88 protein-coding genes, 1 tRNA gene and 2 pseudogenes (1 of these 91 running past the window's edge) are annotated in these 115,343 nt (G+C 71.3%); 56 read left to right on the top strand and 35 right to left on the bottom strand.

The annotated features are described in order from the left end of the window. Positions 1-233 precede the first annotated feature (233 nt). Positions 234-2,189: an acetate--CoA ligase gene (gene acs / locus ACH4E8_RS17470; RefSeq protein ID WP_398448987.1), complete on the bottom strand. Its 1,956-nt coding sequence runs from the start codon at positions 2,187-2,189 to the stop codon at positions 234-236. A gap of 344 nt (positions 2,190-2,533) precedes the next feature. Continuing rightward, on the bottom strand, positions 2,534-5,077 hold the full coding sequence (locus ACH4E8_RS17475) for a SulP family inorganic anion transporter (protein WP_398448989.1): 2,544 nt from the start codon (positions 5,075-5,077) through the stop codon (positions 2,534-2,536). A gap of 283 nt (positions 5,078-5,360) precedes the next feature. Between ACH4E8_RS17475 and ACH4E8_RS17480 the strand changes: the two genes are divergently transcribed. Next, entirely contained in the window at positions 5,361-6,746 is a 1,386-nt protein-coding gene (locus ACH4E8_RS17480) for a hypothetical protein (protein WP_398448991.1), read from the top strand. Positions 6,747-6,927: 181 nt separating this feature from the next. Here ACH4E8_RS17480 and ACH4E8_RS17485 read toward each other — a convergent pair whose 3' ends face one another. Then, on the bottom strand, positions 6,928-7,923 hold the full coding sequence (locus tag ACH4E8_RS17485; protein ID WP_398448993.1) for an ATP-binding protein: 996 nt from the start codon (positions 7,921-7,923) through the stop codon (positions 6,928-6,930). Between the two features lie 101 nt (positions 7,924-8,024). Between ACH4E8_RS17485 and ACH4E8_RS17490 the strand changes: the two genes are divergently transcribed. Beyond that, entirely contained in the window at positions 8,025-8,864 is an 840-nt protein-coding gene (locus tag ACH4E8_RS17490; RefSeq protein WP_398448995.1) for an oxidoreductase, read from the top strand. Positions 8,865-9,261: 397 nt separating this feature from the next. Here ACH4E8_RS17490 and ACH4E8_RS17495 read toward each other — a convergent pair whose 3' ends face one another. Next, the gene (locus ACH4E8_RS17495) at positions 9,262-10,167 is read right to left on the bottom strand and encodes an HAD family hydrolase (protein WP_398448997.1); all 906 of its coding nucleotides are present in this window, start codon (positions 10,165-10,167) and stop codon (positions 9,262-9,264) included. A gap of 467 nt (positions 10,168-10,634) precedes the next feature. Here ACH4E8_RS17495 and ssd point away from each other — a divergent pair, with 467 nt between their 5' ends. The 7 genes and pseudogenes from ssd to ACH4E8_RS17530 form a co-directional block, all read left to right on the top strand. Then, positions 10,635-11,735, top strand: a complete 1,101-nt coding sequence (gene ssd, locus ACH4E8_RS17500) for a septum site-determining protein Ssd (RefSeq protein WP_398448999.1) — start codon at positions 10,635-10,637, stop codon at positions 11,733-11,735. After that, positions 11,732-12,880, top strand: a complete 1,149-nt coding sequence (locus tag ACH4E8_RS17505) for a TadA family conjugal transfer-associated ATPase (RefSeq protein WP_398449001.1) — start codon at positions 11,732-11,734, stop codon at positions 12,878-12,880. Before ssd ends, ACH4E8_RS17505 begins: the two co-directional genes overlap by 4 nt. After that, on the top strand, positions 12,877-13,743 hold the full coding sequence (locus tag ACH4E8_RS17510) for a type II secretion system F family protein (protein ID WP_398449003.1): 867 nt from the start codon (positions 12,877-12,879) through the stop codon (positions 13,741-13,743). The genes ACH4E8_RS17505 and ACH4E8_RS17510 overlap by 4 nt, the downstream gene beginning before the upstream one ends. Then, positions 13,740-14,507 carry a type II secretion system F family protein gene (locus tag ACH4E8_RS17515; protein WP_398449005.1) on the top strand — a complete coding sequence of 256 codons (768 nt, stop codon included), beginning with the start codon at positions 13,740-13,742 and terminating at the stop codon, positions 14,505-14,507. Before ACH4E8_RS17510 ends, ACH4E8_RS17515 begins: the two co-directional genes overlap by 4 nt. A gap of 45 nt (positions 14,508-14,552) precedes the next feature. Continuing rightward, complete coding sequence (locus tag ACH4E8_RS17520) at positions 14,553-14,759, top strand: DUF4244 domain-containing protein (protein ID WP_398449007.1); 207 nt, start codon at positions 14,553-14,555, stop codon at positions 14,757-14,759. Further along, complete coding sequence (locus tag ACH4E8_RS17525; protein WP_398449009.1) at positions 14,746-15,114, top strand: TadE family type IV pilus minor pilin; 369 nt, start codon at positions 14,746-14,748, stop codon at positions 15,112-15,114. Before ACH4E8_RS17520 ends, ACH4E8_RS17525 begins: the two co-directional genes overlap by 14 nt. Continuing rightward, positions 15,111-15,413, top strand: a pseudogene (locus ACH4E8_RS17530) (Rv3654c family TadE-like protein); the annotation flags it as partial. The gene ACH4E8_RS17525 and the pseudogene ACH4E8_RS17530, both read left to right, overlap by 4 nt. Before the next feature lie 111 nt (positions 15,414-15,524). On the opposite strand, the gene ACH4E8_RS17535 reads toward ACH4E8_RS17530, so the two are convergent. Then, entirely contained in the window at positions 15,525-17,984 is a 2,460-nt protein-coding gene (locus ACH4E8_RS17535) for a DEAD/DEAH box helicase (RefSeq protein WP_398449011.1), read from the bottom strand. Positions 17,985-18,066: 82 nt separating this feature from the next. On the opposite strand from ACH4E8_RS17535, the gene ACH4E8_RS17540 reads away from it, so the two are divergent. The 11 genes from ACH4E8_RS17540 (at position 18,067) to ACH4E8_RS17590 (ending at position 35,533) form a co-directional block, all read left to right on the top strand. Then, positions 18,067-18,420 carry an STAS domain-containing protein gene (locus ACH4E8_RS17540; protein ID WP_361542645.1) on the top strand — a complete coding sequence of 118 codons (354 nt, stop codon included), beginning with the start codon at positions 18,067-18,069 and terminating at the stop codon, positions 18,418-18,420. Positions 18,421-18,560: 140 nt separating this feature from the next. Next, positions 18,561-19,007 carry an ATP-binding protein gene (locus ACH4E8_RS17545; protein WP_398449013.1) on the top strand — a complete coding sequence of 149 codons (447 nt, stop codon included), beginning with the start codon at positions 18,561-18,563 and terminating at the stop codon, positions 19,005-19,007. Positions 19,008-19,618: 611 nt separating this feature from the next. Continuing rightward, positions 19,619-22,036: a sodium-translocating pyrophosphatase gene (locus ACH4E8_RS17550; RefSeq protein ID WP_398449015.1), complete on the top strand. Its 2,418-nt coding sequence runs from the start codon at positions 19,619-19,621 to the stop codon at positions 22,034-22,036. Positions 22,037-22,342: 306 nt separating this feature from the next. Then, a complete protein-coding gene (locus ACH4E8_RS17555) occupies positions 22,343-22,933 on the top strand; it encodes a small secreted protein (protein WP_398449017.1) in 591 nt (196 codons plus the stop codon). A 143-nt stretch (positions 22,934-23,076) separates the two neighbouring features. Further along, positions 23,077-24,636: a methyltransferase gene (locus ACH4E8_RS17560; RefSeq protein ID WP_398449019.1), complete on the top strand. Its 1,560-nt coding sequence runs from the start codon at positions 23,077-23,079 to the stop codon at positions 24,634-24,636. A gap of 534 nt (positions 24,637-25,170) precedes the next feature. Beyond that, positions 25,171-25,368: a hypothetical protein gene (locus ACH4E8_RS17565; RefSeq protein ID WP_398449021.1), complete on the top strand. Its 198-nt coding sequence runs from the start codon at positions 25,171-25,173 to the stop codon at positions 25,366-25,368. A gap of 526 nt (positions 25,369-25,894) precedes the next feature. Next, the gene (gene topA, locus ACH4E8_RS17570; RefSeq protein ID WP_398449023.1) at positions 25,895-28,741 is read left to right on the top strand and encodes a type I DNA topoisomerase; all 2,847 of its coding nucleotides are present in this window, start codon (positions 25,895-25,897) and stop codon (positions 28,739-28,741) included. A 234-nt stretch (positions 28,742-28,975) separates the two neighbouring features. Then, the gene (tmk, locus tag ACH4E8_RS17575; RefSeq protein ID WP_398449025.1) at positions 28,976-32,317 is read left to right on the top strand and encodes a dTMP kinase; all 3,342 of its coding nucleotides are present in this window, start codon (positions 28,976-28,978) and stop codon (positions 32,315-32,317) included. Positions 32,318-32,470: 153 nt separating this feature from the next. Further along, positions 32,471-33,676, top strand: coding sequence for a DNA polymerase III subunit delta' (locus ACH4E8_RS17580; RefSeq protein ID WP_398449027.1), 1,206 nt, complete (start codon positions 32,471-32,473; stop codon positions 33,674-33,676). 88 nt (positions 33,677-33,764) lie between these two features. Further along, a complete protein-coding gene (locus tag ACH4E8_RS17585; RefSeq protein ID WP_398449029.1) occupies positions 33,765-35,324 on the top strand; it encodes an alpha/beta fold hydrolase in 1,560 nt (519 codons plus the stop codon). A 135-nt stretch (positions 35,325-35,459) separates the two neighbouring features. Further along, a tRNA-Thr gene (locus ACH4E8_RS17590) sits at positions 35,460-35,533 on the top strand. A 125-nt stretch (positions 35,534-35,658) separates the two neighbouring features. Here the strand turns inward: ACH4E8_RS17590 and ACH4E8_RS17595 are convergent. The 6 genes and pseudogenes from ACH4E8_RS17595 to ACH4E8_RS17620 all read right to left on the bottom strand — a co-directional run. Further along, positions 35,659-36,831, bottom strand: a complete 1,173-nt coding sequence (locus tag ACH4E8_RS17595; protein WP_398449031.1) for a hypothetical protein — start codon at positions 36,829-36,831, stop codon at positions 35,659-35,661. A gap of 86 nt (positions 36,832-36,917) precedes the next feature. After that, the gene (fxlM, locus tag ACH4E8_RS17600; RefSeq protein ID WP_398449033.1) at positions 36,918-38,999 is read right to left on the bottom strand and encodes a methyltransferase, FxLD system; all 2,082 of its coding nucleotides are present in this window, start codon (positions 38,997-38,999) and stop codon (positions 36,918-36,920) included. 23 nt (positions 39,000-39,022) lie between these two features. Beyond that, positions 39,023-40,243, bottom strand: coding sequence for a lanthionine synthetase C family protein (locus ACH4E8_RS17605; RefSeq protein WP_398449034.1), 1,221 nt, complete (start codon positions 40,241-40,243; stop codon positions 39,023-39,025). Beyond that, positions 40,240-43,176, bottom strand: coding sequence for a lantibiotic dehydratase (locus ACH4E8_RS17610; protein ID WP_398449226.1), 2,937 nt, complete (start codon positions 43,174-43,176; stop codon positions 40,240-40,242). The genes ACH4E8_RS17605 and ACH4E8_RS17610 overlap by 4 nt, the downstream gene beginning before the upstream one ends. Before the next feature lie 202 nt (positions 43,177-43,378). After that, complete coding sequence (locus ACH4E8_RS17615) at positions 43,379-43,558, bottom strand: FxLD family lanthipeptide (RefSeq protein WP_079185188.1); 180 nt, start codon at positions 43,556-43,558, stop codon at positions 43,379-43,381. 60 nt (positions 43,559-43,618) lie between these two features. Beyond that, positions 43,619-44,059 (bottom strand): annotated as a pseudogene (locus tag ACH4E8_RS17620) (ATP-binding protein); the annotation flags it as partial. Between the two features lie 231 nt (positions 44,060-44,290). Between ACH4E8_RS17620 and ACH4E8_RS17625 the strand changes: the two are divergent. The 5 genes from ACH4E8_RS17625 to ACH4E8_RS17645 all read left to right on the top strand — a co-directional run bounded on the left by ACH4E8_RS17625 (position 44,291) and on the right by ACH4E8_RS17645 (position 52,603). Further along, entirely contained in the window at positions 44,291-45,574 is a 1,284-nt protein-coding gene (locus ACH4E8_RS17625; RefSeq protein WP_398449036.1) for an XRE family transcriptional regulator, read from the top strand. After that, the gene (locus ACH4E8_RS17630) at positions 45,571-46,110 is read left to right on the top strand and encodes a GNAT family N-acetyltransferase (RefSeq protein WP_398449038.1); all 540 of its coding nucleotides are present in this window, start codon (positions 45,571-45,573) and stop codon (positions 46,108-46,110) included. Before ACH4E8_RS17625 ends, ACH4E8_RS17630 begins: the two co-directional genes overlap by 4 nt. A gap of 246 nt (positions 46,111-46,356) precedes the next feature. Beyond that, the gene (locus tag ACH4E8_RS17635; protein WP_398449040.1) at positions 46,357-47,877 is read left to right on the top strand and encodes an N-6 DNA methylase; all 1,521 of its coding nucleotides are present in this window, start codon (positions 46,357-46,359) and stop codon (positions 47,875-47,877) included. Next, entirely contained in the window at positions 47,874-49,088 is a 1,215-nt protein-coding gene (locus ACH4E8_RS17640; RefSeq protein ID WP_398449042.1) for a hypothetical protein, read from the top strand. The genes ACH4E8_RS17635 and ACH4E8_RS17640 overlap by 4 nt, the downstream gene beginning before the upstream one ends. A 53-nt stretch (positions 49,089-49,141) precedes the next feature. After that, positions 49,142-52,603: a DEAD/DEAH box helicase family protein gene (locus tag ACH4E8_RS17645; RefSeq protein ID WP_398449044.1), complete on the top strand. Its 3,462-nt coding sequence runs from the start codon at positions 49,142-49,144 to the stop codon at positions 52,601-52,603. Positions 52,604-52,999: 396 nt separating this feature from the next. Here ACH4E8_RS17645 and ACH4E8_RS17650 read toward each other — a convergent pair whose 3' ends face one another. After that, positions 53,000-53,908, bottom strand: a complete 909-nt coding sequence (locus ACH4E8_RS17650; protein WP_398449046.1) for a LysR family transcriptional regulator — start codon at positions 53,906-53,908, stop codon at positions 53,000-53,002. Between the two features lie 97 nt (positions 53,909-54,005). Between ACH4E8_RS17650 and ACH4E8_RS17655 the strand changes: the two genes are divergently transcribed. The 4 genes from ACH4E8_RS17655 (at position 54,006) to ACH4E8_RS17670 (ending at position 59,830) form a co-directional block, all read left to right on the top strand. After that, positions 54,006-54,500, top strand: coding sequence for a PACE efflux transporter (locus tag ACH4E8_RS17655; protein WP_398449048.1), 495 nt, complete (start codon positions 54,006-54,008; stop codon positions 54,498-54,500). Between the two features lie 68 nt (positions 54,501-54,568). Next, positions 54,569-54,979 (top strand): GNAT family N-acetyltransferase, encoded by a 411-nt coding sequence (locus ACH4E8_RS17660; RefSeq protein ID WP_398449050.1) that lies wholly within the window; start codon positions 54,569-54,571, stop codon positions 54,977-54,979. 285 nt (positions 54,980-55,264) lie between these two features. Next, positions 55,265-59,050 (top strand): DUF6923 family protein, encoded by a 3,786-nt coding sequence (locus ACH4E8_RS17665; protein WP_398449052.1) that lies wholly within the window; start codon positions 55,265-55,267, stop codon positions 59,048-59,050. A 201-nt stretch (positions 59,051-59,251) separates the two neighbouring features. Next, entirely contained in the window at positions 59,252-59,830 is a 579-nt protein-coding gene (locus ACH4E8_RS17670) for a class F sortase (protein ID WP_398449054.1), read from the top strand. Positions 59,831-59,964: 134 nt separating this feature from the next. Here the strand turns inward: ACH4E8_RS17670 and ACH4E8_RS17675 are convergent, their stop codons facing one another. After that, positions 59,965-60,660: a L,D-transpeptidase gene (locus ACH4E8_RS17675; protein WP_398449227.1), complete on the bottom strand. Its 696-nt coding sequence runs from the start codon at positions 60,658-60,660 to the stop codon at positions 59,965-59,967. Positions 60,661-61,356: 696 nt separating this feature from the next. Here ACH4E8_RS17675 and ACH4E8_RS17680 point away from each other — a divergent pair. The 6 genes from ACH4E8_RS17680 to ACH4E8_RS17705 are packed head-to-tail and all read left to right on the top strand — an operon-like array spanning position 61,357 to position 68,244. After that, positions 61,357-64,026, top strand: coding sequence for an FtsX-like permease family protein (locus tag ACH4E8_RS17680; protein WP_398449056.1), 2,670 nt, complete (start codon positions 61,357-61,359; stop codon positions 64,024-64,026). A gap of 5 nt (positions 64,027-64,031) precedes the next feature. Next, the gene (locus ACH4E8_RS17685) at positions 64,032-64,562 is read left to right on the top strand and encodes a MauE/DoxX family redox-associated membrane protein (protein ID WP_398449058.1); all 531 of its coding nucleotides are present in this window, start codon (positions 64,032-64,034) and stop codon (positions 64,560-64,562) included. A 55-nt stretch (positions 64,563-64,617) separates the two neighbouring features. Then, complete coding sequence (locus ACH4E8_RS17690) at positions 64,618-65,169, top strand: TlpA family protein disulfide reductase (protein WP_398449060.1); 552 nt, start codon at positions 64,618-64,620, stop codon at positions 65,167-65,169. Further along, positions 65,166-67,055 carry an ABC transporter ATP-binding protein gene (locus tag ACH4E8_RS17695; protein ID WP_398449062.1) on the top strand — a complete coding sequence of 630 codons (1,890 nt, stop codon included), beginning with the start codon at positions 65,166-65,168 and terminating at the stop codon, positions 67,053-67,055. The genes ACH4E8_RS17690 and ACH4E8_RS17695 overlap by 4 nt, the downstream gene beginning before the upstream one ends. After that, entirely contained in the window at positions 67,052-67,807 is a 756-nt protein-coding gene (locus tag ACH4E8_RS17700) for an ABC transporter ATP-binding protein (RefSeq protein WP_398449064.1), read from the top strand. Before ACH4E8_RS17695 ends, ACH4E8_RS17700 begins: the two co-directional genes overlap by 4 nt. Beyond that, positions 67,804-68,244 (top strand): S26 family signal peptidase, encoded by a 441-nt coding sequence (locus ACH4E8_RS17705; protein WP_398449066.1) that lies wholly within the window; start codon positions 67,804-67,806, stop codon positions 68,242-68,244. Before ACH4E8_RS17700 ends, ACH4E8_RS17705 begins: the two co-directional genes overlap by 4 nt. Positions 68,245-68,385: 141 nt before the next feature. Here ACH4E8_RS17705 and ACH4E8_RS17710 read toward each other — a convergent pair whose 3' ends face one another. Next, entirely contained in the window at positions 68,386-71,802 is a 3,417-nt protein-coding gene (locus ACH4E8_RS17710) for a S8 family serine peptidase (protein ID WP_398449068.1), read from the bottom strand. 353 nt (positions 71,803-72,155) lie between these two features. On the opposite strand from ACH4E8_RS17710, the gene ACH4E8_RS17715 reads away from it, so the two are divergent. Next, positions 72,156-75,974 (top strand): helix-turn-helix domain-containing protein, encoded by a 3,819-nt coding sequence (locus ACH4E8_RS17715; protein WP_398449070.1) that lies wholly within the window; start codon positions 72,156-72,158, stop codon positions 75,972-75,974. 70 nt (positions 75,975-76,044) lie between these two features. Here the strand turns inward: ACH4E8_RS17715 and ACH4E8_RS17720 are convergent, their stop codons facing one another. Together ACH4E8_RS17720 and ACH4E8_RS17725 are read right to left on the bottom strand one after the other, a co-directional pair. Continuing rightward, positions 76,045-76,725, bottom strand: coding sequence for a DUF4232 domain-containing protein (locus ACH4E8_RS17720; RefSeq protein ID WP_398449072.1), 681 nt, complete (start codon positions 76,723-76,725; stop codon positions 76,045-76,047). Positions 76,726-76,959: 234 nt separating this feature from the next. After that, a complete protein-coding gene (locus ACH4E8_RS17725) occupies positions 76,960-77,799 on the bottom strand; it encodes a TIGR03620 family F420-dependent LLM class oxidoreductase (protein ID WP_398449074.1) in 840 nt (279 codons plus the stop codon). A gap of 255 nt (positions 77,800-78,054) precedes the next feature. On the opposite strand from ACH4E8_RS17725, the gene ACH4E8_RS17730 reads away from it, so the two are divergent. Both ACH4E8_RS17730 and ACH4E8_RS17735 read left to right on the top strand, forming a co-directional pair. Then, positions 78,055-79,194: a PP2C family protein-serine/threonine phosphatase gene (locus ACH4E8_RS17730; protein ID WP_398449076.1), complete on the top strand. Its 1,140-nt coding sequence runs from the start codon at positions 78,055-78,057 to the stop codon at positions 79,192-79,194. A 299-nt stretch (positions 79,195-79,493) separates the two neighbouring features. Continuing rightward, positions 79,494-79,661 (top strand): hypothetical protein, encoded by a 168-nt coding sequence (locus ACH4E8_RS17735; protein ID WP_398449078.1) that lies wholly within the window; start codon positions 79,494-79,496, stop codon positions 79,659-79,661. On the opposite strand, the gene ACH4E8_RS17740 is transcribed toward ACH4E8_RS17735, so the two are convergent. Then, positions 79,651-80,553, bottom strand: a complete 903-nt coding sequence (locus ACH4E8_RS17740) for a LysR family transcriptional regulator (protein WP_398449079.1) — start codon at positions 80,551-80,553, stop codon at positions 79,651-79,653. The genes ACH4E8_RS17735 and ACH4E8_RS17740 overlap by 11 nt on opposite strands. Positions 80,554-80,709: 156 nt before the next feature. Between ACH4E8_RS17740 and ACH4E8_RS17745 the strand changes: the two genes are divergently transcribed. Continuing rightward, positions 80,710-81,060 (top strand): DoxX family protein, encoded by a 351-nt coding sequence (locus ACH4E8_RS17745; protein ID WP_398449081.1) that lies wholly within the window; start codon positions 80,710-80,712, stop codon positions 81,058-81,060. Between the two features lie 524 nt (positions 81,061-81,584). On the opposite strand, the gene ACH4E8_RS17750 is transcribed toward ACH4E8_RS17745, so the two are convergent. Beyond that, entirely contained in the window at positions 81,585-84,344 is a 2,760-nt protein-coding gene (locus tag ACH4E8_RS17750; RefSeq protein WP_398449083.1) for a SpoIIE family protein phosphatase, read from the bottom strand. A 177-nt stretch (positions 84,345-84,521) separates the two neighbouring features. On the opposite strand from ACH4E8_RS17750, the gene ACH4E8_RS17755 reads away from it, so the two are divergent. Next, complete coding sequence (locus ACH4E8_RS17755) at positions 84,522-85,130, top strand: GNAT family N-acetyltransferase (RefSeq protein WP_398449085.1); 609 nt, start codon at positions 84,522-84,524, stop codon at positions 85,128-85,130. A 183-nt stretch (positions 85,131-85,313) separates the two neighbouring features. On the opposite strand, the gene ACH4E8_RS17760 is transcribed toward ACH4E8_RS17755, so the two are convergent. Next, positions 85,314-87,251: a BTAD domain-containing putative transcriptional regulator gene (locus tag ACH4E8_RS17760; protein WP_398449087.1), complete on the bottom strand. Its 1,938-nt coding sequence runs from the start codon at positions 87,249-87,251 to the stop codon at positions 85,314-85,316. Positions 87,252-87,363: 112 nt separating this feature from the next. Here ACH4E8_RS17760 and ACH4E8_RS17765 point away from each other — a divergent pair, with 112 nt between their 5' ends. Then, entirely contained in the window at positions 87,364-88,242 is an 879-nt protein-coding gene (locus ACH4E8_RS17765; RefSeq protein WP_398449089.1) for an alpha/beta fold hydrolase, read from the top strand. 110 nt (positions 88,243-88,352) lie between these two features. On the opposite strand, the gene ACH4E8_RS17770 is transcribed toward ACH4E8_RS17765, so the two are convergent. The 3 genes from ACH4E8_RS17770 to ACH4E8_RS17780 all read right to left on the bottom strand — a co-directional run bounded on the left by ACH4E8_RS17770 (position 88,353) and on the right by ACH4E8_RS17780 (position 89,736). Beyond that, positions 88,353-88,559, bottom strand: coding sequence for a DUF397 domain-containing protein (locus ACH4E8_RS17770; RefSeq protein WP_398449091.1), 207 nt, complete (start codon positions 88,557-88,559; stop codon positions 88,353-88,355). A 125-nt stretch (positions 88,560-88,684) separates the two neighbouring features. Beyond that, positions 88,685-88,897 (bottom strand): DUF397 domain-containing protein, encoded by a 213-nt coding sequence (locus ACH4E8_RS17775; RefSeq protein WP_398449093.1) that lies wholly within the window; start codon positions 88,895-88,897, stop codon positions 88,685-88,687. Further along, positions 88,897-89,736, bottom strand: a complete 840-nt coding sequence (locus tag ACH4E8_RS17780; RefSeq protein ID WP_398449095.1) for a helix-turn-helix domain-containing protein — start codon at positions 89,734-89,736, stop codon at positions 88,897-88,899. Before ACH4E8_RS17780 ends, ACH4E8_RS17775 begins: the two co-directional genes overlap by 1 nt. A gap of 104 nt (positions 89,737-89,840) precedes the next feature. On the opposite strand from ACH4E8_RS17780, the gene ACH4E8_RS17785 reads away from it, so the two are divergent. The 3 genes from ACH4E8_RS17785 (at position 89,841) to ACH4E8_RS17795 (ending at position 90,819) form a co-directional block, all read left to right on the top strand. After that, positions 89,841-90,062 (top strand): hypothetical protein, encoded by a 222-nt coding sequence (locus ACH4E8_RS17785; RefSeq protein WP_398449096.1) that lies wholly within the window; start codon positions 89,841-89,843, stop codon positions 90,060-90,062. A gap of 203 nt (positions 90,063-90,265) precedes the next feature. Then, on the top strand, positions 90,266-90,529 hold the full coding sequence (locus ACH4E8_RS17790) for a hypothetical protein (protein ID WP_398449098.1): 264 nt from the start codon (positions 90,266-90,268) through the stop codon (positions 90,527-90,529). Then, positions 90,526-90,819 (top strand): hypothetical protein, encoded by a 294-nt coding sequence (locus tag ACH4E8_RS17795; protein ID WP_398449100.1) that lies wholly within the window; start codon positions 90,526-90,528, stop codon positions 90,817-90,819. Before ACH4E8_RS17790 ends, ACH4E8_RS17795 begins: the two co-directional genes overlap by 4 nt. A gap of 43 nt (positions 90,820-90,862) precedes the next feature. On the opposite strand, the gene ACH4E8_RS17800 is transcribed toward ACH4E8_RS17795, so the two are convergent. Further along, complete coding sequence (locus ACH4E8_RS17800; RefSeq protein ID WP_398449102.1) at positions 90,863-92,158, bottom strand: serine hydrolase domain-containing protein; 1,296 nt, start codon at positions 92,156-92,158, stop codon at positions 90,863-90,865. Positions 92,159-92,366: 208 nt separating this feature from the next. On the opposite strand from ACH4E8_RS17800, the gene ACH4E8_RS17805 reads away from it, so the two are divergent. Then, positions 92,367-93,137 carry a GIDE domain-containing protein gene (locus ACH4E8_RS17805; protein ID WP_398449104.1) on the top strand — a complete coding sequence of 257 codons (771 nt, stop codon included), beginning with the start codon at positions 92,367-92,369 and terminating at the stop codon, positions 93,135-93,137. 37 nt (positions 93,138-93,174) lie between these two features. Here the strand turns inward: ACH4E8_RS17805 and ACH4E8_RS17810 are convergent, their stop codons facing one another. Next, positions 93,175-93,534 (bottom strand): winged helix-turn-helix transcriptional regulator, encoded by a 360-nt coding sequence (locus ACH4E8_RS17810; protein ID WP_398449106.1) that lies wholly within the window; start codon positions 93,532-93,534, stop codon positions 93,175-93,177. Between the two features lie 88 nt (positions 93,535-93,622). Here ACH4E8_RS17810 and ACH4E8_RS17815 point away from each other — a divergent pair, with 88 nt between their 5' ends. Next, complete coding sequence (locus ACH4E8_RS17815; protein ID WP_398449108.1) at positions 93,623-95,182, top strand: MFS transporter; 1,560 nt, start codon at positions 93,623-93,625, stop codon at positions 95,180-95,182. 165 nt (positions 95,183-95,347) lie between these two features. Here ACH4E8_RS17815 and ACH4E8_RS17820 read toward each other — a convergent pair whose 3' ends face one another. Continuing rightward, positions 95,348-95,713, bottom strand: a complete 366-nt coding sequence (locus ACH4E8_RS17820; protein ID WP_398449110.1) for a winged helix-turn-helix transcriptional regulator — start codon at positions 95,711-95,713, stop codon at positions 95,348-95,350. 54 nt (positions 95,714-95,767) lie between these two features. Between ACH4E8_RS17820 and ACH4E8_RS17825 the strand changes: the two genes are divergently transcribed. Further along, a complete protein-coding gene (locus ACH4E8_RS17825) occupies positions 95,768-96,667 on the top strand; it encodes an NAD(P)-dependent oxidoreductase (RefSeq protein ID WP_398449112.1) in 900 nt (299 codons plus the stop codon). A gap of 225 nt (positions 96,668-96,892) precedes the next feature. On the opposite strand, the gene ACH4E8_RS17830 is transcribed toward ACH4E8_RS17825, so the two are convergent. Further along, positions 96,893-97,642 carry a phosphotransferase family protein gene (locus tag ACH4E8_RS17830; RefSeq protein ID WP_398449114.1) on the bottom strand — a complete coding sequence of 250 codons (750 nt, stop codon included), beginning with the start codon at positions 97,640-97,642 and terminating at the stop codon, positions 96,893-96,895. A gap of 574 nt (positions 97,643-98,216) precedes the next feature. Here ACH4E8_RS17830 and ACH4E8_RS17835 point away from each other — a divergent pair. Further along, positions 98,217-98,858 (top strand): hypothetical protein, encoded by a 642-nt coding sequence (locus tag ACH4E8_RS17835; RefSeq protein WP_398449116.1) that lies wholly within the window; start codon positions 98,217-98,219, stop codon positions 98,856-98,858. A 96-nt stretch (positions 98,859-98,954) separates the two neighbouring features. On the opposite strand, the gene ACH4E8_RS17840 is transcribed toward ACH4E8_RS17835, so the two are convergent. The 3 genes from ACH4E8_RS17840 to ACH4E8_RS17850 form a co-directional block, all read right to left on the bottom strand. Then, a complete protein-coding gene (locus ACH4E8_RS17840; protein WP_398449118.1) occupies positions 98,955-99,926 on the bottom strand; it encodes an isochorismatase family protein in 972 nt (323 codons plus the stop codon). Positions 99,927-100,028: 102 nt separating this feature from the next. Further along, on the bottom strand, positions 100,029-100,592 hold the full coding sequence (locus ACH4E8_RS17845; RefSeq protein ID WP_398449120.1) for a hypothetical protein: 564 nt from the start codon (positions 100,590-100,592) through the stop codon (positions 100,029-100,031). Positions 100,593-100,597: 5 nt separating this feature from the next. Beyond that, positions 100,598-102,124: a serine hydrolase domain-containing protein gene (locus ACH4E8_RS17850; protein WP_398449121.1), complete on the bottom strand. Its 1,527-nt coding sequence runs from the start codon at positions 102,122-102,124 to the stop codon at positions 100,598-100,600. Between the two features lie 78 nt (positions 102,125-102,202). Here ACH4E8_RS17850 and ACH4E8_RS17855 point away from each other — a divergent pair, with 78 nt between their 5' ends. After that, positions 102,203-102,838 carry a TetR/AcrR family transcriptional regulator gene (locus ACH4E8_RS17855; RefSeq protein ID WP_398449123.1) on the top strand — a complete coding sequence of 212 codons (636 nt, stop codon included), beginning with the start codon at positions 102,203-102,205 and terminating at the stop codon, positions 102,836-102,838. A 437-nt stretch (positions 102,839-103,275) separates the two neighbouring features. Here ACH4E8_RS17855 and ACH4E8_RS17860 read toward each other — a convergent pair whose 3' ends face one another. Next, complete coding sequence (locus ACH4E8_RS17860) at positions 103,276-104,229, bottom strand: ferric reductase-like transmembrane domain-containing protein (protein ID WP_398449125.1); 954 nt, start codon at positions 104,227-104,229, stop codon at positions 103,276-103,278. 322 nt (positions 104,230-104,551) lie between these two features. On the opposite strand from ACH4E8_RS17860, the gene ACH4E8_RS17865 reads away from it, so the two are divergent. Both ACH4E8_RS17865 and ACH4E8_RS17870 read left to right on the top strand, forming a co-directional pair. Further along, positions 104,552-105,424 (top strand): hypothetical protein, encoded by an 873-nt coding sequence (locus ACH4E8_RS17865; protein WP_398449127.1) that lies wholly within the window; start codon positions 104,552-104,554, stop codon positions 105,422-105,424. Beyond that, entirely contained in the window at positions 105,337-105,897 is a 561-nt protein-coding gene (locus ACH4E8_RS17870) for a sigma-70 family RNA polymerase sigma factor (RefSeq protein ID WP_398449229.1), read from the top strand. The genes ACH4E8_RS17865 and ACH4E8_RS17870 overlap by 88 nt, the downstream gene beginning before the upstream one ends. A 507-nt stretch (positions 105,898-106,404) precedes the next feature. On the opposite strand, the gene ACH4E8_RS17875 is transcribed toward ACH4E8_RS17870, so the two are convergent. Next, positions 106,405-106,668, bottom strand: a complete 264-nt coding sequence (locus tag ACH4E8_RS17875; protein WP_398449129.1) for a hypothetical protein — start codon at positions 106,666-106,668, stop codon at positions 106,405-106,407. A gap of 53 nt (positions 106,669-106,721) precedes the next feature. Here ACH4E8_RS17875 and ACH4E8_RS17880 point away from each other — a divergent pair, with 53 nt between their 5' ends. From ACH4E8_RS17880 to ACH4E8_RS17900, 5 genes are all read left to right on the top strand, one after another. Next, a complete protein-coding gene (locus tag ACH4E8_RS17880) occupies positions 106,722-107,216 on the top strand; it encodes a hypothetical protein (RefSeq protein WP_398449131.1) in 495 nt (164 codons plus the stop codon). Positions 107,217-107,529: 313 nt separating this feature from the next. Beyond that, on the top strand, positions 107,530-108,498 hold the full coding sequence (locus ACH4E8_RS17885) for a hypothetical protein (RefSeq protein ID WP_398449133.1): 969 nt from the start codon (positions 107,530-107,532) through the stop codon (positions 108,496-108,498). Positions 108,499-108,502: 4 nt separating this feature from the next. Next, positions 108,503-109,153, top strand: coding sequence for an NUDIX domain-containing protein (locus ACH4E8_RS17890; RefSeq protein ID WP_398449134.1), 651 nt, complete (start codon positions 108,503-108,505; stop codon positions 109,151-109,153). Positions 109,154-109,155: 2 nt separating this feature from the next. Next, positions 109,156-110,526: an alpha/beta fold hydrolase gene (locus tag ACH4E8_RS17895; RefSeq protein ID WP_398449136.1), complete on the top strand. Its 1,371-nt coding sequence runs from the start codon at positions 109,156-109,158 to the stop codon at positions 110,524-110,526. Positions 110,527-110,543: 17 nt separating this feature from the next. Next, the gene (locus ACH4E8_RS17900) at positions 110,544-111,110 is read left to right on the top strand and encodes a hypothetical protein (protein ID WP_398449138.1); all 567 of its coding nucleotides are present in this window, start codon (positions 110,544-110,546) and stop codon (positions 111,108-111,110) included. A 152-nt stretch (positions 111,111-111,262) separates the two neighbouring features. Here the strand turns inward: ACH4E8_RS17900 and ACH4E8_RS17905 are convergent, their stop codons facing one another. The 4 genes in view from ACH4E8_RS17905 to ACH4E8_RS17920 are tightly spaced (at most 54 nt apart) and all read right to left on the bottom strand, a layout consistent with a single transcriptional unit that may run on beyond the window. After that, positions 111,263-112,456 (bottom strand): MFS transporter, encoded by a 1,194-nt coding sequence (locus ACH4E8_RS17905; RefSeq protein ID WP_398449139.1) that lies wholly within the window; start codon positions 112,454-112,456, stop codon positions 111,263-111,265. Positions 112,457-112,463: 7 nt separating this feature from the next. Beyond that, on the bottom strand, positions 112,464-113,648 hold the full coding sequence (locus tag ACH4E8_RS17910) for an ATP-grasp domain-containing protein (RefSeq protein WP_398449141.1): 1,185 nt from the start codon (positions 113,646-113,648) through the stop codon (positions 112,464-112,466). Continuing rightward, positions 113,648-114,808, bottom strand: a complete 1,161-nt coding sequence (locus ACH4E8_RS17915) for a pyridoxal-phosphate dependent enzyme (protein WP_398449143.1) — start codon at positions 114,806-114,808, stop codon at positions 113,648-113,650. The genes ACH4E8_RS17910 and ACH4E8_RS17915 overlap by 1 nt, the downstream gene beginning before the upstream one ends. Before the next feature lie 54 nt (positions 114,809-114,862). Beyond that, positions 114,863-115,343 carry the 3' portion of a class I SAM-dependent methyltransferase gene (locus tag ACH4E8_RS17920; RefSeq protein ID WP_398449231.1) on the bottom strand. The gene runs 218 nt beyond the window's last position, so 481 of the gene's 699 nt are visible here — the last part of the coding sequence; its start codon lies beyond the right edge, outside the window; its stop codon occupies positions 114,863-114,865.

Genomic DNA, 115,343 nt, shown 5'->3' on the forward strand with positions numbered 1-115,343 from the left:
CCCGGGCCGCCCCGGGGGGCCTCCCCAGTGGTGGCGTGGGTGTGGTGGCCGCGGGGGGGGGGGGGGCGGGGGGGGCCGGGGGGGGGGCCCCCCCCGGGGGGGGGGGGCCCCCCGGGGGGGGGGGGGGGGGCCCCCCGCCCGTCACTGGGACGGGGTAACGCGGTGCCGAAGGCGCACCGCGGTGCCGGTCAGTCCTCTCGGTCCTGTCGGTCCCGTCAGTCCTGTCAGTCCTGTCAGTCCTCGGAGGACGAGCTGGGCAGCTTGGACTGGATGAGGTCCATCACCGACGAGTCGCTGAGCGTCGTCACGTCGCCGACCTGGCGGTTCTCCGCGACATCGCGCAGCAGCCGGCGCATGATCTTGCCGGAGCGGGTCTTCGGCAGCTCGGCCACCGGCAGGACCCGCTTCGGCTTGGCGATCGGGCCGAGGGTGGCGCCGACGTGGTTGCGCAACTCGGCGACCAGGCCCTCGTCCTCCGATGCGGTGCCGCGGAGGATCACGAACGCGACGATGGCCTGGCCGGTCGTCTCGTCCGCGGCGCCGACGACGGCGGCTTCGGCGACCTTCGGGTGGGAGACCAGCGCCGATTCGACCTCGGTGGTCGAGATGTTGTGGCCGGAGACGAGCATGACGTCGTCGACGCGGCCGAGCAGCCAGATGTCGCCGTCGTCGTCCTTCTTCGCGCCGTCGCCCGCGAAGTACTTGCCCTCGAAGCGGGACCAGTACGTGTCGATGAAGCGCTGGTCGTCGCCCCAGATGGTGCGCAGCATCGAGGGCCACGGCTCGGTGAGGACGAGGTAGCCGCCACCGCCGTTGGGCACCTCGTTGGCCTCGTCGTCCACGACGGTCGCCGAGATGCCGGGCAGCGCGCGCTGCGCGGAGCCGGGCTTGGTCTCCGTGACGCCCGGCAGCGGCGAGATCATCATCGCCCCGGTCTCGGTCTGCCACCAGGTGTCCACGATGGGCGCCCGGCCGCCGCCGATGTGCTCGCGGTACCAGATCCACGCCTCGGGGTTGATCGGCTCGCCGACCGAGCCGAGCACGCGCAGGCTGGAGAGGTCGAACTTGGCGGGGATGTCGTCGCCCCACTTCATGAACGTGCGGATCGCGGTCGGCGCGGTGTACAGGATCGTCACGCCGTACTTCTGCACGATCTCCCAGAACCGGCCCTGGTGGGGCGTGTCGGGGGTGCCCTCGTACATCACCTGGGTGGCGCCGTTGGCGAGCGGTCCGTACACGATGTACGAGTGGCCGGTCACCCAGCCGATGTCCGCGGTGCACCAGTAGACGTCGGTCTCCGGCTTGAGGTCGAAGACGGCGTGGTGGGTGTACGCGGCCTGGGTGAGGTAGCCGCCGGACGTGTGCAGGATGCCCTTCGGCTTTCCGGTGGTGCCGGAGGTGTAGAGGATGAAGAGCGGGTGCTCGGCGTCGAACGCCTCGGGGGCGTGCTCGGTGGACTGGCGGTCCACGACGTCGTGCCACCACACGTCGCGGCCCTCGGTGAAGGCCGTGTCCTCGCCCGTACGCCGCACCACCAGCACGTGCTCCACCTGCGGGCACTTGGCGACGGCCTCGTCGATGGCGGGCTTGAGCGCGCTCGGCTTGCCGCGGCGGTAGCCGCCGTCGGCGGTGATGACGACCTTGGCGTCGGCGTCCTGGATGCGGGAGGCGACCGCGTCGGCCGAGAAGCCGCCGAAGACCACGGAGTGCGCGGCGCCGATGCGGGCGCAGGCCAGCATCGCCACGGCGGCCTCGGGGATCATCGGCAGATAGACCGCGACCCGGTCGCCCTTGCTGACGCCGAGTTCGGTCAGGGCGTTCGCCGCGCGGGACACCTCGTCCTTGAGCTGGGCGTACGTGATCGAGCGGCTGTCGCCGGGCTCGCCCTCGAAGTGGATGGCGACCCGGTCGCCGTGGCCCGCCTCGACGTGGCGGTCGACGCAGTTGTACGCCACGTTGAGCTTGCCGTCGGCGAACCACTTCGCGAAGGGCGGGTTGCTCCAGTCGAGGGTCTCGGTCGGCTCGGTGGCCCAGGTGAGCCTTCGCGCCTGCTCGGCCCAGAAACCGAGCCGGTCCGCCTTGGCCTGCTCGTACGCCTCAGCCGTGACGTTGGCGTCCGCGCTGAGCGCGGCCGGCGGTGCGAACCGCCGCTCTTCCCGCAGCAGGTTGGCCAGGCTTTCGTTGCTCACGACATCTCCCTTTCCCAGGGCGTCCTCATATGGCTCTGTGTCCCGGGGGCTCTGTGTGTCCCGGGCCATAGCTCATCAGCCGAAAGGCCGGGTGACAAGAGCCTTCCGACAATTGGTTTAGACCTGTCCAGCCTTTTACCCGGTGTGGCCCGAAGGTGCACGTCCCCTGGTGTCCGCTCGGCGTGTCGTGTGGTCCCTCCTCTCCGGGCGGCGGAGAGGAGGGACCACACCTTTCCACGGATGCGAGCGCCGACCGGTTCAACCGCGGCGGGTGGGAATTTCGCGGCGGGTGTGGGGAGGGGGCGGGCCGCCCCGGGCCAAGGCGGCCCCGGGCCAGCCGGGAGTCACTTCCGTATCGGTGCCTGCGCGGGCGCCTGCGTAGGCTTCCGGTCCGACGTCTGGGCCTGGGCTTGGGCTTCGGTTTGGGCCTGTGCCTGCGTTGGTACCTGCGGCGATGCCTGTGTCTTTGCCTGCGTTGGTACTTGCGCCGAGGCCCGCGCCAGGGCCTGCACTCCGGTCTGTACGCGTGCCTGCACTCGGTTCTGCCCCCGGTTCCGTGCCGACGCCTGCACTGGCACCAGCGGGGAGCCGGCAGGCGCCACCCGGTCGAAGACCGGCGCGAACGCCCCTTCATCGCCCTCCGCCAGCAAATATGCCTGCGCCTCGCCTACGTGGAAGTACATCCCGTGCAGCCGCAAGGTGCCTGCGGCGAGCCGACGGGACACCGACTCGTGCGCGCGCAGATGGTCGAGCTGCTGGACCACATTGGTCAGGCACAACTGCTCCACCTCGTCAGCGGGCAACTTCCCCGACAGCCGGGCCACGGAGCTGTCGCCGCGCGCCAACCGCGCCACGCTGGGCTGCCCGTGGCGCAACCACCGCTGGAGCGGCGTCCGCGCGCCGTCGTGCACCGTGCCCATCAGCGTCTGCATGGCACTGCAGCCCGAGTGCCCGCAGACGGTGATGGAGTCCACGCCCAACACTTCGACGGCGTACTCGATCGCGGCGGCCACGGAGTCGTCCCCGCTCTCGTCGCCCGGCAGCGGGACCAGGTTTCCCATGTTGCGCACGGTGAAGAGGTCGCCCGGGCCGCTTGCCGTGATCATGCTCGTGACCAGCCGGGAGTCCGTGCAGGTGAGGAAGAGCTGGGAGGGCCGCTGCCCCTCCTTGGCCAGTCGCGCCAACTCGCCGCGCACCAGCGGAGCCGTGTTGCGCTGGAAGGAGCCGATGCCGTCCGCGAGCCGTTGCCCGGCCGCGACGGGCTGCGGGCCGTCCTCGCAGTGGTGGTTGCGCCACGGGGTCCACGGGCGGCAGCACCCGTCGCTCTCCACGGCGGGCTCGCTGATCCGACCCCCTGCCCGACCGGTGAACTCCACCGTCCCGCCACGGGCCTTGTGGGACGTCTGCCAGTCGTGCAACGCCTCGTGCGCGGCGTGGTCCATGAAGGAGCCGTCCAACTCGACCACGCAGTCCGCACCCCGGGGCACCTGGCCGAGGGCTCGGGTCAGTCGCGGCACGGCGAGGAAGGTCAACTGGCCGCGTACGCTCACCCGGTGGACGCCGTCGTGGGCGTCCTCGGTGATTCGCGTGCGGGTCAGCCGGTGCAGCGAGACCGCCACCGCCACCGCGATGCCGACGGCGACTCCCTCCAACACCCCGGTGGCCACGACGGACGCCAACGTCACCACGTAGACCAACATCTCGCGGTTCCGCTGGACGGTCCGCAGATGGGTGATGCTGACCATCTGGACGCCGACCACCATCACCAGCGCGGCGAGCGCGGCCAGCGGAATCAGGTCGAGCACGGGCACCAGCAGCAGGGCCGCGAGGACGATCCACAGCCCGTGCAGCATCGTGGAGCGGCGGCTGACCGCTCCCGCGGACACATTGGCCACGGTCCGCACCGCGACTCCGGCGACCGGCAGCCCGCCGAGCGCCCCGGAGACGATGTTCGCCGCGCCCTGACCGGCCAGCTCCCGGTCCAGGTTCGATCGGGGGACGTGCGCTTGGGGCGCACCCTTGGCCGTCTCCGTCCGCTTGGCCAGCAACTTGTCGACGGCGACGGCAGAGAGCAGCGATTGCACGCTGGTGACCAGAGTGATCGTGACGACGGCGGCGACGAGGCCCAGCACCGGGCCCTCCGGTAGCTGGGGGAGGGCGTGGCTGCTCCAGGAGGGCAGGTCGACGCGGGGCAGGCGGAGCCCGGCGACCGCGGCGAGCGCGGTGGCTCCGGAGACGGCGACGAGTGCGGCGGGGACCGTACGCATGACTCGTCCCGCCCGCCCCGGGATGCGCGGCCACAGCAGCAGGACCGCGACCGTGAACGCGCTGGCCGTGACGGCGTCGGCGTGCAGGTCGGCCAGCCGGTCGGGGAGCGCGAGCACATTGTCGAACGCGGAGCTCTCCGGAGTGCCGCCGAGCACGATGTGGAACTGGGCCAGGGCGATCGTGACGCCGATGCCGGCGAGCATGCCGTGCACGATCGAAGGGCTGACGGCGAGCGCTGAGCGAGCCACCCGCAGGGCCGCGAGGCCCAGTTGGGCCAGGCCGGCGAAGACGGTGATGGCGCAGGTCATCCGCCATCCGTACTGATGGATCAGATCTGCGGTGACCACGGTGAGGCCGGCCGCCGGACCGGCCACCTGGAGCGGCGAGCCGCCGAACCTACCCGCCACGATCCCGCCGACGGCGGCGGCGACCAACCCGGCTTGGAGGGGCGCACCGGTGGCGAGCGCGATGCCGAGGGAGAGCGGCAGCGCGATCAGGAACACCGAGATCGACGCGGACAGGTCCGCTCCGGCGATGGTGAAGCGCTTCTTGCGGGTGGCGCGGGACTTGCGGGATCCGCTGGGCGGGGTGTCGGTGCTGGCGGGGGCGCAAGCAGGCATGGTTCCCGTCTCCTCCGGGCAGCGCGGTCGCGGAATGTGGGGGCGCGGCCGTGAGTCACGGCATTCTGTGGCGGGATATTCAACGCTCGGTAAATTGATCGTAATGGAGAGTAAAGAGCCTTGGCGAGGGGGCAAGGCAGATAGGTCAATCTTTCACCCGTACCGGTGATTAGTGGGGTTATTGCGCCCCGTCATCCACCCTTTGCCGCCATCGCGGTGCGACTTTGTCGACTCGGTTCGAGCCAGTCATAAAAACACAAAGTCATATGAAAGAGGTGGGCGGATGAAGGCCGTCACGCAGAGGGCCGCCGCGGGCGCCGCGGCCACCGCGCTGATCGCAGGTCTGGCTGGCTGTTCCCTCGTGGGCCAGGGCGACCAGGAGAAGACGTCGCCGGCCAAGGAGGGTCCCGCGCCCAAGGCCGCGCCACGGATGATCGGCGACGGCTCGACCTCGTTCACCGGGGCCCAGCCAAAGCAGCTCAAGCCCAAGCGGTTGAAGCCCGGTCAGAAGCCACCGCAGTTCGTCGTGTTCTCGTGGGACGGTGCCGGCGAGGACAGCCAGAAACTCTTCTCCCACTTCCGTGACGTCGGCAGGAAGTACGACATGACAATGACGTACTTCTTGAGCGGGGTGTATCTCCTGCCTGAGGAGAAAGGTTCCCTCTATCTTCCGCCGAAGCATGACGCCGGACGTTCCGACATCGGTTTCAATGACGTCCAGGGCATCAAGGACACCGTGCGGGAGCTGCGTGGCGCCTGGCTTGAGGGCAACGAGGTCGGCACGCACTTCAACGGGCACTTCTGCGGCCCGGAAGGGGGTGGCGACACCTGGTCGGTGGAGGAGTGGAAGAGCGAGATCGGCCAGGCCAAGGCGTTCGTGAAGAACTGGAAGACGAACTCCGGCCTCAAGGACGTCGAAGCACTGCCCTTCGACTACGACAAGGAGCTGATCGGCGCCCGCACCCCCTGTCTTGAGGGCCGCAAGAACTTCGTGAAGGCCGCCAGCGAACTGGGCTTCCGCTACGACACCAGCGGCATCAACGACCAGATCTGGCCGGAGAAGGAGCTCGGCGTCTGGGACCTCGGCCTCCAGATGGTGCCCTTCCCCGGGCGCGGCTTCGAGACCCTGTCCATGGACTACAACTTCATGGTCAACCAGTCCGGGACGGTCAAGGGAGACCCGTCCCAGCACGAGTACTGGGGCCGGCAGATGCGCGACGGCCTGGTCCAGGCGTTCGACCGGGCGTACAACGGCAATCGCGCCCCGCTGATCATCGGCAACCACTTCGAGTCCTGGAACGGCGGCACGTACATGCGCGCCATCGAGGACACCATCGCGACCGTCTGCGTGAAGCAGGACGTGCAGTGCGTGTCCTTCAAGCAGCTCGCCGACTGGCTCGACGCGCAGGATCCGAAGGTCGTCGCGAAGCTGCGGAACCTCAAGGTCGGCGAGGCGCCGGCGGAGGGGTGGCCGGCCTTCTTGGCCGGGCAGCCGGCGGGCTCGAAGGCGAAGCCCGCCGGAGCGGACGGCGCAGGGGCCGGTCCGGCGCAGGACGCGAAGGCGGGCGGGAGCGCGGAGGGCCCGGCGGGCGGCGACGCGGCAGCCGGGGAAAGCGCAGCCGCGGTGCGTGAGGACGAAGTCGAGGGCCGGGGCGTCGGCTCCGGGTGATCGCAGGGCGCCCCGGCGTAGACGTCCTCAGTCGGGGCGCCTCGGGTCGGGGCGCCTTGGGTCGAGCACGGCGACGCCCAAGGCGGTCCTGAGGGTTCGGGCCGTGGGGGCTCCGGTCGCGCAGGCGCCGGGCCCGCCGATCCGTTCGGCGGGCCCGTGGCCCCTGGCGTCGCATCCGCGATCAGGCCGGCAGCGGCGAGCCCGCGGCCACCGCCTGTTCTCCGAGGACGAAGGCGGGGTCGACCTGGGCCGCCAGGTCGGCGCCCGTCTTCGCGTTCCCCCAGCTCTCCGCGTTCTTCAGGTGGAAGTGCACCATCTGGCGGGTGTAGCGGGCCCAGTCGCGCTGCGCGTACATGGCCGCGGCGGTGTGCTCCAGGATCTCCAGGGCCGCCCGGTTGTCCGCCTCCAGCAGGTCGAAGCGCTGCGGGCGCCCCTTCTCCATCGCCCGCACCCAGTCGGAGTGCCCGAACGAGACCAACAGGTCGTCGCCCACCTCCGAGCGCAGGAAGTCCAGGTCGTCCTCGCCCTGGACCTTGTTGCCGACGACCTTCAGCGCGACCCCGAAGTCCCGTGCGTACTCCTTGTACTGGCGGTACACGGAGACGCCCTTGCGCGTCGGCTCGGCCACCAGGAACGTCATGTCGAACCGGGTGAACATCCCGGAGGCGAACGAGTCCGATCCCGCGGTCATGTCCACCACGACGTACTCGTCGGCACCGTCGACCAGGTGGTTCAGGCACAGCTCGACCGCGCCGACCTTGGAGTGGTAGCAGGCCACGCCCAAGTCCGACTCCGTGAAGGGGCCGGTCGCCATCAGTCGGACCTCGCCGCCGTCGAGCCGGACCGCACGGGCGCAGGCGTCGTAGACGGGGTTGTCCTCGCGCACCCGCAGCAGGCGCGAGCCCTCGCCGGGGGGCGTGGTCTTGATCATGGTTTCGACCGAGGTGATCCGGGGGTTGGCACCCCGCAGATGGTCCTTGATCAACGGCAGGTGTGCGCCCATCGCGGGCAGTGCGGCGGCCTGTTCGTCATCGAGCCCCAGCGCTGCCGCCAGGTGCTGATTGATGTCCGCGTCCACCGCGATGACGGCGGCTTCGCCAGCGGCCAGATGGCGGATGAAGAGCGAGGACAGCGTGGTCTTCCCGCTGCCGCCCTTCCCTACGAAAGCGATCTTCATGTTCACCTAGGGTAGCCGCACGGTTGCCTGTTGTTGTCAAGCTGTACGGGGAAGACCACTCGAAGGAAGGGCGTGCGCCCAGGGCGCGTAGCCTCCTGTGCATGAGCACGAATGCCACGCCCGCCTCCTCGACCGACCCGCTGGCGGCTCTCGGCGCGCTGCCGGGCGTCGCCGACTCCGTGGGCGCCGTGCGCACGTCGATCGACCGGGTCTACGGGCACCGGATCATGCGGCGGCGCAGCAACGAGGTCACGTCGGAGGCCGCGCTGCGCGGGGCGCGCGGCTCGGCCGCCGTCGCCGGCGCCGACTGGGCGCTGGAGGAGGTCCGCAGGCGCACCGACTTCAGTGCGGACCCGCAGGCCCTCGCGGTCGGCGCGGCCCTGCGGCTGACCGCCGAAGCGGGCCAATTGCTGTCCGTGTGGCGGCAGTCGCCGCTGCGGGTGCTGGCCCGGCTGCACCTGGTCGCGGCCGGCGGGGGAGCGGGTGACGAGACCGTGGGTCGACCGCGGCTGGCGGGCGAACCGGTCGACGAGCCCCTGATCGACGCTCCACTGCCGGACGTCGACGAGGTCAACGGCCGGCTGGAGGGGCTGGCGGAGCTGATCGTCGCGGGCACTTCGGCCCCGGCCCTGGTGAGCGCGGCCGTCGTGCACGGCGAACTGCTCGCGCTGCGGCCCTTCGGCTCGTACAACGGCTTGGTGGCACGGGCCGCCGAGCGGATCGTCCTGATCGGCAGCGGGCTGGACCCCAAGGCCATCTGTCCGGCCGAGGTCGGCCACGCGGAGCAGGGTGCGGCCGCGTACGCCGCCGCTTTCGACGGCTATCTGTCCGGGACGCCGGAGGGCATGGCGGCTTGGATCGCACACTGCGGGCGCTCGGTGGAGTTCGGTGCGCGGGAGTCGACGGCGGTCTGCGAGGCACTCCAGCGCGGCGCCGCCTGACGGCTCTTTCGTCTGCGACCCCCGCCCGGGGTGCGTCCAGGGTGCGTACGGTCCCTGGCTCGGGGATTCCGGGGCCGGGGCGGTCGGGGATTCCTGCCCGGAACGGGGTTGCGGCGGTACCGGATCCGGTACCGCCGCTGGCATGTCCGCCGAGTTACCAAGCGTCCTCGATGATGTGCCCATCAGGCCGGGAACTGCTGCCCTCGCCTGGTGCGGCTGGCCCGTATTCGACGGGTCGACGTCGCGTGGGTGCCCGGTTTTCATGCTCGGTCCGTGGGGCCTTAATGCGTGTTGAGGTGATCCTTTCGGATGTCCTTGGTCTCGCGGGCCGTTGAATCCTTTGTACTCCAGCACAGGGTGAAGTGGAACCCTTCACCACACTTCTTTACTTTTGTCTTCAAATACGGGTGAATCGGTCGATGGCTCGTGCGGACTGGGCGATTACTTGTGCCGCGGCTGTTTGGGCGGCGCTCCTGCGGCGGCTGGCGTACCAGACGAGCCCGGCCGTCGCGGCCGCGGCGCCCACCGCGGCCGCTGCCACCAGTGCGGGACGCGGCGGCATGGAGAGTGCGGGCAGCCGCTGCTTGAGCCGGACGGGTCGATTGAAGACCAGAATCGGCCAGTCCCGAGTGGTCGCTTCCCGGCGCAGCCCCCGGTCCGGATTCACCGCATAGGGGTGGCCGACGGACTCCAACATGGGTACGTCGGTGATGGAGTCGCTGTAGGCGTAACAGCGGGAGAGGTCGTATCCCTCTGACTCGGCGAGTTCGCGGATGGCTTCCGCCTTCGTCGGGCCGTAGGCGTAGTACTCCACTTCGCCGGTGAAACAGCCGTCGTCGCCGACCACCATCCGGGTCGCGACGACCCGGTCGGCCCCCAGCAGCTCGCCGATCGGCTCGACGACCTCGGCGCCCGAGGTGGAGACGATGACGACGTCCCGGCCGGCGGTGTGGTGCTCCTCGATGAGGGAGGCGGCTTCGTCGTAGATGATGGGGTCGATCAGGTCGTGCAGGGTCTCGGCGACGATCTCCTTCACCTGCTGGACGTTCCAGCCCTTGCACAGGGCCGAGAGGTACTCGCGCATCCTCTCCATCTGGTCGTGGTCGGCGCCGCCCGCGAGAAAAACGAACTGGGCATAGGCGGTCCGCAGTACGGCCCGCCGGTTGATCAGGCCGCCTTGGTAGAAGGACTTGCTGAAGGTCAGCGTCGAAGACTTCGCAATGACCGTCTTGTCCAGGTCAAAGAACGCGGCTGTGCGAGGCAAGGAGTGGTTTTCCACGAGTTGAGCATAGGTGCCCGCCATTCGGCGTACTGCTCGGGCGTGTGGGTTTGCCTGAGAAGGCTCTCGGGTACACCATGGAAGTCACGGATCGTTCGCGACCGTGCTAACCCGGACCGGCTCCTCCCCCCCCGAGCCGGCCGGAGAGACGACCCCCGCTCTCCCCCCCGGCGGGGGTCGTCGCATGTCCGGGCGGGTGTCCCGCCCCGTGTCGAGATCCACTTTGCACTCCCCCTCCCGAGCGGCCTCGGTCCGCGGCCGCTCGATGCCACTCTGCATCGTCACCGTGCGTAGCGGAAGGGGTGCACAGCGGGAGTCACTGGTATGGGGGACCGAGATATTCACAAGTGGTGAGTTGTCCACAGTTTTTCGGCATGATCCACACGATTTTCCGGGGTGCTGCACGGTGAATCCACCCGCGTAGTTCGCGGCGTCTGGAATCACCGATCTCGCTATCGAAGCGGGGTCGCGGCAATCAAGGGGTGGACATCGTGGCTGGATCTATCACATCGCGTAGGGACCCGGTCCTCGACGGGCGGCGGGACGGCCCTCTGATCCTGACCGAAGACATGGAGCTGCTCGACGATCTGCTGCGGCTGTGCGCCGCGGCGGGAGCCGAGCCGGACGTGCACCACCGGATGCCCGAGCGCCGGGACAGCTGGGAGACCGCCCCCCTCGTCCTCGTCGGCGACGACGCGGCGGCGCACTGCCGGGGTGCCACGCGCCGGCGCGGGGTGCTGCTCGTCGGACGCGAGCAGGACGACCCCGCCGTCTGGCGGTACGCGGTCGAGATCGGGGCCGATTCCGTACTGCGCCTGCCCGACGCGGAGGGCTGGCTCGTCGACCGCATCGCCGACGTCGTCGAAGGCGTCGGTGAGCAGGCGCTGACCGTCGGCGTCATCGGCGGACGGGGTGGCGCGGGGGCGTCCACCCTGGCCTGCGCCCTCGCCGTCACCGCCGCGCGCGGCGGCGCGCGCACCATGCTCGTCGACGGCGACCCCCTCGGCGGAGGCATCGACGTGCTGCTCGGCGGCGAGCGCGCCGAAGGTCGCAGGTGGCCGGATTTCGTCGGTTCCAAGGGGCGGGTGGCCGGCGGCGCCCTGGAAGAGTCCCTACCGGAGTTGCACCGGCTCCGGGTCCTCAGCTGGGACCGTGGTGACTCCGTGGTCGTCCCGCCGCCCGCCATGAAGTCCGTGCTGGCGGCTGCCCGTCGCCGCGGCGGAGTGGTCGTGGTCGACCTGCCGCGCCGTTTCGACGAGGGCGCGGTGGAGGTGCTCGCCCAGCTCGACCTCGGGCTGCTGGTCGTCCCCGGCGAGCTACGCGCCGTCGCCGCGGCCAATCGGGTCGCCTCGCTGGCGGGGATGATCCTCAAGGACCTCCGGGTCATCACCCGCGGGCCGTACGCCGCCGGGCTCGACGAGCAGTGGATCGCGGCTTCCCTCGGGCTGCCCCTCGCCGGCGAACTCCCCTGGGAGGCCGGGCTTCCCCACGTGCTGGACGCCGGAGCGCCCCCGGGCGGCACCGCCGGACCGCTCGCCAGGTTCTGCACCGCCTTCTGGGACCGTGCGCTGGCCAAGGGCGCGGTCTCATGAGCACGCGACTGCTGGAAGCCGTGCGACGGCGCCTCGCGGAGAGCGGGGCGGAGCCGACGCCGGCCCGGGTCGCGCTCGCCCTGCGGGCGCAGGAGCGGCTGTTGGGCGATGCCGAAGTCCTCGGCGGCACGGAGTCCCTGCGCTGCGAGCTGGTGGGCACCGGGCCCCTGGAACCGCTGCTGGCGGACCCGGACGTGACGGACGTGCTGGTGTCCTCGCCCGAGCGGGTGTGGGTGGATCGGGGGCGTGGCCTGGAACTGTCCGACGTCGCCTTCGCCGACAAGGCATCGGTGCGCCGACTGGCCCAGCGGCTTGCCGCAGTGGCCGGCAAGCGGTTGGACGACGCCCGGCCCTGGGTCGACGCCCGGCTGCCCGACGGCACCCGGATGCACGCCGTGATCCCTCCGGTGGCGGTCGACTCGACCTTCCTGTCGCTGCGGGTGGTGCGGCCCCGGGCGTTCTCCGTCGCGGAGCTGGTCGCGGCGGGCACCGTGCCGCCCGGCGGTGACCGGGTGCTGCGGGCCCTGGTCGACGCCCGGCTGTCGTTCCTGATCAGCGGCGGCACCGGGACCGGCAAGACGACCCTCCTTTCGACGCTGCTCGGGCTGGTGGGGAAGCACGAGCGGATCGTCGTCGCGGAGGACTCCTCGGAGTTGCGGCCCGACCATCCGCACGTGGTGCGGCTGGAGTCCCGTCTGCCCAATCAGGAGGGCGCCGGTCGGGTCACCCTGCGGGACCTGGTGCGCCAGGCGCTGCGGATGCGCCCCGACCGGCTCGTCGTCGGCGAGGTCCGGGGCGAGGAGGTCGCGGACATGTTGGCCGCTCTCAACACCGGCCACGACGGAGGCTGCGGCACGGTCCATGCGAATGCCGCGGCGGACGTCCCGGCCCGGCTCGAAGCCCTCGGGACCGCTGCCGGGCTCGACCGCGCCGCCCTCCACAGCCAGTTGGCCGCAGCCCTCGCCGTGGTGATCCACCTCGCCCGGGACCAGGACGGCCGGCGGCGCATCGCCGAGGTGCACGTCCTGGAGCGCGACCGGGCCGGGCTCGTGGTGACCGTGCCCGCGCTGCGCCGCAGCGAGGGCGCCTTCATCCACGAGCGGGGTTGGGCGCGGCTGCGGTCGCTGATCGGGGACGCGCCATGAGGACCTTGGAGCCGGTGCACGCGGCGGCGCTGTGCGCGGGGGCAGCGGCCCTGCTGCTGGCGGACGGTCGAAGCCGGGCCGCTGCGCGGGCACGGGTGGTGCTCGCCGGCAGTGGTGTGGAAAAGACGCAGCCGGGGTGGTCATGGCGGCGACTATGGCTGCGGCTGGTGGCCCGGGTGGGGCGGGAGTGGTGGTGCGTCCCGGTGGCGGTGCTGCTCGCGGTCGTCGGCCGGTCCCTGCTGCCGCTGGTCGCGGGTGCGGTGGCGGTCCCGCTGGTGCGCCGGCGGCTGCGTGGGCGGGCGCGGGCTCGGTCGCGGGACATGCGCGCCGACGAGGTCATCGCCCTGTGCGGCTCGGTCGCCGCGGAGTTGCGGGCCGGCCTCCAGCCGGGGCAGGCGCTGTTGCATGCAGCGGGAGCGGGCCGGGCGCTGGGGGCGGCCGAGCCGGCGGTCATCGCTGCGGCCAGGTTCGGGGGCGACGTCCCGGCAGCCCTGCGGGAAGCGGCCGGGGAGCCGGGCGCGGAAGGGCTGGCCGGTGTCGCGGCGTGCTGGAGCGTGGCCGTCGGCGGGGGAGCGGGCCTGGCAGCCGGCCTGGACCGCCTGGAGGCCGCTCTGCGGGCCGAACGGGAGCAGGAGGAGGATCTGCGCGCCCAACTGGCCGGCGCGCGCTCCACGGTCGTCCTGCTGGCTCTCCTGCCGGTCGCGGCGCTGGGCATCGGCACGGCCGTCGGAGCTGATCCCTTACGCGTCCTGCTGCACACCCCCGTGGGCCTGCTGTGCCTCCTGGGCGGCGCCGTGCTGGAGACGGCCGGGGTCTGTTGGGCCGCCCGCATCGTACGGGGCGCGCGGAAGGAGGCGCCGTGAGCAGTGTGGTGCGCCTGTGCTCCCTGGCCGCCCCGCTCCTGCTGGCCGTCCACGCCGTCGCCCTCCTCGCCGCCCACCGGCGGGAGCGCCGGACGCGGCTGCGCATCGAGGAGTTGCGGAAGGTCGAGCCCGGCAGAAGGCGCCCACGGCTTCCCTACCGGTCGTGGGCCAAGGGTTGGGCCGCGCCGCTGGGGGCGCTGTTCCTCGGGTACGTCCTCGTCGACGGAGTGCTCGGCTGCGTCGTCGGGCTGGCAGCCGCTGGAGCCGTACACCGCTGGCAGCGGACCCGCGCGCCGGCAGAGGTTGCCGAGCCTGACGCCGTGGCGACTCGACAGCTTCCGCTCGCCGCCGACCTGTTGGCGGCCTGCGCCTCGGCCGGGGCTGGGCCGCGCGAGGCGGCGGCGGCCGTGGGGGAGTCCCTGCCCGGGGCGGTCGGGGAGCGGCTGATACGGACGGCGGCCGAGCTCCGGCTCGGCGGTGAACCGTCCCATGCGTGGGGTGGCTTCGCCACCGTCCCGGGCGCGGCGGAGCTGGCCCGTTGCCTGGCGCGGGCCGACTCCACCGGCGCTCCCGCCGCGGAGTCGATCTCCCGGCTGGCGCACCGGCTCCGGGCCGCGCACATCCGAACGGCGGTTGCCGGCGCCCGCAGGGCCCAGGTCCTGATCACCGCGCCCGTGGGGTTGTGCTTCCTGCCCGCGTTCCTGGTGGTCGGCGTGGCCCCGGTCGTCCTCGGCCTGGCCACCGGCCTCCTCCACCGCGGCTGACCCCGCTCCTCCACAACCGACCCGTCTCATACCAGGAGTTTCGACGTGAACAAGGCAATCCGTATCAAGGCGATCCGCCGTCGGCCGTTCCCGCGGATGCGCGGCGACAGCGGCATGGTGACGTCCGAGTACGCCATGGCGACCATGGCGGCCTGCGGCTTCGCCGCCCTCCTCTACGAACTCGTCACCAGCGGGTGGGCGTCGAACGCCCTGAAGTCGATGATCGGCAGGGCCCTCGATGGGCAGTTCTGACCAAAGGCGCGCGGCGCGGGACCGGGGCGCGGTCACCGCGGAGGCGGCGATCGCCATTCCGGCGCTGGTCGCCCTCACCGCGGCCCTGATGTGGGGCCTGATGTCCGTGGCGACGCACATCAGATGCGTGGACGCCGCCTATGTGGGGGCCAGGGCCGCCGCCAGGTCCGAGCCGCGGGCCACCGTGCTCGCCCTGGCCCGGGCCACCGCCCCGGCGAAGGCGCGGGTCACGGTGGTCCGCGCCGGGGACTTCTGGCGCGTACGGGTGGAGGCCGAGGCGCCCGGCCCTGGGGGCCTCGGGCTGACCCTGCGCGCCGGCGCGGCGGCCCTCACGGAGGACGGAGTTGAGCCATGACGCAGCACGAGCCACCGGGACCGGGCCGGAGCGGACGTCGGGGGCGGGACCGCGGGTCGGCGACCGTGTGGGTGGCCCTGGCGGCGACGGTGGTCGGCGTGCTGTTCGGCGCCGTCTTCGCCCTGGGGCAGGTGGTGACCGCCCGTCACCGGGCGGGTGGCGCAGCGGATCTGGCCGCTCTCGCGGCGGCGGACCGGGCGCTCGAAGGACGGGAGGCGGCCTGTGCCGGGGCGCGGGCGGTCGCGGACGCCCAGGGCGCGGACGTGGTGCGGTGCGCCCTGGTGGGGGAGTTCGCCGAGGTGACCGCCCGCACCCGCGTCGGGCCCTACGCGCCGACCGCCCGAGCCAGGGCGGGACCCGCAGCCCCGTGGGGCGGCCCGGGGGCCGAGCGGATTCCCGGCAGCGCTCCGTCAGGGGGTGGCGTCGGGGGCGGCGCGCAGGAGTTGGGTGAGCAGCCGGACGGCGCCGCGCTTGTGGAGGGGCTCGTTGCCGTTGCCGCACTTGGGCGACTGGATGCAGGACGGACAGCCCGCTTCGCACTCGCACGCGGTGATCGCTTCGAGCGTCGCGCGGAGCCAGGCGCGGGCCGTGTGGAAGGCGCGCTCCGCGAAGCCCGCGCCGCCCGGGTGGCCGTCGTAGACGAAGACCGTCGGGAGCAGGGTGTCCGGGTGGAGCGGCACCGAGACGCCGCCGATGTCCCAGCGGTCGCACGTCGCGAAGAGCGGCAGCATGCCGATGGACGCGTGCTCGGCCGCGTGGAGGGCGCCGCCGAGTTGTTCGGGACCGATGCGCGCGGCGTCCACCTGGTCGTCCGTGACGGTCCACCACACGGCGCGGGTGCGCAGGGTGCGCGGCGGCAGGTCCAGCTTCGTCTCGCCCAGCACCTCGCCCGTGATCAGCTTGCGGCGCAGGAAGGAGACGACCTGGTTGGTGACCTCGACCGAGCCGTAGCACAGTCGCGCGTCGCCCCAGGGGACTTCGACGTCGGTGTGGAGCACGGAGATCGAGGTGGTGTCGCGGGCCGTCGTGGAGTACGGCGGGACGGCCTCCTCCACCAGGGCCACCGCGTCCTCCAGGTCCAGCCGGCGCACCAGGTAGGTGCGCCCCTGGTGGAGGTGGACGGCGCCCTCGTGGACGGACGCGTGCGCGGCCGACTCGTCGACGGTGCCCAGGAGCCGGCCGGTGCCCTCCTCCACGATCTGGACCGGCCGTCCGCCCCCGCCGCGGATGTCCGTGAGGTCGGCGGCCCGCTCGCGCCGCGTCCAGTGCCAGCCCGTGGCCCGGCGCCGCAGCAGCCTGGCCGCTTCGAGTTGGGGCATCAGTTCGTCGGTGGCCGGGCCGAAGAGTGCCAGGTCGGCTTCGGTGAGGGGCAGTTCCGCGGCGGCGGCGCACAGATGGGGGGCGAGGACGTACGGGTTGTCCGGGTCCAGCACGGTGGACTCCACCGGCTGCTGGAAGAGCGCCTCGGGGTGGTGGACCAGGAAGGTGTCCAGGGGGTCGTCGCGGGCGATCAGGACGGCCAGGGCGCCCTCGCCCGAGCGGCCCGCGCGCCCCGCCTGTTGCCACAGGGAGGCCCGGGTGCCGGGGTATCCGGCGATGAGGACGGCGTCGAGCCCGGAGACGTCCACCCCGAGTTCCAAGGCGGTCGTGGCGGCGAGGCCGAGGAGTTCGCCGGAGTGCAGGGCGCGTTCCAGGGCCCGGCGCTCCTCGGGCAGATAGCCGCCGCGGTAGGCGGCGACCCGGCGCGGCAGCGAGCGGTCGACCTCCGCCAGGTGCTCCTTGCTGATGACGGAGATCAGCTCCGCGCCCCGCCGGGAGCGCACGAAGGCGACCGTGCGGACGCCCTGCACGGTCAGGTCGGTCAGCAGGTCCGCCGTCTCGGCGGTGGCGGTCCGGCGCACCGGCGCGCCCTTCTCGCCGTGGAGTTCGGTGAGAGGCGGCTCCCACAGGGCGAAGACGAGTTCGCCGCGTGGGGAGGCGTCGTCGGAGACCTCGCGTACGGGCACCCCGGTGAGCCGTTCCGCCGCGACGGCGGGGGCGGCCGCGGTGGCGGAGGCCAGCAGGAAGACGGGATCGGCCCCGTAGCGCGCGCATATCCGGCGCAGCCGGCGCAGGACTTGGGCCACGTGCGAACCGAAGACGCCCCGGTAGGTGTGGCACTCGTCGATGACGACGTAGCGCAGGGAGCGCAGGAAGGAGGACCAGCGCGGGTGCGAGGGCAGGACGCCCCGGTGGAGCATGTCCGGGTTGGTCAGCACGTACGTGGCGTACTGGCGGACCCACTCCCGTTCCTCGACGGGCGTGTCGCCGTCGTAGACGGCGGGCCGGACCCGGTGGCCCAGCGGGGCCGCGAGTTCCTTCACCGCCCGGCACTGGTCGGCGGCGAGGGCCTTGGTGGGGGCCAGGTAGAGGGCCGTGGCGCCGCGCCCGTTGGGAGCCTCGGAGCCGTCGAGGAGGGCGGAGAGCACCGGCGCGAGATACGCCAGCGACTTGCCGGAGGCGGTTCCGGTGGCGATGACGACCGATTCCCCGTCCAGGGCGTGCTCGGCGGCGGTCGCCTGGTGGGTCCACGGGTGGTCGATCCCCGCCTGCTGGATGGCGTCGATCACTTCCGGACGGATGCGGTCCGGCCAGACGGCATGGCGGCCGGGTCTGGGGGGCAAGTGCTCCGTATGAGTGATGCGCGCGGCCCGGTTCGCCCTTGCGGCGAGCCGGTCGAGGACCTCACCGGGGGAGGGGCGGGTCTGCCCGCTCTCGGGAGGTCGTCTGGGACGGAGATTCTTGGCCATCGGCACCGAGTGTGTCACTGGCGTGACGGACAATGGTCCCAAGGCGTCGTGCATGGCTGCAGGTAAGTGATTGAATGCCATCGCGGCTGGCGACCGTCCCCCGGCTCCGCCGGGGAGACCTGAAGAGGGGGCGGACGCTCGATAGCAAGGTGCTGGAGGATCCGTGGACCTGTCCCTGTCGACTCGCGTTGTATCCGGTCCCGCCGGCGACCGTACGGTCGTCGAGGTCGGTGGCGAGATTGATGTGTATACCGCGCCCAAGCTGCGCGAGCAGTTGGTCGAGCTGGTGAACGACGGCAGTTATCACCTGGTCGTCGACATGGAAGGCGTGGACTTCCTCGACTCCACCGGGCTGGGCGTACTGGTGGGTGGCCTCAAGCGCGTGCGCGCGCACGAGGGCTCGCTGCGCCTGGTCTGCAACCAGGAGCGCATTTTGAAGATCTTCCGGATCACGGGCCTGACGAAGGTGTTCCCGATCCACACCACGGTCGACGAGGCGGTCGCGGCCGCCGACTGAGGTCGGCCCGCGGCAGTTCGAGAACACTGCAAGACCGCCGGCGGCACACGGGGTCGCCGGCACCACCGGAAGATCGGGGGAGCCGGGCAGCCAGTCCGGGTGCCCCCGATAGGCCCGCCCGTACGTCCGAGGGGGATCTCATGACCACCGTCGAGCTTCGCTTCAGTGCCCAACCCGAGCACGTCAGGACCGCCCGATTGGTGGCTGCTGCGGTGGCGCGCCGGGCCGGGGTCGACGAAGCCGTGCTGGACGAGGTCCGGCTCGCGGTCGGCGAGGCGTGCAGTCGCGCCGTCGGGCTGCACCGCAGCCACGGCATCACGTCGCCGATCAAGGTCGTGCTGACCGAGGAGGACAAGACGTTCTCCATCGAGGTGGGGGACGAGGTCTCCGGCGGTCCGGGCGGTGACGGCTCCCAAGGCGGTGCCGCCGGCCCGTACGGCGGCGTGGACGACGAGACCGACGGCGAGGACGACATGGGCCTCGCGGTCATCAGCGGTCTCGTCGACGACGTGGAGGTCTCCTCCACGGAAGAGGGCGGCGTGATCCGGATGAGCTGGCCGACGACCCCCGTGTCCGTCGTGCCCTGACCTCTGCATTCCTAGCCGGGCCCGGCGCCGGGCCCCAGCTCTGACCTTCGGGCTCCCAAGCCGCGGCCCGGGGGATCAGACCTCGGGCTCGGCGTCGGGCTCCGGCTCGGTCCGGGTGCGTTCGACGACGTCCTGCTCCCGCCTGAGGACGCCGTGCCCCCTGTTCCGTGGCCGCAAGAGCGCGCCGTTTGCGGTCGGTCCTCCGGCCGGCCCTCGGGTCGGTCCTGGAGGCCGGGCCCTGCGGTCGGGCCTGCGGTCTCGGTGTCTTTCCGGGCGTAACGGTTCCGTGGCGCCAGCCCGCAGCCGTCGGGCCGGGTGGCGCGATCGCGTCGATCCGGGGCGCCGGGCAGTTCGGACCCGTCCGGACCGACCCCTTCGAAAAGACCCTGCTCAGCAGGGTCTTTTTTCTTTTTCTCGGATCATTTCATAGATCATTGATCATGCGTCAATGCTTTCGCCCCATTACCTCTTTCGGGCGTATTTACGGAACCTGATCTTTTGTCGAGCGGCGCCTGAAGGTCACTTGTCATTTCTTGCACTCTGTTTTGATCAGGTTCCGCTCCCTACAATCCGTCCACATCTTGAGCTCTGGACGACGTCAAGGAGGACGAATGGCGGGGCTCTCCAATCTTGAAATGATCGATCACTCCACATCTCTCTCGGCCGCGGTGCTCACCGACGACAATCGGGTCATCGTGATCGTCATCGCCGTGGTCGCGGCGGCGGCGCTCGTCGTGGCCCAACTGCTGGTACGCCAGGTGTTGGCGGCCGGCGAAGGCACTGAGTCGATGAAGAAGATCGCGGCGGCGGTGCAGGAAGGCGCAAATGCCTATCTCGCCCGGCAGCTACGCACGCTCGGCATCTTCGCCGTCGTGGTCTTCTTTCTGTTGTTCCTCCTTCCGGCGGACGACTGGTCGCAGCGCACCGGCCGATCTTTGTTCTTCCTGGTGGGCGCGATTTTCTCGGCGGCCACCGGTTACATCGGCATGCGGTTGGCCGTACGAGCAAATGTGCGGGTGGCCGCTGCCGCCCGTGAAGCGACCCCGGGCCCGGGTGAGCCGGAAAAGGATCTGACGGCCGTATCCCACCGCGCGATGAAGATCGCATTCCGTACCGGCGGCGTGGTCGGCATGTTCACCGTCGGTCTCGGGCTGCTCGGCGCCTCCTGCGTCGTCCTCGTCTACGCGGCCGACGCCCCCAAGGTCCTGGAGGGCTTCGGCCTCGGGGCCGCGCTGATCGCCATGTTCATGAGGGTCGGCGGCGGCATCTTCACCAAGGCGGCCGACGTCGGCGCCGACCTCGTCGGCAAGGTGGAGCAGGGCATCCCCGAGGACGACCCGCGCAATGCGGCGACCATCGCCGACAACGTGGGCGACAACGTCGGCGACTGCGCGGGCATGGCCGCCGACCTCTTCGAGTCCTACGCCGTGACCCTCGTTGCGGCCCTCATCCTGGGCAAGGCGGCCTTCGGCGACGCCGGACTCGCCTTCCCGCTGATCGTTCCGGCGATCGGCGTGGTCACCGCGATGATCGGCATCTTCGCGGTCGCCCCGCGGCGCGCCGACCGCAGCGGCATGACCGCCATCAACCGCGGCTTCTTCGTCTCCGCCGTGATCTCCCTCGCGCTCGTCGCGACGGCGGTCTTCGCCTATCTGCCCTCCTCCTACGCCGACCTGGACGGCGTCACCGAGGCGGCCATCAAGGCGAACGACGGCGATCCGCGCGTGCTCGCGCTCGTCGCGGTGGCCATCGGCATCGTGCTCGCCGCCCTGATCCAGCAGCTCACCGGCTACTTCACCGAGACCAGCCGGCGCCCGGTCAAGGACATCGGCAAGTCGTCCCTCACCGGACCCGCCACCGTCGTCCTCGCCGGCATCTCCGTCGGTCTGGAGTCCGCCGTCTACACGGCGCTGCTGATCGGCCTCGGCGTGTACGGCGCGTTCCTGCTCGGCGGCGCGACGATCACGCTGGCGCTCTTCGCGGTGGCGCTCGCCGGCACCGGACTGCTGACCACCGTCGGCGTCATCGTCGCCATGGACACCTTCGGCCCGGTCTCCGACAACGCGCAGGGCATCGCCGAGATGTCGGGCGACGTGGAGGGCGCCGGCGCCCGGGTCCTCACCGACCTGGACGCCGTCGGCAACACCACCAAGGCCATCACCAAGGGGATCGCCATCGCCACCGCCGTACTGGCGGCAGCGGCGCTCTTCGGCTCGTACCGCGACGCCATCGCCACCGCCGCGCGGGACGTCGGCGAGAAACTGGGCGACGGCGCCCCCGTCAACCTGGTGATGGACATCTCCCAGCCCAACAACCTCGTCGGGCTCGTCCTCGGCGCCGCGGTCGTCTTCCTCTTCTCCGGACTGGCGATCAACGCGGTGGCGCGCTCGGCCGGTGCCGTGGTGTACGAGGTGCGGCGACAGTTCCGCGAGCGCCCCGGGATCATGGACTACACCGAGAAGCCGGAGTACGGCCGGGTCGTCGACATCTGCACCAAGGACGCCCTGCGCGAACTCGCCACTCCGGGGCTGCTCGCCGTGCTCACCCCCATCGCCGTCGGCTTCTCGCTCGGCGTCGGGGCGCTCGGCGCGTTCCTCGCGGGCGCCATCGGCACCGGCACGCTGATGGCCGTCTTCCTGGCCAACTCGGGCGGCGCGTGGGACAACGCCAAGAAGCTCGTCGAGGACGGTCACCACGGCGGCAAGGGCAGCGAGGCCCACGCCGCGACCGTCATCGGCGACACCGTCGGCGACCCGTTCAAGGACACGGCGGGACCCGCGATCAATCCGCTGCTCAAGGTGATGAACCTGGTGGCGCTGCTGATCGCACCGGCGGTCGTCCAGTTCAGCTACGGAGAGGACGCCAGCGACGGCGTCCGGGCGCTGATCGCGGGCCTCGCCATCGCCGTCATCGTCGGGTCGGTGTACGTGTCCAAGCGGCGCGGCATCACCGTCGGCGACGACGAACCCAGCGTCAAGGGCGCGGAGCACGGGGCCAAGTCCGCCGACCCCGCCGCCGTGCAGACGTGAAGTGAGGTAGGCACCCGAAGTACTCGAAGTGCCCGAGGTGCCGGAAGCACCCGAGGTGCCGGAAGTACGCGAAGTGCCTGGGGTGCCCGACACGTGCCCGTTGGCCCGGTCCGTTCGTCCGGCCGTCCCCCCGAGGGACGACCGGCGGGCGGACCGGGCCGATTCACGAGGATGTGTCTTGTCTCTCCCTGTCACCCTTGGTGCAAATGGCTGCAATAGCACATGAACCTGACCTTCGGCCGGCGAATGTCGCCCACTTGGCGTGTAAGTTCCGGGGCGCAAGGAGCCTTGGAAGGGACCGATCCGGTGAACAAGAAGCTTGCAACTGCACTGTCCGGTGGCGCGGTACTGGTACTCGCACTGACCGGCTGCGGCAGCAGCGAGGAAAAGAACACGGTCGACGACTGGGCCAAGAAGTACTGCGACCAGGCGAAGGCCCAGTTCAAGAGCAAGGCCGAGGCCGAGCAACTCATCCGCTCGACCGCGACCGACGGCAAGCCGGCCGACATCCAGGCGGCCGACTCCAAGGCGTTCCAGGACCTGGCCGACGCGAACAAGGCGTTCGCCGCCGCCTTCAACAGCGCGGGCGCCACACCCGTCGAGAAGGACGCGGAACTCGTCAAGGCGGCCGTCGCCGAGCGTGACGCGAACGCCAAGTCGTACGTCGACCTGAAGAAGCAGATGGACGGCCTCGACGTCCAGGACCAGCAGACCTTCGCGGACGGCCTCAAGGGCGTCGCGGACGGCCTCGCGAAGGTCGAGGAGAACGAGAACGCCTGGAACAAGCTCCGGGACAGCGAGACCGGCCGGGCGATGGCGAAGCAGCAGGGCTGCAAGCCGGTGAAGGTCGTCACCCCGCCGGCGTCGGGCGGCGCGTCGGGGTCCACCGCGCCGTGACGTCCTCGCGTCGCCGCGGCGCGTCCGTCACCGCGGCGCGTCCGTTGCGTCGTCGCGTCGCCGTGTCTGTTGCGTCGCCGCGTCCGTCAGCCCGACGGGCCGGCGACGCGCTGTTGCGCGGGCGATCCGGGGACAATGAGCGGGTGAGTACGACCGCAGTCATCCCCCGGATCCCCTCGCCCGCCCACGCGCCCGGCCTCCGCGCCGCCCTGCTCGCCGCGGACTTCACCGCCGACGGGCTGCTGGAGCTGCTCGGAGCCCCCGCGTACGCCGCGCTCGCCCGCAGTGAGACCGTGCCCGCGCTCCGGGCCACCCGCGGTGACGGTGCGCTGGAGGCGCTCGTACGGCTCTTCCTGCTCCAGCAGCCCGTGGCGCACGAGCGGGCCGCGAGCGTCCTCCCGGTGGCCGAATGCCTCGCCGACGGTTGGCTCGTCGCGGACGACGGCGCCGCCCACGGCGGGGACGACGGGCTTGGTGACGGCGGTGCGACCGTGCGGGCGACCGTCGACGTGCGGCCCTACGGCGGGCCCGCCGGCGAGGACTGGTTCATCGTCTCCGACCTCGGGTGCGCCGTCGGCGGCGCGGCGGGCGCGGGCGGCCAGGGCGAAGGCGTCGTACTCGGCGTCGGCGGTGCCTCCACCACGCTCGCCGGCATCACCGTGCGCACCCCCGTCGCCGCCGCGCTCGACCTCGGCACCGGCTCCGGCATCCAGGCGCTGCACGCCGCCCGGCACGCCACGCGCGTCACCGCGACCGACCTCAACCCGCGGGCCCTCGACTTCACCCGCCTCACGCTCGCGCTCTCCGGCGCGCCCGAGGCGGAGCTGTTGACCGGTTCCCTCTTCGAGCCCGTCGCGCACGACACGTACGACCTGATCGTGTCGAACCCGCCGTTCGTCATCTCGCCCGGCGCCCGCCTCACGTACCGGGACGGCGGAATGGCCGGCGACGACCTGTGCCGCACCCTCGTCCAGCAGGCCGGCGAACGGCTGAACGACGGCGGGTACGCGCAGTTCCTGGCCAACTGGGAGCACGTGGACGGCGAGGACTGGCAGGACCGCGTACGGGCGTGGGTGCCGCGCGGCTGCGACGCGTGGATCGTCCAGCGCGAGGTGCAGGACGTCACGCAGTACGCCGAACTGTGGCTGCGCGACAGCGGTGACCACCGGGGCGATCCCGCGCGGTACGCGGCGCGGTACGAGGAGTGGCTGGACGAGTTCGACGCGCGGCGCACCAAGGCGGTCGGCTTTGGCTGGATCACGCTGCGGAAGGCCGCGGCGGAGCAGCCGTCGATCGTGGTGGAGGAGTGGCCGCACCCGGTGGAGCAGCCGTTGGGCGACGCCGTCGTCGCGCACTTCGCCCGGCAGGACTACTTGCGCACGCACGACGACGCGGCGCTGCTCGCCGATCACTTCGTGCTCGCCGCGGACGTCGTGCAGGAGCAGGTGGGGGAGCCGGGCGAGGAGCACCCGGAGCACGTGGTGCTGCGGCAGGGGCGCGGGGTGCGCCGGGCGACGAAGGTCGACACGGTCGGAGCGGGGTTCGCCGGCGCGTGTGACGGGTCGCTGAGCGCGGGGCGCATCCTCGACGCGATCGCGCAGTTGCTGGGGGAGGACCCGGTCGGACTGCGGGACCGGACGCCGGGAGCGCTGCGGTTGTTGGTGGGCGAGGGCTTCTTGGTGCCGGTGTCCTTGCGGGGGTGAGGGGGTACGCGAAGGGGCTCGCGCTCCTGGGCACCCCCGCCGTTTCCCCGCGGGACTTCTTGGTCTCCGCGGCCCGGCGGTGGGCCTGGCGCGCGGTTCCTCCCCCTGTGCCCTGGGGGTAGGTGGGGGTGCCCCCAGCGCCCCCAAAACCCTCGTCCACGGCCCGCAGTCGAACGGCGGGGGCCAGCACATCAGGGGCGCGGGGAACTGCGCGAGCAACCACCCGCGGTCCGCAGAGACCGACGCCCCCACGAGGGCAAGCGGCGCGTACGTCCAGGGGCGCTGGGCCCCACGCCCCCAGCGCACGGGGGGAGGAACTGCGCGCCAGGCCCACCACCGGGCCGCAGAGGCCAACGGACGGATGGGGCTATGGCGGGTGTGCCCGCGGCAGGCGCAGGCGCAGGCGCGGGCGCTTCCGCGGGGCCGGGCGGGTGAAGTGGCGTGGCGTTCATGCGGAATTCGCGTGGGGGACGCTCCGGGGTGCCAGCCTCTGGGGTCTTGCTGGGCAGGACTCAAGAAGGGCGGGGTGCGCCGATGGAGAGCGGGCCGGCGATCTTCGCAGGAATGGCGTTCGGGCTGTTCGGGGTCGGGCTGCTGGTGTGGACCGGGGTGCGGGTCGCGCACCGCGCGCCCGTCGCGGCCGGGGTGAGCGCGGGCGCGGCCGTCGCGCTGACGACGCTTTCGGGCGCGGCCTCCCTCGCCCTCGGGCTGTGGTGCCTGACCCGGGTGTGATCACGGGGCGGTCGGGCGCTTGGGGCGCTGGACGAACCCGCGCACCTCGTCGGCCACCCCCGCCGCCACGCTTCGGCCTTCTTCAGCGCCCGCCGACCACGCGCTCTCCCCGCCGCCACCGGACCTGTCACCAGGCCATCACCGAAGGCGCCGGGAGCGGCTTGCAGCACGGGACGAGTGCACCCCCTCCGTACCCCGCACCGCACCCGAGCGGCCCCTTCCGCACCCGGTGGCGATGCCGTCGCGGCGGCCGTCGGAACCCCGCGACCCGGACTTCCCGCCCCACCGGCGTGTCGGTCCGGGCGGCAGGAACGGTCGGACTCGGGTTACCGTTCGAGTGGCCGTTGTGGGCTTTCGCCGTTTGACACGGGGGCGGGTTGTACCGTCACACTCCGCAGCGGCGGCAGCACCAACGCAGCACCGGCCGGCACCGCGCAAGCAGCACGCCGCGCCACCCGGCCGCACGCGACCCCACCCCGGGGCCGCCGAACCGAACACCGAGCCTCGACCGGAGAGAAGAGCGAAGTTGTCCCCGACCAGCGAGACCGCGCGAGGCGGTCGCCGACTCGTGATCGTCGAGTCGCCTGCCAAGGCGAAGACGATCAAGGGCTACCTCGGCCCCGGCTATGTCGTCGAGGCGAGCGTCGGGCACATCCGCGACCTCCCCAACGGCGCCGCCGAGGTGCCGGAGAAGTACACGGGCGAGGTCCGCCGCCTCGGCGTGGACGTCGAGCACGACTTCCAGCCCGTCTACGTCGTCAACGCCGACAAGCGGGCGCAGGTCAAGAAGCTCAAGGAGCAGCTCGCCCAGTCCGACGAGCTCTACCTCGCCACCGATGAGGACCGCGAGGGCGAGGCCATCGCCTGGCACCTCCTTGAGGTCCTCAAGCCGAAGGTCCCCGTCCACCGGATGGTCTTCCACGAGATCACCAAGGACGCGATCCGCGACGCCGTCGCCAATCCGCGCGAGCTGAACCAGCGGATGGTCGAAGCCCAGGAGACCCGCCGCATCCTCGACCGCCTCTACGGCTACGAGGTCTCGCCGGTCCTGTGGAAGAAGGTCATGCCGCGGCTGTCGGCCGGTCGCGTGCAGTCCGTCGCGACCCGGCTCGTCGTCGAGCGGGAGCGCGAGCGCATCGCGTTCCGCTCCGCCGAGTACTGGGACCTGACCGGCACGTTCTCCACCGGCCGCGCCGGCGACCCGTCCGACCCGTCGACCCTGACGGCCCGGCTCGCCGCGGTCGACGGACGGCGCGTCGCCCAGGGCCGTGACTTCGGCTCCGACGGGCAGCTCAAGTCCGGTTCCGGCCAGGTGCTCCACCTCGACGAGGCGAACGCCCGGGCGCTCGCCGCCGCGCTCGCCGACACGTCCTTCTCGGTCCGCTCGGTCGAGTCCAAGCCGTACCGCCGCTCCCCGTACGCGCCCTTCCGCACCACGACGATGCAGCAGGAAGCCTCCCGGAAGCTCGGCTTCGGGGCGAAGGCCACCATGCAGGTCGCCCAGAAGCTGTACGAGAACGGCTTCATCACCTACATGCGTACGGACTCCACCACGCTCTCCGAGACCGCGGTCGCCGCGGCGCGGGCGCAGGTGACGCAGCTGTACGGGCGGGAGTACCTGCCCGAGAAGCCCCGGACGTACGCGGGCAAGGTGAAGAACGCGCAGGAGGCGCACGAGGCGATTCGCCCTTCGGGTGATCGTTTCCGCACCCCGGCCGAGACCGGGCTGACCGGTGACCAGTTCCGGCTGTACGAGCTGATCTGGAAGCGGACCGTCGCCTCCCAGATGAAGGACGCCGTCGGCAACTCCGTCACCGTCAAGATCGCGGGGACGGCGTCGGACGGTCGGGACGCCGAGTTCACCGCGTCCGGCAAGACGATCACCTTCCACGGCTTCATGAAGGCGTACGTGGAGGGCGCGGACGACCCGAACGCCGAGCTGGACGACCGCGAGCGCCGGCTGCCGCAGGTCGGCGAGGGCGACCGGCTGTCCGCCGAGGAGATCACGGTCGACGGGCACGCCACCAAGCCGCCGGCCCGCTACACCGAGGCGTCGCTGGTCAAGGAGCTGGAGGAGCGCGAGATCGGGCGCCCCTCCACGTACGCGTCGATCATCGGCACGATCCTCGACCGCGGCTACGTCTTCAAGAAGGGCACCGCCCTGGTGCCGTCCTTCCTGAGCTTCGCCGTGGTCAACCTGCTGGAGAAGCACTTCGGCCGGCTCGTCGACTACGACTTCACCGCGAAGATGGAGGACGACCTCGACTGCATCGCGCGCGGCGAGGCGCAGGCGGTGCCGTGGCTGAAGCGTTTCTACTTCGGCGTGGACACTGTTGCCGGCGGCGGCTCGGCGGCCGACGCGGGCAACGGTGACGGCGACCACCTCGGCGGGCTGAAGGCCCTCGTCACCGACCTGGGCGCGATCGACGCCCGGGAGATCTCCAGCTTCCCGGTCGGCAACGGCATCGTGCTGCGGGTGGGCCGGTTCGGCCCGTACGTCGAGCGCGGCGAGAAGGACGCGGAGGGCCACCAGCGCGCCGACGTGCCCGAGGACCTCGCGCCCGACGAGCTCACGGCGGAGTACGCGGAGGAGCTGCTGGCCAAGCCCAGCGGGGACTTCGCGCTGGGCAAGGACCCCGTCTCGGGCCACGAGATCGTGGCGAAGGCGGGGCGCTACGGCCCGTACGTCACCGAGGTCCTGCCCGAGGGCACCCCGAAGACCGGCAAGAACGCGGTGAAGCCGCGGACGGCGTCGCTCTTCAAGTCCATGTCGCTGGACACCGTCACGCTGGAGGACGCGCTCCGGCTGATGTCGCTGCCGCGCGTCGTGGGCGCCGACGCCGAGGGCGTGGAGATCACCGCGCAGAACGGCCGCTACGGCCCGTACCTGAAGAAGGGCACGGACTCGCGCTCGCTGGAGACCGAGGACCAGCTCTTCACGATCACGCTGGAACAGGCGCTGGCGATCTACGCCCAGCCCAAGCAGCGCGGTCGGGCCGCGGCCAAGCCGCCGCTGAAGGAGCTCGGGACGGACCCGGTCAGCGAGCGGCCGGTGGTCGTCAAGGACGGGCGGTTCGGGCCGTACGTCACCGACGGCGAGACGAACGCGACCCTGCGGACCGCCGACAGCGTCGAGACGATCACGCCGGAGCGCGGCTACGAGCTGCTGGCCGAGAAGCGCGCGAAGGGGCCCGCCAAGAAGACGGCGAAGAAGGCGCCGGCGAAGAAGGCGACGGCCAAGAAGGCGACGGCGAAGAAGGCCGCGCCCGCCAAGAAGGCCGCGGCGAAGAAGACGACGGCGGCGGCCAAGAAGGCCGCTCCGGCGAAGAAGACGGTGGCGAAGAAGACCGCGGCGCGAGCCACGGACGAGTAACGCCAGCGAGGACGAGTAGCGCCAGCTTGCTACGAAGGGCGCCCCGGCACATGCCGGGGCGCCCTTCGCATGCCGCGCGCCCCGGTGTGCCTCGATGCTTCGTACGGCCGGATCCGGACCCTGGGTGACCGGTTCCGTACGTGCCGTGTACGCCGTACGCATCGCGACTCGCCGACCCGCGCACATGTTCGGACGGGCCTTCGGGGAGCACGACGCTCCGGATAGGCTGGGCGGATGACGCGAGCCGAGCAGCCACCCGAGCAGAAGGCGGTCGTGGGCACCGTCTCAGAGACGGCCTCAGACTCCGGCACAGCTGCACCCGCAGCCTCACCCGCATCAGCGGCCGCGCCGGAGCCCGCCGCAGTGGACGACCTCCTCGCGGCCGACAGCCGCGAGCGCGCCCTGCGGTCCCTGTTGCGCGTGCCGTCGCTGCGGCGACTGTGGCACGCACAGGTCGTCGGGGGCGTCGGGGACGCACTCGCCGTCCTCGTGCTGGTGCTGCTGACCCTTCAGGCGGCCGTCAGCGAGGGCACCTTCGGCGACGGCTACCGGGGCGCGGCGCTCGCCGTCGCCGCGGTGCTCGGCGTCCGGGTCTTCGCCACGCTGCTGTTCGGCGCCGTACTGCTCGGCCCGCTGACCGCGCTCACCGCGGACAAGGGACCGCTCGACCGCCGCTGGACGATGATCGGCGCGGACGTGCTGCGGCTCGGGCTGCTGGTCGTCGCCCCGCTGTGGATCGACTGGACGCCGGCGAACGCACCCCTCTTCCTGCTCGGCACCGTCCTCGTCACGGGCGCCGCCGAACGCTTCTGGACCGTCGCGCGCGACGGCGCCGCACCCGCGCTGCTGCCCGCGCCGCCGCCGGAGGGCGCCGCCGTGCGCCCGCTGCCGGACCACCTCGACGCGGTGCGCCGGCTGTGGCTGCGCACCTCCTTCCTGGTGGTTCCGGCCGCGGCGGTCATCCTGCTGGTGGCGTCCCTCCTCGGCGAGTTGCTGGGGCAGGGCGTGGAGTGGTTCGCCACGCACCAGGCCGCCCTGGGCTCGTACGTCGCGGCCGGACTCTTCGCCGCGTCCGTCTCGGTGCTGTACTTCGTCACGCTGCCCGGTGGGCAGACGCCGCGCCCGCGCTCCCCGCTGGAAGGGCTGCGCCGGCCCGTGGCGGCCGGCACCGCCGACGGCGGCCGGGTCACGGACAAGGGTCGGACCGGTGCCGTGCCGCTGCTCGTGCTGGGCTGCGGGGCGGTCGCCGCGGCGATCTCCGCCGCCGTCGCCGTCTCCGTGCTGCACGCCTACGACCTCGGCGGCGGGCCCGCTGCGTACGCCCTGCTCGTGCTGGCCCTGACCGGCGGCACCGGCCTCGGCATCCGCGGCGCCTCGTCCGTGCTGCCGGCCCTGTCCCGCCGGCGGCTGCTGGCCCTCGCGCTCGCCGTCACCGGCGTCGCGCTGCTGGCCGCCGGGCTGGTCCCGGACACCGCGACCGTGCTGTTCATCGCCGCGCTGGCGGGCTTCGCCGCCGGTGTCGCCGCGCACACCGGGCACGCGCTCATCGACCAGGAGACGGAGGAGTCCCGGCGCGGCCGGATGACCGAACACCTCCAGGCGGTCGTGCGGGTGGCCCTGGCCGGCGGCGCCCTGGCCGCGCCGCTGCTCGCCGCGGTCATCGGTCCGCACCGGCTGGCCGGCGGCGACGTCGTCTTCGCGCACGGCGGCGCGGCGTTCACGCTGATGCTGGTCGGCGCGCTGCTGCTGCCGGTCGCCGCGGTCGTCCTGGCGAAGACCGACGACCGGTCAGGCGTACCGCTGCGGCGCGATCTCGGAGACGCGCTGCGGCGCGGCGCCGACCCGCAGCAGGCCCCCGCCGACACCGGCTTCTTCATCGCCCTGGAGGGCGGCGACGGCGCCGGGAAGTCCACCCAGGTCGAGGCGCTCGCCGAGTGGATCCGCGCCAAGGGCCACGAGGTCGTCGTCACGCGCGAGCCGGGGGCCACCCCGGTCGGCAAGCGGCTCCGCTCGATCCTGCTGGACGTGTCGTCCGCGGGGCTGTCGAACCGTGCCGAAGCGCTGCTGTACGCCGCCGACCGCGCCGAACACGTCGGCTCGGTGATCAGGCCGGCGCTGGAGCGCGGCGCCGTGGTGATCTCGGACCGCTACATCGACTCGTCCGTGGCGTACCAGGGCGCGGGCCGCGACCTGTCCCCGACGGAGATCGCCCGGATCTCGCGCTGGGCAACGGACGGACTCGTTCCGCATCTGACGGTGCTGTTGGACGTCTCGCCGGAGACCGCGCGCGAACGGTTCACGGAAGCGCCGGACCGGCTGGAGTCGGAGCCGGTGGAGTTCCACCAGCGGGTGCGCGCCGGCTTCCTCACGCTGGCCGCCGCGGACCCGGGGCGCTATCTGGTGGTGGACGCCGGGATGGAGCCCGAGTCCGTCACCACCGCGGTGCGCCACCGGCTCGACCGCATGCTGCCGCTCTCCGAGGCCGAGGTGAAGGCGCAGGAGGAGGCCCGCAAGGCGGCCGAGGAGGAGGCCCGTCGCAAGGCGGAGGAAGAGGCCGCGCGCAAGGCCGAGGAAGAGCGCCTGGAGCGGGAGCGCCAGGAGCAGTTGGCCCGGCTGCGCGCGGAGGAAGAGGCGCGCCGGAAGGCGGAGGAGGAGGCCGCGCGGCAGCGCGAGGCCGAACGCCAGGCGGAGGAGGCGCGCCAGCGCGCCGAGGAGGCCAGGCGCCTCGCCGAGGAGGAGCGCCGCAAGCGGGAGGCCGAGGAGAAGGCCCGCCGCGAGGAGCAGGAGCGGCTGCGCCAACTGGCGGAGGAGCAGAAGCGGCTGCGCGAGGAGGCCGAGGCGCGGCGGCTGGAGAAGCAGCGCAAGGCGGAAGAGGCGCTGCTGCGGGCGGAGGAAGCCCGCAAGGCGGCCGAGGAAGAGGCCCGTCGCAAGGCCGAGGAAGAGGCGCAGCGGAAGGCTGAGGAAGAGGCGCGGCGGGCGGCCGAGGAGGAGGCCCGGCGGAAGGCCGAGGCTGCTGAAGCCGCTGCGGCGGCTGAGGCCGCGGCTGCCGCGGCCGAGGAGTCCGCGAACGAGGTCACCGTGCCGACGCCGATCGTCCGTCCGGACGACGTGACGCAGGAGGTTCCGCGGGTCGCGTCGGAGGCGGCCGAGCGGGACTCGCGGGACGAACGGGGCTCGCGGGGCTCGCAGAACTCGCGTGCCGAGCGGGACGTCGAGGAGACGGCGGTGCTGCCGCCGGTGCGCGATCCGCGTGCCGAGCGCGATGTCGAGGAGACGGCCGTGCTGCCGGCCGTGGGCGACGAGTCGCCGGCGGACCGGGTGCCGCAGGGCTTCTTCCGCGATGAGCATGAGGGACGGGACGAGCGGGACGGGCGGGGTGGTGACGACGCCGTCGGCCCCAACGACCGTACGCGCGAACTCCCGCAGGTCGACCCGGACGCGGTGGCCCCTGGTGCCTCCCGACGCCGTCCGGACTGGGCGGAGGAGACCCCGCTCGACGACCTCCCGTCGCTCGCGGACGAACTCCTCGGCCCGCACGACGACGACGGGGACGGCCGCCGCAAGCGCCGTCGCTGACGCGTGCCGCGCATCCGTCATCCGTACCCGCGGACCTGTACGGGTACGGATGCGGGCGCGTCGTCCGTACGCTCGGGACCCGCGCTGTCACACCCAGCGTCCACAATGGAATCCGATCCGTACGCGATGCAGGAAAAAGGCGGGTGACAGCACATGGCCGTGTGGGACGACCTCGTCGGTCAGGAGCGGGTGCAGGAGCAGCTCGCGGCAGCCGCGCGGGACGCCGACGCGCTCGTCACCGCCGACGCCGAGGGCACCCCGCGCCCCGAGGCGTCCAAGATGACGCACGCGTGGCTGTTCACCGGCCCGCCCGGCGCAGGCCGGGACACCGCCGCGCGCGCCTTCGCCGCCGCGCTCCAGTGCGTCAGCCCCGACCGGGCCCTGGGCGGCGCGCCCGGCTGCGGGTTCTGCGACGGCTGCCACACCGCGCTCGTGGGGACGCACGCGGACGTGGAGGTGGTCCGCACCGACCTGCTCTCCATCGGCGTCAAGGAGACCCGCGACCTGGTCCGCCGCGCCCAGCTCTCGCCGGCCATCGGCCGCTGGCAGGTGATCATCCTGGAGGACGCCGACCGCCTGACGGAGGGCGCCGGCAACGTGCTGCTGAAGGCCGTCGAGGAGCCCGCGCCGCGCACGGTGTGGCTGCTGTGCGCGCCCTCCCTGGAGGACGTGCTGCCGACGATCCGGTCCCGCTGCCGCCATCTGACGCTGCGCACGCCCCCGGTCACCGCTGTCGCTGACGTCCTGATCAGGCGGGACGGCATCGAGCCCGACGCTGCGGCCGCCGCGGCCCGGGCCACCCAGGGCCACATCGACCGCGCCCGTCGGCTGGCCAGCGACGAGCGGGCCAGGGCACGCCGGGCCACCGTGCTGAAGCTGCCGCTGCGCGTGGACGACGTCGGCGGCTGCCTCAAGGCGGCCCAGGAGTTGATCGACGCGGCGGCGGACGACGCGAAGCAGGTCGCGGAGGAGTTGGACGTCCGGGAGGCGGAGGAGCTGAAGGCCGCGCTCGGCGCCGCGCAGGGCGGCCGGATGCCGCGGGGCACCGCCGGCGCGATGAAGGAGTTGGAGGACCGCCAAAAGCGCCGCCGTACGCGTACCCAGCGGGACAGCCTGGACCTGGCGCTCAGCGACCTGACCGGCTTCTACCGGGACGTGCTCGCCCTCCAGTTCGGCAGCGAGGTCGCCCTCGCCAACACCGACGTGCGCGACGCCCTCGAACGGATCGCCCGCGCGTCCACGCCCGAGCGCACCCTGCGCCGGATACAGGCGGTGGTGTCCTGCCGGGAGGCCCTGGAGGCGAACGTCGCCCCGCTGCTGGCGGTGGAGGCGATGACGATGGCGCTGCGCGCCGGCTGAGCCGGGCCTGAGCCGCGCAGCCCCGCGGCCGTCCCCGTACGGGTGAGGCCGGGGCCCGGACGGCGGCGACCTCGCCTACGCTCCGGGGATGGACCCACGGCGTTTCCTCCGCAGCTCCGCCCTCGCCCTGGTCGCGACGGGCGCCCTGCTCTCCGGCTGCACGGCCGGGGACTCCTCGCCCTCGCCCGCCACCTCGGGCGGCCCGGGCGCGGGCGCAGGCGACGCCCGCACCGCCCCGTCCGCAGCGCTGAAGCCGTACTACGCGCAGCAGCTGAAGTGGCGGGACTGCGGGGCGGAGGGCTTCAAGTGCGCCACGCTGAAGGCCCCGCTGGACTACGCGAAGCCCGCCGGGGAATCCGTGGAGCTGGCCGTCGCCCGCAAGAAGGCCACCGGCCCCGGCGACCGCATCGGCTCCCTCCACGTGAACCCCGGCGGCCCGGGCGGCTCCGCGGTCGAGTACCTCCAGGCGTACGCGGGCATCGGCTACCCCGCCCCCGTGCGCGCCCGCTACGACCTGGTCGCGATGGACCCGCGCGGGGTGGCCCGCAGCGAGCCGATCGAGTGCCTCGACGGCAAGGGCATGGACAAGCACACCCAGGTCGACCAGACCCCGGACACCCAGCAGGAGGCGGCCCGGCTGGTCGAATCGTTGAAGGGCTTCGCCGAGGGGTGCAAGAAGCGCTCCGGCCGGGTCCTGCCGCACGTCTCCACCGCGGACGCGGCCCGCGACATGGACGTGCTGCGCGCCGTGCTCGGCGACGCGAAGCTCTCGTACGTCGGCGCCTCGTACGGCACCTTCCTCGGCGCGACGTACGCCGAACTCTTCCCCGCCCGCACCGGCCGGCTGGTGCTCGACGGCGCGATGGACCCCGCCCTGTCGGCCCGCGAGCTGAACCGCGACCAGACGGCGGGCTTCGAAACCGCGTTCCAGTCGTTCGCGAGGGACTGCGTCAAGCGCAAGGACTGCCCGCTGGGCACCGCGTCGGTGACGGACGCCTCCGACCGCCTCGCCGAGTTCTTCACCGACGTGGACGCCAAGCCCGTCCCCACCGGCACCGACCGCGCACTCGGCGAGTCGCTGGCCACCACGGGCGTGCTCACCGCGATGTACGACGAGGCGGCCTGGCCCCAGCTCCGCACCGCCCTCACCGGCGCGATGGCCGGTGACGGCGCCGCGCTCCTCGGCCTCGCGGACACGTACTACGAGCGCGACCCGGACGGCCGCTACGCGAACCTGATGTTCGCCAACGCCGCCGTGAACTGCCTCGACGCCCCGCCCGCCTTCACCGACCCCGAGCAGGTGACGGCCGCGGTCCCGGACTTCCAGCAGGCGTCCCCCGTCTTCGGCCGCAACTTCGCCTGGTCGGCCCTGAACTGCTCCTACTGGCCCAGCCCCGCCACCGGCACCCCCCACCGCATCGAGGCCAAGGGCGCCGCCCCCCTCCTCGTCGTCGGCACCACCCGCGACCCGGCGACCCCCTACAAGTGGTCGCAGTCCCTCGCGTCCCAGCTCTCCTCCGGCACCCTGCTGACGTACGACGGCGACGGCCACACCGCGTACGGCCGCGGCAGCGACTGCATCGACACCGCGATCAACACCTACCTCCTCGAAGGCACGGTCCCCCCGGACGGCAAACGCTGCCGCTGACCCCCGGCGCACCCCACCCCTGAGGTGCAGGGTCGCCCCCGCGGAGGTGGTCGGGGGCACCCGGAAGAACCCTGTAGACTGAGCGCCGCTGCTGATGCGAACGTATCCCCGCGAGGGGTCTTCGATCCGTAGCGCGCCGCCTTAGCTCAGTTGGCCAGAGCAACGCACTCGTAATGCGTAGGTCTCGGGTTCGAATCCCGAAGGCGGCTCAGAAAACCCCAGGTCACGTATCCCTTGACCTGGGGTTTCTGTTGCTCGGGGCATGGTCTGTCACGCGGCCTGAGTGCCGAGCGGAATGCTTGGGTGAGCCATGCGTGAGCGGGAGGTTCCTGCTCTACTCGCTGCGCATCTTTTGCTGGGTACTTTCCCGTCCTCGGCTAGGTCTTCTTGGACCGCTTGGCTTCCCGTTGGTGCTTTGAAAGCTGTCCCGGATCACCTTGCCGCTGGTGCGTAAGGCCGAGGCCAGTGCACTGTGCAGGTCCTCCGGGATCGTCCCCGCTCCCAGGGCGCAGGCATTGACCAGCTCGTGGCACTCCTGGACCCCACGCTCCGTGGCGAGAGTGAGAAAGAGTGGATGGGCCAGGACCGCGCGGGCGGCGTAGCCGTCCTCGGCCTCCGTCGTCCTGCGGTGGAGGTCTTCCACGACGCGGTGTGCCGCAGGTGCCTCGGGGGAGCCGATCGCGTCGAGGACGGTGAGGCCGAGCCGGATGTCGAAGACGGTCATTCCGGGCTCGGCCTGCCGGTGAAGGTAGGCCGAGGTCAGTTCCGACAGGTGGTCGTCGAACGATTGCCGGGCCTCGCGGCGGCACAGGACGGTCAGGCAAGCTGTGACGGTCTCTTCCCACGGGTCGCCGGGTGTCGTGTCTCGGAGGAGATCCGCTGCTGATTCCGGGGCGCTAGAAACGAGTGAGGCGAGAACGGCGACCTGGCGGCCGTCGAGCATTCGGCTGCCCACGCCTCGGTGGGACTCGATGTGCTTCAGCGCCTCGGCCCAGCGTCCGGCGGTGGTGAGGGTGCGCGTGCCGTCGGCGAGGAGTACGCGCCAGAGCCACGCGCGGGCCTCTTGGCGGTCCTCGTCGGTCGCGGCGAGATCCGCCGGCACCTCGACACCGTCGAACCGAGCGGTCGCACCGGTCTCGACGGCGTCGTAGAGGTCGAGCAGTCGCTGGCGGCCTTCGTCGGGGTGGCCGGCACGGATCTGGAGGCGGGCGAGGTTGACGACGGGTTCGAGTCCTCGGATCGCACTCGTTCCGGGCAGCGGGCAGGAGTCGAGATAGGCGGCGGCGTGCTGGTGGCACATCTCGCGGGCGAGGCCGGGAAGGTCCAGGTCGGAGGCGATGAGGGCGGCCTGGTTGTAAACGGCCGACGCCAGTCCCTGGTCAGCCTTCCGCACTGCGGTGTCGGCCAGGGCGACGAGTGCGCGGACGCGCTCGGGCAGGGGCAGACAGGCCGGGCGGAATCGGGCGACGAGCGGGAAGCGCTGGGCTATGGGGCCGTGCGGGTCCATGGGTCCCCCGGGGTGTGAGTCGCAACTGAGGGGCGGCGGTGCCCGCCCGCCGTATGCCGACGGGCACCTCCGCTATTCGCGGGGTGTCACTGCCAGTCGACGACAATCCGGTTCAGTGGAGTGTCGACGGCGAAGAGGCCGGTGCGCTGTTCGACAGGCGCGGCGTCGAGAGACTGGATCTCGAAGGTGGCCTCACGGCCGCGATAGTTCCGGTCCCAGGTGCGGATCGCGTCCGCGACCTTCGCGGCCAGCTCGTCGCTGCCGGGGCCGTGGCCGATGACGCCGAACTCCCAGAGCTTGCCGCCTTCCGGGGTCCGCTTCTCCAGCAGCCGCCGGGCCAGATAGGTGACGGCGCCCTTCTCCACGGTCGCGGTGGACGAGGGGTACGGGTCCTCGGTGAGCAGCCCGCTCTTGGCGCTCTGGGGGAACAGCATCCGGATCAGGCCGGAGGGCAGGGAGCAGGTGAGGAACAGCTCCATCCACTCCGGCGACTCCATGGCGCGAACCGTCATCCCGGTCCACTCCTCGGTGCGCGGCTGTTCCAGAACATTGGCGAGGGCGTCGGCGTCGATGTCCTGGCCGGCGGGGGCCTGGAGCCGGACGGTGCCGTCGGCGCTGAGCGGGATGACGCGGCGGTCGTCGTCGGCGATGCCGCGCCGGAGCGGCATGAAGGTGTTCATCTCGCTGCCGAGGGATACCCACCGGCCGTCGCGCTGTTCGTACGCGATGGAGCGGGCGACGCTGCCCTTGAGGCGCTGGGGCACGAGCAGCCGTCCGCCGGGGGCGAGCTGATCCAGCCAGGCGTGCGGCACGCCGTGTGCGCCGACAGTGGCGATGATCCGGTCGTACGGCGCTCCCTCCGCGTACCCAAGGGCTCCATCCCTGGTCACGGCCTTGGCATTGGTGATCCCGGCGGCGGCGAGATGGGCGCGTGCTCCCTCAACGAGGTCGTCGTCGACGTCCAGGGTGGTGACGTGACCGCTCTCGCCGACGAGGTGCGCGAGGAGAGCGGCGTTGTAGCCGCTTCCGGCACCGAGTTCGAGGACGCGCTCGCCGGGCCGGACGTCGAGCTGGTCCAGCATGAGGGCGACGACCCCAGGCTGGGATGCGCACGAGATGGAGGTGCCGTCGGTGTCGTACTTGATGTGCACCGGGGCGTTGGCGTAGGCGTCTTCGAGAGATGCTTCGGGCACGAACACATGGCGGGGAACGGACCGCAGAGCGTTCTCGACGGCGGGGGTTCGGGCGTGACCGTTCTCCCGGATCCGGTCGACCAGGGCGTTGCGAAGGCGCTCGGCGTCCGCCGAGTCGGTGGTGATCGTGTCGGTGTTCACCGCGCCGACGCTAGCGGCGTCTGCCGCTGACCCGCTGGGCGATGCGGTGTTGTCACTGGTTCCCATGACTACCTCTCGTGCGATGTTGAACAGAGCGCTCTGGTCGTCCCGGAGGAGACCGGCGCGGTTGGCGTGGAAGATCGTGTGGTGGGCGATGACGGCCCGCAGGCCACGGGTGAGAACGCCGTGTCCGGCGAGGCTGGCGAGGGCTGCTCCCGCCTGTTCGAAGGCGGTGACCCATGCGTCGTGCCCGTGGAGCGGGCCGCCCGGGTGGCAGAGGTCATGGGCCTCGGCGGTCATCAGCTTCCGCATGGCGGGAGCCAGCGTGGCGGCTCGCCCGGGCGGCAGAGGATCGGTAGTCGGCCGGAGTGCGGCCACCTTCACCCAGACGTCACCCTGCTCGAACCAGTCGAGTCCAGCACCGCGCATCATCGCGCTGACCAGCAGGACGACGGTCTCCCGGCGCCCCAGGTACCCCGGGCCGGGCTGGTAGGCCAACAGATGGCGGCAGTCGTCGGCGAACAGTTGGTGGGCGGTCTCCATGGCCGTCGGTCCGCCGAACGCGTCGACCTCGGGCTCGTATATGCCGGGCCGCCAGGACGAGACCGAGCGCTCGCCGACGAGGTCGTCCAGCAGCGACTGGATGACCGGGGAGGGTTCGTCAGCGCGGTATCGCAGCGGCCAGGGCTGCTTGTTCATGAACCACCAGCCGGTGAGCTGCCCGGTTGCCTCGGCGTTGGTCAGGGCGGGGGCGAGACATTCGGCGATGACGCGGCGGGCGCCTGATCGGTCGACGAAGGTGATGTTGTGCTGCTGCCAGCGGTCGGAGGGCATCGCGGGGTCCTTCGGTCGGTGGATCAGGCGACGAGCAGACAGGCGTCCCAGGCGGAACGGGGTGGGACGGCGGTGCTGGGCGCGATGAGTGCCAGGGCCGTGCCGACGGCACCGTCGAGCAGGCCGGGGTCTCCGTTCCGGAATGCGGTGCCTGCCGAATGAATCGCGTCCAGGAGGGCGGGAATTGAGGCGCGGATGCGGCCTGCGGTCGAGCTGTGAGCGTCGTCGGCTGCCCGGGTTGCGATGTGGACAAGCCCTGCGAGCCCGTGGCACAGACCCTTGTCCGTCGTGGCCTTGAGCTGGTCGACGTCGGTGAGGGCAGCCACGAGGGCGTTCTCCGCCTCGGTCTGCCGGTCGATGTCGCCGAGGACGATCGCGGCGAGCTGCTGGGCGCGGGCAAGGCCGGCGGTGCCGTAGCACCAAGAGGGTCGCTGGACTGGAGATGGGGCGCCGCAGCCGGTCCGCAGCTCGTCCCGGGTGATCCAGTACGGCCAAGCCTGACCGGCTTTCCAACGGTCCAGCCAGGTCAGGATGGTGCCCATCGCCGTGTGGTGCCCGTGGACGACGGTGCCGTGCCGGGCAGCCAGGGCCAGAAGCGCGAGCACTCCGCCGATGCCGTGGGCCATGCCGTTGTTGGCGTGGCCGCGGGGGAAGCGGTCGTCTGGGTGGCCAGAGGGTCCGGTGTCGGTCCACCAGCCGGGCAGGGCCTCGTCCTGGTGGGCCAACGGTTCGGTGAGGCGTACGACGTAGTCGAGCACAGCACGCGTCGTGGCTCCGTCGGGAGCGTGGCGCAGCAGGTAGGCGCCGTATCCCGTCAGCCCTCGGATCGCGTCGAACTCGGCGAGCTGCGGCAGACGCCCGGCGTCGATACGGCGGTGGGCGGCATCCAACCGGCGTCCGACGTCGATCGCGATCTGGTCGTTCATCGTGTTCAGCGCGCGTTGGTATGAGCCGGGGAGGTGGTCCGCCGCGCAGGCCAGCGCGTGGGCGAGGGCGGGCGTCCCGTAGAAGGGGTGGCTGTCGGGACCGCTGGTAAGAGGCTGGCGGGAGGCGGCGGCGAGCCAGTCGTGAGCGCGCTGCCACGGCCCGAGGCCGCGTGCGGCTCGTTCGATGTGCAGGAGCGCGATGCCAGCAGGGCCATAGGCCAGGTGCTGCCGGTACGAGGGGGAGAACCGCTGTACCTCGGGATCGGCGAGCCGGGACGCGATGACGTCGACCAGGCCGAGAGCTGGGTGGGTGGTCATGCCGGCCTCCTCTTGGCACGCGCGGTCCAGGCGAGAGCGGTGGCGCGCGCCAGGTAGAGGCACACTTCTTCCTCGGGGAAGTTCACCGCGACGTGCCGTACGAAGTGGACGTGCAGGAGTGACGTCAGGACATCGTCGATGGCAATGCCTCGGGTGTCCGGACCGGGCAGGTGCGGGCGATAGGCGGCGAGTGCCGCGTCCCGTTCTGCCCATCCCGCCACGATGGCCTCCCCGCCCGGCACTCCGCGCAGTGCCGACCAGCCGTCGCGGGGATCGGCAAGTCGTACGGCCTCGCTGAACAGCGCGCGGGGCACGGACGCGGGCGCCGTCGGTGGGATGTGGTCGATCAGCCACCGCATCCCGGCTTCGGTGCAGCCAAGGAAAGCTGAGGCGATGGAGACGGTGTGCGCCGCCACCAGGGCGCGTTGGCCGGGGCGCTGCCGCTGTGCGAGCTGCGTCACCACGGCGCGCGAGTCGGCGCGGAACACCTCTTCGGCGGCCTCCCACGCCGCTCTGGAACCCCAGCGTCCCATCTCGCGGTACGAGGTGGGGTATCGGAGGTCCGCCAGCAGTCCGGCGCTGCGCATCTCGTCGCCCCACTCGCTCACCGCACGAGTGGTCTCGGCAAAGGCTTCTGGATGAGGGAGGGCGATACGTACGCGGAGGTGCTGGGCCGGGTCACGGAAGCGGATGAACCACCAGGGTGGGTTGCCGAGCCGCTTCAGCAGTTCGGGCAGGCGCTGGGCGAGCAAGGTGTCCTGGCGGCGGGCGTCTCCGTACAGGGCCGCCAGGAGCACGGACGAGGAGGCAGGAGTCTGCATCTGCGCTGGTGAGAGGGTGCGAGCCGCAGTAGGAGCGGGCAGGGGCGGCCAGGCAGCCGGCCGTACCGCCTTGAGGGGCACCACGACCTCGTGGGCGCGCCCGTCGCACCAGCCGTACTCCTCCGGGGCTTCGACCAGCACGGCGGCGGGTGTCCGGTCGAGGTGCTGGCGGAGCAGCGTTCGGTGGCCAGCCTCGTCGAGGTCGAGGAAGAGGTGCCGGTCCCCTTCCATCAGGTAAACCTGACGCGGTAACCGTCGCCGGACCCGCCAGTCGGCCAGAGCTGTATCCCACTGGGCGAAGCCGGACAGCTCCGATGCCTCCAGTCGCCAGCGTGCCGGGGCCAGCACCGTACGCCCGTAGCGGAGCCGCGGCAGGAACGGCATTGCCGCTGCGGCACCCCAGTCGAAGACGGTGACCTGTGCGCACTGGGCGCGGGACAGTTCGGTGAGAAACCGCGCCAGCGGCGGGGTGTGCGTGTGCAGGTTGAGCGCGTTCATCCCGACGGCTTCGACCCGGTGGCCTCGCCCTGGGGTTGCCAGGTACATACGGCGTCCGTCGCACGCGACCGCGAGGTCGTCGGGGGTGAGTACGCCGACACCTGGGGCGCGGTGCTCCTGGAGGCTGATCATGGTGGGCAGGACCTGGGGCGCCCGGGTGACATGAGCGCTTTCGGGTAACAGCGGCGGGAAGGAGAGCTGCGCGGGCACGGTGTCGCTGTCTGCGGCTGGCAGACCGACCAGTTCCGCGCTCAGCACCTCCCGGTCTGCGGGCTCCAGCACGCTGAGAAAACGGCCCGTGGAGACGCCCGCGCCGCGTGACACGCTCACGACCTCCAGCCGGAAACGCCCGCGCCGCAGCTCCTCCAGGCTGGCCGAGTGGACCCGTACGCCCATCTCCAGATGCGGAGGGAGCCGTGGCTCGTCCGGCCCCACATCAAGAGCGGCGATGAGTTCCTCGGTGAGGACGACCTCGTCGCGCCCTTCCAGCGCGGCCGTCTGCGCCAGGCGTACGAGGACGTCGTCCCGAGCGGAGATCCGAGGCCGACGCGCACCGCCCGGCGTACCCGGGTAGCCGTCGGGGTAGCCGACGCCGCTGTCCGCCACGACCTCCTTGAGCGGCACCATCGTGCCGATGCCGTACCGCTCGTAGAACCGCTGGTGGTACTCGCCCCACGCGACCGTTCCGTACGGACGCGCACTCAACCGGGTCAGGACGAGCGCGGCCTGTTCTACCTCCCGGGCCACTGCCTCCGGCAGTGCGAGCCGGGCGTTCAGCCGCAGGTCGAACGCGATGGGGTGGCGCTTCCCGCCCGGTACGAGCTCCCGCATCCGCACGGCGACTCTGTCCCGCTCATCCCGTGTGGCGCACTTCTCCAGGCGCACCCTGATGGCGTGCAGCTCGGTCACTGTCTTGGAGATCGGAGCGACGGTCCCGGCATCGGCCGCGTCAAGCTGTTCGACGAGGTACCCGAGGGCGTCGGGCTCGGTACTCGGCGCGTGCAGGCTGGTGACCAGGACCCGCCGTCGGATCAGCTCTTCCAACAGCCGGTGAGTCTTCTCCGGTCCGGCCTCGGGGAACTCCGTCCACAACTTGCTCAGGAGCGCTCTGGCCCTGACCGGAGCCTTGGCGGCGGCGAGCGCCACACGCACAGGTGCGGTGAGAGTGAGCGTCGCCTCGACCGCCCGGGTCCCGTCGCCTCGGTCATCTGACTGGAATGGCACGACGAGCCGGTCTCCACGTACAAATGCGGTGTTGTTGGCGATGACCGGCAGCCGTTCAAGGAGTTCCGGGCACGACTCCAGCCGCTGTACGACGGCGGCCAGCCATTCCGCTCCAGCCCGGCCGACGAGGACATGCCCCTCGCCCCAATCCGCGCGCGGCTGCGATTTCCACGTCGCGGTGGCCACCCCGGCGAACAGACCGAACGGTGTCGCCCGGTGCTGGACCCGCAGCAGATAACGGATCACGGATTGAGCCGTGCGTCGAAGGTCCCGTGGAGCGGGACGCCGACTCGTGGACACTTCCTGCACCTGCGCGGCCAGGGACGGGCTGGAGTGCCGCAAGGACTCGGCGAGGTCCTGGTCCGCCCAGACCGCGCGAAGCCAGGTCACCTGGGCTGTCGCGCTGCCGGGCTCGTCAAGCTCAGGGCATGGGGGAACCGACAACGACGGGCGGGCGACGGCGCGCACGAGGGCGGTTGCCCCGGCGCGGTACGCCGCGGTCGGGATGGCCATCGATTCCTCCACGGGTTGCGGAACGGGTGGCTGGTGCCGCCGCACGGAGGCGGCGGCACCAGAAGGGACCACAGGCAGGTCAGGCGACGTTGGTGGTGCAGGCACCGCAGGTGGTGCCGCAGTTGTCGTCGGTCAGGTTGACCAGCCCCGCCGGGTCGGCGATCTCGACGAGGGAGACGTCGAGGTCGAAGCCGTCCGACGCTTCGGCCGCCTGGGGGCGGACCTGGGTGAGACTGGGGATGACGGTGTTGCGCGTCATGGTGACTACCTCCTTGTTTGGTGGGTTCATTGATGGATGCGGCCGACGGGTCGTCGATCCGTCGGCCGTGAGCTGAAGCTCGGCCCAGACCTCCTTGCCCCATGGGCACCTGTCCGAGCCGTACAGGTCATAGCCCCAGCGGTCCGACACCGCGTCGATGAGGAGCAGGCCGCGGCCCGACTCGTCACCGTGATCCGCGTGACCGGCGGCGGGCAGACGCTCCGGTTCCCAGTCCACGACGCCGACCCGGACTCGCGACGCGCTCGGGCGTCCCACGGTCAGGCGGATGTCCTGGCACGAGGTGTGCTTCGACGCGTTCGCGATCAGTTCCGTGACGATCAGCACGGCACCGTCGGTGAGCTCATCGAGGCACCACGCGCCCAGGACGCGCTGAACGAGCTTGCGGCCGGTCTCAGCGGTGGAGGGCTGGCACGGGATGGTCTGGCTGTAGATGGGGCGCCCGACACGGGCGGCATGAACAGGTGTGTTGAGACTCGTCATGGGGATGGAGCCTTCGGTTTGTCTCGGTGCCCGGTCCGCCCCTTGCGGGATGTGAGCGGTGCGGACCGGGCCGTCAACGCCGCCCGGGATGGTGGGCGGCCGACACTCAGACAACCCCGCCTTCGGCTCTGCCGGTTAGGGCCATCAGGCACCGGCTCGACGGGTCGACCTAGGGCGATTTGACCCAGCGTTTACCTGATGGCTGGGCGACGCGAGCGCTACCGTGCCGGGATGGATGCCACGCGCAACACCGTTCTTGAGGCGTGGATGGCCGAGCACGGCTACAGCTCCAACAGCCTCGCCGACGCTGTGAACAGGTCCTTAGAGCAGTTGACCGGAAGGCCCGGAGGTCTCGACGGATCATCGGTCCGGGGCTGGAAGGCCGGCCGTGTGAGGTGGCCGAAGTCGGCCACCCGCAAGGCGCTTGAGGACATCGCCGGTCTGCCCGCCACCGCTTTAGGGTTCGTTCCACGGGGCAGGACTCCGTCGGCCCTGGTTCCACCGCAGCAGGAGGACCCTGACATGAAGCGCCGTACGCTCGTCGGCGGGATCGCGACGGCCGTTGTCGCTGCGGCGTCACCCGGCACCGCTTCGCCACGCAGGATCGGCATGAGCGACGTCGACCGTCTCCAGAAGCGCTTCACCGAGATCATCGCCAGCGACCACCGGCACGGCGGACAACTCGGAATCGAACAGCGAGCCGCCGCCCTCGCCAACGAGGCACTGAACCTCCAGAACGCTGGCAGTGCGACGCAGCGCGTACGCAGCAGCCTGTACGCCTCCGCGGCGGCGTTCCGCTCCTCCGCGATGTGGGCCGCGATCGACGGTCGGCGCTACGACGACGCGAAGACACACATGCGGGAGGCCCAGACCCTCGCCGAGATGTCCGGGGACCAGGCGATCAAGTTCCGCATCTGGAGCCACACGGGAACCATGTACCGGCACCTCGGGCGACCCGCCGACGCCCTCGCCGCGAACGACGTGGCCCGCAACCTCTTCCTCACCCGGCGCGACCCCTTGTTCGCCTCCCTCGGCCTGGCCCGCCAGGGAGCCATCCAGGGCACGGCCCAGGACCGCAGCGGCATGCGCCGAACGTTCGACCAGGCCCAGGAAGCCATGCTGCGCTCCGACCCCACGGACTACCGCCCCGTGTGGATGCTCGCCTTCTACGACCAGGCCGAGCTGGACTCCCTGGCCCTCTCCGCGAACCTGGCCCTGGGCGACTACCCGACCGCCGAGTACCACGCCCACCGCTGCCTGTCCGCGCTCCGCCCCCACATGATCAGATCCCGCGCCATCGCAACGACCCGCCTCGCCCACGCTCAGCTCGCACAGGGGGCCGCGGACACCGCCACAGCCACCGCGATGAAGGTCCCCGCCCACGTCGCCACCCACCACGCCCGGGTAGCCCGCATGCTCCAGGAGTTCGGCGCCGCCCTCCGCGCCACCGCCCCCGGCAGCACCACCACGCAGACCTGGACCGAGCACGCCGCCACCTGGAGGACCACCGCATGACCACGGCCCCCGCCATCGAACTGCGCACCTTCACCACCCTCGACCCCGTCCGCGGCGACCTCCTCGACGTCTACGCCGACGTACGCGCCCCCCTCCTCCACCTGCCGAACTACGCGGTCACCACCTTCGGCGAACGCCTGGACCGCCACGGCACCGAACCGGGTTTCGTCGCTGTCCTCGCCTACGCGGACGACGAACCGGTCGGCTACGCCTACGGCAACACCATCGAACGCGGCGACCGCTACTGGCAGCGCACCACCCCCGAGCCGGCCGAGAAGTACACCGAGCGCCCGGCCCTGGCCCTGAAGGAGATCGGCGTCCGCCCGGCCTGGCGCAAGACCGGCACGGCCCGCCGCATCCACGACGCCCTCCTCGCGGCCAGCGATGAGCCGTACGTGACGCTGATGGTTAACCCGGCCGCTGGCGACGGAAAGGTCCACGTGCTCTACAGGTCGTGGGGCTACGAGGATATTGGACAGAGCCAGCCGTCAGTGGCATCGCCAGTGCTCAACGTGATGATCACCATCAGCCGCTGACTGGCCCCGCATGGCCATCACTGGAGATGGCTATGCGCTGGGCAAGCCTTCGTCGAAGCGGCCCGCCCTCGGTAAGCAGCAACCTGACCAGCCACCTCTCCTTCCACCGGGGAATCATGAGATAGGTCACATAATGAGGGTCGCCAGACACAAAGCAGCATCGACGGCGAGCGAGCGTCGAGGCTCTCTCGCCAATGCTCTTCCGATCGCTCCGCTCCTGTCAGTGGGCTGCGCTAGCCTGCTTGCGTGATTACAGGTGAGCTGAAGAGCAAGATCGACCGACTCTGGGACGCCTTCTGGTCTGGCGGGATCTCCAACCCACTGGAGGTCATCGAGCAGATCACCTACCTGATGTTCATCCGGCGCCTGGACATCCTGGAACAGGCCAAGGAGAACAGGGCCAACCGCACTGGACGTCAGGTCGAGAACCCGATCTACGCGGACGACACCCAGGTCCTGCGCTGGTCGGTGTTCATCAACGAGTCCCCTGAGAACATGCTCACGCGAGTACGCGACGGCGTCTTTCCCTGGTTGCGCACGCTGGGCGGCGCGGACTCGACCTACGCGCACCATATGAAGGACGCTCGCTTCACCATCACGACCTCGAACCTGCTCGCCAAGGCCGTCGACATGATCAACGGCATCGACATGGGCGACAAGGACACCAAGGGCGACCTGTACGAGTACATGCTCGGCAAGATCGCCACGGCGGGACAGAACGGCCAGTTCCGTACGCCTCGGCACATCATCCAGTTGATGGTCGAGATGATGGCCCCGCAGCCGGGTGACGAGATCTGCGACCCGGCATGTGGCACGGCTGGCTTCCTGGTCGCCTCCGCTGAGTACGTGGAGCACACCCATCGAGAGGCGCTGTTCGAGCCGGCTCAGCGGCAGCGCTTCAACGAGAGCATGTTCCACGGGTTCGACTTCGACAGCACAATGCTTCGCATCGGCAGCATGAACATGCTGTTGCACTCGGTTGAAAACCCCGACATCCGCTATCGTGATTCGCTCGCCCAGAGTGCGGCGGGCGAGGTCGACCGGTACTCCCTTATCCTCGCCAACCCGCCCTTCGCGGGCAGCCTAGACTTCGACGCGACAGCGTCAGACCTGCAGAAGGTTGTCAAAACCAAGAAGACCGAGCTGCTATTTCTTGCCCTGTTTCTGCGTCTACTTAAGCCAGGCGGCAGGGCTGCGGTCATCGTGCCGGACGGGGTGCTCTTCGGCTCCAGTAAGGCGCACAAGGAGTTGCGTAAGCTGCTCGTCGAGGGACACAAGCTGGATGCCGTCGTGAAGTTGCCGAGCGGTGTCTTTAAGCCGTACGCGGGAGTCTCTACGGCTATCCTGTTTTTCACGAAGACCAACAGTGGCGGCACAGATAACGTCTGGTTCTACGAGGTTACGGCGGATGGCTGGAGTCTCGACGACAAGCGTACGCCGCTGTTGTCGGGGGACAAACTCGGACCGCTTATCGGGAACGGCGTGCTGAGCGAAGACGAGCAAGCCAGAAATAATCTGCCCGACGTGTTGGAGCGCTGGCGACGCCGCAATGGCAGTGAGCAAGAACGGGCGCGGACTGAGCAGAGCTTCTGCGTTCCCAAGGACGACATTGCTGCGCAGGGTTACGACCTGAGTCTCAACCGGTACAAAGAGATCGTCCACGAGGAAGTCGAGCACCGGGCACCGGGCGAGATCATGGAGGAGCTGGCGCGGATCGAGGCTGATATCCAGCAGGGCATGAGCGAGCTCAAGGGGATGCTGGGATGAGCGGGCTCGTGAATCGGATGCTCGGCGACTTGGTTGTTGACGCCAAGCCTGGTTTCGCTTGTGGTGAGGAAGACCCTGACGGAATCTTCCAAATCCGCATGAACAACATCACCAGGTCAGGCAGGCTGGACCTTGCTAAGAAGCGGTATGTACCGGCTGATCATAAATCAGCCGGTAACACACTTCTCCGCTCTGGCGACGTCCTCTTCAACGCGACAAACAGCCCAGACCTCGTGGGGAAGACCCTCCTCTTTCCCGGCCTTGATGAGCCCACGGTTTTCAGTAATCACTTCCTGCGTCTGCGGACAGATATCGAGCAGCTTGCACCTGCTTATCTTGCCCATTGGCTCCGAGAGCAATTTCAGCGTGGTGTATTCAAGTCAATGTGCAGGCAGTGGGTGAATCAGGCTACGGTTGGCCGTGAATCGCTGCTAGGGATTTCCCTCCCTGTACCGCCGCTTGCCGTACAGTATGAAATTGTCTCTGCGCTGGACCATGTCGAGGCGTTGCGCGCTAAGCGCCGCGAGGCTCTTTCCCTCCTTGATGATCTCGCTCAGTTCATCTTCCTTGAAATGTTCGGCGACCCTGCACGGAATCCCAATGGATGGCCGATGGGAAAGATCGCCGATCTGATCAGCTCGGCGAGTTACGGAACAAGCGAGAAGGCCAGTGAGACGGGAGACATCCCTGTTCTGCGAATGGGTAACATCACGGCGTCGGGGCAGATTGATCTAGGGGACCTCAAGTTCATGGATCGCGCTAGCGTGCCAGACAAGCATTTGGTTCGCCGTGGCGACATCTTGTTCAATCGCACGAATAGTGCAGAGCTGGTCGGCAAGTCTGCAATTTACCGCGGAAGTGGCGAACTCGCATACGCTGGCTACCTTGTTCGCGTGCGAATGAATGACGCTAACGACCCGGAATATCTGGCTGCCTTTCTTAATGCTCGGTACGCGAAGCGTGTCCTGCGGGGGATGTGTAAGAGTATTGTAGGGATGGCGAATATTAACGCCCGAGAACTTCAAGGTATTAGCATCGCCAAACCGCCGCTGAATTTGCAGATTGAATTCGCGAAGCGCATTGGTTCTATTGAGTCACTAAGGGGCGTTCACTGGCGTCACCTTGCCGAGCTCGATGCCCTGTTCGTTTCAATTCAAAGTCGCGCGTTTCATGGTGGACTGTGGCAGGGATCTGCAATGTCGGTTGCCTAAATTTCGCCGCACTGTCTTTCGCTATTACAACGCATCAGTGAAAGGTCACTATCGTGAGCAACTTCGGGTTCCTCCAGGCCGAGTGGCCTGAGCTGCATCGCGAAGCGGTACACGCCGAGCGACTGGCGTACGCGGACCCGCGAGCGTCCGCGTTCTACACGCGCCGGGTGCTGGAGCTCGCGGTGACGTGGATGTTCGAGGCGGACGACACGCTCAAGCTGCCATACCAGGACGACCTTGCGGCGCTGATTGCCGAGCCGACGCTGGTGAAGGTGGCCGGCCCTGCAATCCGGACGAAGATGGACGTGATTCGACGGCAGGGCAATGCCGCTGTGCACCGTAAGACCCCCATCACTCCGAAGGATGCGGTGCGCACGGTTGCCGAGTTGTTCCACGTCCTGTATTGGATAGCCCGCACCTACACTCGCGACCAGTCTCAGCTTCCCGCGTCTACACTCGCGTTCGACACAGTGCTGATACCTAGACCTGTCCCGGCCGAGGTGCGGATCGCCAAGCAGGCTGAGCTGAGGGCCCAGGCGGAGAAGTACGCCGAGCAAGATGCCGCACTGGCTGCCGAGCGGAAGAAGAATCAGGATCTCGACGCCGAGATCGCCGAGCTGCGCGCTCAGGTCAAGGCAGCCAAGGTCGCGAACGAGGCTCAGCCTGACACCCACGACTACAACGAGGCCGAGACTCGCTCGCTCGTCATCGACTTCCTCCTCAAGGAGGCCGGCTGGGCGCTGGATCAGCCGAGGGACCGTGAGTATCCCGTCACGGGGCTGCCGACCTCGGCCTCGCCTTCCGGTAAGGGCAAGGTCGACTACGTCCTGTGGGACGACGGCGGTAAGCCTTTGGCCGTCGTCGAGGCCAAGCGGACCACCCGCGACCCTAAGCAGGGCAAGTACCAGGCGACGCTCTACGCCGACGCCCTGGAAGCGCAGTTCAAGCAGCGGCCGGTGATCTTTTACACCAACGGCTATCGCACGTACCTGTTCGACGATCTCAATTACCCGCCCCGCGAGGTCCAGGGCTTCTACACGAAGGACGAGCTGCGCCTCCTGATCCAGCGCAGGGCCAGCCGCCGCAAGCTCGCCAAGCTGCCAATCAACGAGCAGATCGCCGGTCGGCACTACCAGTCCCGTGCGATACGGCGGATCGCCGACTCCTTCGAGAAGGACGCGTTGCGGCAGGCGCTGCTTGTCATGGCGACCGGTTCCGGCAAGACCCGCACCGTGATTGCGCTCAGCGACCTGATGATGCGAGCGAACTGGGCCAAGCGCATCCTCTTCCTCGCTGACCGCAAGGCTCTGGTCAAGCAAGCCACCACCGAGTTCAAGAAGCACCTTCCTGGTGCCAACCCGGTTAACCTGCTGGAGGAGAAGGACCCCCACTCTCGAGTGTTTGTCTCCACCTATCCGACCATGATGAACCTGATCGATCAGACCGACGCAGAGGGACGCCGCATCTTCGGCCCCGGCTTCTTCGACCTGATCGTCATCGACGAGGCGCACCGTTCGATCTACCAGAGATACGGCGCGATCTTCGATTACTTTGACTCGCTCCTTGTCGGCCTGACGGCGACGCCCAAGGACGAGGTCGACCGGAACACCTATCGCCGCTTTGAGCTTGAGGACGGTGTGCCCACCGACGTCTACAGCCTCGACGAGGCGGTCTCTGAGGGCTACTTGGTGGCACCGCGCGCCGTCGATGTTCCGCTGAAGTTCCAGCGCGGTGGCATCAAGTACGACGACCTGTCTGACGAGGACAAGGAGAAGTGGGACGAGACGGAGTGGAACGAGGACGGTGACGTCCCTGACGAGATCACCACGGAAGAGCTGAACAAGTACCTCTTCAATGCCGACACTGTCGACAAGGTCCTTCAGACCCTCATGACGCACGGCCTGAAGGTCGACGGCGGCGACAAGCTCGGCAAGACCATCATCTTCGCCGCCAACAACCACCACGCCGAGTTCATCGCCGAGCGGTTCGACAAGAACTACCCGCACCTCAAGGGTGCCTTCGCTCAGGTCATCACCTACCGCAAGGAGTATGCCCAGAGCCTGATCGACAAGTTCTCCGACGCGGCGGAGCTTCCCCAGATCGCCATCTCCGTGGACATGCTGGACACCGGCGTCGACGTCCCCGAAGTCGTCAACCTCGTCTTCTTCAAGCTGGTGCGCTCCAAGACCAAGTTCTGGCAGATGATCGGCCGTGGTACCCGCCTCGCGCCCGATCTTTTCGGCCCGAACCGCAGCAAGGACGGCTTTCTGGTCTTCGACCTGTGCCAGAACATCGAGTTCTTTAATCAGAACCTGATGCGCGCCGAAGGCAAGCTCGCCCCCTCGCTGAGCCAGCGGATCTTCGAGCGCCGAGCCGATCTGCTTCTCGCCCTTGATGACAGCTCCGCCCGCGACCGCCAAGCAGCCGCAGTGATCGCTACGCGGCCTGAGTCCGACGGCACCGTCAGCGACTCCGGTCTGCGCTGGGATCTCGCCACTCGACTGCATGACGAGGTCACGGCGATGAACCCGGAGAACTTCCTGGTTCGCCCGCACCGCGAACAGGTCGAGAACTTCGCCGACTTTGACGCCTGGCTGCAGTTCACGCCCGACGCGCACGGTGAGGTCATCGACCACCTGGCCGGACTCCCGACCGCCTTCCGCGACAAGGACGACGCCGGCGAGGAGGCCAAGCGCTTCGACCTGCTCGCGCTCCGTCTCCAGCTCGTCGTCGCGAACGGAGACCCGGACTTCACCCGACTACGAGACCAAGTCCAGGAGATTGCGTCCACCCTGCTCGACCAGCTGACCATTCCCGTGATCAAGGCCCAGCAGGTCCTGCTCGACGAGGTCGCAGGCGACGAGTGGTGGCAGGACGTGACGCTGCCCCTGCTGGAGACCATGCGACGCCGTCTGCGTGGCCTGGTCCGGCTGATCGAGAAGACCAAGCGCGGCATCGTGTACACCGATTTCGAGGACGAGCTGGGCGAGCTGACTGCTGCCACGCTCACCGGCATGGAGATCGGTACCGACCTCACCCGCTTCGAGCAGAAGATCCGTATCTACCTCAACACGCACCAGGACCAGCTCGCCGTCCAGAAGATCCGCCGCAACAAGCAGATCACGGCTCTGGACCTGTCGGAGCTGGAGAAGATCTTCGTCGAGGCCGGCCTTGGCACCTCGACGGACATCGACTACGTCAAGGAAGCCAAGGGCGGCCTCGGCCTGTTCCTCCGGTCACTGACTGGCTTGGAACGGGAGGCGGCAGCCCTGGCCTTCGATACCCTTCAGCAGGGCAAGGTGTTCACGGCCAACCAACTTCGGTTCGTCAACGAGCTGATCGACTACCTGGCGCGCAACGGCACGATAGACGTTGACGCGCTGTACGAGTCGCCGTTCACCGCGCTCGCCCCGACCGGACCCGAGGCAATCTTCCATCAGGCCGAGGTGGACGTCATGGTGTCCGTGATCCACTCGATCCGCTCGACCGCTCTCGCCGACGAGGGCGTGGCGTAGCCAGCTTAGGGTGGAGAAAGCAATGCGCGAAGAAGTCACTGAGGATTGCACCGGAACTGGGCAGCGGGGACGTATGGACGAGAGTGCCCCAGGCGACGAGTGGTATGTGATCTGCCCTGTCTGCGGGATGAAGTGGGCAGGAGGCAGCACCCTCATCGACCCGCATAAGGACTGGCGGAAGCGCTGAGGACTCACTCAGGTTGCGTGAGCGGTGCGTGAGCGGACGGGTAAGCGCGCAGCGGACTTGGGTGGCACGCCTGCGGGGCCGGGAAGTCTCTGACCAGGGAAAACCGGACCGAGCATGATCACGGAGCACCGCCCGTCACGATCATGCAAGCCCTCGTCATGCGTAGGTCTCGGGTTCGAATCCCGAAGGCGGCTCAGTTGAAAGCCAGGTCAGACATCGTCTGACCTGGCTTTTTTTGGGTTGTGGCGCAGGAGGTCGATGATTTCGTGGGCCGCTCGGCGTAGTGGCCTTCTGCGGAGCCAGATCAGGTGGACGGGGATGGTCAGGCCGTTGGTGAGGTTGTCGAATTCCAGGATTCGGAGTCGGCCGGCGGATACGGCCTGGTGGACGGCGCTGGTGGGGAGGTTGGCCCAGCCGGCGCCGCGTTCCACGAGGGCGAGGGCGGCTTCGGTGGAGTCGACGTGCCAGCGGGCGTCGGAGACGAGGAGGCGGCGTTCGCTGATGTCGTCACCGGGGCCGGCCACGACGATTTGGCGGCTGGCGTTGAGGTCTTCCAGGCGGCGGAGGTCGGCGGGGAGGCCGTGGCAGTCGGTGGTGGCTGATGCCACGGCGACGTAGATCTCGTCGGCGACGTTGGTCAGGGCCTCCTCGCGGTCGACGTGCGGGGATGAGGTCATCAGGGCCAGGTCGGTCTGCTCCTGGTGGAGCATCGCGCGGACCTGGTCCTGGGGTGCGCGGAGCAGGTTGATGCGCAGGAGGGGGTAGCGGGAGCCGACGTGGGTCACGGCGTCGAGGAGCTTGTGGTCCTGGACGCCGGTCGAGGTGGCGATGGTGAGGGTGCTTTCCAGGTCCTGGGACAGTTCGACGGCGTGGACTTGGAGCAGGCGCAGTCGGCTGGCGACGGTCCGGGCGTGCGGGACGAGGGCCCGGGCCTGCGGGGTGGGCAGGGCTTCGCGGTGGGAGCGGTCGAACAAGGGGTAGTTGAGTTCGGCCTCGATGTTGGCGATGGCCATGCTCACGGCGGACGGCACCTTTCCCAGGGCGCGGGCCGCGCCGGAGAAGGAGCCGTGGTCGACCACGGCCAGGAACAGTTCGATGTCGGCGCTGGAGAGGGGCATATGTCTATCAAATTCTCTGAAAGAACCTTACTTTTCCCATCAACTGCTTTGACTATAACGTCCCGTTCCGTTGGTCCACGGAAAGGGAACGGTCGTTATGCAGGGCGTCAAGCGCAGGCTGGTGTACGTAAGCGGGTACGAGGTCCTCGGGTTCCTGGTGGGCACCGCGGTGATGACGCTCCTGACCGGCAGCGCGCCCTCCACCACCGGACCGCTGGCCCTCATGATCAGCGTCGTGGCGACGGTGTGGAACCTGGCGTTCAACCATCTGTTCGAGGCGTGGGAGAGTCGTCAGCGCGACCGTACGCGCACGCTGCGCCGACGGGTCCTGCACGCCGCGGGCTTCCAGCTGACCCTGGTCTGCTTCCTGATCCCGCTCATCGCGTGGTGGCTGGAGATCACGCTGCTCCAAGCCTTCCTGCTGGACCTGGTGTTCATCGTCTACATCCCGTTCTACACCTTCGGCTACAACTGGGCGTTCGACCGGATCTTCGGGGTGCCGGCGTCGGCGGTGAACGACGTCGAGCAGTCGGAGCAGGCGGGGGAGCATGGCGAGGTCCTCGGCCCGCAGCCTTCGGTGGACGGTCGGTAGCCGGCGAGCCGGACGCCGGGGTGGTAATGGCGTTGCCGCCCCGGTGGGCCGGCGATCAGGCTGGTGCGATGAGTGGAGCTGTTTCGTACGCATGGCGTGACCCCATCACCGACGAGGAGATGGTCGACCTCGTCCGTTCCCACGGCGGGAACGCCGAGGCCGGGTGGTGGGACCGGATCAGCGGGCACAGCCTGGGCTGGGTGGGGGCCCGGGACGAGGAGGGGGTCCTCATGGGGTTCGTGAACGTGGCGTGGGACGGCGGTGACCACGCCTTCTTGATCGACACCAAGACCAGGGGGACCCACCAGCGGCGCGGCATCGGGACGGCGGTCGTGCGGTTGGCGGCGGAGCGGGCGCGGGGGGCGGGGTGCGAGTGGCTGCACGTGGACTTCGAGCCCGGGATGGGCGAGTTCTACTTCGGTGCTTGCGGGTTCCGCTCGACGGAGGCGGGGCTGATCCATCTGCCGTCGACGGAGTGAGCGGTGAGCTGCGTGCGTGGCGACGGGGTGGGCGGGGGCGGATCGGCTGATCGGGTGCGGCGGTAGGGGTCGCCTGATTGGGCCCGGGGGTGCTGGGCCGCTGGGGTGAAGAACGCGGCCTCGGGTGCCGTGTTCCCGGAAACGTGCCTGACCAGGCCGATCCAATACGCGGAGCATCCGCGTTTCACCCACCTGGTCCGGCGGCGGAAAGGTTTCGGCCGGCTCGTCCGGCTGCCCCGGTTTCGTCCGCCTGCGCACTCACGTAGCGAGGAGACCCCCGTCCGTATGCTCAAGAGACCCTGGCTGACGGCGTTGGGCACCGCAGTAGCCCTCGTCACTTCGGCCGTTCCCGCCACCGCCTCCTTCGCGGCGGCCCAGCCGCAGAGGTCAGCTCCGGTTCCGCAGGCCGCGGCCCCGGGCGCCAGCGCCCGGGCCCCGTTGTCGTGTGCGGGCGACATCCTGCTGTCCGCCGGGACCCCGACGACCCAGCTCTACGAGGGGGTGACGGGGCCGGGGGAGATCACGTTCATGCCCGTGGGCACCGCCTCCCAGGACTACAACGCCATCGGCGTCAATCCGGACGACAACTACATCTACGCGATCCAGCGGGGCGCCACCCCCAACCTGCTGCGGATCGACGACGCCGGCGCGGCGACCATCATCGGGACCACCGGACTGCCGGCGGGCGCGGGGAACTACGCGGCGGGCGCGTTCGACGACGCGGGGAACTTCTTCGTCACCAACGGTTACAACGACCAGCTCTACCGGGTCGACGTGACCGCGAAGACGGCGACCCTGATCACCCTGAGCGAGACCCTGGGCGGGGTCATCGACTTCGCGTACAGCAACGGCTACCTGTGGGGCGCCAACCGCCAGGGCGGGATCTCCCGCATCGACCCGACGACCGGGACGGTCACCACCTACGCGAGCATCCTGCCGGTCGCCGACTACGGCGGCACGTACACCTACGGCAACGGTGACCTGGGCTTCTTCAGCAACTCGGGCACCATCACCCGGCTCCAGATCGCCACCCCCGACGCCCCGACCTTCACCCAGCTCTCCACCCAGCAGGCGCCGGCCAGCTCCGTCTCCGTGGACGCCACCTCCTGCTTCCAGATGCCGGTGGACCTGGCCGTGACGAAGGAAGGGCCGGCGACGGTGTCCGCCGGCGGGGAGATCTCGTACACGATCAGGCTCACCAACAACGGGCCCAACCCGTCCTCCGGATGGACGGTGACGGACGACATCCCGGCCGGTCTGGAGAACGCGGCCACCACGACGGACGGGTGCAGCATCACCAACGGCATGCTGTCCTGCACGGGCGGTGCGCTGGCGGTGGACGACAGCGTCGAGATCACCCTCACCGGCACGGCCGCGGTGGGCGCCACCTCCATCGAGAACACGGCGAAGGTGTTCGGCAACGACCCGGACCCCGACCCGGACAACAACGAGGACACGACCACCACGACCGTGGCGCCGTCGGTGGACCTCGGGGTGACGAAGGAGGGGCCGGCGACCGCGACCGCGGGCGAGGACGTCTCGTACACCATCACCGTGACGAACAACGGCCCGTCGAACTCGACCGGGTGGACGGTGACGGACGAGATCCCGGCCACGCTGCGGAACGCCGCCTCGACCACCCCCGGGTGTTCCGTCACCGGGCAGACCCTCACCTGTGAGGGCGGTCCGCTGGCGGTGGGCGACAGCGCCACCATCACGCTGACGGGTACGGCGGCGGCGAACGCGACGCGGATCGTGAACCCGGCGACGGTGGAGGGCAACGAGCCCGATCCCAACCCGGACAACAACGAGGACACGGTGACCACGACGCTGGAGCGCCGGGTCGACCTCGCGGTCACCAAGACGGGGCCGGCGACCGTGGCCGCGGGCGGGGAGGTGTCGTACACGATCACCGTGACGAACAACGGGCCTTCGGACTCCACGGGCTGGGGGCTGAACGACCCGATCCCGGCCGGCCTGGAGAACGCGGCCACCACCACGCCCGACTGCTCGATCGGCGCTGACGGGCTGACCTGCATCGGCGGTCCGCTGGCGGTGGGCGACAGCGAGGAGATCACCCTCACCGGCACGGCCGCGCCGGGTGCCACGAGCATCGTGAACACGGCCGTCGTGGACGGCAACGACCCCGACCCGGACCCGGGCAACAACGAGGACACGACCACCACGACGGTGACCCCGTCGGTGGACCTGGCGGTCACCAAGACGGGGCCGGCGACCGTGGCCGCGGGCGGGGAAGTGTCGTACACGATCACCGTGACGAACAACGGCCCCTCGAACTCGACCGGGTGGACGGTCACCGACCTGATTCCCGCGGGGCTGGCGGACGCCGCGACGACCACGCCCGGGTGCGCGATCTCCGGCCGTACGCTGACCTGCGAGGGCGGCGCGCTCGCCGTGGGCGACAGCGCCACGATCACGCTGACCGGTACGGCCGCGGTGGGCGCCAGCAGGCTCCTGAACACGGTGGTCGTGGAGGGCAACGAGCCCGACCCGGACCCCGACAACAACGAGGACGACACCACCACGACGGTCAACCCGTCGGTCGACCTGGCCGTGACGAAGACCGGGCCGGCGACCGTGAGTGCGGGCGGGGACGTCTCGTACACGATCACGGTGACGAACAACGGTCCTTCGAACTCGACGGGTTGGACGCTGACGGACGAGATCCCGGCCGGGCTGGCGGACGCCGCGACGTCCACCGCCGGGTGCGCGATCGCGGACCGTACGCTGACCTGCGAAGGCGGTCCGCTGGCGGTCGGCGACAGCAGGGAGATCACCCTCACCGGCACGGCCGCGGCGAACGCGACCCGGATCGTGAACACGGCGGTCGTGGACGGCAACGAGCCCGACCCGAACCCCGACAACGACGAGGACACCACGACCACCACGGTGAACCCGTCGGTGGACCTCGCCGTGGCGAAGGTCGGACCGGCGGAGGTGGCCGCCGGCGGACGCGTCCTGTACCGGATCACGGTCACCAACAACGGCCCCTCGGACTCCACCGGGTGGACGCTGACCGACACCATCCCGCTCGCGTTGCAGGACCCGGCGACGCCGACCGACGGGTGCGCGATCTCGGGACGCACGCTGACCTGCACCGGCGGCGCACTCGCCGTCGGTGACAGCACCAGCGTCGTGCTGACCGCGACCGCGCCGTCCGAGACGGTGACCTTCGTGAACACGGCGGTCGTGGAGGGCAACGAGCCCGACCCGGACCCCGACAACAACGAGGACACCGTGACGACCGAGGTGCCCCCGGTGGTGAACGCCGAGGTGGACCTGACCCTGGCGAAGGAGGGGCCGGCCACCGTGAAGGAGGGCGAGGAGATCTCGTACACGATCACGGTGACGAACAACGGTCCCGGCGACTCGTCCGGTTGGACGCTGACCGACACCGTGCCGGCCGGGCTGGCGGACGCCGCCACGTCCACCGACGGCTGCTCGATCACCGGCCGCACCCTCACCTGCGAGGGCGGTCCGCTGGCCGACGGCGAGAGCGCCGACGTCGTGCTGACCGGGACCGCGGCCGAGGGCGTCACGCGGATCGTCAACACCGCGGTCGTGGAGGGCAACGAGCCCGACCCGGACCCGGACAACAACGACGACACCACGACCACCGAGGTGACGGGCGAGCCCGGGCTGACGATCGAGAAGAAGCAGAACGGGCCGGCGACGGTGCAGCCCGGTGACACGGTGGAGTACACCATCACCGTCACCAACACCGGCGACACCGCCTACACCGCGGCCGACCCCGCCACCTTCACCGACGACCTGACCGAACTCCTCGACGACGCCGCCTACAACGACGACGCCGAGGCCAGCAGGGGCACCGTCTCCTACGACGAGCCGACCCTCTCCTGGCGCGGGGCGCTCGAACCCGGGCAGTCCGCGACGATCACCTTCTCCGTCACCACCGACGTCCGGACCTTCGGCGACCTCAAGCTGCACAACACCGTCGTCTCCACCACCCCGGGCAACAACTGCGCCCGCGGCAGCGAAGACGAGCGCTGCACCACCGACGGCAAGGTCACGCCCAAGGACAAGAAGTAAGGAAGAGAGGACTTAAGGAGTAAGGACCTCCCCATGCAGTGCCCGGCGGCCACCCAGGCGCCGGGCACTGGCCGTTCGGGTGACCGGGCCCCGGCCCCGGGTGTCGGAGCACGCGGCCACGGCGCGCGGCTTCCTAGGCTCGGTGCGCCGGGGCCGGCCGTTCACCGAGGCGGCCCCACGACCTGGTTGAGGAGGCGCGCCGTGTCCGGTGCGAAGTTCCCGCGCGGTGCCGCAGGCGGGTGGCGGGCGGCGGTGGCCGTGGCCCTGATCGCCCTCGCGTCGTCCCTGACGGGCTGCGCCTCGCCCGTCGGCGGCGACCGCGGCGACGACCGTCCGCACGGCGGGCGGACCCCGACCGCCGTGACCATCGGCGGCGCGGGGCTGCGCGGTGCGGACGTCACGGAACTCCGCGTCGACAAGGGGGAGGAGGTGGCCGTCCCGGACGCCGGGGTCGCCTGGCTCACCGGCAGCGCCGTGCCCGGTGCGAAGGGTGCGGCGGTGTTCAGCGGACGGATGGGGGCGAAGGAGCGGCCCGGGTCGCTGCACGCCGTCGGGCGCGTCGCCATCGGCGACGAAGCGGTGGTCGAGCACGCGGACGGCAGCCGTACGACCTTCACCGTCGACCGGATCCAGATGATCAGCCGGGGGCTGCCGACCGTCGAGGGCGTCACGAAGGGCGCCGACCGCCGCGAGCTGCGCATCGTCGCCGTTGCACCGCCACCGGAGAAGGGGGAGGAGAGCGCGGACGTCGGGCTGCTGATCTCGGCCACGGCGCGCTGAGCGCCATCCGCGCTGACCGGCGCGCTGAGAGCCCGCGCCGACCTGCTTGCTGTCCGCCCGTGCTGGCCGGCCCGTCCGCCCGTGCTGACCGGCCCGCTGAGCGCCCGCGCTGATCCGCCCGTAGTGCACCGGTCTCAGTCGCCGGTCCGCGTCCCCCACACGTACACCTCGTCACCCAGCTTCAACTTGTTCCACAGCGCCTTGGCGTCGTCGTACCGCAGGTTCACGCAGCCGTGCGAGCCGGGGTCCTCGAAGATCGGGCGGTAGCTGGCGTGCAGGGCCTGCCCGCCGCTGAAGAACTGGGCGAACGGCATCGGCCCGTCGTACAGGTCGGACCAGAACTCCTTCACCCGGTCGAAGATCTCGAACCAGCCGGTGCGGGTGCCGTACCCGGGCTTTCCGGTACGCGCCGGCACCGGCTTGAAGACCACCCGGCCCGCGTCCTCCACCCACAGGACCTGCCGGTTCTTGTCGATGCACACCACCACCCCGTCGGTGTCCGGGCAGCCCTTGATCGCCGCGCCTTCGGCCAGCGCCTGCTGCCACATCACCGCGCGATGGGTGTACAGGCCGGCGTACCCGTCGGCCGGTTCGATCCCGTGCTCGCGCTGGAACGCGGCGATCGCCGCGCAGTCCGCGGCGGACTGCCGCCCGTCCACCGGCAGCCCCAAGTGCTTCTCGACCTGCTTCTGGTACGGCCCCGTCGACGTCGAGCACGCCTCCGCGCGCGGCGCGGTCGACGAGGCCCGTGCCGACCCCGGGACGGCCAACACGGTCAGCAGTCCCGCCAGCAGTCCCGCCGCCACGAACCTCGCCCTGTTCGATATCACCACGTCGTCCCACTCCTCTTCGAGCACGTTCGATCACGCCATCCCTGCCACTGCTCGGGAGGTGTCAAGCCGACGTGCCGCACGAGTCACCCATGCGCCTTGCACATCCACCCGTCCGGCAGAACCGCAGGTCTCGGCCGGTGGGCGGGGCCCGCGCCCGCGGGTTTTTGGCGCAAACCCCTTGGTGCGAACGGAACTTGAGTAGCTCCCCGCCCCTTACGTGACTCCGGTCACACCTCGATCACAATGCCGATCGCCCCGTTGTCGTGACTCGTAGTGAATGGTCTACTCCAATGCGCGTTCACGATGGACGCGCCGTCCCGGGTTCCCAGCGAGCGCGGGGACTCGGGCCGTCAGAACCGCCACGGTGCACGACCGACGAGAGAGGCGAACCCGTGAAGTTCCTGAACCGACTCGGTGACACCCTGCTGAGCAGACTGGCCCCCGAGACCGAGGCGTGGGCCGCTGAGGATCCCTGCGCCGGGCGTTGCGACCCCGGCCGGTGTGCGACCGCCTACACGCGGGAGGTCTGCGTGTCCAACCGGTTGCAGCGACGGTGTTGCTACGTGGGCGGCAGTGCCTGTCCCACGGTGTACTGCGGGCCCTGGAAGAACTGCGGGCTGCTGACCTGCTGATCCGCCCTTCCGCACGGTGACCGCTAGCTGAACCGAACAGAGGGGGGCCATGTTCCGTCTGATGCGGCATCACTTGATGCGTCACTGGGCCCGGTCCGTGGCCCTCCTCGCCGGGATGCTGGTGGCGGTGTCGTCGTTCGTCGTGCTGACGGCGACGACGGAGTCCAGCCGGCTGACCGTGACCGGGATCATCGCCAAGAACCGCGGGGCCTACGACATCCTCGTGCGGCCCGAGGGCGCGGTGCAGGAGTTGGAGAAGGACGAGGGGCTGGTCCGGCCCAACTCGCTCTCGGACGTGTACGGCGGGATCACCCTGGAGCAGGCCGCCGCCGTGCGGAAGGCGCCGGGGGTGCAGGTCGCGGCGCCGCTCGCCGTGCTCGGGCACCAGGCGGACCAGAGCGGGGTGGTGGTCGACCTCGCGGACCTCGTGCCGAAGGGCACCCGGGGGACGTTCGACCTGAACCGGGTCTGGCGGTACGACCGGGGGCTGTCGACCGTCAGGGAGAAGCCGATCACCGTCTTCATCACCCCCTACCCGCTGGAGGCCCGGCCGGGGCCCTTGGCGTCGCAGGACACCTCGGGGGGCAACTCCACCGTGCTCCACACCAGCCGCTACTTGGAGGTGCTGCCCTCGGGCGAGCGCCGCGAGGTGTGCAAGGGCCCGGCGCGGGAGGCGGCCGGCACCACCCGGCTCGTCGAGTCCGTGAAGTGTCTGACCTGGGCGGGGGCCACCTACATCGACCCGCCCGAGGGGCTCACGCAGCCGCCGTACGGGCCGTCGACGAAGGTGTACACCGACTTCCCCGTGTCGTACCTCGTCGCCGGTGTCGACCCGAAGGCGGAGGCCGAACTCTTCGGGCTCGACGACGCGGTCACGAAGGGGCAGTACCTGACCACGGAGAAGCCCGGCCGGCTGCGGCCCGCCCCGGCGTACGGCCCGGCGTCGGTGATGCAGACGCTCCGCTCCGAACGCACCGTCGGCGAGCTGAAGTTGGGGCTGACCCTCACCGCCCGCGGCGCCGACCGTCCGCTGCTGGACGAGGAGTACGACGCCGCGGCCCGCCACCAGATCCACCCCGTCGGCGAGGTGCACCAGAACGGCGCCGGCTACTTCGAGGTCACCGGGCCCGTCACCCACGAACGGGCCGCCGACGGCACCCTGCGGCCCCGCCCCGTCGAGCGGCCCGAGAAGGTCGGCACGGTCCTGCCGCTCGACGGCCGGGACCTCTGGTTCCGCAAGCTCCGGCCGCAGGACCAGGACGGCGCGACCGGGGAGACCATCCTCCCCAAGACCGTCGGCACCTTCGACCCCCGGCGGCTGCCCGAATTCGACTCCGCCGCCCGGCTGCCGCTCGGCACGTACGGGGAACCCGCGCTGTCCGGCGCCGACGAGCGCTCCCGGAAGCTGCTGAAGGGCGGGGCGCTGCGACCGGCGTCCTCGCCCACCGCGTACATCCAGCAACCCCCGCTCGTGCTCGTCTCGATGGAGTCGGTGCGCTGGCTCGCCGACTACGGATACCTGTCCCACAAGCAGACCCTCGCGCCGGTCTCCGCGATCCGGGTGAAGGTCGCCGGCGTGACCGGCGCCGACGAGGTCTCCCGGGAGCGGGTGCGGGTGACCGCCGAGGCGATCCGCGCGCGCACCGGGCTGCACGTGGACGTCGTCCTCGGCTCGTCGCCCGAGGCGCGCACCGTGGTGCTGCCCGCCGGGGAGAACGGGCGGCCCGAACTGCGGCTCACCGAATGGTGGAGCAAGAAGAACGTCGCCGCCCGGATCATCGAGGCGTCCGACGCCAAGTCCCTGCTCCTGCTGGCCCTGGTGCTGGTGGTGTGCACGCTGTTCGTCGCCAACGCGGCCGCGGCGTCGGTGCGTTCGCGCCGCGCCGAACTCGGACTGCTCGCCGCCGTCGGCTGGCGCCGCCGGCAGGTGTTCGCCGTCGTCCTCGGGGAACTGCTGCTGCTCGGTACGGTCGCCGGTGCGCTCGGGACGGCCGTGGCCTGGGGCGTCGGCCTCGCCCTCGACATCGACGTACCGGTGGTGCGGGCGCTGCTCGCCGTGCCGGTCGCCCTGGTCGTGGCGCTGGTCAGCGGGGCGGTGCCGGCGTGGCTCGCCGCGCGCGTCCAGCCCGTCACCGCGCTGCGGCCGGCCGTCACCACCGGGCGGCGGGCCCGGATGTTCGCCGGCGTCACCGGCATGGCGCTGGCCGGTGCCGTACGCGCCCGGGGCCGCAGCCTGCTGGGTGCCGCGGCCGTCGCCACCGCGGCCGCCGCGACGCTGCTCCTGCTCGCCGCCACCGCCACCTTCGAAGGCACCCTCGCCGGCTCGCTGCTGGGCGAGACGGTCTCGGTGCAGGTGCGCTCCACCGACGTCGCCGCGGTCGTGACGATGGTGCTGCTGTCCGCGGTGGCGGTGGGCGACGTGATGTACCTCGGGGTGCAGGACCGGGCGTCCGAGTTCGCCCTGCTGCGGGCGGTCGGCTGGGGCGAGGGCGTGACGACCCGACTGGTGCTGCTGGAGGGCGCGTTCATCGGACTGCTGGGCTCGACGGCCGGCGCGCTGCTCGGCGGGGCCGCCGCGCTGTGGCTGGCGCCGGCCGGCGGGGCGGGCGAACTGCTCGTGCCGGCCGCCGGGGTGGTCGCGGCGGGCACGGCGCTGTCCGCGGCGGCCGGCCTGGTTCCCGTACTGGTGCAGCGGCGCAGGTCAGCCGCGCGGCTGCTGGCGGAGGAGTGACGATCGTGACGTACGCGGTGCTGACGGCCCGACTCGCGCTCGCCGGGGTCCTCCTGGTGTCCGCGGTCGCCAAGGCGCGCTCCTTCCAGGAGAGCCGGGAGATGCTGGACGGCCTCCTGCGCCGCTTGGGTCCCCGCCCCCGCAAGCTGGCCCGGCCGGCGGCGCTCGCCCTGATCGCGGCGGAGGGAGCCACCGGGCTCGCGCTGCTCGGGCCGGTGCAGACGGTACGGCCCGGGCTCGTCGTCGCCGCCGTGCTCACCGCCGGGTTCACCGCCGTCGCCGCCTGGGCCACCGTCTCCCGCACCCAGGTCCCGTGCGGCTGCTTCGGCCGCCCCACCGCACGGCTGGGCCGACGGCACGTCGTGCGCAACGCGCCCCTGCTGGGCCTCGCGGTCCTGGGGCTGGCGGGCGTCGGCGCGGCTTCGGACGCGTCGCCGGAGCTGCCGGCCGTCGTCCTGTGCGTCGTCACCGCGGCGGTGATCACCCTGGTGACCGCCTTCTTCGACGACATCGTCGACCTGGTGGCCGGCCCCTGACCCACCCGTCCCGCTCTCACTGACGTCCGATCTCACCTCACGAAAGGGAAGCGGCATGGTCTATCTGTCCCTGGGACTGCTCCTGCTGGGAGCCGTCACCGCGCTGAACCTGGTGCTGGTCCTCGCCGTCATCCGGCGGCTGCGCCGCCACGAGGAGGAGCGCAAGATCCGGTCCGGGACGTACGAGAACCCGAAGTCGGGCCCGCCGACGGGCGAACCGCTGCCCTCGTTCACCGCGGTCGCCACCGACGGGACGCCGGTGACGTCGGACGGCCTGGTGGGCCGGGAAGCGGCGCTGACGTTCCTGTCCACCGAGTGTTCCGTCTGCGTCACCGCGGCCGGCGACCTGCCCGAGTTCGCCCGGCGCACCGGGATGGACGCCGCCCAGATCGTCGTGGTGATCGCCGGCAGCGACGACGCGGCGGCCGCCGAGATGACCGCGCCGCTGGCCGGGGTCGCGACCGTGGTGCGGGAGGAGTCCGCGGGACCCCTGTCCACGCGGTACGCGGTCCGGGCCACGCCCACCACCGTCATGGTCGACCCGGACGGCACCGTCACCTACGCCGAGGCCGGCACCAACCCGGTGCTGGACCGCCTGCCGGCGTGAGCGGAGGCCGGAGCGAGACCGGGGCGGACCGGCTCGGCGGCGCGCGCGGCTTCGCCACCGGCGCCGCCGCCGCGCTGGAGCTGACCTGGCGCGCCGGCCCGGTCACCTTCGGCTGCCAGGTCCTGCTGACCGTGGCGCAGGGGCTGCTGCCCGCCGCGGCGACGCTCCTGACGAAGTGGCTCTTCGACGCGCTCCAGTACGGCCGCGACGCCCCCGGGCCCGACCCGATGGCGCTCGCGGCCGGCATCGGCGCGGTCGCCGCGCTCGCCGTCGTCCTGCCGTTCGTGGCGACGTACACCGAAGTCCGGCTGCAACGCGGCATCGCGCACCTGGCCCAGCGCCGCCTGTACGGCAAGGTCAACGGGTTCGTCGGGCTGGCGCGCTTCGAGGACCCCGCGTTCCTGGACCGGCTGCGGCTGGCCCAGGACTCGACGATCAGCGCGCCCGGCCAGATCACCAGCGCGATGTTCGGCCTCGTCCAGCAGGCCATCGCGGTCACGGGGATGATCGCGGTGCTCTCCGCGGTCTCCCCGTGGCTGACGGCCGTGACGATCGCCGCGGCGGTGCCCGCGCTGCTGGTCCAGGTCTCCCTGACCCGCAGACAGGCCGCGCTGACGTGGGAGATCAGCCCGCGCAACCGGCGCCAGCTCTTCTACCAGGAGCTGATGTTGAACGTCTCCGCGGTCAAGGAAGTGCGGCTGTTCGGCGCCGGCGGGTTCCTGCTCGGCCGGATGGACACCGAGACGCGGGACATCAACGCGGCGGAGGAGCAGCACGACCGACGGGTGCTCGCGCTCCAGTCGCCGCCCGCGGTGCTCGGCGCGCTCATCGCGGCCGGCGGGCTGGCGTGGACGGTCCACGGCGCGCTGGCGGGCCGGTTCGGCGTCGGGGACGTGTCGGCGTACCTCGCCGCGTCCGCCGGGGTGCAGGGGGCGCTGTCCGTCACCATCAGCCACGTCAGCGGCGGCTACCACAGCCTGTTGACGTTCCGGCACTACGTGGAGGTGAACCGGCTCCCCGCCGATCTGCCGGTGCGCCCCGACCCGCTGCCCGTGGCGCCGCTCGCGGACCGCATCGAGTTCGACGACATCTGGTTCCGCTACCGCGACGACGGGCCCTGGGTGCTGCGCGGGGTGAGCCTGACGATCGCGCGCGGCGAGTCCATCGCCCTCGTCGGGCTCAACGGCGCCGGCAAGTCCACCCTGGTCAAGCTGGCCTGCCGGCTGTACGACCCGACGCGGGGCACGGTGCGCTGGGACGGCACCGACGTGCGCGACCTGGACCCGGCGCAGCTGCGGGACCGGATCAGCGCGGTGTTCCAGGACCGGGTGGCGTACGACCTGTCGGCGACGGACAACATCGGCATCGGGGACCTGCGCCACCTCGGGGACCCCGAGCGGATCGCCGACGCGGCCCGGCGCGCCGACGCCCACGGCTTCCTCAGCGAACTGCCGCGCGGCTACGCCACGTTGCTCTCCCGCACCTTTCCCGAGCCGGACGACGCGGAGACGGGGAAGCCGTCGGCGGGGGTGGCCCTGTCCGGCGGGCAGTGGCAGCGGCTCGCCCTGGCCCGCGCGCTGCTGCGGGAGGGCCGGGACCTGCTCGTCCTGGACGAGCCGACCGCGGGCCTGGACGCCGCGGCGGAGCAGCAGTTGCACGAGCGGCTGCGGGCGCACCGCGCGGGCACGACGAGCCTGCTGATCTCCCACCGGCTGGGCACCGTGCGCCGGGCCGACCGCATCGTGGTGCTGGCGGACGGAAGGATCGGGGAGTCGGGCAGCCATGCCGAACTCGTGGCCGTCGGCGGGGAGTACGCGCGGCTCTTCGCGCTCCAGGCATCGGGATACATCGAGGACGAGGACGAGGACGAGGAGGTGGCGGTGTGAGCGACTCGGGGAGCGGGAGCGGGGACCGTACGGACGAGGCGGGGCGGTCGGAGCCGGGACCGTTGGAGCCGGGGCCGTCGGAGTCGGGGGCGTTGGTGGAGGTGCGCGGGCTGGTGAAGACGTACGCCGCCGACTCCGGTGCGCCGGTGCACGCCTGCGCCGACGTGGACCTGCGGATCGAAGAGGGCGAGACGGTAGCCCTGACCGGCCCGTCGGGCTCCGGCAAGTCCACCCTGCTGTACCTGTTGGGGGCGCTGGAGCAGCCCGACGCCGGCACGATCGACGTGGCCGGGCAGCGCGTCACCGCGCTGAAGCGGGCGGAACTCGCCGCGTACCGGCGACGGGTGGGCTTCGTCTTCCAACGCTTCCACCTGCTGCCGGCGCTCACCGCGCTGGACAACGTCATCGCGCCCGTGCTGCCGTACCGGGTCGACTTCGACCGCCGCGCCAAGGCGCGCGAACTGCTGGCGTCGGTGGGGCTGGCCGGCCGGGAGGAGTCCCTGCCCGCGAAGCTGTCCGGCGGGCAGCAGCAGCGGGTGGCCGTCGCCCGCGCCCTGATCGGCGACCCCCGGCTGATCCTCGCGGACGAGCCGACCGGCAACCTGGACTCCGCGTCCGGCACGGAGGTCCTCGAACTGCTCCTCGGGCTGCGTGACCGGCTCGGCACGACGGTGGTGCTGGCCACCCACGACAAGGACGTGGTGGCCCGCTGCGACCGGGTGGTGGAGCTCCGGGACGGGCGGGTCGCATGAGGCGCCCCGCGATCTCGGGCCTGGTGTTGTGCGCGGGCGCGGCGGTGGCCGCGGTGGCCGTGTGGCGGGTGCGCCGGCGCTACGTCGCCGTGACCGTACGCGGCCCCAGCATGGAGCCCGCGCTGACCGACGGCGACCGGGTGCTGATCCGGCGCGGTGCGCGCGGCCTGCGCCGGGGCGACATCGTGGTGGTCGCCCAGCCCGACCTGGAGACCTCGTGGCGCGACCGGCCCCCGGTCACCGGGGACCTGGCCGCCACCGAGTGGTTCATCAAACGGGCCGTGGCGCTCGCGGGCGACCCCTTCGCCGGCGCACCGGTCCCACCGGCCCACCTCGCGGCCGTCGGCGACGGCCCGCGCAGCGACGACTCCCGCAACCACGGCCCCTGCCCGGTGGACCAGGTCCTGGGCGTCGTGGTCCGCCGGCTGGGTCCGTAGCCTGCGCGCCGTTCTTGCGCGGGCCGCGGGCGCCGACTTTGCGCACCCGGCACGGCGTGGCCGTGCCACCGCGTTGCCGCGCAAGCGGAAGGGGCGGCGTGCCCGGTCCGCACGCCGCCCCCATATACGTCCGCTAGCGCGTCACTTGCCGAGGTACGCGTCGTGGACGTCCACCGTCGAGCGGTTGCCCTGTTTGTCGACGAGGACGGCGCGCAGGGCGATGGACTTGCCGGCGTCCGGGGTGCGCACGGTCGCCTTGCCCTGCTTCACGGGCAGCTTCTGCCAGCTCTTGCCGCCGTCGTACGAGGCGTACGCCGTCAGGGACTTGAGGTTGCCGCCGGCCGCGGTGCCCTGCACGGTCAGCGGGACCTGCTGGACCTGGCCGGCCGGAGCGGTGCCGTCGAGGGCGACGTCGGGGGCGAACCGGGCCGTGGACGCGGGGAGCGGCGTCTCGGTCGCGGTCTGCTTCGAGCGGAACTCCCAGGTCGCGTCGATCCGCGTGGAGGTCTTCGACAACGCGGGGTCGCGCGTCACCGACGTCGACAGCTTGTACTTGGCGTCGTCGGCGGGCACGGCGAACGGGGCCCGGTCCAGGGCGTCGGTGTTCTCCCCGACCTGCACCCCGTTGCGCAGGAGCGTGGTCCGCGCCGACTTGTGGAGCGAGCGGCCCGGGTGGCCCTGGCCGTCGGAGAAGAGGCGTACGTCGCCGTAGACCTCGTTCCCCTTGCGGAACAGGCCGTACGGGGCGCCCAACAGGGGGCTGGTCACGGCCGTGTTGAAGTCCTCGCGGTAGGTCTGTCCGCCGCGGTACTCCTTGGGCCCCTGGGGTGCGAACGAGGCTTCGGTGATCCAGCCCTGGGGGTCGGAGACGACCTGCTGGTAGCCCATCTCCCAGCGCGCCCGGTCCAGCGTCGACAGGTGCAGCGTCCGCAGCTCGGGCAGCGGCCGGGCCGGCGAGCCGTACGAGAAGGGCGACGACGGCACGCCGGGGACGGTGCCCATGGGGAAGAGGGCGCCGCTCTTGCCCGGGGCGGAGGCGCCGAGGCCGACCTTCACGGTGGCCAGGTCACCCGCGGTGAGGTGCCGCACGTAGCCGGTGGGGAAGCGGTCCCCGCTGCTGCCGGTCGTCACGACGTAGTCCGTCGCGCCGTTGGTCCACGTCCCCGACCACAGGTGGGAGGCGCGACCGGTGACCGGCGGGCCGATGTGCGCGAGGCGCAGGTCGGAGAAGGACTCCAGCGCGAAGAACCCCCTGCGGTCGTACTCGCCCTGCTGGTACGACAAGGTCGCGGAGACCCTGTCCAGCTTCGCGGCGGCGTCCGGCACGGTGATGTCCACGGGCTTCGCCGCCCGCGCGTCGAGGGTCACCGTCTGGGGGCCCGTGATCTTCAGCTCCGGCTGGACCAGCAGGTTGCTCGTCCGGGCCGGCGCGGAGTCGCTGATGAAGGAGCCGAGGTAGTACGTGCCCTTCGGCAGCCGGACCTTGTTCGTGGGCGAGGTCTCGTCCAGATGCGCGCTCTTGTCCCACAGGCCCGGTTCGACGCCGTCCACGCTGGTCGAGTAGCTGGTGGCGGGCTGGCCGTCGCGGCCGGTGTGCTGGAACGTCACTTCGTACGACTCGACTTCGCGCTCCACCACAGCGGGGGTGCGCACGCTCTGCCCGTCGCCGGCCGCGAGGACCTGCGCCGAGTACATGCCGTCGACGGTGCCGCCGGGGCGGGTGTCCGCGGTCAGCTCCACCGAGGCGGTGCCGCCCGCGGGGACGGTCACCTTGTCGGCGCCGAGCGAGAAGAACCCGGCCGGGGCGGGCTGGCCCTTGGGGTCGCGGGCGTCGAGGGTGAGGGCGAGCGTGACCGGCTTGTCGCCCGAGTTGCGGTAGGTGACCTTCTTCGTCTGGACCGGGTCGTCGGCGTGCGGCCACTGGGCCTTGGCGAACCCGACGGCGCCGGGCTCGGAGAACACGCCCTGCTTCAGGGCCGCTTCGACCTGGATGCGGCCGGCGCCGCCTTCGAAGACGCCGTACGCGCCCTGCTTCGCGGAGCCGGTGAGCGCGCCCTTCAGCTCGGTGTGGGTCCACCCCGGGTGCCGCTGCTTGAGGATCGCGGCGGCGCCGGCGACGTGCGGGGCCGCCATCGAGGTGCCTTCCATCGACATGTAGCCGTCGGGGTTCTGGCCGTACCGCTCGGCGAGGAGGCTGCCGGGCGCGGCGGCCGCGGTGATGGCCACCCCGGGCGCGGTGACGTCGGGCTTGACTCCGCCGTCCCCGACGCGAGGCCCGCGGCTGGAGAACTCGGCCAGCGCGTCGGCGTCGTCGACCGCGCCGACGGTGAGGGCGGCCTCGGCGCTGCCCGGGGAGCCCACGCTGCCGGCGGTGGGGCCGCTGTTGCCCGCGGAGACGGCGAAGAGGACGCCGTTGCTGGCGGAGAGCGCGTTGACGGCCGCTTCCAGCGGGTCGATCCCCGGGGTGTCGTCGTTGCCGAGGCTGAGGTTCACCACGTCGGCGCCCTGGGCGACGGCCCACTCCATGCCCGCCAGGACCTCGGAGTCGCTGCCCCAGCCGAAGTCGTCGAGCACCTTGCCGTTGAGTAGCTGGGCGCCGGGGGCGACGCCCTTGTGGGCCCCGCCGGACTTGGCGCCGCTGCCGGCCGCGGTGGAGGCGACGTGGGTGCCGTGCCCGTTGCGGTCCTTGGCGTCGGCGGTCGTCGTGAAGTTCTGCTCGGCCACCACCTTGCCCGCGAGGTCCGGGTGCGTGGTGTCGATGCCGGTGTCGAGTACGGCGATCTTGACGCCCTTGCCGTCGTACCCGCCCGCCCACGCCTTCGGCGCGCCGACCTGCGGCACGCTCTTGTCCAGGGTGGCCTTGCGGCCGGCGTCGAGCCATATGCGGCTGACGCCGGGGGCGTTGACGGCGGCGCGGGAGCCGGTCGCGCCCCGCGCGGAGCTCGCGCCCCGTGGGTCGGTCAGCGCGGACCACAGCTCCCCGGCTTCCTTCGCCGGGGTCTGGACGGCCTCCGCGTTCAGCGACCTGAGGGCCTTGCGGACGGTGCTGCCGTCCGCCGCGCGCACCTCCTTGCGGGCGGTCGGCGCGGCGCCGTCGTACTGGACGATCACCTTGACGCCGCCGCGCTGGGCGGCGACCGTCTCGGGGCGGGTCAGCTCGGTCAGGTCGAACAGCCGCCGGTCCAGCTTGCCGGTCGCGAGCAGGCGCTCCGCGTCGGCGGGCACCACGTGGGTGCGTCCGCCCGCGGTGCGCACCAGCATGGGGACGTCATGGCGGCCCCAGCCGGGCTCGATGCGGACGGGCTTGCCCTTGGCGTCGATGAACACCCGGTCACCGGTGATCAGCGTGACGTCCTTCAGGGGGCCGGTCGGCTTGCTCGCGCGGACTGGTTCTCCGTCGCCTTTGCCGCCCGGGGACGAGGCGCCGGCCGGGGCGGCCACGCCGGTGGCGAGGGCCGCGACCGCGGTGGCGAGGGCGAGGGCCCCCGTACGGCGGCGGTTCGGCCGCGCCGACGGCTGGGGGGACGTCCCTGCGGACGGTCGGGGGGATTTGTACAAAGGTCTTCTCCCGGTAGAGAGCCGTGCGCCGGCCCGGGCCGCCACGTCCTTGCGGACCAGGGGTTGTGGCTGCCGCGCCCGGGCTCACCAAAGCTGGGGGAACGGGCCCGGGCCGACGCTCGTACCGCATCGCTGCGGTGCTTGCGATCAGCAGTCCACCGGCCCGCGAGTTGTTCAGCAGCCCCGTTCCGTACGGCTAAACAACTGCCATCGTGTGACTGGAGGGGCTCTTGTGGCGGTGCGACGGGACTTCCTAGCGTGGGCGGTGCGTTGATCAGCCGTGGTTCGATCAGTGGTGCGTTGATCGGCAGTGCATTGATCAACGGTGCTTCGATCAACGGTGCCTTGAACGGATGAACGGGGACGGTGTGGGGAGACCGGAGAAGGTGCTCGACCCGGCAGCGGGGCCGGTGCCGCGCTTCGCGGACGGGCTGCGGGCGCTGCGCCGGGAGGCCGGCGGGCTCTCGTACCGGGAACTGGCCCGGCGCACCGGGTACTCGGTGACGGCGCTCTCCCAGGCCGCCGCCGGGGAGAAGCTGCCGACGCTGCCCGTCGCGCTGGCGTACGTCGACGCGTGCGGCGGCGACGCGCAGGAGTGGGAGGACCGCTGGCGCTCCGCCGAGGAGGAACACCTCGCCTGCGGCGCCCGGGACGAGGGCGCCGCGCCGCCCTACCGGGGCCTCGCCCGCTTCGAACCGGAGGACGAAGCCCTCTTCTTCGGCCGCGGACGGCTCACCGACGAGTTGGTGGAACTGGTCGCCGCGCACCGCTTCACCGTCGTCTTCGGACCGTCCGGCAGCGGCAAGTCGTCCCTCCTGCGCGCCGGGTTGATCCCGCGGCTGCGCACCTCGCCCGCCGCCCCGGCCGCCCTGCGGATCTTCACCCCCGGCGAGCACCCGATGCGCTCCCGCGGCGAACTGCTCGTGCCCGCCGCCGGACCGGGCGAGACGTGGCTGGTCGTGGACCAGTTCGAGGAGGCGTTCACGCTCTGCTCGGACGCGGGGGAGCGGGCCGAGTTCCTCGCCGCCCTGCTCGCGGCGCGCCGGGACGACAGCGGGCTGCGCGTGGTGCTGGGCGTGCGCGCCGACTTCTACGGGCACTGCCTGGCCCACCCCGAGCTGGCCGCCGCCGTCAAGGAAGCCGCGCTGCCGGTGGGCCCGTTGACCGCGGCGGAGCTGCGCGAGGCGGTCGTCAAGCCCGCTGCCGCCGCCGGGCTCGTCGTCGAACGCGCCCTGACCGCCCGCCTGGTGGAGGAGGTCGCCGGCGAGCCCGGCAGCCTGCCGCTCCTCTCGCACGCCCTGCTGGAGACCTGGCGCAGGCGGCGGGGCCGCACCCTGACCCTGGAGGGCCACCGCGCCGCGGGCGGGCTGCACGGCGCCATCGTGCAGACCGCCGAGGACCTGTACGCCCAGCTCACCCCCGACCAGGCCGACGAGGCCCGCCGCATCCTGCTCAGCCTGATCACCCCGGGCGACGGCGTCCCGGACACCCGCCGCCCCGTCGGGCGCCCCGAACTCGTCCCGCACGGGCCCGGATCCGACGCCCACACCGTCCTCGACCGGCTGGCCCGCGCCCGGCTCGTCACCCTCGACCGGGACACCGTCGACCTGGCCCACGAGGCACTGATCACCGCCTGGCCGCGGCTGCGCGGCTGGATCGACGAGAGCCGCGAGCGGCTGCGCCGCCACCGGCGCCTGGCCCAGGCGGCCCACAACTGGCAGGCCCGCCGGCGCGACGGCGGAGCGCTGCTGCGCGGCGGCGAGTTGGACGAGTTCGAGTCCACCTTCGCCGCGCGCCGGCACCGACGGGAGCTGACGCCGCAGGAGTCGGAGTACCTCCGGGCCAGCAGCACGGCCCGCAGCCGGTCCCGGTGGGGGCGCCGCGCGGTGGTCGCCACGCTGGCGGTGCTCGTCGTGCTCGCCGTGGTGGCGGTGGACACGGCCTGGCGGGAAGGGCGCACCAGCCAGCGCCAGCGCGAGGAGTCGGCCGCCCGGCGGATGGCGTCGCTGGCGCAGGGCGTGCGGGCGGCCGATCCGGTGCTGGCGATGCAACTGGGCCTGACCGCATGGCGGCTGAAGCAGACGACGGAGACCCGCTCGGCCCTGCTCGGCGCGTTCACGCAGCCGGAGACCGACACGTACGACGTGCCGGACGGGGCCGAGACGGTGGACTACGGCAACGCCTCGGCCCCCCTCCGCCTCAGCTCGGACGGGCGCACGGCCGTCACCACCGACGTGTCCGGCATACGGGCGTGGGACGTCACCACGCACAAGGCGCTCGGGCCGCTGGTCCCGCTCGACGACCGCACCTCGGTGGCGGGGATCACTGCGGACGGGCGCACGGCGGCCCTCAGGACCTGGGGCGAGAGCCCGCCGAAGTACGACGTCCAGGCGTGGGACCTGGTGGCGGGCAAACCGGTCGGCGCCCCGTTGCGGACGAACAAGTGGGGCGTCGCCTACGCACCCGACAGCCGCACCTTCGTGGAGACGAAGATCGACTCCAGCGGGGGCAGCCTGACGCTCCGGGACCTGCGCACCGGGCGGGTGGTGTTCGAGCGGTCGACGGGCACCGGCCCGATGTGGGCCATGAGCCCCGACTCCCGCCTGCTGGCGCTGTGTCCCGAGTGGCCCGACGACCGCAGGCGGGTGGAGCGGGCGCCCCTGCAACTCTGGGACGTCCGCGAGGGCCGCAAGCTGCCGGTGACGTGGCGCGGCGCCTGCGCCGCGGAGAGTCCCCAGTTCACCGGGGACGGCGACACCCTCATGGCGCGGTCCGCCGACGGGCTGCGCTTTTGGGACCCGGCCACCGGGCGGGAGCGCGCCCGGATCCGGCACGCCCTCCTGACCGAGGCGGTGACCAGCTCCGACGGGCGGTTCGTGGTGGCGGCGGACAGCCGCGAGATCCTGCTCTGGCGGCTGTCAGCACCCGGGAAGCCGGTGTTCCGCTTCCCCCTCGCCAACGAGGTCCCCACCGAGTTGCGGGTCGACACGGCGGCCGGGGTGATCCGCTACGTGACCAAGCGCCACCGCATGGACACCGTCGTGCGCACCGTCTCCTACGGGCACGCGATCAGCTCCGCGTGGAGCCGCGAACCGTCCGGCAAGGGCGTGTTCAGCCGGGACGGCCGCACCCTCGCGGTCGAACGCCGCCGGGGCAGCACGTCCTTCGTCGAGGTGTACGGAGTTCCGGACGGCCGCCGGATCGCCCGCACCCCCGGGGTCCGGTGCGCGAAGGGCGAGAACGCCGTACTCGGAATGGACTGCCACACCCTGCTCGCGCTCAGCCCCGACGGCCGGACCCTCGTGCACGGCAGGACGACCCTGCACGGGACCGAGGAGCCCGCGGAGTTCCGCAACCCCACCCTCTGGGACGTACGGACCGACGCGCCCGCCCCGCCGCTGGTGGACCCCCGACCGCCCCACTCGGCGAAGCTGCCCATGACCGGGCTCGCCTTCACCGCGGACGGACGGTCCCTGCTGATCACCCGGTACGGCATGGACGCCCTCGACATCTGGGACCTGGACCGGCGGCAGCGGGCCCGGCCCGACACGCAGTCCACGTCCCACGCCACGGTGTCCGGCGCCACCACCGACCACCCGCACCGGCTCCTGGCGCGCCCCGACGGCCGCCTGGTCGTCACGCCCCGGTACCTCTTCGACATGCCGTCGGGCCTGACGGCGGCGCGCAGCCCCAACCTGGACGACGCCAGCGCGTTCGCCTTCAGCCCGGCCGGGGACCGGCTGGCGGCCGGGGACAGCGCGGGCGGGGTGACCCTGTGGGACGGCGACGTCCGCAAGCGGCACGGGGCCCTGGTCGGCACGCAGAACGCGGCGCGCCGGGGCACGGTCGAAGCGGTGACGGCGCTGGCCTTCTCGCCCGACGGCGGGACGTTGGCGCTGGCCGGCGACAGCGGCACGCTCCAGCTCTGGGACGTGGCGTCGGGCCAGCCGCTGGGTTCGCCGCTGCCGACGCCGGGCGACCGCGTGGTGGCGGTGGCCTTCACCGCCGACGGCCGCACGGTGCACAGCGTGGGCGCGTACAGCGGCATCCAGGCCCATGCGGTCGACCCGGGGCGGCTGACGGCGGCCGTCTGCAAGCGCGCCGGGGGCGGACTGTCGCGGGAGGACTGGCGCACGTACCTGCCGGACGTCCCGTACCGGCAGGTGTGTTGACGCTCGGGAGGCGCAGGCAGGCAAGCGGGCAGGCGGGCAGACGGGCGCGACACCGGCGCTCAGGACGGGCTCAGGAGCCGAACGGGACGGCCTTCGCCGGGTCCGTGTGCCAGCTGCTGACGACCGGCCTGTCCACCAGGACGCTGTCGATGGCGAGGGAGACCGGGTCCGGGTCGCCCTTGGCCACGGCGACGACCATCGAGGCGAACTCGACGCCGTGGTCGTCGTTGGTGGTCTTCGGGTTGACGCCGGCGTACGCCGTCTTGCTGCCGCTCAGCGTGATCGGCGCCCCGGCGGACTGCTCGGCGGGGCCGGCCTCGATGCCGTCGGAGCCGAAGGCGACGACCGGGAGGTCCGCGGGCAGCACGCAGGTGATGCCCTTCTGGGCCCGGACGCTGATCTCGTCGTACCCGCCGGCCTGGGACTTCGCGGTGACCTTCCAGATCAGGTCGTTGCTGCCGCACACCTGCCCGTAGCCGTCCTTGCCGCCGCCGGCGGCCTGCGGCGCGGAGCCGTCCTTGCCGCCTTCGGCCTCCTTCGCGCCGCCCTTCGCGTCGGACTGCGCGCTGCCGCCCCGGTCGGCGGCGGGCGCCGAGCCCGTGTCCCCGGTCTTCTGCTCCGAACTCTGCTCCGTACCGGCGGCCTTGGTCGGGGCGGAGGACGCCCCGTCGTCCTTCTGGCAGGCGGTGCTGAGCAGTCCGACGGTCAGGACGGAGGCGAGGGCGATGGCGCTGCGCAGGGACTTCTTCATGGGGAGGCACGTCCTTCTGGCTCGTGGGTGAGTTCTCGACGCGGTGCTCTCCCCCGTAGCCCTGTGGGCACGGGTGGGGGAGGACCCCCGGCGTCGTCGCCGTTGTCCATGAGCATGCCGCCTCCAGCCGCCGTCCGACCGGTATCGCACCTGGTCATGACGGGGCTGTGAAGCCGCTGTGACACGGTCACGCGCTGTTCACAGGCCCGTCCCCGCGGCCCCCCGGCGCCGACTTCAGGGGATGAGGGCCTTCGCCAGCGCCCGCCACTGGGCCTGGAGGGAGGCGTCGGAACCCGTCGGCTGGACGACGAGGACGACCTGGTCGGCGCCGGCTTCGAGGTGTCGGCCGACCCGGGCGGCGACGGCGTCGACGTCGCCCCACGCGACGAGTCCGTCGATCATCCGGTCACTGGTCTGCGCGATGTCCTCGTCGGTGAACCCCATCCGGCGCAGGTTCTGCGGGTAACCGCCGACCCGGCTCAGGAAGCTGATCGGCTCACGGGCCGCGTCCCGGGCCCGCTGCGGGTCCTCGTCGAGGACGACGTACTCCATGACGATGAGCTTCGCCTCCGCGCCGAGCACCTGCCGGGCCTGCGCGGTGAACTCCGGGGTGACCAGCAGGGGCAGCGCGCCGGCCGCGCGGTCCCGGGCGAGCTCCAACATCCGCGGGCCCAGGGCCGACAGCACGCGGGAGTCGGCCGGGACCGGCGGGTCGGCGGCGTCCAACTCGTCGAGGAAGGCGTTCATCGTGCGCAACGGACGGGCGCCGTGCGCACCGCCGAGACCGGTGATCAACCGCCCGGGGTCGACGGCCTCCACGTCGCGGCGCAGCGCGACCACGTCCGCGGGCGAGTACACCTGCGCGGGGATGATCGCGCTGCCGACGGGGACGGCCCCGGTCGCCCGGACGACGTCCCGCAGCGGGTCCAGGGTCGCCAGTTGGCCGCCGACGACCCAGAGCGCCGAGTAGCCGAGGTCCTCCAGCAGGGCGGCGTCGTCGAGGTGGCCGCCGTCGGCGCGTACGTCCAGGGTGACGCCGACGGGGCCGAGGCCGTCCAGGGCGAGCTTGGTCATGGGGTGTGCCGCCTTCCGCTTCCGCGAGGGGTCCGTGTCGTAGGGCCGCGACGCTATTTCCTGAACCTGACTTGAGGTCAACGGCGGGCTGCGGCCGGGCCGCGAGGTGCTCGTACGGACGCCGCTGGGTGCCGTACACGGGCCGCCCGATGCCCCGTGTGCGGCGATATGCACTGTTACGATCCCCCGTTGACACCTCCACTGCCCGTGGCGGCCCGATCCGCGGTCGGGGTCCGCCGCCGATCCGGAGAGCCCGTGCCCCGCATTCGTCTGCCCCGCGTCCGTCGCCAGCGCTCGGCCCGCCCCCCGGACACCGTCGAGCCGCCGAGCACCGCAGAGCTGCTGATCGGCGTGGTCGTGGTGACGCTGCTGGTGATGGCGCTCGGCTCGGTCGCCAACTCGGTGGTGTGGCTCGTCGGGTTCATGGTGTTCCTGCCGGGCGCGGCGTCGGCGCTGTGCACCGTGCGGCAGACCGTGATGGTCTGCGTCTGGACCACCTTCGTGGTCGCCGTCGTGGTGCTGGTGCCGGTCGACGGCGCCGCGACGGGGCTGGACCGGGTGCTGATCGTGCTGATCACCGTCTGCCTGGGCGTCGCTTCGGTGTACGCCTGCCACCGGCGCATCTGGCGGGAGCGCGAGATGCTGCGGCTGCGCTCGGTGGCCGGCGCGATGCAGCGGCAGATCCTGGTGCCCCTCCCGTTCGGCACCGCGGACGTGGTCGTCGACGGCCTGTACGAGCCCCTACAGGAGGACCGGCTCGTCGGCGGCGACGTCTACGACGTCGTGGAGTCCCCCTGGGGCACCCGGGTGCTGATCGGCGACGTGCAGGGCAAGGGGCTGCCGGCGGTCGGCGCCGCGTTCGCCGTCATCGGCGCGTTTCGCGCGGCGGCGCGGCGGGATCGGGAGCTGACCGCGGTGGTGGACTTCCTGGACGCCTCCGTCACCTGGCACAACGTCCGCGCCGAACGGGCGGGCGACGACGAGCGGTTCGTCACCGCGCTCGTCGTCGACATCGGCCCGCGGGGGGATGCGCGGGCGGTCAACTGCGGCCACGTCCCGCCGTACCTGCTGCACGGTGGCGCCGTGACCGAGCCGCGGCTCACCTCCGGCCTCCCCCTCGGACTCACCTCGCTCACCGACGAGCCGGTGACGGTCGACGCGTTCCCGTTCCCGCCGGGCGCGGTGCTGCTGCTGAGCACGGACGGCCTGATGGAGACGCGTGCCGCGGACGGCACGTTCTACCCGGTCGAACGCGAACTGTCGCGCCGGGCGCGCCTGCTGCCGGACCTGCTGCCGGCCGCGCTGTGCGCCGACGCCCGTGCCTTCGCCGGCGGCGGCGGCCAACAAGACGACGTGGCCGTCCTCACGGTCCACCGCGCCCCCCGCCCGACCTAGTGCCCCTCCCGGCAAGCTTTGCCCTGTCGTCCCGTCCGGCACGCACCCTCGCCGCGTTGGCCGAAACCCCTGGTAGGCCCCCTGTGCCCTGCGGGCACGGGAGGTACCCCCACCGCTACCAGAGCTTCCGGCCGCCTTGCGATCGCACGCACCGGACGACACTCCTCACGGGCAAACATTGCCGGTCACGGCACTAGCCCGCTTCTGATAGATCTTGCTGGGCTCGCGTGCCCTGCGGGCCCGCCCCCGGGACCTCGCCGTAGCGCCTCAGGAGCATTGGCCCCTGCAGCCCACCGCCGGTGCTCGCGGCCCACCTCGTCGCCGCGGCGCTCGGCTACCGGCTGCTGCGCCGCCGCGGGCGTACGCCGGCGAGCGAGCGCCCCGACGCCGTACGCCCCGTGCACGACAGGGCGCCCGGGCACCCGGGGTACGAGCAGGTGACCGAGCACCCCGAGGTCAGTCCGTGAACTCCGCCGGCCACGTACGGTCCAGACAGCAGCGGACGAAGTCCTGCACGACGGGACCGCTGTCGCGGGCCCAGGCGACGCCGACCTGACTGGGGCTGACGCCGGAGACGGGGCGGTAGGCGACGCCGGGGCGGGCGTAGAAGCGGGCGGCGGACGCGGGCGCGAGGGCGACGCCGTACCCGTTGGCGATGGCGCTGAGCCAGTCGTCCGGCTGGTCGGTGACCGCGCCGATGCGGACCGGCCGGCCCTCGCGCTCGTCGGCGGCCAGCCAGAGGTCCCGCCACCAGTCGGTCTCCTCCGGCGCGGCCACGAACGGCTCGTCCCACAGGTCCCGGAAGCGGATCACGTCCTGCGCGGCCAGCGGGTGCCCTTCGGGGAGCGCCACCCAGCGGGGCTCGGTGAACAGCACCGCCGTGCGCAGGGCGTCCTGGCCGGGGAAGGGCAGCCGCAACAGGGCCACGTCGACGTCGCCTTCGGCGAGCCCCGCGCTCGGGTGCGACCAGGTGGCCTGCCGCATGTCCACCCGCCAGCCGGGCCGCCGCCGGGTGAACTCCGCGATGATCCGCGGCGTCGCCTCGTTGGCGGCGCTGGCCAGGAAGCCGACCCGGAGCACCCGGCCCGCCAGGCTCGCGGTGCCCTTCGTCTCCCGCAGCGCCCGGTCCCAGTCGGCCAGCAGGTCGGGCACCCGCGCGGCCAGGGCGCGACCCGCTTCCGTGAGGGCCATGCCCGTACGGGACCGGGTGAACAGCCGCACCCCGAGTAGCGCCTCCAACTGCTTGACCTGCTTGGTCAGCGCCGGCTGCGACACGAACAGCCGCTCCGCGGCGCGGGTGAGGGTCCCCTCCTCCGCCACGGCGACGAAGGAGCGCAGCAGCCGGGTGTCCACATCCATGCCTCCAGGTTATAGATGCAGGTATTGGACGCCGCGGAAGAGCTCGGGAAGCCTTGTCGAAGAGAGCGCACCGGCCCCGCCGAACGTTGCGGCCGGCGGGGCCGGAAGCGCAGCGTTGCGCTCGACCCGGAACACATGGAGAGACGAGGCAGGCACATGTCCACCGCCTACGTGATCATCACCGTCATCACGGCCCTGGCCACCGTCGGAAACGTCGTCATGGACTTTGCCAACCCCAAGTACGTCCAGGCCAACGCGGCCGAAGTGGGGGTCCTCCCGAACTGGATACCCTGGCTCGCCGCGCTCAAGGGCGCCGGAGCCGTCGGCCTCCTCGCCGGGCTCCTGGGCGCCCCGGCCGTCGGCCTGGCCGCCGCGACGGGGCTCGTCCTGTTCTTCGTCGGCGCGGTCGCCGTGCACGTCCGCGCCGCCGTCTTCCACAACATCGCCTTCGCCGGCAGCTACCTCGCCTTGTCCGTGGCGACCCTCGCCCTCACCGCCGCGCGCTAGGCCCGCGGTCTCGCCGTGCGGCGGGCTGTTCGCGCAGTTCCGCCCCCTCGGCCCCAGAGGGCCTGGGGGGACCCCCAGCGCCCCTAAACCCCCACCTTCAGCCCGCAGGCAAGTGACTGGGGCAGCACAACAGGGGCGCGGGGAACTGCGCGACAAGCCCACCACCGGCCGGTAGAGGCCAATGCTTCCGCGGGGTTACGGCGAGGGCAGTTAGGGGCGCTGGGGGTCCCCCCAGGCCCTCTGGGGCCGAGGGGGCGGAACTGCGCGAGCAACCACCACCGGCCGGTGGAGACCAATGCTCCCGCAGGGTTACGGCGGGGTGTCAGGCGCGCGGCCCGCAGGGCACAGCGCGGGGAACTGCGCGACAAGCCCCCCACCGGCCGGTGGAGGCCAACGTTCCCGCGGGGCTGCGGCGGGAGTGTCAGGCGCGCGGCCCGCAGGGCACAGCGCGGGGAACTGCGCGAACAACCCACCACCAAGCCGCAGAGGCCATCGTCCCCGCCCCACCAAACCCCACCCCCCCCTCAAAAGTTCCACTGGTCGAGCAGCGCGTCCGCCAGGTCCGGGCCGCCTTCGGGGGCGCCGGGGCCCTCCAGGGCCTGTTCCGTCCAGATGACCTTGCCCCAACTCGTGTAGCGGGTGCCCCAGCGCACCGCGAGCTGTGCGACCAGGAACAGCCCGCGCCCGCCCTCGTCCGTGGTCGCCGCCCGCCGCATGTGCGGTGCCGTGTTGCTGCCGTCGAAGACCTCGCAGATCAACGACGAGCTGTGGATCATCCGTACGGTGATGGGCTGCGCCGCGTAGCGCACCGCGTTCGTGATCAGCTCGCTGAGGATCAACTCGGTGGTGAAGACGATGTCTTCGAGACCCCAGGCGCGGAGCTGGGCGGCGCACTCCGCCCGTACGGCACCGACGGCGGCGGTGTCCGACGGCACGCGCCACTCGGCGATCCGCTCCGGTGCCAACCGGTGGGTACGGGCCACCAGCAGCGCGACGTCGTCCCGCGGCTGCGCTCCCGGCAGTGCGGCCAGCACCGCCCGGCAGGTCTCCTCCGGGTCCAGCTCGGGCCGGTCGGCGACGGCGTCCCGCAACAGGCCGATGCCGACGTCGATGTCCCGGTCCGGGCGCTCGACCAGCCCGTCCGTGTACAGCACGATCCGCGCCCCCTCGGGCAGGTGGAGCAGGGCCGTCTCCACCGGTAGCCCGCTGCCGGTGCCCAGCGGGGGAGAGACGGGGACGTCCGGGACGTGGACGCTGCCGTCGGGGTGCACCACCACGGGCGGCGGATGGCCGGCGCGCGCCATGACGCAGTCGCCGGTGATCGGATCGTAGATCGCGTAAAGACAGGTCGCACCCGTCACGTTGGGGCCCTTGTCGGCCGGGGTGCGCTCCTGGTCCATCCGGTCGACCAACTCGTCCAGGTGGCCCAGGATGTCGTCCGGCGGCAGGTCGAGCGCGGAGAAGTTGTGCACCGCGGTCCGCAGCCGCCCCATCGTGGCCGCCGCGTGCAGCCCGTGGCCGACGACGTCGCCGACGACGAGCGCGACCCGGGCGCCGGGCAGCGGGATGACGTCGAACCAGTCGCCGCCGACCCCGGCCTGCGCCGGCAGGTAGCGGTACGCGACCTCCACCGACTCCTGGACCGGGAGGTAACGCGGCATCAGGCTGTGCTGGAGCGTGACGGCCATGGTGTGCTCGCGGGTGTAGCGGCGGGCGTTGTCGAGGGAGACCGCGGCGCGCGCCGCGACCTCCTCCGCGAGCGCCAGGTCCTCCTCGTCGAACGGCGCGGACCGGCCGGCGCGCCAGAAGCAGACCGCGCCCAGCAGCGTGCCGCGGGCGGTCAGCGGGGCGGAGATCAGCGAGTGCACCCCGTACTCGACGAGCCGTTGGGAGCCCTTCGGGTCCTGCGCCCGCCACGCGCCGTCGGCGCGCAGATCGGGCTGGAGGACGGTGCGGCCGGTGGCCATGCCGCGGGCCTGCGGGGTGGTGGCGTCGAACACGACGGGCGTGCCCTCCGGGTAGAACGGGGCTTCGTCGTCGACGCCGGCGGTGACGGCCCGGCGCACCTCGCCGTGGGTGCCGTGGATCTCCTCGCCGCGCAGCACGGCGTCCGCGAGGTCGACGGTGACGAAGTCGGCGAACCGGCCGACGGTCGTCGCCGCCAACTCCCGCGCGGTCCGCCGCACGTCCAGCGTGGTGCCGATGCGCATGCCCGCCTCGTACACGACCTGGAGGCGCCCCTGCGCGGCCTCGGCGCGCCCCGACATCGCCAGCAGTTCGCTGGTGTCCCGTACGGTCGCGACCCGGCCGGCCGGCCCGTTGGGGCGCCCGGCCGAGCCCTTGCCGGCCTGCTCGGTGGGCCGCTGGCTCACCGCCAGCGTCCGGTCCCGCACCTCGAACAGCTCGTCCGTCGCCTCCCGCCCCGACACCAGCAGGTCCGCGACGCCCGGAGGCAGTTCCAGCTCGGCCACCTCCCGCCCTTCGGCGTCCTCGGGCAGGTCCAACAGCCGGCGCGCCTCGTCGTTCGCGAGCCGCAACCGGCCGTCGCCGGCGACGATGAGGACGCCCTCGCGCACCGAGTGCAGCACCGCGTCGTGGTGTTCGTACAACCGGGTGATCTCGGTGGGCCCGAGCCCGTGCGTCTGCCGCAGCAGCCGCCGGCTGAGCAGCGCGGCCCCGCCGATGCTCAGCAGCACCGCGCCGCCGGCCGCGCCCAGCACCGCGGGGAGCTGCTCGCGGGCGGCGGACTGGATGCGGGCGACGGTCACCCCGGCCCCGACCGCCCCGACGATCGTCCCGTCCGGGCCGCGCACCGGCACGTACGCCCGGACCTGCGGCCCCAGGCTGCCCACCCACTCCTCCACCACGGTCTCCCCGGCGAGCAGGGGCTCCAGGTTGGCGGTGGACCGCTTGCCGATCTTCTCGGTCTGCGGGTGGGTGAGCCGGGTGCCCTCCCGGTTGACCACGACGAGGAAGTCCACCCCGGCGCCCTTGCGGGCCTCCGTGGCCCGCGGCTGGAGCACGGCGGTCGGATCCGGCGAGACGATCGCGGCGGCGGTCCCCGGCGCCTTCGCGAACCCCTCCGCGAGCGCGAGCGACCGGCTGCCGGCCTCCTGGTTGCTCTCCTGCCGGGCCATGACCAGCAGCAGTACGACGGCCCCGAGCGCGAGCAGCAGCACCACGACGAGTTGGAGCACGAACATCTGCCCCACCACGCTCCGCAGCCCGAACACGGACCGGGCCCCACCACCATCCGCCCCGAAGGAGCGCTCGGTACCCGTCATGCACCTTTTCTACCTGGATGACACGTCCCCCCGCTCCCGATGCGCGCTTGTCGGGGGGTGGGCGTCGGTTCGCCCGTTCGGCGGGTGCGGGCGGGGCCCCGCACCGATGCGGGGCCAGCGGGCCGGGGTCGGATATTCGGTGTTCTGCCGACCGCACGAGGATGCACGATGGCACGCATGACTCAGCCTGCTCCCGTACTGCCTGCTCCCGTACTGCCCACTCCCGTACTGTCCACGGCCCGCCTGCGGCTGCGCCCCTTCACCGACGCCGACGCGGACCACCTCTTCGCGCTGCACAGCAGCGCCCACCTGATGCGCTACTGGGACTCCCCGCCGTGGACGGATCGCGCTCGCTCCGCGCGCTTCATCGCTCGGTGCGGGCAGATGGCGGACGAGGGCACCGGCGCACGCGTGGCCATCGACCGCGCGTCTGACGGCGCCTTCGTCGGCTGGTGCGGGCTGACCTCATTCGACCCGGAGAACCGCAGCGCATCGTTGGGCTACATCCTCGACGACGCGATGTGGGGCCACGGCTACGCGACGGAAGCCGCGCACGCCGTGCTGCGGTGGGCGTTCGACGCCTTGGACCTGAACCGGGTCCAGGCCGAGGTCGACACGCGCAATCCCGCATCCGCCCGGGTCCTGGAGAAGGTCGGATTCCTACGGGAAGGCACACTGCGGGAGGACTGCGTCGTGAACGGCGTGGTGTCCGACTCATGGGTGTTCGGGCTGCTTCGGCGAGAGTGGCAGCCGTCCCCCGCGCCGATCCCGGGTGCGAGTAGTTGAGGCAGCTCCGGGTCGGTGCCGCTGCCGGGACTGGTGATGCGGGCACGGACCGGGCGGCGGGGCCCGGGCCCGATGACCCGCGCGTCGTCCGGTGAGGCGGCTTCCGTTGGCGGCGGCCTGCTGGTCCTCCAGGTCTTCTCCCGGATGTGGTTGACGGGCTCGGGGTGCGCGGATTGCGGTCGCTCACCCCGCTCCGGCGCATGCCTCCGCCTCTGCCAGGTACCGCGCCACCGGGCCCAGGGTCAGCATTCCGCTGGCGGCGCCGGCGTGTTCTGCACGGGCAGCACGCAGGGCAGCCGCAGCGTGCGCGGCGATTCCGCGCTCGCTGAGGCGTACGGCGGTGTGGGCGGTCAGGCACCACAGCGCCTCCTGCATGTGGTCACGCGGTGGTTCGGGCGCTGTGGCGAGGGTGGCACGGGCCTCTTCGACCCGGTCCTGGGCGAGGAGCACGAGGGGCCGTGCCCAGGGGCGGTACGGGCCCCAGTCCAGGTGGGGGTCGGTGGGCGCGGGCCGGTCGTGCAGCAGGCGCAGTCCCAGGAGGGCGAGCGGGAACAGGCCGCGGTGCAGCCCCGGCATTCCGGCCGTTCGGAGGGCCTCCTCGGCGGCGCGGTAGTGCGCTGCGGCCGTGGCGGCGGTCGGTCCGCCGGGTTCGGTGCTGCGGGTGGCTGTGGCCCGGGCCCGGAACCATCGGGTGAGGACGCGGACGAGGGGTGCCTCGTTGGTGGCGGCGAGCTGTTCGGCGGCCTCGGCGTGCGAAGTTGCGGCGTCGAGGTCGCCGAGGGCCGAGGCGGATTGCAGGCGGACGAGCCGGCCGAGTACGGCGAAGTTCGGCAGCTCGTGCCGGGTGGCCAGATCGAGGATCTCGGCGCCGATCCCGTCCCGGGCCGCCGCGAGCCCGGGGCGGGTGAAGGACTGGAGGAACACCCCGTTGAGGGCGAACGCCAGCAGGGCGGGATCGCCCAGGTCCCGTGCCAGGGCCTCGGCCTGCCGTGCCGCCTGCTGCGCGCGCCTCAGCTCGGTCCCGGACAGATCGGCGCTGCGGCTCTCGACGGCGACCGTGGCCAGGAGGCGGGCGGGCAGGTCGGCGGGGCCGTCGGGGGCGAGTGCGGTGAGCGTGCGTTCGGCGGCCGCGACGACGGCGCGGGACTGTTCGGGATCGTCGGCCCGGCTCCAGATGGCGGGCACGTCGTAGGCGCCGATGATTCTGGCGGTCAGGGTGACGTCCCCCGTGCGTTCCGCCGCCTGGACGGCGGCGAGGCGGTCGCGCCGCGAGTGGACGAGGGCGTCGCCGCCCGCCAGGGCGAGGGTGCGGGCCAGGTCCACGGTGGTGCGCGGGCCGAACCGGGCACCAGGGCCGGTCCACGCGGTACGTGCGCCTTCGAGGGGCGCTGACCCGTTGAGGATGTCCGTCTCCAGGCGCTGGAGGTCGGCGCTGGGATCGAGCCCGAGTTGATCGACGAGCATCGCGCGGGCACGGCGCAGGGCGGCCAGCGCGTCGGCCTGGCGGCCCGCGCGGTACAGCGCGCGGGCAAGCAGCCCCCAGGCCGGCTCGCGCCACGGGTGTTCGGCGACGTGGGCACCCAGTTCGGCGACGAGATCGGCCCCTTCCCCGGAGTCGAGGAGGATGCGGGCACGCAGTTCCACCCCCTCCAACCTCAACTCCTCCAGCCGGGTCCGCTCGCGCTGCGCCCATGCGGAGTCGGGCACATCGGCGTAGGCGGGTCCGCGCCAGGCCGCGAGTGCCGCGCCGAGGTCGGTCACCGCGTCGGGGTTGCGCCGGGCGCCGGCCAGGGTGTCCTGGAACCGATGGACGTCCACGTCCTCACGCGGTAGGCGCAGCGCGTAGCCGGGGCCTTCGGTGACGAGTACGCGCGGTGGATTGCGGGGCGGCCGGTCGGGTTCGAGGGCCCGGCGCAGCGCGGCGACGAACGTACGCAATGCGCCCACGGCGCGGGCCGGTGGATCGGTCCACAGGTCGTCGACAAGGGTGTCGGTGGTGACCATCCGTCCCTCCGCGGCGACGAGCCGGGCGAGTACCTCACGATGGCGTGGCCCGCCCAGGTCAACCGGGCTGCCGTCGTCACGGACGGCCCGCACGGCACCCAGTACGTCGATTCGCATCCCCCCATCCTCCGCGCCGTGGGACCACTGCGCCCAGCCGTGCTGATCGGTTGCTCATCGGCGTCGCCCACGCTGTTCCCGTCCATCCACCGCCCCGAGGAAAGGGCCTTTCATGACGCTCACGATTCCCGGCTTCGACCACGTCAGCCTGCCCGGCACGGACGGTGTGGAGCTGGTCGCCGCTGTCGGCGGCAGCGGTAGCCCGGTCGTGCTGTTGCACGGCTTCCCCCAGACCCACCTGATGTGGCGACACGTCGCCGAGCGGCTCGCCGACGAGCACACGGTGATCTGTCCTGACCTGCGGGGCTACGGCGCCAGCGACAAGCCGGCGGCCACCGACCCCCATGTGTACGCCAAGCGCACCATGGCCGCCGACGTCGTGACCCTGGCGGCGGCGCTCGGCCACGAGCGCTTCGCCCTCGTCGGCCACGACCGGGGTGCCCTGGTCGCCTTCCGGGCGGCGCTGGACCACCCCGAGACCATCACGCACCTGGGCATCCTCGACATCGTGCCGACGCTCGACATGTGGAACGTCCTGCACGGCACCTCGGCGGCGGTCGGCTACCACCTCTTCCTCATGGCGCAGCCGCCGGGCCTGCCGGAGGCGATGATCGCGGGCAGCGCGGACGCCTTCTTCGGCTCGTTCCTCGACGCCTGGGCCAACGACCCGACCACCATGACCGAGGACGTACGTGCCGAATACCTGCGGGCGAGCGCCGCGGCAGTGCCGTCGATCGTCGCGGACTACCGGGCCTCGGCGGGCATCGACGTCACGCACGACCGGGCGGATCTGGACGCCGGGTCGCAACTGGCCATGCCCGTGACGGTCGTCCAGCAGGACTGGGGCGCACAGTTGGGCTACGACGCCGCCGGGGTGTGGCAGGCGTGGGCGCCGGACCTGGACCACCGGCTGACCCGCGCCGGGCACTTCATGGCCGAAGAGGCACCCGACGAGATCACGGCGGCGATCCAGGACCTACTGGCCCGCTGAGCCTCCTGCTCCCGACTCGTCGGCGATCAGCATTCTCTTCTTGCGCTGGGTACCCAGGCGGTGCCGCCCGGCCTGCACGGGCCCCCGCGGTGGTGGTGCGGGGTTGGTCGTCAGACCGTGCCGTTCTTGACGCCCGTGACGAAGGTGGCGAAGGCGGCGGCGGGGACGCGGAGGACGGGGCCGGCCGGGACCTTGGAGTCACGGACGGGGACGACGCCGGTGGCGGACGCGTGCGCGGGGGCCCACTCAACGCACTGACCACCGTTGGCGCTGTGCGAGGACTTGTGCCAGTTGAGGGGTTCGGTCGTGGTCGTCACGGGGTGCCCTTTCGTAGCTGGTCGACTACGGCGACGGGATCCGCCTACGTAAAACGAGGATGCCCCACCGAGCCAGAGAATGGGACTCGGCGGGGCACCCTCGCGTAGCGGTACGGGGTCGGCCGTCAGACCATGCCGCCCTTGACGCCCGCCACGAACGCGGCGAACGCGGTGGCGGGGAAGCTCAGCACGGGGCCGGCCGGGACCTTGGAGTCACGTACCGGGACGATGCCGGTGGCGGACGCGTGCGCGGGGGCCCACTCGACGCAGGCGCCACCGTTGTCGGTGCTGTAGGAGGACTTGACCCACCAGAGCGGGGGGGAGTCGGTCGTGGCCATCACAGATTGCCCTTCCGTAGGTGTTCGATCATGGCGACAGATTCCGCCTGAGAGGCTGCCTCGATCTGTAGCTGATGGTATGCCCTCATCAATGGCAGCACGGAGGTCAGTTCCCGATCCAAGTGGCCATGAGTCTGTGACTCCACGTAGGACATCAGCGAGCGATCGGCCATCGTCAGCAGATAGACCAATCGCCGGAATGGCTTCCGCTCCGCCATGGCGAACGGAGCGATCTGGAGCGAGGTGGTGGATTGCTTGGCGAACTCGGTCAGGCGTGCCAACTGAGCTTCCATGACGGCGGGTCCGCCGATGGGGTTGAGGATGCAGCTTTCGTCCAGCACCACGAAGATGAGCGGTGGGGGTGTCCGCGCAAGCATGGCTTGTTGCTCAATCTGCACGTCGACTCGTTCATCTGCCTGTTCGGGTGTGATGTCCCCCCGTTGCACTGCGGCGTCCGCCAACACGGATGCGTACTCCCGCGTCTGAAGAAAACCAGGGATGACTCCCGTTTCAAACAGCCTGATCTCTGCCGCGCGGCTTTGGTATCCGACGTACTCCGGGTAGCCCTCCAACAAGCTGCCATGCTGCATCTCACGCCACTGACGTTCGAATGTGACGTCCGTGCCCACGAGACCAAAGGCCGCGTCTGCAGCTTTCGCGAAGCGCAAGGAAGGTGCTTTGCGAGTAGTTTCAACTCCTGAAATATGCCCACTGGATACGCTCATGCGCTCGGACAGATCCTCCTGCGTCCAGTTGCGAGCCTCGCGCGAGCTGCGCAGACGTGCACCGAACGCCGCCTGGGGCGATGCCTCCGGGTTCAGATCCTTTCGGTTCACCATGCGTACCCCCAACTGACCTTTCGCAGAAGCCACGTTGATCGAGTTCCGACTCTAGGCCAATCTGACATCGCTTGGTAGTGAAACCGCTACGGAGAGGAGTCGTCATGGTTGGCGAACTCACAGTCGGCGCACTCGCGTACGACACCGTCGAAAAGCGGTGCGGCGTGGTCATGGACGTCCACGGGTCACTGATCGCACTCCGCCCGCGACACGGCGGGATCGAGTGGGACGCCCGCCGGGAGAACGTCCGTACCGCGACGGTGGACGACCGACTCAGGTCCGCACTCACCGAACTGAACGCGAACAGCAGCAGGCCCGCACCCTAAACCCCCACCCGCTCGTAAAGCCCCTTCACCCCCTCAACTCCGTTCTTGCGCAACAGCGTTGCCCTAGCGCTGAAGAGAATTGCGCGAGAACGGCACCGGAGCGAGGTCGCCTCGCTCCAGGTCCCGGCCGCCCCCGAGAGGCACGCCCCTGCCCTCGGGCGGCCGGGACCGAACAACAACCCCCGCCCTCCTCAGGAGGAACCATGATCGAGCGAGGCCGCTACAAAGGCTGGCGTTCCATCCACCCCCTGCCCCAGGACATCACCGTCTCCGCCATCTGCACTCCCTGTGGTGCACAGATGCCGCTCCCGGCAGACGGCGAACGGCACGATCACGACGACGTGGACGAGTGGATGGAGTTCCACCTCCGCCTCACCGGCCACGACCTGTTCACCGAAACCCACCACGAACCGGTCCGCTGGGGCCCACCCACCCCACACCCCGAACACCCCGAGCCCCGCCGATGACGCTCAACGCCGAACCCACCCAACCCATGCCCGACGGCACCCGCATGGTCCGGCTCTGGGACTGCAACGCACCCCACCGCACCATCGTCACCCCCCGCACCGCCTTCACCCGCTTCCTCGGACTCGCCATGGACGACGGATACCGCGACCTCGAAGCCACCGACCAAGAAATGACCACCGCAACCCACCACGAACAAACCACCGTCGACCACCAACACGGCATACTCCCCGACCCACCACCACCCACCCACTTCCCCCTCACCCAGCACGACACCGAACAACACCCCTAACGACGCCCAGCCACACACCGCCCGCCGCAGGTGCCGCCCGGGCTCAGTGCGGGCCGAGGACGGCGTGCATCTCCTGCTGGATGATCTGCTGGAACGGGACGTCGTCGTAGTTGCCGAGGACGACGCCGACCCAGCCCGAGTACGGGTAGATGTTCCAGCTCGCGACGCTGCCGGGGTTGACGCCGGCGCGGCCCCTCACCCACTGGCCGTTGATGATGCTGACGGGCATCGTGTACGTCGCGAACGAGGCGTCGCCGGGAGCCGCCTTCGGGGCGGCGAGGCCGCCGCCCTGTGGGGCGAGCGGGAGCTTGGGCGCGAGGGCGACGTCGACGTACGGACGGTCCAGGAGGGTGCCGTCGGTCAGGGCGTGGGCGAAGCGGACGAGGTCCGGTGCGGTGGCGAAGCCGGCGTCGCCCGGGGGGTCGATGAAGGAGCGGCCGGGGTTCTTGCCGAGCTGGTGCGGATCCGGGCTGCCCTTGTCGAGGTTGCGCACCGCGTCGACGCGGGTGCCGTCGGCCTGCCGCATGTAGGAGTGGGCGATGTGCGGGTCGGTGAGCCACTGCGGCCGGGTGTAGAAGCCCGTACCGCTCATGCCGCACCGCCGGAAGACGTGTTCCTGGACGTAGTCCCAGTACGTCATGCCGCTCACCGCCTCCACGATCAGCGCGGGGATGGCGACCTCCGCACCGGCGTGGTCCGTCGGGGTGCCGGGCACGGACACCAGTTTGGACTGCCGGGCCCACTGCCCGTAGAACTCGCGCACCTCCTCCCGGCTCTGGAAGACGCGTTGCAGGTCCTCGGGCGGGGTGTGCAGGCCGGAGGTGCCGGAGAGGAGGTGGTGAATGGTCACCTGCTCGGCGATGTCCTTGGGGAAGCCGGTCAGGTGGGTGCCGACGGTGTCCCACAGCCGCAGCCTGCCCTGTTGCGCCAGTTGCAGGACGGCCAGTGCGCCGAACGGTTTGCCCGCGGAGGAGAGGTTGAACGCGACGCCCTCGTGGTTGCGGACCCCCTTCTCCTTGTCGGCCATGCCGTAGCTGCGCGACAGCACCGTCCGGCCCCGGTGCGACAGCATCACCACCCCGGAGAACTTGTCTTCGGCGGCCAGTTGCGCCACGTACCGGTCGTAGGCGCCACCGGGCCGGGTCGCAGGCGGGACGGCGTCGGCGTCAGCACCGGCAGCGGTATCGGCCACGGCATCGGCACCGGTGGACGTCGGGGCGGCGTGTCCGGCCCCGGCGCCGATCAACTGTGCCCCGCCGACCGCCATGCCGGCGATTCCGAGGCCACCCCATCCCAACAGCCGCCGTCGGCCGGCATCACGTACGGAATCCGAGTCCACGTTCACGCTCCTCTGCTCGTCAACGAATGTGAGAGTGCGGCGAGTTGGCCACGACGTCACTCAAGAGGGTGGGCCGTTACGGTGGTGTGAGTGACGTGGCAGACGGTGTCCACGCGACGAGTTGGGCAGGAGTGCCGGGCAGGGGCCGGCTGGAGCAGCACGTGCGAGACACGCACGAGACACGTACGAGAACACGGCGGGGGATCTCTTGGTCGTCATCCAGTTCATCTCGCAGTTCGTCGCCATCGGCGGACTCGTCTACCTCGTCCTCGCGCTCCTGGAGCAGCGCAAGTTCTCCGCCGTCAACGCCGCGCGGGCGGTCGCCGTCTCCGAGCTGGCGGACCGGGCGCCGGGGCAGGGGATCAGGTGCGCGGTCCAGGGCGTTGCCGAGCCGGGGTCGGCGGGGCTGCTGACGGCTCCGCTGTCCGGGCAGCCGTGCGTGTGGTTCCTGATCACGGTCAGGGAGAAGTGGCGCACGGTCGAGAAGGACGAGGGGCGCGAAGTCTCCACCCGTCATGACAAGTTGCGGCGCACCGTCGATTCGCCGCCGCAGTTCTGCGTGCGCGACGCCACCGGGCTCGCCGTGGTGAACTTCGCCGGCACGGACGTCGACGAGCCCGAGCAGAGCTACGTACGGACCCTGTCGGCCACGGAGTCACCGGACCCGGAACTGCCGGCGGTGCAGGTCAAGGTCGACCGGGCGAAGCGCGACCACACGATCACCTGGCGCGAGGTCATCGTGCCGCCCGGGCGGACCGTGTACGTGGTGGGCAAGGGGTCGCGGCACCTGGAGACCGGCCACGTCGTCATGGGCAAGCCGGACCGGGGTCCGTTCATCGTGTCCACGCTCCCGGGCGCAGAGTTCAGGGAGCGGACCGTGCAGCGGATGAAGAGCCGTTACCTCAGGGGTGTTTCGCTGTTCGTCGTCGGCGCCGCCGTGTTCGCCGCCATCGAGGTGCTGGTCAACCCGACGTCGTGACGCCCCGGGCCCCCGGCACTCCGAGGGCCCCCGGCCCTCAGGGCGCGTCCGCGGGCGCCTCGGTGCGACGGACCGTCTCCTGGTACCACCGGCCCCAGGTGTCGAGCTGGTCCAAGATGGCGTCGAGCCGATGGCCGACGTCGGTGAGGGTGTACTCCACCCGCGGCGGGACTTCCCGGTACACCGTGCGCGTCACCAGACCGTCGGCCTCCAGCTCCCGGAGCTGGCGGGTCAGCATGCGCTGGGTGACGGCCGGCAGCGCGCGGCGGATCTCGCCGAAGCGGAGGGTGCCCGGGACGAGCTGCTTGAGGATGGCGAGCTTCCAGCGGCCCCCGAGAACCTCCATCGCGGACTCGACCGCGCAGTATTCCGGAGTCTCCTCGACCTTGGTGCGCACGTCTGACCTCCATTGGTATACAGAGTGACAGTAGGGGACAGAAAAGACCGTACTTGCAGCAGGCGTTGGTACCTACTGGACTGGGCGCATGCCAAAAAGTCAAGCGCCCGCAGCCGGCGGCCCACCGACGGAGACCGGCCGGCCGATCCACTCGCCGCAGCGCCGGTGGGTGGTGCTCGTCGTGGTGGCGGGCAGTCTGTTCCTGGCCGGGATCGACCTGACCGTGCTGCACGTCGCCATGCCGAGCGTCAGCCGGGACCTCCAGCCCAGCGCCGCGCAGGTGCTGTGGATCGTCGACGTGTACTCCCTGGCGCTCGCCGCCATGCTCGTCACCTGCGGAACCCTGGGCGACCGGATCGGGCGGCGCCGGATGGTGCTCAGCGGGCTGCTCGCCTTCGGGCTGTCCTCGCTGGCGTGCGCCTTCGCGGCGAACACCGCGCAGTTGATCGCCGCGCGTGCGGCCCTGGGCGTCAGCTCCGCGATGATCATGGCTTCCACGGTGGCGATCATCAGGGTCACCTTCACCGACAACCGCGAGCGGGCCCTCGCGATCGGCGTGTGGACCTCCGCCCACAGCGTCGGCGCGACGCTCGGGCCGCTGATCGGCGGACTGGTCTCCGAGCGGTGGGGCTGGGGGGCCGTCTTCCTGGTGAACGTGCCCGTCGTCGCGGTCCTCCTCGCCGTGGGGGCGCGCGTCATCCCCGAGTCGAAGAACCCCGTGCCCCGGCGCTGGGACGTGCTCAGCGTGGTGCTCTCCGTCGTCGGCCTGGCCGGCGTCGTGTACGCCCTGAAGCAGGCCGGCGAACACGCGGGGATCAACGCCGTCTTCCTCGTCTCCGCACTCGTCGGCACGGTGCTGCTGTACGTGTTCGTACGCCGCCAACGAACGCTCGCGGAACCGCTGTTGGACTTCTCGCTCTTCTCCGAGCGGCGCTTCTCCACCGCCACCGTCTGCGTGATCGGCTGCTTCGGCAGCTACGTCGCCCTACTGTTCTTCCTCACCCAGTGGCTCCAGCAGGTGGGCGGGTACGAGCCCCTGCAAGCCGGGCTCGCCCTGATGCCGCTGGCCGCGGCCAACGCCGTCGGCGCCGTCGCCGCGCCCTGGCTGGCGGGCCGCTGGGGCAACCGCGCGATGCTCACCGCGGCGCTGCTGCTGTTCGCCCTCGCGTACGCGGTCATCGCCACCGTCGGAGACCCGGGCCGGTACGGAACCCTTCTCGCCGCGCTGCTCGCCGCCGGGTTCGGCGCGGGCATCGTGATGACGCTGGGCGCCGACGTCATCATGAGCGCGGCGCAGCCCGAACGGTCCGGGGAGGCCGCCGCGATCCAGGAGACCTCCTTCGAGCTCGGCGCGGGCCTCGGCGTCGCCGTCTTCGGCAGCGTGATGACTCTGGTGTACGGCTCGGTGATCCCGACGGTGCCCGGGCTCGGCCCCGACCAGCAGGAGACGGTGAAGGAGTCGTTCACCGCGGCCCAGGAACTCATGGCGCACCTGCCGTCGACGACGGCGGACGCCGTGCTGGAGGCGGCCCGCCACGCCTACGACCGCGGCTTCACCACGGTGGCGACGATCGCCACGGCCGGGCTGGTCGGCACGGCGACGTTGGCGGCGGTGATGCTGCGGCCGCGCAAGGGCGACGCCGTCTGAGCCCGTAGCGGGCAGCGGGCAGCGGGGGCGGGCAGCGGGGGCGGTAGCCACCTTTTTGTGGGTACTTGGCGGCAGGCGGGCGGCGGGGGAACCTGGTGGTGCAAGGCCGCGGGGCCGGGCGATCGGAGCGGGCGCGACAGGGAGCTGCGGAGGAGGTGTGACGGGTCAGGAAGCCGCGTGCTCGTCGGCGGACTGCTGGGCGGCGAGGGCGTCCAGGCGGCGATAGCCCCAGTCCGACACGGGAGCGAGGGCCTTGGACAGGTCCACGCCGAACTCCGTCAACGAGTACACCGTCTTGAGCGGCAGGACGTCGTGCACCTCGCGGTGCACCAGGCCGTCCGCCTCCATCTCGCGTAGCGCCTGGGTCAGCACCTTCTCGGAGAGCCCGGGCAGCTTCCGACGCAGCTCGCCCGGTCGGCGCGGACCGGATTCGAGCAGCCAGAGCAGGGCCGTCTTCCACTTGCCGTCGATCACCGCGATCGCGGCCGTCACCCCGCACACCGTCGGGTCCTCCGCCCGCACACGCCCCACAGCCACCATCCCCTTTTCATCGAGAACCCTTCCATTCTGCACGGGAGCTGAAGCATGTCCGCACACACTCACGACACCACCCGGTCCGCGGTCACGGTGATCGGACTGGGCCCGATGGGGCGGGCGCTGGCCGCCGCGTTCCTGGCGGCCGGCGTGACCACCACCGTCTGGAACCGCACTCCGGGCCGCGACCGGGAACTGGTCGCCGCCGGCGCGGTGAGCGCCGGGTCCGTCGAAGAGGCCGTCACCGCGAGCGACCTGATCGTGGTGTGCGTGGTCGACTACGACGCGACCGACGCCGTCCTGCGCCGCCCCGAGGTCGAGACGGCGCTCAAGGGCCGCACCCTGGTCAACCTGTCGGCCGACATCCCCGACCGCTCCCGCGAGGCCGGGCGGTGGGCCGCGGAGCACGGCGTGCGCTACCTCGACGGCGCGATCATGACGCCGACCACCACCATCGGCACGCCGCACGGCGTGTTCCTCTACAGCGGTCCGCAGGACCTGTACGAGGAGCACAAGCCCGTACTGGACGCGCTGAGCGGCTCCCACAGCTTCCTCGGCGAGGACATCGGCCGGGCCGCGGCGTTCGACCTCGCGCTGCTGGACATCTGGTGGACGTCGATGACCGGCTACATGCACGCCCTGACCATCGCCCGGGCCGAGGGCATCAGCGCGCAGGAGCTGGCGCCGTTCGCCAAGGGCATCGCGGCGATCCTGCCGCCGTCCTTCGACGAGGCCGCGGTCGAGATCGACAACGACGACTACGTCGCCAAGGTCAACCCGATCACCTCGTCCGCCTCGACGATGGCCCACATCATCCACGCCTCCGAGGCCCGCGGCATCGACGCGAGCGTCATGCGCGCCGCGGAGGGACTGACCCGCCGGGCGATCGGACTGGGCCACGGCGGCGACGAGCTGACGCGCCTGTCGGAGGTGATGGGGCGCCACCTCTGAGGATCCGTGCGACGGGGGCGGGCCGGGCCGGGGTCCGCCCCCGATCGTCGGCGGTCCGTCCCCGGCTGGTCGGCGGTCCGTCCCCGGTGATCGGTGATCGGTGATCGGTGATCGGTGATCGGTGGTCCGGCCTCGGTGATCGTCGGTCCGTCTCCGGTGGACCGTGACGCGTCAGAACCGCGATGCGTCAGAACGCCGAGTGCGTGGTGGTCGGCCTGCGCAGCCTCACATCCGGGACCGCAGCACGTCGACCTCACAGCCCGGCGCGAACGCGTCGAAGCCGTGCTCGACCAGCCAGCGGACCCCGAGCAGGCTGCGCAACGACCACCAGGCGCGGATCACGTCGAGGTCGACGTCGGCGGCGCCGTAGCCGGCGACGACGTCGTCCAGGTGCTCTTCGTGCCCGAGCGTCAGGGTGGCGAGGTCGAACAGGGCGTCGCCCGGGCCCGCCTCGGACCAGTCGATGATCCCCGTGACCTCGTCGCCGTCGACGAAGACGTGCTCGATCTGGAGGTCGCCGTGCGTGAACGCCGGAGTCCACGGCCGGATCGCGGCCCGGGCGACCTGGCGGTTGCGGGCGACCAGGTCGGCGGGCAGGATCTCGTTCGCCACGAGCAACTCGCACTCGCGGTCGAGTTCCGCCGCCCACTCGTCGGGGCTCCGACGGCGCCGACCGGGCCAGGGCGGCAACGGCGCGTCGTGCAACCGCCGGACTGCGGCGCCCACCGCGGCCCACACCGCCGCCGACCCGTTCGCCGCTCCGCCGAGACGCCCGAGCGCCGCCCCCTTGACCGCGGCGATCGCGAGCACGGGCGGCTTGCGCCACAGCACCTCCGGGGTCGGGACCGGCGCCAGCGCCATCGCCTCGACCTCGACGTCGATGCGCGCCTGGTCGGAGTCCACCTTCAGGAACACGTCCCCGACGCGCAGCGTCGCGCGCTCCGAGTGGGCGACGACGACGTTGACCTCATCCATGGGCGAGCAGTATCCCCGGGACGCGGACGGAAGTCGCCGGGATTTCCCGCGCGGGTGCGGTGCGGTGCGCTGCGCTCTGCGGGCCGGTGGTGGGTTGCTCGCGCAGTTCCTCGCGCCCCTGAACGCCTTCGCCGTCGGCCTGCGGGGGTGTTGGTTTCTGCGGGTCGGTGGTGGGTTGCTCGCGCAGTTCCTCGCGCCCCTGAACGCCTTCGCCGTAGCCCTGCGGGGGTGTTGGTTTCTGCGGGTCGGTGGTGGGTTGCTCGCGCAGTTCCTCGCGCCCCTAAATGCCTTCGCCGTAGCCCTGCGGGGGTGTTGGTTTCCGTGGGTCGGTGGTGGGTTGCTCGCGCAGTTCCTCGCGCCCCTAAATGCCTTCGCCGTCGGCCTGCGGGGGTGTTGGTTTCCGTGGGTCGGTGGGTGGCTGGTCGAGCAGGTCCTCCCCCTGTGCCCTGCGGGCACGGGGGCACCCCCACCTACGCCCAGGGGGCGTGGGGGGACCCCAGCGCCCCTGAAGACCTTCGCCGCTGCCCCGATGACCGGCGGCATCGGGCCTGCCGGTCCTGGTGGACAATGCCCTGTGGGCATCCGGGAGCGTGAACGCAAGATGCACCGGCCGCTGCGGCGGGCCGGCCTTGAGGTGATCCCGGACGCCGTGCCGGACGGCACGATGCCGTTCGTCTTCGGAAACGGCCCCGAGGACATCTGCGGTGGCTTCTCCCACCGGTACGAGACCCCGCGGCTCGTCGAGCGCCTCAACGAGGACTGGTACGAACTGGCGGTCTCCTCGGGCCTTCTCGACCAGCGGCGCGAGTTCCTCGTCCAGCTCCCGAAGCACACCCGTACGCACCGGGCCTTCCTTCAGGACCTGAACTGGGGCGGCCGGCCCGTGCCGATGGGCTGGACCAGGGTCCGGCTCTTGGAGCGTTGGGACGTCATGGGCCGCGGCGCGGCGTCGGCGTTCCTCGGCATCCGGGCGGGCCATCCGGGCTTCGGCATGCTGGCGCTCGACAGCAGCGTGTACATCAGGTGCTCGACGGGAGAGAGGGGCGTCGACGTCGTGGCCGTGCGCCACCCGGACCGCTCGGAGAGCGTCCTACGTCAGTTGGAGTGGTTCGCGTCCTGGCGGGGCACCCCCTCTTCCGACCGCGAGTTGCAGGGCCGGATCGCGCTCTGGCTCGCGAGCCGTGCGCCGGGCGCGGTCGGCCCGACCGAGCGCTGACCGCGCCCGGCGCCGGGTCCGGGCCATTGCGTCGTCGCCGTTCGGTCGGGTGCGTGACCGCCCGACCGGGCCTCGGCGCGGGTGGCACCGCTCGTGTCACGTCGTCCGGCGGGCGTCCACCTCCATCTCGATCTTCATCCGTGGATCGGCGAGCCCGCACACCAGCATCGTCGCCGCCGGCCGGACCTCTCCGAAGTGCCGGCGGAGCACGGGCCAGCAGGGCTCGAAGTCCGCGCGGTCCGGCAGGAGATAGCGGACGCGGACGACGTCGGTCAGGCTGGCGCCGGCCTCGGTGAGGGCGGTGGTGATGTTGCGCAGGCACTGTTCGGCCTGTGCCACGACATCGTCGGAGATGGTCATCGTCGCGTAGTCGAATCCGGTCGTCCCGGAGACGTGCACCCGGTCGCCGTCGACGACGGCGCGGGCGTAGCCGATCTGCTCTTCGAAGGTGGAGCCGCTGAGGACGGCGCGGCGGACTCCGGCCGGAACTGCCGCCGGACGCCCGGCGGAGGGGGCGGGGGCGGCGAAGTCCACGTCCGCGGCCGGCAGCACGCGCACGCTGCGGCCGGGGAAGGTCATGCCGCGGTAGATCTCGTTGTGATGCGCTATCGACCGCGCCGGCACCGCATAAGTGCCGCTGTCGGGACGCACGGAGGTGGTGTGTCCGTCGGCGACGAGCAGCAGGTCGTAGCCGTGGCTCAGGGCCTGGCGGGCGGTGGTCTCCACGCATATCTCCGTCGCGAAGCCGGTGACGACGACCTCGGTGACGCCGAGGCCGCGGAGGATTCGGTCGAGGTCGGTGCGGAGGAAGCCGTCGGGCGTGGTCTTGTGGAGCAGCAGGTCCAGCGGGTCCTGCGGATCCGGGGCGAGATCGGGGACGATGCGCCAGCCGTCCGTGCCGGGCTCCGCGTCTGCGCCCTGGTCCTGGATCGTGACGATCGGGGCTCCGGCCGCCTTGGCGCGTCGCCGGAGGCCGGCGATGGCGGCGACGGTCTCGGCGCCGCGGAAGGCGATGGGCAGGAAGCCCTGCTGCATGTCGATGACGAGGAGAGCGGTTCCGTGTGGCATGCGTCCACCGTAGGACGGACCGGAAATCCCCGCTTGAGCCTGTGGATAACTCCGCCCCCGCGCCCGGGCGTTTCAGAAACCGGTCAGCTCCGCCGGGCCCGGTCAGCCGGTCCGGTCCGGTCGGTCCGCACGGTCTTCCCGGCCTTCCCGGACCGGCCACTGCCCGGAGTGGCCTGCGGGAAGCGCGAGATCACGGCGTACGGATTCGTAGTACCGGGCCCGCGCCGCCCGTTGCGCGGACAGCAGCTCCGACCAGCGTGAGGGGTCGTGCGTGCCCCCGCGGAGGAAGACCTCCATCTCCATGACCACCGTGACCCACTCCCGAGCCCGCGCCACGACCTCCTCCGCGCCGAGCATCAGCAACGCCTCGCCCGACGCGTCGCGAGCGAGGGTCGCGTCCGCGAGGAGGGGGGCCGCGTCCTCGGCGGGCAGCGGGTGGGGGTGGGGGTCGTTGCCGAGGTGGGCGGCGATGCGGTACGTGAGGGTCACCGCCTTCTTCAAGTCCCGTGCGTAGTCCGTGTACACCGCGAGCCGCCGCTCCTCCCAACGCGCCTTCTCCTCGCGTTGGAAGCGGGCCCGGTCGCCGCGGGTGATGGCGAGGTACGAGCCGATGGCGCCCACGACGACGCCTATGAGCGCGGGGAGTTGCTGTACGAACGCGGACATGCGCCTCACGCTACGGGGTGATCCCTCCGCCTGCTCCGGAGCGTCAGCCACACCCGTACGACCAGCAGCACCGCGCCCGCCGCGGAGGCGACGTACAGGGCGAGCGCGGCGTCCGGCACCCACGTCCACGCCTGGCCGAGGGGCATGGCGCGGGCCAGCGCCGCCAAGGCCACCAGGGGCAGGGCGCCCAACAGGCACCACAGGGTCGTGGGGAGCCAGCGGTGGCGGCGCGCCGGGGTGCGGAGGAGCAGCAGGGAGCGGGTGGTGGCGGCGAGGAGGAGCACCGCGAGGGACGTGGTCGTCCACACCGTCAGGTGGTGGGTCGTCGCGGACGGGGAGTCCGCGTCCGGGCGGGGCGCACCGGCCAGCATGCGGGCCGCGCCGAAGCCGACCTGCATGATCGCGTCGTCCTGGAGCAGGCCGTACAGGTTCTGTTGGAGGACCAGCGCGACGCCGCGCTCCGGCAGCAGGAAGACCATCGCGGACTGGCCGGGGCTGGCGCCGGTGTGCCAGACGGCCTTGTCGAGGGGCGCGGCCAGGCCGCCGACGCGCCAGCCCAGGCCGTATCCGCTGCCGGCCTTGCCCTCCTGGCGCATCAGGCGCACGGACTCGGGCGTGAGGACGGGGGCTGCGGCGCGGAGTTGGAAGGCGGCGAAGGCGGCCAGGTCGTCGAGGTCGCCGCCGGTGTAGCCGTACGCCGCGCCGTGGTCGTCGACGCCGTCGGCGATCGCGGCCGGCATGCCCCACAGGAGTTGGTGGCCCGGGGCGAGGCGGCGCGAACGGGCCGACGCCCGGTCGACGATCGCTTCGGACATGCCGGCCGGGGCGAGCACCGTGCGCCGCAACTCGTCGGGGTAGGACCGTCCGGTGGCGGCTTCGACGACCGCGGCCAGCAGGAGGTAGTTCGCGCTGGAGTAGGCGTACGCGGTGCCGGGCGGGCCGAGCGGCGTGACGTCGTCGAGGACGGCGACGCGGTCCCGGGGGCGGGGGCAGTCCGCGTCCAGGCAGTCGGTGACCTTGAGCGTGGCGGACTCGGGTATGCCCGCGGTCTGGGCGAGGAGGTGGCGCACCGTGACGCGCGGGGCGTGGTCCGTACCGCCGAAGCGGAAGCGCGGGAGGTGGTCGACCACGGGGTCGTCCAGGCCGAGTCGGCCCTCCTCGGCCAGGGCGAGCACCGCGGTCGCGGCGATCGGCTTGGCGACCGAGCCCCAGAGGAAGGGGGTGTCGGCGGTGACGCGGTCGCCGCGGCCGTCGGTGCCCCAGGCGCGCTGGTGGAGGGGCCCGTCGGGGCCGACGACCGCGTACGAGAGGCCGGGGGTGTCGGTCGCCGCCATGCGGTCGCGGACGTACGCGTCGATGTCGGCGTACTTGTTGGCTGGCGTGTTGGCTGACGGGCTGACTGCCGGCCTCGCAGTTGCTGCGGCGGCCGGCGGCGGGGCGGCGAGCAGGAGGAACAGCAGCGGCAGTGCGGCCGCGGCGGCGCGGCGCCACCGGTGGCGCGAGGGCAGGCGCGGGGGCAGGCGTTCGGGCATGGCGGTCCTCGGGATCGAGGCGGGCACGGATAACCGTATGGCGATACGGTTTTTATCGTACGCTGGTACGGTTATCAAGTGCCAAGGACCGCCGACCACGACGAACGCCGATGTCAGATCGCCGCCGCCGTCTGCGAATTGATCTCGGAGAACGGGCTCGACGCCGTCACCGTCGCCCGCACCGCCCGGACCGCGGGCATGTCCGTGGGACTGGTGCAGCACTACTTCCGGACCAAGGACGAGATGTTGCTGCACGCCTTCACCACGGTGAGCGCGCGCATCCGAGGCCGGGCGGAGGAGCGCATCCGGGCCGGGACGGAGCACCGGCGGCCGATCGCCGGGATCATGGCGGAGGTGCTGACGGAGTTCATTCCGCTGGACGACACCCGGCGCGCGGAGTACCGCGTCGCCCGCGCCTTCGCCGGGCGCGCCCTCGACGCGCCGGCGCTCGCCGCGGTGGACGTGGAGACCGCGCGCCGGATCCGCGAGGACCTGGCCCGCGCGGTGCACAACGGCAAGGAGTGCGGCGAGGTCGAGCCGGACCTCGACCCGGGCCCGGCGGCGCTGCGGCTGGCCGCGGTGACGGAGGGGCTGGCGCTCCAGGTGTACCGCGAGCCGCCGCGGGACGCTGCGGCGGTCGTCACCTCGATCGTCACCGCGGAACTGGCGGCGGTCTTCACGGGCGAGTGCGGCCAGTACGCGGGCGGGGGGTAGGGGCGGGGCGCGGTGCGCGGTGCGCGGGTGCGCTTGTGGCGCTGGACGGAGCCGCGGTTTCCCCTGCGGGGGCGTTGGTCACCGCGGGTCGGTGGGTGGCTTGTCGCGCAGTTCCTCCCCCTGTGCCCTGCGGGCACGGGGGCACCCCCACCTATGCCCAGGGGGCGTGGGGGGACCCCCAGCGCCCCTAAATGACTTACCCGCCGTAGCCCTGCGGGGCGGTTGGTCTCTGCGGACCGTGGTGGGCTGGTCGCGCAGGTCCTCCCCCTGTGCCCTGCGGGCACGGGGGCACCCCCACCTATGCCCAGGGGGCGTGGGGGGCCCAGCGCTCCTGAACCCCCGTCCGCCTGCGGGCGCGGGGCACCCCCCACGCCCAGAGGGCATGGGGCACCCCCGCGCCCCTGGAACCCCGTTCGTCTGCGGGCCGCGCTAGGGCGTCAGTCGTGTTCGTGGCTGGAGGAGGTGTCCTCGGGGGGATGCTGGCGGCCGCCGTCGTGGCCGGACAGGACGACCGCGAGGAGCGCCGCGACGACGCCGGCCGCGGCCAGCCGGCCCGTCAGCCGTACGCCCCACAGGGACTTGGACGACGCCTCCGCCACCGTCGGCAGCTTCTCCGAGCGGCGTGCGGGGCGGACCAGGCGGGTGAGGAGCAGCAGGGCCACGGGGATCTGGAGGAGCCAGATCGCGGTGCGGAACCAGCCGTCGTACCAGACGTTCGTGCCGTACAGCAGGGTGTGCCAGACGCTCAGCACGTAGACCGCGATCACGAAGCGGTGCATCACCCGCCAGGTCTTGGGCCCTATCCGGTGGCGCACGTAGAACAGCAGGCCCAGCGGGATCGCCAGGTACAGCGCCGCCTGGCCGACGGGGATGGCGATGCGTCCGGTGCCGGTCTGGTAGCCGCCGGGGACGAACGCCTCGACGAAGGCGGTCCAGGTCGCCGCGGGCCAGGAGTCGTCGTCGAAGCGGACGAGTTCCGCGGCGAACAGCAGCGCGTGGGCCGCGATCAGGACGATGGTGTTGAGGCTGGTGGTGCGGTGCAGGCGTTCCAGCCGGGTGCCGGAGATCCGCAGCCAGGACGGGCGGCGGCCGGACAGCAGCAGGCCGAACAGGACCGTGATCCAGGCCCACAGCAGGGCCGACCAGCCGAACGCCTGGCTCAGGAAGTAGAGCCAGAAGGCTTCGGGGTCGTCGGCCATGAAGGGCATCACGGTGGCCGTGTCGGAAGCCCGCGACTTGATGCGGGACCAGATCAGGGCGAACAGCGCGCCCGTGATCACCAGGGCGATCAGCCCGTCGAGCCAACTCGCCCTCAGGTCCGAGCGGAGTGTTATCCGCGGGGCTCTGGTGGGCTGGGACGCGGGCGCGGTCTGCTCCGTAGGGGGGTGCATCGAGGTCGCTCCTCCGCGATCCGACGAATACGTGTGGGGGGAAGGCCAGGGGGGTCGGGGCGTTGGGAAGTCGGTGCGCCGGGTGGGTGGTGGTCGAAGGGGCAAGGACGTGGGATTCGGGTTGCGTGTTGAACAGGGGGAGCACGTGGGGGGAACAATGTGCTCCCTCAAGTGGTCGGGGGCCGGAGCGGGAAAGTTCCCCGCACTTTCACGTGACGTGGGTCACCGCCGCCCTCCGTGGCGGTAAACCGCCCAATGGGCGGACATCTGATGATCGAGTGGCTCTCCCAGAGCCACAGGTCGCGCTGGCACCATGAGCCGCATGAGAGCCGGATCCGCGCTCCGCCTCGTGCACACCGCGGTGCTCACCGCCGTGTGCGCCGTGGTGTCCGGGTTCGGGCACGACCTCGCGTCGGGCGACTCGCCCCCGGGGTTCGCGTACGGCCTCGCCTTGCCGCCGCTCGCCGCACTCGCCTGGCGATTGACTCGAAAGGAACGTTCCGTCGGCGCCGTCGTCGGCGCCAGCGCCGCCGCACAGGTCGCGCTCCACCTGCTCTTCGCGGCCGTCGGCCACGGCGGTGCCCCCGCGGCGGGCACCGGGGTGCCGCACCATCCCGGGCCGCACCCCGGGATGAGGTCCGCCCCCGTCGCCGCGCTGGACCGGGTGCTCGACCCGGGGCTCCTCAGCTCCGGCATGACCTTCGCGCACCTGCTGGCGGGCGCGATCTGCGGCTGGTGGCTGTGGCGCGGCGAGCAGGCGCTCGTCCAACTGGCCCGGCTGGGGCGGGCCGCGCCGCTGCCGCAGCTCGTACGGCAGTGGCTGCGGCTGGTCCGTGCGGCGCTCGGCGTGCGGCGCGCCGCGCTGCCGTGCGCGGTACGGCTCGTCACCGCGCCCCGCCCGCCGCCGCGTCGGCCCGCGTCCCTCGTACCGCTCAGGGCCGTGACCCGTCGTGGGCCGCCCGTCCTTCCGTTCTTGACCTCACCTGGGAAGAGTTCGGATGTGAAGGGCGATTTGTCATGTCTCATTCGTTTTATTCGCATGCCGTGCGCCGGGGCGGAAACGCGTCGCGACGCAGCAGGAACGACGCGGAGATCACCGGCTGGGCCCTGGCCGCGGGCGGCGGCGACCGTCGGGCCACGGAGCTGTTCGTGGAGGCCACGTACGAGGACGTACGCCGCTTCCTCGTCCACCTGACCACCGACGTGCCGGGGGCGGACGACCTCGCGCAGGAGACGTATCTGCGCGCGCTCACCAGCCTCAGCGGGTTCGCCGGGCGCTCGTGCGCACGGACCTGGCTGCTGGCGATCGCCCGCCGGGTGGTCGTCGACGGCATCCGGCGCGCCGCGGCCCGGCCCCGGATCGCGGACACCGCGGACGACTGGGTCGGCGCGGCCGACCGGGCCGGCTCGGGCCGGCTGCACCTGCCGGGGTTCGACGAGTCCGTGGCGTTCATGGACGCGGTCGAGGCGTTGGAGCCGGGGCGGCGGCAGGCGTTCGTGCTGACCCGGCTGCTGGGGCTGTCGTACGGCGAGGCCGCGGAGGTGTTGGGCTGCCCGGTCGGGACCATAAGATCCCGGGTCGCGCGGGCGCGCCGCGAGCTCGCGGCGGTCTGGCTCGACGAGCGCGCCGCGGGTGTGGAGGGCGGGGCGGTGCTGGTCGCGGCGTAAGCCCGCGCCGCTGCTGGGCGCGGCGGGTGCCTCCTGCCCGGCCTTCGGGCCGGGCGGGGTGCGCGCGTGGCCCGCGCTGGGCCGTTCTTGGGCCTGCTCGCCGTTCCCCTGCGGGGGCGATGGCCTCTGCGGGCCGGTGGTGGGTTGTTCGCGCAGTTCCTCCCCCTGCGCCCTGCGGGCACGGGGGCGCCCCCACCTACGCCCATGGGGCGTGGGGGGACCCCCAGCGCCCCTGACATGCCCGCCGTAGCCCTGCGGGAGCGTTGGTCACCTGCGGGCGGGTGGTGGGTTGTTCGCGCAGTTCCCCGCGCCCCTAAATGCCCACGCCCTGCGGGCACGGAAGGTACCCCCACCGCGTCGACTCTCCCTCTGGACCTGGCGGCACGGGACGTACCCCCCCCATCCTCCGACTTGAGATCCACGGCACCAGACCTCAACCCCTACGCCTGGAGAGCGTGGCGGGACCCCCACTGATCCAGCCTGATCCACAAGAAAGGCCCTGGCCCTTCAGTCCAGGTCGGACATGTCGAGCACGAAGCGGTAGCGGACGTCGTTGCGCCGGAGGCGGTCGAGCGCGGTGTCCACCTGGGACGACGGCAGCACTTCGACGTCGGCGGCGATGCCGTGGTCGGCGCAGAACCGGAGCATCTTGGCCGTCGTCGGGCGGCCTCCACTGCCCGCGGAGCTGAGCTTCTTTCGGCCGACGAGCAGATCCACGGCGTCGACCGTCACGGAGCCCAGCTGCCCGAGGAGGCTGAGGGTGCCGTCCATCGCCGCCCAGCCTCAGATACGGGGCGAGGTCGTGCGGGGCGGAGATGGTGTCGATGACGACGTCGAAGGCGTCGTGCGCCGCGGCCAACTGGCGGGTGTCGGTGGCCGCGACGAGGTCGTGCGCGCCGAGCCTGCGGGCGTCGTCGAGCTTGTCCCGGGTGCGGCTGACGACGGTCGGGGTGGCGCCGAGTGCCACGTTCCGCCTCCACGACGAGTACCTGCGCCGCCCCGACCTCGTCCGGCTGGCGACCTGGACGCGTATGGAACGCCGCCCTGCCGGCCACCTCGTCGAGACGCACCACCTCTACGACGACCGCAAGCTCACGGCCATCGCGGAGGCGCAGGCCGCGGGGCGGGTCCGCGAAGGCGACCCGTTCGACATCATGGCCGTGGTCATCGCCATGGCCATGGCCTGGTCACCGGTCAGCAACGTGTACGCGGCGAGCGACCAGGAGCCCGCCGAGGCGCACGCCCGGCGCCGCGGTCTGCGCCGCGAGTGCGTGCGAAGCGCCACCGCGCCGGGCGGAGCCGGCACGCCCGTCTCCTGACCGGCACGCCTGCCGGTCCCTGGCGGACGCAATGGCCTCTGCGGCCCGGTGGCGGGGTACTTGCGCAGTGAGTGCCACCACTCTTAGGAACTACCTGAAGCGGGCCGCTATCGCAGTTCAGCAGAGGCGTGAAGGCGTGTCATGGATCCCCATCGTCTGGCAGGAGGTCACCTGGGCCCCTACAATCTGCCTTCCGCAGGCCCAACGCCGTGTTGGAGCGTGGATGGTTCGATCACCAAGATCTGTACGCCGCGCAGTGACTAGTCGCTTCAGCGGTACCGGTACCGTCGCCACCTTCATAGTCGGTACCGCAGTGGCGCTTTCCACATTTCTGTTTCAGGTCGCTCAGGTGTGGGTGGATGAGGACAGCCATGCCACGGCACTCCGCTGGTTGTTCCCCTCGTCACTGGCAACCATGGTGATGTCGCTCGGCTTCACCACCTTGTTCGGCTACCTGCTCCTGCGAGGTAGGTCCGCAGAAGACACACCGGATCCCTATCGTCAGTATGTAGATGGCGCCATCGCGATGGGTAAGTTGTTGCATGAGGAACGCCGCGATCCAGCACTGCTGAGATTACGAGCGAACTGCTCGCTGACACTGCACGTATGGGGCTTTCATCGCGAGCGGGTTGTGCTGGGCACGTGGGCACTTGAGTCAGCGCAGTTCACTCATGACAGGTTAACCCAAGCGTCTGTCCTGATTGATGATCTGGGCTGGGCAAACTATCTCCTCGGAAACGAAGAGGCCGTCCCGAACATCCAGCGTGCCATTGCTCGACTGAATGACCTCCCATCCGAATCATTCGACCCTCGGAAAAGTCTCTTGATCGCCAAAGCCCACCGGCATCTGGGGGTAATAAAAACAGGCCAGAGCGGTGCTCTGGTAAATTCTGAGTTCGAGCAGGCGCGTCGCGTTCTGGAAAACATCCAGAGTCAGGCGGCGGACGAAGTCCACATCGATCTCACGCATCTCGCACATGCCGAGGCGTTGGCGATCACTTCAATGTTGGGCGTCAACACGTCAGGCACAATCCGACCATCAGACACCGAGGGCACCCAGCTCCTCAGAAGGGCTGACGTCCTTGCCCGGCAAGCGGCAGAAGCGTTTCGGAACGCAGGTGATCAAGGTCGGTACGCCAAGTCCTTGGTCTTGGAGGTCAGAATTCTTGAGGCGCTGCACGAGGTGGAGACCGCTCGACAGCTCGCACCACTCCGTGACCGAGCCGTAGCAGCCTCAGTTTGGTCACGCCCTGACGGCGCGCTCTTCATTACGGGAAGGTAGCCCCATGGCCGAGAAGATCGACATCTACGATGCCAACTTGCGTCATCTCGGAGAGATGGACCGCATCGAGGCCCACATGCAAGGAAAGTGGCACAGGACATTTCACTGCTGGGTTCTTTCCGCCGAGAAGGGCGGACAGGTCCTTCTGCAGAAGCGCGCGGACACGATGAAGAACTTTCCCGGACTGCTCGACGTGAGTGCAGCCGGACACCTGGAAGCCGGCGAACCTGTCGAGGCAGGGCTTCGAGAAGTGACCGAGGAACTCGGCATCGAGGTGAATCGGTCACACCTGCACCCTCTCGGCGAGCGTGTCGAAGTGGCCGATCAAAGCAACGGGCAGCGAAATCGTGAATATCAATCAGTGTTTCTCTACCAAAGCGACACCCCGCTATCCGAATACAGGGCCGAACCGGAAGAAGTGTCGGCCCTTTTGTGGCTCCCCATCAACAGCGGGATGCGATTGCTCACCGGCTCCGAAAGCTCGCTGACACTCCTGGGGCGCACCTACGAGAAATCAAATGGCACCTCTTGGGAAGAATTCGAGATGGAGGTGACTGCCGACTCCTTCCTTCCGAGGATTCAGCAGTACTACCTGACGACTCTCATCATGGCTGAGAGGCTCCTTGCTAACGCCGGTCCACTTGCGATCTCCTGACAATGGCGGCAGCCACAAGCAGGCAGATCATCCTTGCCCGGCATGTTGAGACCGACAAGAACGTAGCCGATGTCCACGGGAGTTCTCACTTGAATGAGATCTCTCCGCGAGGACATAAGCAACTACTGCGACTCGCGCAACAACTGATGTCCGGTATAGGCAATATGCCGACCGCCGTCGTCGCAACGCCTTCCAGTCAGGCGATTACGTCTGCGAAATTACTCGCCGAGCTGCTGCGAATACCCTACGAGGGCGAGATGTCCTTATCTCCGATCGATTTAGGAGCCGCGGCAGGGAAATCCAACTGGGAACTTCGCGCTGCTCATCCTGAATCTTTCGCTTCGATTGATCTTTTTCGCAACAGGGTTATCAGTGCGTCCGAGTTACGTATCCTCGGAGCCGAGGAAGTGGCCTCGACCGAAAGTCGACTTCTCAGATGGTGGGAAAACGAAGGACGCAATCGTTGTCCTGGCAAGTTGGTCGTCGGCAGCAACTCAACGGTGTTGATGATTTCGCATTTCCTTAATGGGATACTGCCCACCGACATGCGATACCGCTACCTGGGCCTACCCAATGGGAGCTTTCGAATCTGGCGAGGGAACGGCGATCAGTGGACGGCTGCACCCGCATTCCCCGAGCACACCTGGCCTGATGTTCAGATCACTCGGTTGCCTTCACGAAGCGGCTCCATCGCCATCACCCGCAGCCGACCGAGTTGGGTTCCTCGCAGCCGTGGAATAGTCGTCGTTCCCGGCTACTTCGGGAGTTCCCGTCACGGACCGTATGGCCTGTACAGCAGGATGGCCCGTGCATGGGCATGGGAAGGGTACGAAACGGTCTGCCTCGACCCGTTGGGATCGGGTGACTCCACACCCACTTTCAGAACCTTCGACACGGAGGTGGAGTCTGTCGAGACGGTTATCCGGTGGCTCTCCAACCGGGTCGGTTCACTTGTTGTCGCCGGGCATTCAATGGGTGGGGCAACTGCTCTACAAGCATCCAGTGCGTCGCGCAACGTCAACGCCGTCTGGTGCTTAGCTCCGCTATGTCGGTTCGAAGACCTATCCGGCGCATTCTTCTCACCAGCCCAAGTCAGCGAAATTCTGATCGCCGGACGCACATACCGACATGGCCTGGAGCTACGAATGGACTTCATAGACGAAAGCGGTGCCGCCTGGGAACGCCACAACCAAAATGTGCAGGCGTTGTGGCTAGCCGAAGAGGATCCCTATGCTCAAGGAATGGGCTTTCCCGGCATCTCGCAGGAACGTATCCACAGCGTCCCCGGCGCTGACCACAACTTCTCAACCAACGGCAGCGCACTTCACCTTGTGGAATCCACCATCAATAATCTCATCGACCGCGAAGCATAAGTTCGCGAGGTGATTTGATGGAGTCGACCAAAGGCCATGCCGTCTGGACGGGGCGTTTTCAACCTCCACATGTCGGCCACTTCTCCGTCCTCAACATGAGCATCGCACGCCTTCGCATGCCTCATGTGGTCGTACTGACGTCCCATTTCGGCTGGGAATCAGAGGGGGAATACGGCCGGCATGCACGGGATGCCTATCGGCCGCATCTCAACCATTTCACTCCCTGGGAGAGGTCCACCCTCATGCGGCTTGGGCTGGAAGAGTACAACCTCCTCGGTCAGGTGATTATCTCCATAGCGCCTCGGCATGACCTCGATTGGAACCTCGTCGCCGGTTTCTATCCAGCAGATCGGATCATCTGCCTCACAGCTAAGGATGAATTCGAAAGAGTGAAGGCGGAACTTTGGCTCGCGCGAGGTGAACGTGTGCACGTCTTCGACGACATAGGCCCCGATGTGCTGACGACGACACATATCCGACAGCGAGTTGCCTCGGGCGAAGACTGGCGTCGCTACCTTCCGGCCTCATGTCATGCGTACTTTATAGAGATCGATGGCCCACGCCGAGCGTTTGGAATGCACTAGGGTCTGGGCCGGTTCGGGGCCCGGTTCAGGCCAAACGGTCCGGGGGCGGGCACAGTCATGATGGTCTCGCATTTGGCGAGGGACAGCCAAGGGCTGTCCCGTACGTCCCCGCGTCGATGGCAGCGGTCAACGCACGCGCCAGCGCGGCGCGGCTACCGGCGGGGCGCGCTGGCTTCCGGGTAGGGAGTCGGTTTCGGTGGAGGGCGGCGCGATCCCAGGGCCAGGGCGAGGAGGAGGGGGAGGGTCACCGCCTGGGCGGCGGCGAGGAGCCAGAAGTGGGAGGCGGTGGTGGTGCGTTCCGCGGTGGCGTAGAGGGGGCCGCCCAGCAGCGCCGCCGCGCTGGCGCCGAGGCCGGCCGCCAGGCGTTGGCGGGCGAAGACGGTGGCGGGCGGGTCAGGGGAACGCTCAAGCGCCGCCAGGTCGTTGCGGAGGAACAGGACCGCCTCCGCGAGGCAGATCAGGACCGCGCCCGCCGCGATGCCCCAGTGGCCGCCCGTCGCGATCGTCGCCAGGCCGAGTGCCAACGTGCCGAAGCCCCACCGCAGTGCGCGGGCGTACGGCAGCTTCGACGTCCAGTCGGCGAGCAGCGGTTGGACGACGACCAGCAGCAGCGCGTACCCCATGAGCACCACGCCGTAGTAGCCGGCGGAGGTGCGCGGGATCGCGTACAGCGCCAGGTAGTGCTGGAAGAACATGAAGACGTAGACGGCGAGGATCGTGTACGCGAAGGGCACCGCACCCGCCGACCAGCCGGCGGGGCCGGAGCGAGTCGCCTCCGACGGCTCGTCCGGCACCTCGGGCAGCAGCAGGTGTGCCACGCCCACCAGCGCGAACAGCACCGCGACCGCGCCGAAGAGCACCCCCGGCTCGCCGAGTACGAAGGGCGCGGCGGCCGGTGGGCCCAGCGCGATGCCCGCGTTGAAGGCGGATCCGCTCGCCGCCAGCAGCCGGGGACGCTCGGCGGCCGGGCGCCCGGCCACCAGGTGCGCCTTGTTCGCCGGCAGGTACAGCGCCGCGCCCGCCGACACCAGGAACAGCGCCACCACCGCCAGCCACGGCCGCCCGAGGCCGGGCACGAAGCACGCGAAGCCCGCCGTGCGCACCGCCAGCGCCACCAGCATCGTCGCCCGCAGCCCGATCCGGCGCGCCAGCGCCGCCCCCACCACGCCGCCGCCGAACTGCACCAGCGACGCCATCGCCAGCACCGCGCCGACCGCGCCGAGCCCCAGCCCGAGGCGCTCGTGCAGCAGCACCGACATGTACGGCAGCACGGCGAAGCTGCCGAGGGTGATGAGGAACGAGGCCGCGAGCAGGAGAAGTTGGGACGAGGTGAAACGACGGGTCACGGCGCGGTCAGGGCGCCATCAGGGGGCGTACGGACGTCGCCGCGCTCCACGCCCGGTGCTGCGCCAACTCCGCCGTCGGCCCCTGCGCCAGCACCATGCCGGTGCAGCCGCGCTGGTCGTCGACGGCGGGGACGGAGTCCCCGGCCGCCCGCACCGGGTACCACTCCACGTCGCCGGGGAACGCCGCCAGGCCCTCCAGCCCCCGCCACCCCGTCAGGACCCCGGGCCGGTCCGCGTACACGAGCACGAACGCGACCGCGGGCCCGACCGCCGCCGGGGCGTCCAGGAGCGCGGGCCGCACCCCGAGCGTGACGTCCACCAGCGCCTCGTACACCGCGTTCCCGTAGGCGCGGCACAGCGCCTCGCCGATCAGCGCGCCGCCGATGCGCCGGTTGACCTCGACGAGTTCGGGGCCGTGCGCGGTGAGGACGAACTCGACGTGCGCGAAGCCCTGGTCGTGGCCGGCGACGGCCAGCACCTGCGCCACCCAGTCCGCGATCCGCTCGCCCTCCTGCGGCGGCAGCGCGACGGGGAAGGCCGCGCCCTCCTCCCGTACGGCCGGCGTACGGGAGGTCTGCCGGCTCGCGACGCCCAGGAGCCGCGTCTCGCCCTGCCACGTCAGCGTCTCCGCGCTGTACAGCGGGCCGGCGAGGAACGGCTCGGCGAACAGCGTCCCCTTCAGCGCGGTGGTGGCCGCCGCGGCGAGCGCGGCGCTGCGCTCCGTCTCGTCGTGCACGATCCACACGGCGCGGGACGAGGTGCCGGCCGAGTCCTTGATGACCGCGGGCAGTTCGACGGCGGCGGGGTCGTCGGACGCGCTGCCCCGGCTGAGGCCGGCGCCGTGCAGCCTGCGGCGTACGACGGACTTGTCCCGCAGCCCGCGGACCGCGGTCGGGTCCGGGCCCGGCAGTGCGAACTCGGCGGCGAGGTCGGCGGCCGGCACGCTCCACGTGTCAGTGGTGTTGACCAGCCCGGCGAGGTCGGGCACGGCGGCCAGCGCGCGTCGCACGGCGGCCAGGTCCGCGGTGTCGACGTCCACCACGGTGAGCGCGGCGGGGTCGACGGTGGTCAACTCGTGCCGGTACACCGCGCGGTCGCCGGTGAACAAGTGGAACCCGTGGCCGGCCGCGGACGCGGCGCGGGCGAGGCGGTCCAGGCCAAAGGAGAGGGCTTCGAGGGCGACGATCGTCATCAGGCGCTCCTGGTGCTGGTGGTGCTCACAGTGCTGTTGCTGCTCACAGTGCCTGTTGCGCCTGCCGTGTCTGCCGCGCCCGGCGTACGTGCGGGGGCGAGCGGTACGCGCGCCGCGGGCGGCGCCGGGCGGGCCTCCCACTCCATCACCGCCCACGGCGGCGCCAACTCGTCGAGGTCCGCGATCCGCCGCGGGCGCAGGGTCCGCGGATCCAGCGCCTCCGCGTGCCGGGCGAACACCCGTTCCGCGTACCGGTGTCCGGTGTCCGCGCCCAGTACCAGGTGCGTCGCCCCGGTCGCGCCCTGCTCCGCCTCCCAGCGGGCGACGAGGTGCGCGGCGCCGGTCGACAGGCCCGCGAAGACGGCGTGCCCGCGCAGCAGTTCCACCGCGCCCGCCATGGCGTGCCGGAAGTCCAGCCAGTGCAGGGTGTCGTACAGCTCGTGCCGTACGTTCCCGAACGGGATGGAGCTGCCGATGCCGGCGATGATCGCCTCCGGGTCGCTGAACCGCTCGCTGCCGAAGGTGACGCTCCCGAAGGGCTGGACGCCCACCAGCCGCACCTGCCGACCGCCGGCGCGCAGCGCCCGGGTCAGCCCGCCGGTGGAGGAGCCGGTGCCGACCGCGCCGACGACGGTGATCGGCCCGGGCGGCAGCGCGGCGTTGGCCAACTCGGCGAACTCCCGGTAGCCGGCGTAGTGGACCGGGTCGTGGTACTGCCGCATCCAGTGCACGTCGGGCCGGCTGCGCAGCAGCTCCCGCACCCGGCGCACCCGCCGCTCCTGGTCGAGCCGCAGGTCGTGGGAGGGCGGCATCTGCTCCACCGTCGCGCCCAGCACGTCGAGTTGGGCCCGCATGGTGGCGTCCACGGTGGTGGAGGCGACGATGTGGCAGTGCAGCCCGTAGCGGTGGCAGGCCATGGCGAGCGCGAGGGCGTAGATGCCGCTGGAGCTGTCGACCACGGTCTGGCCCGGCACGACGCGGCCGGACTCCAGCAGGGTGCGCACGGCGCCCAGCGCCGCGTACACCTTCATCGTCTCGAAGCGGGCGAGCACGACCGAGTCGGCGAGGCGGACGAAGGCGGGGTCCTTCAGGGCGTCGGTGATGTGCTCGTGCACGGTGGCGCGCGCCGCGGCGAGTTCGGGTCTCACGGGTGAGGGCATGGTGAGGGGGGTCTCCTCAAGCAAGGGTGTGTGGGGGGAAGGGGGCGGGACGGGTCAGGCGGCGGGCGTGCGGCCCACGACGACCAGGCGGCGCGAGTGCTGGTCGTAGGGGCCGCCGTCGAAGTCCCCGTACGTGGACACGGAGTCGAAGCCGGCCGCGCGGAAGAGGTCGTGGAGTTCGGCGGCGCTGTAGAGGAACGAGTGGATGGAGGCGGTGCGGGCGCTGTCGCCGCGCACCAGCGTCCAGTCGGTGCGCAGCCGCCGCCAACTGTCGAGGACGGTGTCGCGCTGGACCACGTACGAGCCGTCGGGCAGGTCGACGACCTGGGGGCGGCCGATCCAACCGGCCAGCACCTCCTTGCCCATGACGTCGACGACGAGTCGGCCGCCGGGCGCGAGGCTGCGCCGGGCGTTGCGCAGGACCTGGAGGTTGTCGGCGGGGTCGGCGAAGTAGCCGAAGGACGTGAAGACGTTGAGGACGACGTCGTACGCGCCGGGGCGGACGTGGTGGAGCATGTCGGCGCGCAGCAGTTCG

This window comes from Streptomyces sp. NPDC017979, from assembly GCF_044328175.1.
Lineage (GTDB): Bacteria > Actinomycetota > Actinomycetes > Streptomycetales > Streptomycetaceae > Streptomyces.

Excerpts from the sequence above, each read along its gene's own strand:
- ACH4E8_RS17475 (WP_398448989.1), bottom strand. The coding sequence starts at position 5,077 with ATGCCTGCTTGCGCCCCCGCCAGCACCGACACCCCGCCCAGCGGATCC.
- ACH4E8_RS17480 (WP_398448991.1), top strand. The coding sequence starts at position 5,361 with ATGAAGGCCGTCACGCAGAGGGCCGCCGCGGGCGCCGCGGCCACCGCG.
- ACH4E8_RS17485 (WP_398448993.1), bottom strand. The coding sequence starts at position 7,923 with ATGAAGATCGCTTTCGTAGGGAAGGGCGGCAGCGGGAAGACCACGCTG.
- ACH4E8_RS17490 (WP_398448995.1), top strand. The coding sequence starts at position 8,025 with ATGAGCACGAATGCCACGCCCGCCTCCTCGACCGACCCGCTGGCGGCT.
- ACH4E8_RS17495 (WP_398448997.1), bottom strand. The coding sequence starts at position 10,167 with ATGGCGGGCACCTATGCTCAACTCGTGGAAAACCACTCCTTGCCTCGC.
- ACH4E8_RS17505 (WP_398449001.1), top strand. The coding sequence starts at position 11,732 with ATGAGCACGCGACTGCTGGAAGCCGTGCGACGGCGCCTCGCGGAGAGC.
- ACH4E8_RS17510 (WP_398449003.1), top strand. The coding sequence starts at position 12,877 with ATGAGGACCTTGGAGCCGGTGCACGCGGCGGCGCTGTGCGCGGGGGCA.
- ACH4E8_RS17525 (WP_398449009.1), top strand. The coding sequence starts at position 14,746 with ATGGGCAGTTCTGACCAAAGGCGCGCGGCGCGGGACCGGGGCGCGGTC.
- ACH4E8_RS17535 (WP_398449011.1), bottom strand. The coding sequence starts at position 17,984 with ATGGCATTCAATCACTTACCTGCAGCCATGCACGACGCCTTGGGACCA.
- ACH4E8_RS17545 (WP_398449013.1), top strand. The coding sequence starts at position 18,561 with ATGACCACCGTCGAGCTTCGCTTCAGTGCCCAACCCGAGCACGTCAGG.
- ACH4E8_RS17550 (WP_398449015.1), top strand. The coding sequence starts at position 19,619 with ATGGCGGGGCTCTCCAATCTTGAAATGATCGATCACTCCACATCTCTC.
- ACH4E8_RS17565 (WP_398449021.1), top strand. The coding sequence starts at position 25,171 with ATGGAGAGCGGGCCGGCGATCTTCGCAGGAATGGCGTTCGGGCTGTTC.
- tmk (WP_398449025.1), top strand. The coding sequence starts at position 28,976 with ATGACGCGAGCCGAGCAGCCACCCGAGCAGAAGGCGGTCGTGGGCACC.
- ACH4E8_RS17580 (WP_398449027.1), top strand. The coding sequence starts at position 32,471 with ATGGCCGTGTGGGACGACCTCGTCGGTCAGGAGCGGGTGCAGGAGCAG.
- ACH4E8_RS17585 (WP_398449029.1), top strand. The coding sequence starts at position 33,765 with ATGGACCCACGGCGTTTCCTCCGCAGCTCCGCCCTCGCCCTGGTCGCG.
- ACH4E8_RS17595 (WP_398449031.1), bottom strand. The coding sequence starts at position 36,831 with ATGGACCCGCACGGCCCCATAGCCCAGCGCTTCCCGCTCGTCGCCCGA.
- fxlM (WP_398449033.1), bottom strand. The coding sequence starts at position 38,999 with ATGCCCTCCGACCGCTGGCAGCAGCACAACATCACCTTCGTCGACCGA.
- ACH4E8_RS17605 (WP_398449034.1), bottom strand. The coding sequence starts at position 40,243 with ATGACCACCCACCCAGCTCTCGGCCTGGTCGACGTCATCGCGTCCCGG.
- ACH4E8_RS17615 (WP_079185188.1), bottom strand. The coding sequence starts at position 43,558 with ATGACGCGCAACACCGTCATCCCCAGTCTCACCCAGGTCCGCCCCCAG.
- ACH4E8_RS17625 (WP_398449036.1), top strand. The coding sequence starts at position 44,291 with ATGGATGCCACGCGCAACACCGTTCTTGAGGCGTGGATGGCCGAGCAC.
- ACH4E8_RS17630 (WP_398449038.1), top strand. The coding sequence starts at position 45,571 with ATGACCACGGCCCCCGCCATCGAACTGCGCACCTTCACCACCCTCGAC.
- ACH4E8_RS17640 (WP_398449042.1), top strand. The coding sequence starts at position 47,874 with ATGAGCGGGCTCGTGAATCGGATGCTCGGCGACTTGGTTGTTGACGCC.
- ACH4E8_RS17650 (WP_398449046.1), bottom strand. The coding sequence starts at position 53,908 with ATGCCCCTCTCCAGCGCCGACATCGAACTGTTCCTGGCCGTGGTCGAC.
- ACH4E8_RS17655 (WP_398449048.1), top strand. The coding sequence starts at position 54,006 with ATGCAGGGCGTCAAGCGCAGGCTGGTGTACGTAAGCGGGTACGAGGTC.
- ACH4E8_RS17660 (WP_398449050.1), top strand. The coding sequence starts at position 54,569 with ATGAGTGGAGCTGTTTCGTACGCATGGCGTGACCCCATCACCGACGAG.
- ACH4E8_RS17665 (WP_398449052.1), top strand. The coding sequence starts at position 55,265 with ATGCTCAAGAGACCCTGGCTGACGGCGTTGGGCACCGCAGTAGCCCTC.
- ACH4E8_RS17680 (WP_398449056.1), top strand. The coding sequence starts at position 61,357 with ATGCGGCATCACTTGATGCGTCACTGGGCCCGGTCCGTGGCCCTCCTC.
- ACH4E8_RS17690 (WP_398449060.1), top strand. The coding sequence starts at position 64,618 with ATGGTCTATCTGTCCCTGGGACTGCTCCTGCTGGGAGCCGTCACCGCG.
- ACH4E8_RS17705 (WP_398449066.1), top strand. The coding sequence starts at position 67,804 with ATGAGGCGCCCCGCGATCTCGGGCCTGGTGTTGTGCGCGGGCGCGGCG.
- ACH4E8_RS17715 (WP_398449070.1), top strand. The coding sequence starts at position 72,156 with ATGAACGGGGACGGTGTGGGGAGACCGGAGAAGGTGCTCGACCCGGCA.
- ACH4E8_RS17720 (WP_398449072.1), bottom strand. The coding sequence starts at position 76,725 with ATGAAGAAGTCCCTGCGCAGCGCCATCGCCCTCGCCTCCGTCCTGACC.
- ACH4E8_RS17725 (WP_398449074.1), bottom strand. The coding sequence starts at position 77,799 with ATGACCAAGCTCGCCCTGGACGGCCTCGGCCCCGTCGGCGTCACCCTG.
- ACH4E8_RS17740 (WP_398449079.1), bottom strand. The coding sequence starts at position 80,553 with ATGGATGTGGACACCCGGCTGCTGCGCTCCTTCGTCGCCGTGGCGGAG.
- ACH4E8_RS17745 (WP_398449081.1), top strand. The coding sequence starts at position 80,710 with ATGTCCACCGCCTACGTGATCATCACCGTCATCACGGCCCTGGCCACC.
- ACH4E8_RS17750 (WP_398449083.1), bottom strand. The coding sequence starts at position 84,344 with ATGACGGGTACCGAGCGCTCCTTCGGGGCGGATGGTGGTGGGGCCCGG.
- ACH4E8_RS17755 (WP_398449085.1), top strand. The coding sequence starts at position 84,522 with ATGACTCAGCCTGCTCCCGTACTGCCTGCTCCCGTACTGCCCACTCCC.
- ACH4E8_RS17760 (WP_398449087.1), bottom strand. The coding sequence starts at position 87,251 with ATGCGAATCGACGTACTGGGTGCCGTGCGGGCCGTCCGTGACGACGGC.
- ACH4E8_RS17765 (WP_398449089.1), top strand. The coding sequence starts at position 87,364 with ATGACGCTCACGATTCCCGGCTTCGACCACGTCAGCCTGCCCGGCACG.
- ACH4E8_RS17775 (WP_398449093.1), bottom strand. The coding sequence starts at position 88,897 with ATGGCCACGACCGACTCCCCCCCGCTCTGGTGGGTCAAGTCCTCCTAC.
- ACH4E8_RS17780 (WP_398449095.1), bottom strand. The coding sequence starts at position 89,736 with ATGGTGAACCGAAAGGATCTGAACCCGGAGGCATCGCCCCAGGCGGCG.
- ACH4E8_RS17785 (WP_398449096.1), top strand. The coding sequence starts at position 89,841 with ATGGTTGGCGAACTCACAGTCGGCGCACTCGCGTACGACACCGTCGAA.
- ACH4E8_RS17790 (WP_398449098.1), top strand. The coding sequence starts at position 90,266 with ATGATCGAGCGAGGCCGCTACAAAGGCTGGCGTTCCATCCACCCCCTG.
- ACH4E8_RS17795 (WP_398449100.1), top strand. The coding sequence starts at position 90,526 with ATGACGCTCAACGCCGAACCCACCCAACCCATGCCCGACGGCACCCGC.
- ACH4E8_RS17815 (WP_398449108.1), top strand. The coding sequence starts at position 93,623 with ATGCCAAAAAGTCAAGCGCCCGCAGCCGGCGGCCCACCGACGGAGACC.
- ACH4E8_RS17825 (WP_398449112.1), top strand. The coding sequence starts at position 95,768 with ATGTCCGCACACACTCACGACACCACCCGGTCCGCGGTCACGGTGATC.
- ACH4E8_RS17830 (WP_398449114.1), bottom strand. The coding sequence starts at position 97,642 with ATGGATGAGGTCAACGTCGTCGTCGCCCACTCGGAGCGCGCGACGCTG.
- ACH4E8_RS17840 (WP_398449118.1), bottom strand. The coding sequence starts at position 99,926 with ATGCCACACGGAACCGCTCTCCTCGTCATCGACATGCAGCAGGGCTTC.
- ACH4E8_RS17845 (WP_398449120.1), bottom strand. The coding sequence starts at position 100,592 with ATGTCCGCGTTCGTACAGCAACTCCCCGCGCTCATAGGCGTCGTCGTG.
- ACH4E8_RS17850 (WP_398449121.1), bottom strand. The coding sequence starts at position 102,124 with ATGCCCGAACGCCTGCCCCCGCGCCTGCCCTCGCGCCACCGGTGGCGC.
- ACH4E8_RS17860 (WP_398449125.1), bottom strand. The coding sequence starts at position 104,229 with ATGCACCCCCCTACGGAGCAGACCGCGCCCGCGTCCCAGCCCACCAGA.
- ACH4E8_RS17865 (WP_398449127.1), top strand. The coding sequence starts at position 104,552 with ATGAGAGCCGGATCCGCGCTCCGCCTCGTGCACACCGCGGTGCTCACC.
- ACH4E8_RS17875 (WP_398449129.1), bottom strand. The coding sequence starts at position 106,668 with ATGGACGGCACCCTCAGCCTCCTCGGGCAGCTGGGCTCCGTGACGGTC.
- ACH4E8_RS17880 (WP_398449131.1), top strand. The coding sequence starts at position 106,722 with ATGACGACGTCGAAGGCGTCGTGCGCCGCGGCCAACTGGCGGGTGTCG.
- ACH4E8_RS17890 (WP_398449134.1), top strand. The coding sequence starts at position 108,503 with ATGGCCGAGAAGATCGACATCTACGATGCCAACTTGCGTCATCTCGGA.
- ACH4E8_RS17895 (WP_398449136.1), top strand. The coding sequence starts at position 109,156 with ATGGCGGCAGCCACAAGCAGGCAGATCATCCTTGCCCGGCATGTTGAG.
- ACH4E8_RS17900 (WP_398449138.1), top strand. The coding sequence starts at position 110,544 with ATGGAGTCGACCAAAGGCCATGCCGTCTGGACGGGGCGTTTTCAACCT.
- ACH4E8_RS17910 (WP_398449141.1), bottom strand. The coding sequence starts at position 113,648 with ATGACGATCGTCGCCCTCGAAGCCCTCTCCTTTGGCCTGGACCGCCTC.
- ACH4E8_RS17915 (WP_398449143.1), bottom strand. The coding sequence starts at position 114,808 with ATGCCCTCACCCGTGAGACCCGAACTCGCCGCGGCGCGCGCCACCGTG.